Annotated in this window: 90 protein-coding genes and 4 pseudogenes; 59 read left to right on the forward strand and 35 right to left on the reverse strand. The window is 59.6% G+C overall.

Going from position 1 to position 99801, the window contains the following annotated elements; translation table 11 throughout:
* The first annotated feature begins 348 nt into the window (after nucleotides 1-348).
* Nucleotides 349-594: a type II toxin-antitoxin system VapB family antitoxin gene (locus tag RSO67_RS29950; protein WP_120286850.1), complete on the forward strand. Its 246-nt coding sequence runs from the start codon at nucleotides 349-351 to the stop codon at nucleotides 592-594.
* Nucleotides 594-989, forward strand: coding sequence for a type II toxin-antitoxin system VapC family toxin (locus tag RSO67_RS29955; protein ID WP_120286849.1), 396 nt, complete (start codon nucleotides 594-596; stop codon nucleotides 987-989). Before RSO67_RS29950 ends, RSO67_RS29955 begins: the two co-directional genes overlap by 1 nt.
* A 65-nt stretch (nucleotides 990-1054) precedes the next feature.
* Here RSO67_RS29955 and RSO67_RS29960 read toward each other — a convergent pair whose 3' ends face one another.
* Nucleotides 1055-2194: a site-specific integrase gene (locus RSO67_RS29960; protein ID WP_315844450.1), complete on the reverse strand. Its 1140-nt coding sequence runs from the start codon at nucleotides 2192-2194 to the stop codon at nucleotides 1055-1057.
* 122 nt (nucleotides 2195-2316) lie between these two features.
* Here RSO67_RS29960 and RSO67_RS29965 point away from each other — a divergent pair, with 122 nt between their 5' ends.
* Complete coding sequence (locus RSO67_RS29965; RefSeq protein WP_315844451.1) at nucleotides 2317-3258, forward strand: DUF1403 family protein; 942 nt, start codon at nucleotides 2317-2319, stop codon at nucleotides 3256-3258.
* Nucleotide 3259: 1 nt separating this feature from the next.
* Nucleotides 3260-3910 carry an SMC-Scp complex subunit ScpB gene (locus tag RSO67_RS29970; protein WP_315844452.1) on the forward strand — a complete coding sequence of 217 codons (651 nt, stop codon included), beginning with the start codon at nucleotides 3260-3262 and terminating at the stop codon, nucleotides 3908-3910.
* Nucleotides 3911-4181: 271 nt separating this feature from the next.
* Here RSO67_RS29970 and RSO67_RS29975 read toward each other — a convergent pair whose 3' ends face one another.
* Entirely contained in the window at nucleotides 4182-6878 is a 2697-nt protein-coding gene (locus RSO67_RS29975) for a heavy metal translocating P-type ATPase (protein ID WP_315844453.1), read from the reverse strand.
* Nucleotides 6879-6931: 53 nt separating this feature from the next.
* On the opposite strand from RSO67_RS29975, the gene RSO67_RS29980 reads away from it, so the two are divergent.
* The 10 genes and pseudogenes from RSO67_RS29980 to opgC form a co-directional block, all read left to right on the forward strand.
* Nucleotides 6932-7207: a metal-sensitive transcriptional regulator gene (locus tag RSO67_RS29980; RefSeq protein ID WP_143571943.1), complete on the forward strand. Its 276-nt coding sequence runs from the start codon at nucleotides 6932-6934 to the stop codon at nucleotides 7205-7207.
* Nucleotides 7208-7294: 87 nt separating this feature from the next.
* On the forward strand, nucleotides 7295-7792 hold the full coding sequence (locus tag RSO67_RS29985; protein WP_315844454.1) for a hypothetical protein: 498 nt from the start codon (nucleotides 7295-7297) through the stop codon (nucleotides 7790-7792).
* A gap of 365 nt (nucleotides 7793-8157) precedes the next feature.
* Nucleotides 8158-9624 carry a TolC family protein gene (locus RSO67_RS29990; RefSeq protein ID WP_315844455.1) on the forward strand — a complete coding sequence of 489 codons (1467 nt, stop codon included), beginning with the start codon at nucleotides 8158-8160 and terminating at the stop codon, nucleotides 9622-9624.
* Between the two features lie 13 nt (nucleotides 9625-9637).
* Nucleotides 9638-11020, forward strand: coding sequence for a copper oxidase (locus RSO67_RS29995; protein ID WP_315844456.1), 1383 nt, complete (start codon nucleotides 9638-9640; stop codon nucleotides 11018-11020).
* A gap of 104 nt (nucleotides 11021-11124) precedes the next feature.
* Nucleotides 11125-11382 (forward strand): annotated as a pseudogene (locus tag RSO67_RS30000) (copper-binding protein); the annotation flags it as partial.
* Nucleotides 11383-11477: 95 nt separating this feature from the next.
* Nucleotides 11478-11846 carry a copper homeostasis periplasmic binding protein CopC gene (gene copC / locus RSO67_RS30005; RefSeq protein WP_315844457.1) on the forward strand — a complete coding sequence of 123 codons (369 nt, stop codon included), beginning with the start codon at nucleotides 11478-11480 and terminating at the stop codon, nucleotides 11844-11846.
* Nucleotides 11847-11960: 114 nt separating this feature from the next.
* Nucleotides 11961-12383: a CopD family protein gene (locus RSO67_RS30010; RefSeq protein ID WP_315844458.1), complete on the forward strand. Its 423-nt coding sequence runs from the start codon at nucleotides 11961-11963 to the stop codon at nucleotides 12381-12383.
* 50 nt (nucleotides 12384-12433) lie between these two features.
* A complete protein-coding gene (locus RSO67_RS30015) occupies nucleotides 12434-12760 on the forward strand; it encodes a four-helix bundle copper-binding protein (protein WP_410001925.1) in 327 nt (108 codons plus the stop codon).
* A 68-nt stretch (nucleotides 12761-12828) separates the two neighbouring features.
* The gene (locus tag RSO67_RS30020; protein ID WP_315844480.1) at nucleotides 12829-13320 is read left to right on the forward strand and encodes a DUF305 domain-containing protein; all 492 of its coding nucleotides are present in this window, start codon (nucleotides 12829-12831) and stop codon (nucleotides 13318-13320) included.
* A 39-nt stretch (nucleotides 13321-13359) separates the two neighbouring features.
* Nucleotides 13360-13490, forward strand: a pseudogene (gene opgC / locus RSO67_RS30570) (OpgC domain-containing protein); the annotation flags it as partial.
* A gap of 616 nt (nucleotides 13491-14106) precedes the next feature.
* Here opgC and RSO67_RS30025 read toward each other — a convergent pair.
* The 3 genes from RSO67_RS30025 to RSO67_RS30035 all read right to left on the reverse strand — a co-directional run bounded on the left by RSO67_RS30025 (nucleotide 14107) and on the right by RSO67_RS30035 (nucleotide 17786).
* A complete protein-coding gene (locus tag RSO67_RS30025) occupies nucleotides 14107-14940 on the reverse strand; it encodes a class I SAM-dependent methyltransferase (protein WP_315844459.1) in 834 nt (277 codons plus the stop codon).
* Between the two features lie 580 nt (nucleotides 14941-15520).
* On the reverse strand, nucleotides 15521-16222 hold the full coding sequence (locus RSO67_RS30030; RefSeq protein ID WP_315844460.1) for a response regulator transcription factor: 702 nt from the start codon (nucleotides 16220-16222) through the stop codon (nucleotides 15521-15523).
* A gap of 40 nt (nucleotides 16223-16262) precedes the next feature.
* Nucleotides 16263-17786 (reverse strand): ATP-binding protein, encoded by a 1524-nt coding sequence (locus RSO67_RS30035; protein ID WP_315844461.1) that lies wholly within the window; start codon nucleotides 17784-17786, stop codon nucleotides 16263-16265.
* A gap of 458 nt (nucleotides 17787-18244) precedes the next feature.
* Here RSO67_RS30035 and RSO67_RS30040 point away from each other — a divergent pair, with 458 nt between their 5' ends.
* The 5 genes from RSO67_RS30040 to RSO67_RS30060 all read left to right on the forward strand — a co-directional run bounded on the left by RSO67_RS30040 (nucleotide 18245) and on the right by RSO67_RS30060 (nucleotide 32315).
* Nucleotides 18245-25882, forward strand: coding sequence for a peroxidase family protein (locus tag RSO67_RS30040; protein ID WP_315844462.1), 7638 nt, complete (start codon nucleotides 18245-18247; stop codon nucleotides 25880-25882).
* 84 nt (nucleotides 25883-25966) lie between these two features.
* Entirely contained in the window at nucleotides 25967-27685 is a 1719-nt protein-coding gene (locus tag RSO67_RS30045; RefSeq protein WP_315844463.1) for a type I secretion system permease/ATPase, read from the forward strand.
* A gap of 28 nt (nucleotides 27686-27713) precedes the next feature.
* Nucleotides 27714-29894 (forward strand): cadherin-like domain-containing protein, encoded by a 2181-nt coding sequence (locus RSO67_RS30050; protein WP_315844464.1) that lies wholly within the window; start codon nucleotides 27714-27716, stop codon nucleotides 29892-29894.
* 27 nt (nucleotides 29895-29921) lie between these two features.
* The gene (locus RSO67_RS30055) at nucleotides 29922-31244 is read left to right on the forward strand and encodes an HlyD family type I secretion periplasmic adaptor subunit (protein WP_315844465.1); all 1323 of its coding nucleotides are present in this window, start codon (nucleotides 29922-29924) and stop codon (nucleotides 31242-31244) included.
* Nucleotides 31245-31265: 21 nt separating this feature from the next.
* The gene (locus RSO67_RS30060) at nucleotides 31266-32315 is read left to right on the forward strand and encodes a M23 family metallopeptidase (RefSeq protein WP_315844466.1); all 1050 of its coding nucleotides are present in this window, start codon (nucleotides 31266-31268) and stop codon (nucleotides 32313-32315) included.
* A 645-nt stretch (nucleotides 32316-32960) separates the two neighbouring features.
* Here RSO67_RS30060 and RSO67_RS30065 read toward each other — a convergent pair.
* Nucleotides 32961-34082: an acyltransferase gene (locus RSO67_RS30065; RefSeq protein ID WP_315844467.1), complete on the reverse strand. Its 1122-nt coding sequence runs from the start codon at nucleotides 34080-34082 to the stop codon at nucleotides 32961-32963.
* Nucleotides 34083-34195: 113 nt separating this feature from the next.
* On the opposite strand from RSO67_RS30065, the pseudogene chrA reads away from it, so the two are divergent.
* A pseudogene (gene chrA / locus RSO67_RS30070) lies at nucleotides 34196-35376 on the forward strand (chromate efflux transporter).
* Between the two features lie 55 nt (nucleotides 35377-35431).
* Here the strand turns inward: chrA and RSO67_RS30075 are convergent.
* The 3 genes from RSO67_RS30075 to RSO67_RS30085 all read right to left on the reverse strand — a co-directional run bounded on the left by RSO67_RS30075 (nucleotide 35432) and on the right by RSO67_RS30085 (nucleotide 37507).
* Nucleotides 35432-35641, reverse strand: a complete 210-nt coding sequence (locus RSO67_RS30075; protein WP_315844468.1) for a hypothetical protein — start codon at nucleotides 35639-35641, stop codon at nucleotides 35432-35434.
* A 466-nt stretch (nucleotides 35642-36107) separates the two neighbouring features.
* On the reverse strand, nucleotides 36108-36737 hold the full coding sequence (locus RSO67_RS30080; protein ID WP_315844469.1) for a response regulator transcription factor: 630 nt from the start codon (nucleotides 36735-36737) through the stop codon (nucleotides 36108-36110).
* A gap of 65 nt (nucleotides 36738-36802) precedes the next feature.
* Complete coding sequence (locus tag RSO67_RS30085; RefSeq protein ID WP_315844470.1) at nucleotides 36803-37507, reverse strand: sensor histidine kinase; 705 nt, start codon at nucleotides 37505-37507, stop codon at nucleotides 36803-36805.
* A gap of 643 nt (nucleotides 37508-38150) precedes the next feature.
* On the opposite strand from RSO67_RS30085, the gene RSO67_RS30090 reads away from it, so the two are divergent.
* The 4 genes from RSO67_RS30090 to RSO67_RS30105 all read left to right on the forward strand — a co-directional run bounded on the left by RSO67_RS30090 (nucleotide 38151) and on the right by RSO67_RS30105 (nucleotide 44204).
* The gene (locus tag RSO67_RS30090) at nucleotides 38151-38786 is read left to right on the forward strand and encodes a response regulator transcription factor (RefSeq protein WP_315844471.1); all 636 of its coding nucleotides are present in this window, start codon (nucleotides 38151-38153) and stop codon (nucleotides 38784-38786) included.
* 402 nt (nucleotides 38787-39188) lie between these two features.
* Nucleotides 39189-39725, forward strand: coding sequence for a DUF1269 domain-containing protein (locus RSO67_RS30095; RefSeq protein WP_315844472.1), 537 nt, complete (start codon nucleotides 39189-39191; stop codon nucleotides 39723-39725).
* A gap of 210 nt (nucleotides 39726-39935) precedes the next feature.
* A complete protein-coding gene (locus tag RSO67_RS30100) occupies nucleotides 39936-41069 on the forward strand; it encodes an efflux RND transporter periplasmic adaptor subunit (RefSeq protein ID WP_315844473.1) in 1134 nt (377 codons plus the stop codon).
* 18 nt (nucleotides 41070-41087) lie between these two features.
* Nucleotides 41088-44204 (forward strand): multidrug efflux RND transporter permease subunit, encoded by a 3117-nt coding sequence (locus RSO67_RS30105; protein WP_315844474.1) that lies wholly within the window; start codon nucleotides 41088-41090, stop codon nucleotides 44202-44204.
* 98 nt (nucleotides 44205-44302) lie between these two features.
* Here the strand turns inward: RSO67_RS30105 and RSO67_RS30110 are convergent, their stop codons facing one another.
* A complete protein-coding gene (locus RSO67_RS30110) occupies nucleotides 44303-44821 on the reverse strand; it encodes a hypothetical protein (RefSeq protein WP_315844475.1) in 519 nt (172 codons plus the stop codon).
* Between the two features lie 146 nt (nucleotides 44822-44967).
* Between RSO67_RS30110 and RSO67_RS30115 the strand changes: the two genes are divergently transcribed.
* From RSO67_RS30115 to RSO67_RS30130, 4 genes are all read left to right on the forward strand, one after another.
* Nucleotides 44968-45219, forward strand: a complete 252-nt coding sequence (locus tag RSO67_RS30115) for a hypothetical protein (protein ID WP_315844476.1) — start codon at nucleotides 44968-44970, stop codon at nucleotides 45217-45219.
* An 872-nt stretch (nucleotides 45220-46091) separates the two neighbouring features.
* A complete protein-coding gene (locus tag RSO67_RS30120; protein WP_315844477.1) occupies nucleotides 46092-48764 on the forward strand; it encodes an autotransporter outer membrane beta-barrel domain-containing protein in 2673 nt (890 codons plus the stop codon).
* Nucleotides 48765-48873: 109 nt separating this feature from the next.
* Nucleotides 48874-50109, forward strand: coding sequence for an MFS transporter (locus RSO67_RS30125; RefSeq protein WP_315844478.1), 1236 nt, complete (start codon nucleotides 48874-48876; stop codon nucleotides 50107-50109).
* Between the two features lie 556 nt (nucleotides 50110-50665).
* Entirely contained in the window at nucleotides 50666-50797 is a 132-nt protein-coding gene (locus RSO67_RS30130) for a low affinity iron permease family protein (RefSeq protein WP_410001926.1), read from the forward strand.
* Between the two features lie 459 nt (nucleotides 50798-51256).
* Here the strand turns inward: RSO67_RS30130 and RSO67_RS30135 are convergent, their stop codons facing one another.
* A complete protein-coding gene (locus tag RSO67_RS30135) occupies nucleotides 51257-51454 on the reverse strand; it encodes a hypothetical protein (RefSeq protein WP_315844403.1) in 198 nt (65 codons plus the stop codon).
* Between the two features lie 704 nt (nucleotides 51455-52158).
* Between RSO67_RS30135 and RSO67_RS30140 the strand changes: the two genes are divergently transcribed.
* From RSO67_RS30140 to RSO67_RS30150, 3 genes are all read left to right on the forward strand, one after another.
* Complete coding sequence (locus RSO67_RS30140) at nucleotides 52159-52476, forward strand: hypothetical protein (RefSeq protein ID WP_315844404.1); 318 nt, start codon at nucleotides 52159-52161, stop codon at nucleotides 52474-52476.
* Nucleotides 52477-53051: 575 nt separating this feature from the next.
* On the forward strand, nucleotides 53052-53738 hold the full coding sequence (locus tag RSO67_RS30145; RefSeq protein WP_315844405.1) for a hypothetical protein: 687 nt from the start codon (nucleotides 53052-53054) through the stop codon (nucleotides 53736-53738).
* Nucleotides 53739-54074 carry a DUF6634 family protein gene (locus RSO67_RS30150; protein ID WP_315844406.1) on the forward strand — a complete coding sequence of 112 codons (336 nt, stop codon included), beginning with the start codon at nucleotides 53739-53741 and terminating at the stop codon, nucleotides 54072-54074.
* Nucleotides 54075-54282: 208 nt separating this feature from the next.
* Here the strand turns inward: RSO67_RS30150 and RSO67_RS30155 are convergent, their stop codons facing one another.
* The 9 genes from RSO67_RS30155 to RSO67_RS30195 form a co-directional block, all read right to left on the reverse strand.
* A complete protein-coding gene (locus RSO67_RS30155) occupies nucleotides 54283-54720 on the reverse strand; it encodes a hypothetical protein (RefSeq protein WP_315844407.1) in 438 nt (145 codons plus the stop codon).
* 229 nt (nucleotides 54721-54949) lie between these two features.
* On the reverse strand, nucleotides 54950-55618 hold the full coding sequence (locus tag RSO67_RS30160; protein ID WP_315844408.1) for a response regulator transcription factor: 669 nt from the start codon (nucleotides 55616-55618) through the stop codon (nucleotides 54950-54952).
* Nucleotides 55608-55997: a response regulator gene (locus RSO67_RS30165; protein WP_315844409.1), complete on the reverse strand. Its 390-nt coding sequence runs from the start codon at nucleotides 55995-55997 to the stop codon at nucleotides 55608-55610. Before RSO67_RS30165 ends, RSO67_RS30160 begins: the two co-directional genes overlap by 11 nt.
* Entirely contained in the window at nucleotides 55984-56643 is a 660-nt protein-coding gene (locus RSO67_RS30170; RefSeq protein ID WP_315844410.1) for a response regulator transcription factor, read from the reverse strand. Before RSO67_RS30170 ends, RSO67_RS30165 begins: the two co-directional genes overlap by 14 nt.
* Nucleotides 56640-59237, reverse strand: a complete 2598-nt coding sequence (locus RSO67_RS30175) for a PAS domain-containing protein (protein WP_315844411.1) — start codon at nucleotides 59235-59237, stop codon at nucleotides 56640-56642. The genes RSO67_RS30170 and RSO67_RS30175 overlap by 4 nt, the downstream gene beginning before the upstream one ends.
* Before the next feature lie 240 nt (nucleotides 59238-59477).
* On the reverse strand, nucleotides 59478-60725 hold the full coding sequence (locus RSO67_RS30180; protein ID WP_315844412.1) for an adenylate/guanylate cyclase domain-containing protein: 1248 nt from the start codon (nucleotides 60723-60725) through the stop codon (nucleotides 59478-59480).
* A gap of 55 nt (nucleotides 60726-60780) precedes the next feature.
* Complete coding sequence (locus RSO67_RS30185) at nucleotides 60781-62163, reverse strand: ATP-binding protein (RefSeq protein ID WP_315844413.1); 1383 nt, start codon at nucleotides 62161-62163, stop codon at nucleotides 60781-60783.
* A gap of 333 nt (nucleotides 62164-62496) precedes the next feature.
* Nucleotides 62497-63450, reverse strand: a complete 954-nt coding sequence (locus RSO67_RS30190) for an MBL fold metallo-hydrolase (protein WP_315844414.1) — start codon at nucleotides 63448-63450, stop codon at nucleotides 62497-62499.
* Nucleotides 63451-63569: 119 nt separating this feature from the next.
* Nucleotides 63570-64433, reverse strand: a complete 864-nt coding sequence (locus RSO67_RS30195) for an alpha/beta hydrolase (RefSeq protein ID WP_315844481.1) — start codon at nucleotides 64431-64433, stop codon at nucleotides 63570-63572.
* Nucleotides 64434-64866: 433 nt separating this feature from the next.
* Between RSO67_RS30195 and RSO67_RS30200 the strand changes: the two genes are divergently transcribed.
* The 5 genes from RSO67_RS30200 to RSO67_RS30220 all read left to right on the forward strand — a co-directional run bounded on the left by RSO67_RS30200 (nucleotide 64867) and on the right by RSO67_RS30220 (nucleotide 68271).
* Nucleotides 64867-65784: an MBL fold metallo-hydrolase gene (locus RSO67_RS30200; protein ID WP_315844415.1), complete on the forward strand. Its 918-nt coding sequence runs from the start codon at nucleotides 64867-64869 to the stop codon at nucleotides 65782-65784.
* Nucleotides 65785-65859: 75 nt separating this feature from the next.
* Nucleotides 65860-66852 carry a mechanosensitive ion channel family protein gene (locus RSO67_RS30205; protein ID WP_315844416.1) on the forward strand — a complete coding sequence of 331 codons (993 nt, stop codon included), beginning with the start codon at nucleotides 65860-65862 and terminating at the stop codon, nucleotides 66850-66852.
* A 6-nt stretch (nucleotides 66853-66858) separates the two neighbouring features.
* Nucleotides 66859-67071, forward strand: coding sequence for a hypothetical protein (locus tag RSO67_RS30210; protein ID WP_315844417.1), 213 nt, complete (start codon nucleotides 66859-66861; stop codon nucleotides 67069-67071).
* A 414-nt stretch (nucleotides 67072-67485) separates the two neighbouring features.
* Nucleotides 67486-67902: an NAD(+)--rifampin ADP-ribosyltransferase gene (arr, locus tag RSO67_RS30215; protein ID WP_315844482.1), complete on the forward strand. Its 417-nt coding sequence runs from the start codon at nucleotides 67486-67488 to the stop codon at nucleotides 67900-67902.
* 87 nt (nucleotides 67903-67989) lie between these two features.
* A complete protein-coding gene (locus tag RSO67_RS30220; protein WP_315844418.1) occupies nucleotides 67990-68271 on the forward strand; it encodes a hypothetical protein in 282 nt (93 codons plus the stop codon).
* Nucleotides 68272-68776: 505 nt separating this feature from the next.
* Here RSO67_RS30220 and RSO67_RS30225 read toward each other — a convergent pair.
* Nucleotides 68777-70468, reverse strand: a complete 1692-nt coding sequence (locus RSO67_RS30225; protein WP_315844419.1) for an outer membrane beta-barrel protein — start codon at nucleotides 70466-70468, stop codon at nucleotides 68777-68779.
* 178 nt (nucleotides 70469-70646) lie between these two features.
* Between RSO67_RS30225 and RSO67_RS30230 the strand changes: the two genes are divergently transcribed.
* The 8 genes from RSO67_RS30230 to RSO67_RS30265 all read left to right on the forward strand — a co-directional run bounded on the left by RSO67_RS30230 (nucleotide 70647) and on the right by RSO67_RS30265 (nucleotide 76571).
* Nucleotides 70647-71099, forward strand: a complete 453-nt coding sequence (locus RSO67_RS30230; RefSeq protein ID WP_315844420.1) for a hypothetical protein — start codon at nucleotides 70647-70649, stop codon at nucleotides 71097-71099.
* Between the two features lie 139 nt (nucleotides 71100-71238).
* Complete coding sequence (locus tag RSO67_RS30235) at nucleotides 71239-71583, forward strand: hypothetical protein (RefSeq protein WP_315844421.1); 345 nt, start codon at nucleotides 71239-71241, stop codon at nucleotides 71581-71583.
* Between the two features lie 791 nt (nucleotides 71584-72374).
* On the forward strand, nucleotides 72375-72569 hold the full coding sequence (locus RSO67_RS30240; protein WP_315844422.1) for a hypothetical protein: 195 nt from the start codon (nucleotides 72375-72377) through the stop codon (nucleotides 72567-72569).
* A gap of 1646 nt (nucleotides 72570-74215) precedes the next feature.
* A complete protein-coding gene (locus RSO67_RS30245) occupies nucleotides 74216-74593 on the forward strand; it encodes a hypothetical protein (protein WP_315844423.1) in 378 nt (125 codons plus the stop codon).
* 44 nt (nucleotides 74594-74637) lie between these two features.
* Nucleotides 74638-75087 carry a hypothetical protein gene (locus RSO67_RS30250; protein WP_315844424.1) on the forward strand — a complete coding sequence of 150 codons (450 nt, stop codon included), beginning with the start codon at nucleotides 74638-74640 and terminating at the stop codon, nucleotides 75085-75087.
* Complete coding sequence (locus RSO67_RS30255) at nucleotides 75087-75533, forward strand: hypothetical protein (RefSeq protein WP_315844484.1); 447 nt, start codon at nucleotides 75087-75089, stop codon at nucleotides 75531-75533. Before RSO67_RS30250 ends, RSO67_RS30255 begins: the two co-directional genes overlap by 1 nt.
* 16 nt (nucleotides 75534-75549) lie before the next feature.
* On the forward strand, nucleotides 75550-76272 hold the full coding sequence (locus RSO67_RS30260; RefSeq protein ID WP_315844483.1) for an SOS response-associated peptidase: 723 nt from the start codon (nucleotides 75550-75552) through the stop codon (nucleotides 76270-76272).
* On the forward strand, nucleotides 76269-76571 hold the full coding sequence (locus tag RSO67_RS30265; protein WP_315844425.1) for a hypothetical protein: 303 nt from the start codon (nucleotides 76269-76271) through the stop codon (nucleotides 76569-76571). Before RSO67_RS30260 ends, RSO67_RS30265 begins: the two co-directional genes overlap by 4 nt.
* Before the next feature lie 145 nt (nucleotides 76572-76716).
* Here RSO67_RS30265 and RSO67_RS30270 read toward each other — a convergent pair whose 3' ends face one another.
* Nucleotides 76717-76932 carry a hypothetical protein gene (locus RSO67_RS30270; protein ID WP_315844426.1) on the reverse strand — a complete coding sequence of 72 codons (216 nt, stop codon included), beginning with the start codon at nucleotides 76930-76932 and terminating at the stop codon, nucleotides 76717-76719.
* A gap of 274 nt (nucleotides 76933-77206) precedes the next feature.
* On the opposite strand from RSO67_RS30270, the gene RSO67_RS30275 reads away from it, so the two are divergent.
* A complete protein-coding gene (locus RSO67_RS30275; protein ID WP_315844427.1) occupies nucleotides 77207-77470 on the forward strand; it encodes a hypothetical protein in 264 nt (87 codons plus the stop codon).
* Nucleotides 77471-77504: 34 nt separating this feature from the next.
* On the opposite strand, the gene RSO67_RS30575 is transcribed toward RSO67_RS30275, so the two are convergent.
* Together RSO67_RS30575 and RSO67_RS30280 are read right to left on the reverse strand one after the other, a co-directional pair.
* Nucleotides 77505-77747: a ribbon-helix-helix domain-containing protein gene (locus RSO67_RS30575; protein WP_410001924.1), complete on the reverse strand. Its 243-nt coding sequence runs from the start codon at nucleotides 77745-77747 to the stop codon at nucleotides 77505-77507.
* Nucleotides 77748-77990, reverse strand: a complete 243-nt coding sequence (locus tag RSO67_RS30280; protein WP_315844428.1) for a hypothetical protein — start codon at nucleotides 77988-77990, stop codon at nucleotides 77748-77750. It abuts the gene before it with no gap.
* Between the two features lie 134 nt (nucleotides 77991-78124).
* Between RSO67_RS30280 and RSO67_RS30285 the strand changes: the two genes are divergently transcribed.
* From RSO67_RS30285 to RSO67_RS30305, 5 genes and pseudogenes are all read left to right on the forward strand, one after another.
* Nucleotides 78125-78475: a hypothetical protein gene (locus tag RSO67_RS30285; protein WP_315844429.1), complete on the forward strand. Its 351-nt coding sequence runs from the start codon at nucleotides 78125-78127 to the stop codon at nucleotides 78473-78475.
* 180 nt (nucleotides 78476-78655) lie between these two features.
* The gene (gene ligD / locus RSO67_RS30290; RefSeq protein ID WP_315844430.1) at nucleotides 78656-79585 is read left to right on the forward strand and encodes a non-homologous end-joining DNA ligase; all 930 of its coding nucleotides are present in this window, start codon (nucleotides 78656-78658) and stop codon (nucleotides 79583-79585) included.
* A complete protein-coding gene (locus tag RSO67_RS30295; RefSeq protein ID WP_315844431.1) occupies nucleotides 79585-79776 on the forward strand; it encodes a hypothetical protein in 192 nt (63 codons plus the stop codon). Before ligD ends, RSO67_RS30295 begins: the two co-directional genes overlap by 1 nt.
* 784 nt (nucleotides 79777-80560) lie before the next feature.
* Complete coding sequence (locus RSO67_RS30300; protein WP_315844432.1) at nucleotides 80561-80818, forward strand: DUF6894 family protein; 258 nt, start codon at nucleotides 80561-80563, stop codon at nucleotides 80816-80818.
* A gap of 244 nt (nucleotides 80819-81062) precedes the next feature.
* Nucleotides 81063-81536 (forward strand): annotated as a pseudogene (locus tag RSO67_RS30305) (alcohol dehydrogenase catalytic domain-containing protein); the annotation flags it as partial.
* Nucleotides 81537-81696: 160 nt separating this feature from the next.
* Here the strand turns inward: RSO67_RS30305 and rpoH are convergent.
* Nucleotides 81697-82575 (reverse strand): RNA polymerase sigma factor RpoH, encoded by an 879-nt coding sequence (gene rpoH, locus RSO67_RS30310; RefSeq protein WP_315844433.1) that lies wholly within the window; start codon nucleotides 82573-82575, stop codon nucleotides 81697-81699.
* A 109-nt stretch (nucleotides 82576-82684) separates the two neighbouring features.
* On the reverse strand, nucleotides 82685-83137 hold the full coding sequence (locus tag RSO67_RS30315; RefSeq protein ID WP_093760818.1) for an Hsp20 family protein: 453 nt from the start codon (nucleotides 83135-83137) through the stop codon (nucleotides 82685-82687).
* A 242-nt stretch (nucleotides 83138-83379) separates the two neighbouring features.
* Between RSO67_RS30315 and RSO67_RS30320 the strand changes: the two genes are divergently transcribed.
* Nucleotides 83380-83706, forward strand: a complete 327-nt coding sequence (locus tag RSO67_RS30320; protein WP_315844434.1) for a hypothetical protein — start codon at nucleotides 83380-83382, stop codon at nucleotides 83704-83706.
* Between the two features lie 207 nt (nucleotides 83707-83913).
* Here RSO67_RS30320 and RSO67_RS30325 read toward each other — a convergent pair whose 3' ends face one another.
* Nucleotides 83914-86463, reverse strand: a complete 2550-nt coding sequence (locus RSO67_RS30325; protein WP_315844435.1) for an autotransporter domain-containing protein — start codon at nucleotides 86461-86463, stop codon at nucleotides 83914-83916.
* Between the two features lie 940 nt (nucleotides 86464-87403).
* Between RSO67_RS30325 and RSO67_RS30330 the strand changes: the two genes are divergently transcribed.
* Genes RSO67_RS30330 through RSO67_RS30340 form a run of 3 tightly spaced genes read left to right on the forward strand, consistent with a single transcriptional unit; the run spans nucleotide 87404 to nucleotide 89803 of the window.
* Nucleotides 87404-87862, forward strand: coding sequence for a low affinity iron permease family protein (locus RSO67_RS30330; protein ID WP_315844436.1), 459 nt, complete (start codon nucleotides 87404-87406; stop codon nucleotides 87860-87862).
* A 1-nt stretch (nucleotide 87863) separates the two neighbouring features.
* Nucleotides 87864-88376: a DUF1003 domain-containing protein gene (locus RSO67_RS30335; protein ID WP_315844437.1), complete on the forward strand. Its 513-nt coding sequence runs from the start codon at nucleotides 87864-87866 to the stop codon at nucleotides 88374-88376.
* The gene (locus RSO67_RS30340) at nucleotides 88376-89803 is read left to right on the forward strand and encodes a carbohydrate porin (RefSeq protein WP_315844438.1); all 1428 of its coding nucleotides are present in this window, start codon (nucleotides 88376-88378) and stop codon (nucleotides 89801-89803) included. Before RSO67_RS30335 ends, RSO67_RS30340 begins: the two co-directional genes overlap by 1 nt.
* A gap of 51 nt (nucleotides 89804-89854) precedes the next feature.
* Here the strand turns inward: RSO67_RS30340 and RSO67_RS30345 are convergent, their stop codons facing one another.
* The 5 genes from RSO67_RS30345 to RSO67_RS30365 all read right to left on the reverse strand — a co-directional run bounded on the left by RSO67_RS30345 (nucleotide 89855) and on the right by RSO67_RS30365 (nucleotide 93628).
* Nucleotides 89855-90115 carry a hypothetical protein gene (locus tag RSO67_RS30345; RefSeq protein WP_315844439.1) on the reverse strand — a complete coding sequence of 87 codons (261 nt, stop codon included), beginning with the start codon at nucleotides 90113-90115 and terminating at the stop codon, nucleotides 89855-89857.
* A gap of 310 nt (nucleotides 90116-90425) precedes the next feature.
* Nucleotides 90426-90605: a hypothetical protein gene (locus tag RSO67_RS30350; RefSeq protein ID WP_315844440.1), complete on the reverse strand. Its 180-nt coding sequence runs from the start codon at nucleotides 90603-90605 to the stop codon at nucleotides 90426-90428.
* A gap of 25 nt (nucleotides 90606-90630) precedes the next feature.
* Nucleotides 90631-91569, reverse strand: coding sequence for a TAXI family TRAP transporter solute-binding subunit (locus tag RSO67_RS30355; protein WP_315844441.1), 939 nt, complete (start codon nucleotides 91567-91569; stop codon nucleotides 90631-90633).
* Between the two features lie 340 nt (nucleotides 91570-91909).
* Entirely contained in the window at nucleotides 91910-92590 is a 681-nt protein-coding gene (locus RSO67_RS30360; RefSeq protein ID WP_315844442.1) for a helix-turn-helix domain-containing protein, read from the reverse strand.
* A 474-nt stretch (nucleotides 92591-93064) separates the two neighbouring features.
* Nucleotides 93065-93628: a hypothetical protein gene (locus tag RSO67_RS30365; protein WP_315844443.1), complete on the reverse strand. Its 564-nt coding sequence runs from the start codon at nucleotides 93626-93628 to the stop codon at nucleotides 93065-93067.
* A 364-nt stretch (nucleotides 93629-93992) separates the two neighbouring features.
* Here RSO67_RS30365 and RSO67_RS30370 point away from each other — a divergent pair, with 364 nt between their 5' ends.
* The 5 genes from RSO67_RS30370 to RSO67_RS30390 all read left to right on the forward strand — a co-directional run bounded on the left by RSO67_RS30370 (nucleotide 93993) and on the right by RSO67_RS30390 (nucleotide 95586).
* Nucleotides 93993-94223 carry a hypothetical protein gene (locus tag RSO67_RS30370; protein ID WP_120286858.1) on the forward strand — a complete coding sequence of 77 codons (231 nt, stop codon included), beginning with the start codon at nucleotides 93993-93995 and terminating at the stop codon, nucleotides 94221-94223.
* Nucleotides 94224-94238: 15 nt separating this feature from the next.
* Nucleotides 94239-94595, forward strand: a complete 357-nt coding sequence (locus RSO67_RS30375; RefSeq protein WP_315844444.1) for a hypothetical protein — start codon at nucleotides 94239-94241, stop codon at nucleotides 94593-94595.
* 38 nt (nucleotides 94596-94633) lie between these two features.
* Nucleotides 94634-94897, forward strand: a complete 264-nt coding sequence (locus RSO67_RS30380) for a hypothetical protein (RefSeq protein WP_315844445.1) — start codon at nucleotides 94634-94636, stop codon at nucleotides 94895-94897.
* Between the two features lie 140 nt (nucleotides 94898-95037).
* Nucleotides 95038-95313 (forward strand): hypothetical protein, encoded by a 276-nt coding sequence (locus tag RSO67_RS30385; protein WP_315844446.1) that lies wholly within the window; start codon nucleotides 95038-95040, stop codon nucleotides 95311-95313.
* Nucleotides 95314-95364: 51 nt separating this feature from the next.
* The gene (locus tag RSO67_RS30390; RefSeq protein ID WP_315844447.1) at nucleotides 95365-95586 is read left to right on the forward strand and encodes a hypothetical protein; all 222 of its coding nucleotides are present in this window, start codon (nucleotides 95365-95367) and stop codon (nucleotides 95584-95586) included.
* A 274-nt stretch (nucleotides 95587-95860) separates the two neighbouring features.
* Here the strand turns inward: RSO67_RS30390 and repC are convergent, their stop codons facing one another.
* The 3 genes from repC to repA all read right to left on the reverse strand — a co-directional run bounded on the left by repC (nucleotide 95861) and on the right by repA (nucleotide 99520).
* Complete coding sequence (gene repC, locus RSO67_RS30395; protein ID WP_315844448.1) at nucleotides 95861-97093, reverse strand: plasmid replication protein RepC; 1233 nt, start codon at nucleotides 97091-97093, stop codon at nucleotides 95861-95863.
* A gap of 152 nt (nucleotides 97094-97245) precedes the next feature.
* Nucleotides 97246-98247 carry a plasmid partitioning protein RepB gene (repB, locus tag RSO67_RS30400; protein ID WP_315844449.1) on the reverse strand — a complete coding sequence of 334 codons (1002 nt, stop codon included), beginning with the start codon at nucleotides 98245-98247 and terminating at the stop codon, nucleotides 97246-97248.
* Between the two features lie 79 nt (nucleotides 98248-98326).
* Nucleotides 98327-99520, reverse strand: coding sequence for a plasmid partitioning protein RepA (gene repA / locus RSO67_RS30405; protein ID WP_120286851.1), 1194 nt, complete (start codon nucleotides 99518-99520; stop codon nucleotides 98327-98329).
* Nucleotides 99521-99801: the final 281 nt, after the last annotated feature.

Below are 99801 nucleotides of genomic sequence, written 5' to 3' on the forward strand. Positions count from 1 at the left end.
TTCTGCACGGCTGTCAATTTAGGCGGCGCGCCACGGACCCCGTCCCCGCAAAAACGGTCGCATGGCCCCCGCGGGCCACCGCGCCAGGCAGCACGGCTGCGGTCTCCCGGCCAAATGGGGGAGCGGATGATCCCGTCCGCTGCCGGGTGGAAGGGCGCCGGAATGATCAGCGACTAGGTTTGCGGCCGCACGATCACTGTCTGGGACGTGGTGATCAGGTGCTGGAAAGTCCGAACGTCGGATCGGGGCGCGGGCAGAGCGTCGATACTTTTCCCGTTCACCGGCCACTTCTAATCGTCTATCCTTCTCGTTATATTAGGCTACACGACGCAAGGTAGAGGCCGTCCCATGGCTTTCCATATTAAAAATCCCGAGACGGACGCGTTAGCCCGGCGCGTTGCGGCGCTTAAGAATATCGGTTTGACCGAGGCCGTGCATGCTGCCTTGGCTCACGAACTTGAGCGCGAACAGGGCGCGCCGAGCTTAGTCGATCTTGGGGTACAATTCTGTCGTGATCTGAGAGCCAAGGCTGATCCGCAGAACGGTAAGCCTGCGGATAAGGCGTTCCGCGACAGCCTATATGAAGACGCCTGATGTTTATCGACGCGTCGGCGCTCACGGCGATGCTGACCGACGAAAATGAGGCGCGGGAGTTGCTCGCCCGGGTCCAGCGCGCGAAAACCCGACTGACTTCGCCTCTCGCAGTATGGGAAACAGCGATCGCCGTCGCGCGCATTCTTAATCTTCCGATCGCCGATGCTGCTGAGGCTGTTGAAAGTTACTTGTCGCTTATGGAGATCACGGCGGTGCCTGTACCGCCTGAGGCGGCCCAGATTGCACTCAACGCTTTCGACCGTTTCGGCAAAGGTCGACACCCAGCTCGGCTGAATTTCGGGGACTGCTTCGCTTACGCGTGTGCTCGTCATCTTGGCGAGCCTCTGATGTTTAAGGGTGGCGATTTTCCGCAGACCGATATTGAGGCAGCTTAGTTTCCGATCGTCTGGTTCGTCCGGCAACGCTGCAAGTGATCCTCGCAAGCCCACGCCAAACAACGCTACAGCCCTGCCGCTTTGGTCAGATTGACCCGGAAGCGATCTCGGCGCCGCTGGTACTTCCGGGTCTGTTCGGCGCTGGCGTGGCCGAGCTGCTTCTGGACATAGCGCTCATCGACCTCGGCGGAGGTGGCGAGGCCGGCCCGCAGCGAATGACCCGCGAACTTGCCATGCCGGTCGCCTTCGCTGAGATCGGCGCGAACGCCGGCGGCGAGCGCGGCTCGTTTGACCAGCCGGGCGACCTCCTGGTCGTGCAGCCGATCCGGCCCGACCTCCCTTCCCTGCCCGGTGACCCGGCGGAACAGCGGCCCGTGGCCGATGCGGGCGAGATTCAGCCAGGTCTGCAGCGCCGTGACCGGGCAGGTGACATCCGACGAGCCGCGGCCGATCTCGATCTCGCGCCAGCCGGTCTTGCCGCGCAGAGTGACGAGCATGCCCTTGTCGAGAATCTCGATCCAGCCGCGGCCATCCTCGGTGTCGTCCCGGTGCAGGTCGAGGCCGACGATCTCCGAGCGCCGCAGCCCGCCGGCAAAACCGAGCAGCAGCATGGCACGGTCGCGCAGCCCCCGCAGGCTGCCGCGATCCAGCGTCTCCAGCATGGCGATGACGTCCTCGGGCAGCACGGCGTCTTTCTGCCGGGGCGGGGCGCCATGGGTGTTGCGGATCCCGGCCATCACGGTAGCGATGTGACGGTCGGCCCGGTCCAGCGCCGTGCCACGCTGCGCGAAGTGCCAGCTCAGCGCCGACAGTCGGCGCTCGATGGTGGAGACGGAATTCGGCAGGCCATCGGCGGCCGCCGCGCCGGAGGCGCAGGCGGTGACGTAAAGCCCGACGGTTTGCGGGGAGGGCGGCTGCACCTCGAGATGATGGCGCCGGCACCAGGCGGCAAAGTGCTTCCAGTCGGCGGCATAGGCGCGGCGGGTATTGGCGGAGCTCGCGGCATCGACATAGTCGCGGGCGCGGTCGGCCAGCCTGGCGAGCTGCGGCAGCATCCGGGGATCTCTGGCCGGGGCGGGCAGGGCGATAAGGCCGTCGCCCGCCGGGTCTGCGACCGCACGATCGCCGGCGGCAGCCGCGCCGTCCGGCAGAGCGGCACCGTCTGGAGCCTCGGATTCAGCGCTGAAGGGGGCGGCAAGACTCATCGTGGCGAGTATTCGAAAAACGAACGATAAGGCAACATTATCACTCGTTTTTATTAACCATAACCTGGGGCGGTTTCAGCGGATTTATTGGCGCAAAGCGCCGCGCGCGCCTACGCTGAAGCATGCCATCCCGCACGCGAACGATTCCCGCACCACCCCGCCGCTTCCCGCCGATGCCGGGCTGGGCGCGGCTGCGCGATGTTGGAGGCGGTGCTGACGATGCGCCATTTGTGGCCGGCGCAGCGCTGGCGGCGCTGCATCCGATCGCGCGCGACGAGCATCTGCTCGGCGCGTTATGGCGCCAGCGCCTCGCGCTCACATGCGCAGCCAGGCTGGCCGGGCAGGGCGGTCGCAGCGAAGACGAAGCGATGCTGCGGGATCACTGGTATCTGCGCCAGAGCAGCGACGATCCGGGCCCCGCCGGCCGCCTGCTCGGCGCCTGGCGCCGGCTCGGGACAAGCAAGGCGCTCACGCTGAAGGACACTTGGCCGACACTGCTGCCGGCGCTGCTGGCTTGCCGCGACGACGAAGCGCTGCAGGAGGCGATCGCATGCGCCCTGGCGCAGTGCATCGGCGGCGGCAATCCGGTGCAGGCCGCCGCGGCAACGGCGGCGATGAGCCTGCGGCTGCGACCGGACTGCTGGCCGCTGGCGCTGTGGCTGGCCGATGCCGTGCTCGCCCATCACCTCAGCTGGCCGGCGCCGGTGCCGTTGCTGGCGGCCCATCTCACCGGCAATGGTCTGCGCCGGGCTGCAACGAACTGCGATGAGCAAGGCTGGATCCAGACCTGCAGCCTGGCTTATGCGCGCGCCGCCGCGGCCGCCTGGGATCGCTATGCCGAGCTCGGACACCGCGCCGATCGTTTGCTTGCCGCGGCGCCAAAGCTGCGCGGCCGGGATGCCGACACCATGGTGGCGACCTTGCTCAGCGAGGATGCGCAACCGGCGCGGGGAGGGCAGACCGCCAGCGATCGCTCCAGCCGCCGGCTGTTCGAACGTCTGGTGTCGCTCGGCGTCGTCCGCGAACTGACCGGCCGCCCAACATTCAGACTGTACGGGTTGTAGGATGGGACGCCGACCAAAAGCCAACGTCACGTTGGACACCACGCTGACGGATCTGCCGAGCGCGCTGCGCTGGCGCGAATGGATGGGCCGGGTCGAGGCGGTGATCTTTGCATCAAGCGAGCCGGTCACCCGCGCCATGCTGGCGAAGGTCGTCGGCCCCGACTGCAATCTCGATCTGATCATCGACGACATCCAGGCCGAACTGCGCGGCCGCCCCTATGAGCTGGTCGCCGTCGCCGGCGGCTGGCAGCACCGCACCCGCAGACAGTTCGCCGATGCGATCCGCACCGCGACCGGGGCGGGGGAGGCGGGCAGCACGCTGTCAGCGAGCGAGATGCAGGTGCTGCTGTGCGTGGGATATTTCCAGCCGATCACCCGCGGCGAGCTCGGGAAGTTTTTCGGCAAGGAGATCAGCCGCGATGTCATCGGGCATCTGCGCAGGCTGGACCTGATCGGATCCGGCCCAAGGGCGCCGCAGCCCGGCGCGCCCTACACCTATGTGACCACCAAGGCATTCCTGGCGCAGTTCGGGTTCGACACGTTGCGCGACCTGCCGGACATCGAGGCGCTCGAGGATGCCGGACTGCTCAGCAAGGAAAGGATGTTCGCCGGCGACTTCTTGCCCAAGGGCGACGCGGCCGACGACGAGTGACGCATCTAGCCAATCCCTCCGGCCGAATGACGTGGGCGCATCGTGCGTTAGCATCGGACTCTGGAAAGCGGACGACAGCCTTCAGCGCCGGAGTGCGACGCCGAAAGCCCAACCCCCCGATAATCTCAGTCGGTATCATACACAGAGAAGCGCGATCGAGACACGCGTCAGGTCGGTGGGTTCGGAAAGACAGCCGGCACGGGGGCTGGCTGCGCGAGAGGGATCTCGGGATCGCGAACTTCACGATCACGCACCTCGCGACCGACCGTCCTCATAGGCGCGCCGCGCGCAGCCGCAGCGCGTTACCCACGACCGTCACGGACGACAACGCCATAGCCGCCGCCGCGATGATCGGAGAGAGCAATATTCCGAACGTAGGGTAGAGGACGCCCGCCGCGATCGGAATCCCGGCCGCATTGTAGATGAATGCGAAGAAGAGGTTCTGCCGGATATTACTCATCGTCGCTTGAGATAGACGACGGGCTCGAACAATGCCGCCGAGATCTCCCTTGAGCAGAGTCACACCGGCGCTTTCCATAGCCACATCGGTGCCGGTCCCCATCGCGATTCCCACGTCGGCTGCGGCCAGGGCCGGCGCGTCGTTGACACCATCTCCAGCCATTGCGACAACCCGTCCCGCCTTCTGTAGCTTCGTGACCACTGCGCTCTTCTGGTCCGGCAGGACTTCCGCCTCGACCTCGGAGATGCCGAGACGCTTCGCGACCGCGTTTGCCGTGGTTCGGTTGTCGCCGGTCAGCATGATGACCTTGATGCCTTCGGCCGCCAGCGCTTTCAAAGCGTCGGGGGTCGTGGCTTTCACCGGGTCCGCAATGGCGACGATGCCGGCGAGTGCGCCATCGACGGCGATGTTTACGACCGTCGCACCGTCTCCGCGCAGGATCTCCGCCTGTGCTTCGAGCGCCCCGGTCTCAACCTCAGACGCGCTCATGAACCGCGCGTTGCCGAGCAGAACGAGCTTGCCGTCGATCCTGCCCGTGACGCCCTTTCCGGTGGGAGAGTCGAAGTCGGTGACGGCCGCGAGATCGACATTTCGTTCCTTCGCCGCGCGGACGATCGCGTCGGCGAGCGGATGCTCGCTCGAACGCTCGACGCTGGCGGCGAGCCGGAGAATCTCGGCTTCGTCGAAACCCGGCGCCGGAACAATCGAAACGACTTTGGGCTTGCCCTCTGTCAACGTTCCGGTCTTGTCGACGACCAGCGTATCCACCCTTTCCATGCGCTCCAGAGCCTCAGCGTTCTTGATCAGCACACCCTCCTGGGCGCCGCGACCGACGCCGACCATGATTGACATCGGCGTCGCAAGACCCAGCGCGCAGGGGCAGGCTATTATCAGTACGCTCACCGCCGCGACGAGACCGAATGCAAGACGGGGTTCGGGGCCGAACCACGCCCAGGCCGCGAAGGCGGCGATAGACACTGCGATGACGGCCGGCACGAACCATCCGGCGACCTGATCGGCGAGCCGCTGGATCGGGGCGCGGGATCGTTGCGCCAGGGCGACCATCTGCACGATTTGGGAGAGCAGGGTGTCGCTACCGACCTTTTCGGCCCGCATCACGAAACCGCCCGATTGATTGAGTGTGCCGGCGATCACCTTGGCTCCGGCTTCCTTCGTGACCGGCATGGACTCGCCCGTCACCAGGGACTCGTCGATCGAGGAGCGACCCTCGACGAGGATCCCGTCCACCGGCACCTTCTCGCCGGGACGGACCCGGAGCCTGTCACCGACGTTCAGGCTGTCAAGCGCGACCTCATGGTCCTCACCGCCAGCGTCGATCAACCTCGCGGTTTTCGGCGCTAGATCGAGCAAGGCCTTGATGGCTCCGGACGTCGCCTCGCGGGCGCGCAGTTCGAGAACTTGTCCAAGAAGGACGAGGACCGTGATCACGGCGGCCGCTTCGAAATATACCGCGACCGCGCCGCCGTGGCCGCGGAAGGCCGGAGGGAAGGCGCCTGGAGCAACGGTGCCCACCAAGCTGTAGACATAGGCAACGCCCGTTCCCATCGCTACCAGGGTGAACATGTTCAGGTTCCGCGTCACCAGCGATTGCCAGCCTCGGACGAAGAAGGGCCAGCCCGCCCAAAGGACGACGGGGGTTGCGAAGACGAACTGAATCCAGTTCGAAAGGGTCGGATCGACGAGACCGTGGCCGACAAGGTGGCCGCCCATCTCAAGGACAATAGCGGGCGTTGCGAGCGCGAGGCCGATCCAGAAGCGCCGCGTCATGTCCGCCAGTTCGGGATTCGGCCTGTCGTCGAAGCTGAATAGTTCGGGCTCAAGGGCCATTCCGCAGATTGGGCAACTTCCAGGCCCGACCTGACGGATCTGAGGGTGCATAGGGCAGGTGTAAATCGTTCCGTCCGCCATTGGGGCCTGCTTCGCAACGGTGTGTGAATTGTTAAGGTATCGCTGCGGATCGGCGGCGAATTTGGTCTGGCAGCCCGCTGAGCAGAAGTAATGGGTCTCGCCATCCTGCTGAAGCTTGTATTCGCTGGTCTCTGGATCAACGGTCATGCCGCAAACGGGATCGACCATCTTGCCGGTGCCGACGGACATTTTGTGATCGTGTGCCTGGCGGCCGTGAGCATCGTGCGCGGAAGCACCGCCGCAACATCCGCCGCCGGTTGTCTGAGCGTCCGATGAGTAACTCTCGGGAGAAGCGGCAAATTTCGTGCGGCAGCCCGCGGAACAGAAGTGATAGGTCTCACCGATATATTCGAACCGGTGCTTGCTCGCCGTCGTACCGACAGTCATGCCGCAAACGGGGTCAATCGCCGTGTCTCTCTTTGCAGGGGCCTCGTCGCGTTCTTGCTTGCTGTCGGATGCTTTGCCAGCCGTTGAGCCTCCGCAGCAACTCGTTGCCGCAATGCTCGTTTCAGGCGCCACTGGCGCCTTCGGAGAGCACCCGCAGCCGCCGCTCGAATTTGCTATCTGCGTCCCGGTCATCTATCTCTCCCTCACGACTTGAAACCCATACCTTGTAGGGGTATATGGACTTCATGCAGGACGACATCAAGGTATCCGTGAAAAAACGCCTCGGCCGGATCGAGGGCCAGGTCCGTGGGCTGTCGAAGATGGTCGAAGAGGATCGCTATTGCATCGACGTCGTGACGCAGATCTCGGCGGTCCGAGCCGCGCTTCGGCGCGTGGAGGAAGAGGTACTTAAAGACCATGTCTCGCATTGCGTGGAGCACGCCATCGCGAGTGGCGACAAGGCCGATCAGCGCCAGAAGATCGCCGAACTCATGGCCGTCGTCGGAAGGGCCGAACGATGACCGGCGTGGATTCCGCCTTGGCCATCCGGAATTTCGCGGTTAGGCTCCGCGGATCGACTCGAACCGTCGAAGGCATCTGATACCTTTATGCTGATCAGGCTCATCAGGAAACGGCGTTTGAAGGCAGGGTGGCTCGTCGCCCTTGTCTATATGCTGTGCGTCCTAGCGCCGACACTGTCCTACGCCCTGCCGGGCGAACACTCCGTCGCGCACTGCATGACCACGGAAGGCATGTCCGGCTCCGTGCACATGCACGATGAAGCGGCGCAGCCGATGCACGCCCATCTTGACGGAGGCGCGGACGATCGTGCGGCCGCGAAGTCCATGGCGGTTTCCGACGCTGACGATATGACGTCGATGTCCGACGACATGGACGGGGACGGCGTGCCGACCAAGAAGGGGGCGCACACCACGAGCGGGCAGTGCTGCGCCCTGATGTGCGTCTCCGCAATGCCGGCGTCCGCATTCGAAGTTTGGGCGCCTTCCGCGCCGACGGTGGTCCACATCACGACCACCTATCGTGCCACGGCGGACAACGCGCCCGCCCTGCATTACCGCCCCCCATCTCCTGATCTGACTCGCTAGACGCGGTGCTGCGCCCCGAAGGGAAGCGTGCACCTGTGGCCCGTTGTCATTTCAGGAAAAAACATGTTTGCGCAGTTTGGTGCGAAGCTCACCGTCGTTCGTTCGGTGGCGGTGGGACTATTCGACAGACGACCGGTGGTGTTTGCCGCCTTATCCGCCGGCGTCCTTACTCTAGGGGGCTGCCTGCCGACGACGGCGCCTCTGGCTGGCGCCGATCCGGCCGATCCATCGGCGAGGGTGGCGGGCGTCGGCTACCGCTCGACCGTGGCTCCCTACACAAGTCTCCGCCCGGTCTCTCCGTCCTCATGGAGGGAGCAGAACGACCGTGCCGCTCCCGCTCCTAAATCGGATCGGTAAGAGCGGACATGTCCAGCACGCATCACATCTCCGAGCGCCCCTCCATCCGTCGTGGCTCAAGGCCGGCAGCAGCCGCGATCCTGCTTTCCTCGCTCTTCCTTTCCGGATGCGCCACCTTTTCGCCTGATGCAGGCATGGGTGCCGTCGCTGGCGTCGCGGGCGAGACGATCAAGAAGGACGTCATCTCGATCAAGACGCAGGACGACGCAGTGCGCGCCAACGGCGCCGTGAAGGAACTCCTTCGCCGGACGCTCACCGTTGACAGCGCGGTGCAGGTTGCGCTGCTGAGCAACCGAGGTCTGCAGGCCGCCTACAACGAACTGGCTCTCGCCGAAACGGATCTCGTCGGGGACAGCCTTCCACCCAACCCGACGTTCTCGATCTCGCGCATCTCCGGAAACGGCGCGCTCGAGATCGAGCGTCAGGTCGTCGGCGACATCCTTGCGCTCGCGACGCTCCCTTTCCGCTCCGAGATCGCCCGCCAGCGCTTCCGGAAGGCTCAACTGCGTGCCGGCGAAGAAACGCTGCGGCTCGCCGCGGACGTCCGCCGCGCCTACTACAGGGCGGTGGCCGCCAACGAACTCGTTGGCCTTCTGACCGATGCCAAGTCGACGGCCGAATCCACGGCCCAGCTTGCGGGCAAGCTCGGCCAAACGGGGTCTCTTAACAAGCTGGACCAGGCTCGCGAGCAGGTCTTCTACGCGGAGACGACGGCCGACCTCGCGACCATGCGGCAAGAGGCGACGAGCTCCCGCGAGCGGCTGATCCGGCTGCTCGGTCTTTGGGACGGCGACATCGGCATCAAGCTGCCGCAGCGCCTGCCCCTGATGCCGCGCCGACCGCTCTCGCTGCCCGGCATCGAGGTCGACGCAGTGACCCATCGCATCGACCTGCAGATCGCGCGCATCGAGCTGGCGGCTCTCGCGAAGTCGCTCAACCTTACCCAGGCCAGTCGTTTCGTGACGATGCTCGACGTGGCAGGGATCGACCGCAAGACCCGCGATCCGGAAGGTGCGCCGTTCCGCGAACGGGGCTTCGACATCCAGTTCCAGATTCCGATCTACGACGGCGGCGAGGTGCGCGTCCGCCAGGCCGCCGAGACTTACAACCAGTCCTTCAACCTGCTGACGGAGAAGGCGGTCAACGTCCGCTCCGAAGCGCGTGATGCATTCCGGGTCTACCGCTCGACCTACGACATCGCGGGGCACTACCAGCGTGAAGTGTTGCCTCTGCGCAAGATCATCTCCGAGGAGATGCAGTTGCGCTTCAGCAGCATGCAAGTCGACGTGTTCGCCCTCCTCACGGAGGCGCGGCAGCGCATCGCCGCGCTGCGCGCCGCCATAGAGGCCAAGCGCGACTTCTGGCTCGCGCAATCCGAACTACAGACCGCGGTCAACGGCGGCGGTGCCGGCGAAGCGCAATCCCAGTCCAAATCTTCGACGACCGCCCAGGCTTCCGGCGGCGGAGGGCATTAAAATGGAGACTCCGATGTTGTCTCGACGAAACTTCCTCGGCACCGCCACCGCGCTTGCAAGCGCCGCCGCCGTGACCGGCCGTGCCCAGGCGGCGACCATCCCCGAAGCGCCGACCATGGAAAAGGTCACGATGCAGCCGCCGCTGCATCCGACCAGCGGTCCTGACTACAATCCCGTGGTCACGCTGAACGGCTGGACTTTGCCGTGGCGCATGAACGGCGACTGGAAGGAATTCCATCTCGTCGCCGAGCCCGTCGAACGTGAGTTCGCCGAAGGCATGACCGCACATCTGTGGGGCTACAACGGCCAGTCACCGGGCCCCACGATCGAGACCGTCGAGGGTGACAAGGTACGCATCTACGTCACCAACAAGCTGCCCGAGCACACCACCGTGCACTGGCACGGCGTCATCCTACCCGCCGGCATGGACGGCGTCGGAGGTCTAAGTCAGCCGCACATTCCGCCGGGCAAGACCTTCGTCTACGAATTCGAGATGAGGCACAGCGGATCGTTCATGTACCACCCGCATTCGGACGAGATGGTCCAGATGGCGATGGGCATGATGGGAATGATCGTCGTGCATCCGCGCGACAAGACCTTCCGCCCCGTCGATCGCGACTTCGTCTTCATCATGAGCAGCTATCTCATCGATCCCGGCACCTACCTGCCGAAGGTCACCGAGATGACCGACTTCAACATGTGGGCGTGGAATAGCAGGGTCTTCCCGGGCATCGATCCGTTGGCCGTGCGTCTCGGGGACCGGGTCCGCGTCCGGGTCGGCAACCTCACCATGACGAACCATCCGATCCATCTGCACGGCCACAGCTTCGCGGTCAGTTGCACCGATGGCGGCTGGGTGCCCGAGAGCGCGCAGTGGCCCGAGGTGACGACGGACATCCCGGTCGGATCGATCCGCGCATTCGATTTCACTGCCGACAATCCGGGCGACTGGGCGTTCCACTGCCACAAGTCGCATCACACCATGAACTCTATGGGGCACGATGTCCGCAATCTCATCGGGGTCAATAAGAAGGATCTGGCGAAGGTCCTGGGTAAGCTCGCTCCCGACGCGATGGTGATGGGAACGACCGGCGGCGCCATGGGCGAGATGGAGATGCCGATGCCCGACAACACGCTGCCGATGATGACCGGCTCCGGGCAGTTCGGCCCTATCGAGATGGGCGGCATGTTCACCGTCATGAAGATCCGGGAAGGCCTCGCGCGCGACGACTACAGGGATCCCGGTCCCTACAAGCATCCCCCCGGAACGGTCGCCTACGAAGTAGCGGCGCCGCAGAAGGAGGCGCCTCGCCAGGCCAACGACAAGACGAAGACTAAGGCGACCGAACCGAAGCCCATGAAGGGAATGAACATGAAGGGGATGAAAGGGATGTGAGGCCTTCAGCCACGCCGACTAAATCGAAACACAAGATCAACTAATCAAATCGGAAAGAAAATGAATAGCAAAAGACTCGCAGCAGCGACCATGGTTTTTCCCTTCTCGCTTCGACCTCCGTCTTCGCACAGGACGCGATGGTCAAAGGCGAAGTGAAGAAGGTCGACGAGACCGCGAAGAAAATCACGCTCAAGCACGGCGCGATCAAGAACCTTGGAATGGACGAGGACGGCATGACCATGGTGTTCAAGGTCCAGGATCCCGCGATGCTCAAGCAGGTTAGGGCCGGCGACAAGGTTCAGTTCACGGCCGAGCGCGGCAGCGACGGTATCGCCATCACGAAGATCCAGAAGACCAAATAGTTGTCGATCCGTTGATCTCACCGTGGACGAGACGTGCCCACGGTGGGATGGCGTTGAATTGAACAAAGCACACGAACCACCTTGAAGGACGACCAATGTCTAAGAAGGCCCGCATCGCCGTCGCCTCTATTGCAGTGATGGTGCTCACGCTCGGCATCGCTCAAGCTCACCCCGAATTCCAATCGGCAGAGCCTGCCGCCGGGAAGTCGTCGGCACCGCCGAAGCAGATCCGCATTCTGTTCAATGAGAGCGTAATTCCGCAGTTCTCCGGCATCGAATTGAAGGACCAGTCCGGAAAGGCGATCGCGGTCGGCAAGGCGACCACCGATCCTACCAACAAGAAGCTGATGATCGTGCCCCTCAAGGACCAGCTGGCACCGGGCGACTACAAGGTCGAATGGCACGCGGTGTCAGACGACACTCACAAAGTGAAGGGCAGCTACTCTTTCGGCGTGGCGAAATAATGATCGAACTCGGGCTCGTCGTCGTACGCTTCTTGCACTACGTGGCAAGCACCACGCTGGCCGGAGCGGCGTGCTTCCCGCTTTACGCTTATGACGGCGCCGAGCCCGAGACGCTTGGCCGCTGGAGAAGCAGGGCTCGGGTATGCTGGGACGCAGCCGGATGCGTCGCCGGTCAATGTCGACAGCGTGCTGATGCGGTTTTCCGGAATGGGCTACCTCGCGGTGGCGACGCTCGTCGGAACGGGCCTGGTCAATAGCTGGCTGCTTGTTGGGTCCGTCTCCAGCCTGCTCCACAGCGCCTATGGGCAGATACTCATGGCGAAACTTGCCTTCTTCGCAGGGATGCTGGCGCTCGCCGCGGCCAACCGGTTCTGGCTAGTGCCGGCACTGGAAGCGTCCGGGCACGATGCTGCCGGCTGCTCCGACGTCTGGAGAAGCAAATTGCGGGCTCACGTGCTGTGCGAACAGGGTCTGGGCCTGCTCGTCCTCTTGAGCGTGAGCATACTCGGGACGATCCGGCCGGCGATCGGACAATGACCGGCGAGAGCGGCCGCCATTCCGGCGGCCGGCAAGACAGGAGGAATGCCATGAAGGATACACACATGCAGGAATGCATCGACCGATGCCTGCGCTGCTATCAGACCTGCTTCGGCATGGCGATGAACCATTGCTTGGAAAGTGGCGGAAAGCACGTCGAGCCGACGCATTTCAGGCTCATGACCGCTTGCTCCGAGATATGCAGGACGTCGGCGCATTTGATGCTGATGAATTCACCCCATCACAAGCACCTCTGCCGCGAATGCGCCGAGATCTGCACCGAATGCGCCGCGGACTGCGAACGCATCGGCGGCATGGAGGACTGCGTGGAGGCCTGCAGGGCCTGCGCCGAGAGTTGCCTCGCAATGGCGGCTTAGAGGAAGCGAAACGAGTAGTTCCGCTGCATTCGGTATCAACAGCAATCAAGGAAGTAATGACGATGAATATGAGCTATGCGCGCTTCGGCGCAATGATCGCCGCCTCTACGGTCGTGATGTTCGGCCTCATGTACCTCAACACGTATGCGATCGACCACGTGTTCTTCAGCCAGACGCGGATGTGGATGGCCTTCGTGATGGGCGCGGTGATGGCCGCGATCATGCTCGCCTTCATGATGAAGATGTATCCGGACAAGCGAATAAATACCGGGATCTTCGTCGGGAGCGTCCTCATCTTCGTGGTCGCGTTGTGGCTCGTTCGCAGCCAGCAGACCGTCGACGACGTCTCCTACATGAAGGCAATGATTCCGCATCATTCGATCGCCATCATGACGAGCGAGCGCGCCCATATCCGCGATCCGCGCGTGCGCAAGCTGGCCGACGGAATCATCGAGGCACAGGTCAAGGAGATCGCCGAAATGAAGCAACTCATTGCGGATCTTGGCCGGAACGCACCTCCGGCCGGAGCACCGGATCTGCCGGCACGACTGCCCCGATGAGAACTATCAAAAACGTACTCCGGCGATCGAGTAGTATCGATGAAGCAAGAGAGTCTGCCGGTGCCGCCTGGACGCAATCTGCGGCTCGGCCTGTTTTGCGTACCCGCGAACTGGGCGATCTTGCTCGACCACATTCCAACAATGCGGTGGCTTGGCTGACGGCGAGGAACATTCCATAACATTCGAACGGCGAACACGGGCTGTAGGAGCAAAGCTAGAATGTCAGCACTTAGCAAAGTTCAGATGTCAGTTTCCTGTCCTCTTGGGGGCGCTGGAGGCTGTCACTTAGATGAGCATGGTGTTGATCGCGTGTGGCAATGAATAAACGCATAGAGGCCCTGCGATGTGGACAGCATTGACGACTTGCTTCGTTTATTTTCTGATCGGGGATATCGACCTCTGTCTGGGGTACTTTACGGGCAGGGAAGAACTCCAGCTGAGATACGAAAGCTGTTAAGTAGATCGTCGCGGCCAATCGCGACACGCCAGCCGGCAGTAATCGTTCAGGGCGACGACGGCGCCTTCCCCGCAACTGAACGAAGGCCGGCCGTCAGGATTTCCATTTGAGCGCAGTCCGGCGCGGACCTCGACCTCCGAGCTTGAACAGCAAGTCGTTTCCAAAATATTTTAAGCGATCGCCCGGAACCTCAGCCGCGGCCCGTCTTTGATTCGTAGTGGCGTCCCCCCAACTCGGGCCTCGCGCGGAGCTCAGGCGGGCGGCTTGGCTATTAGTCCGTGAGTCCGTTTAAGCCGGAACTTAAGTGGAGTTTTGCCCGGGCTTTCGGCCTATGCCTTTCGCGACACAACGAGAAAGTGCTCGGCGAAAAATCCGGAGACCTTAAGGCTGCGGCATATCTTCTCGAATGGTCCGACCAGCACTTCGCAAAGGCGCGGAAGGAAACGGCCTGGCCGCGGGAGATAGCCGTAATATGTGCTCTCAATTACCTCGAAGCCCTCATCCGACAGCATTCTCGAAAATTGATCCAAGGTCAGGGTATTTCGAGGCCTTCTTGGATATGCCCGGTTCAGGACACGGCTCACCAACCCGATTGGTGAGGTTGCATTCAGTTGGATGTTGCAAACCAAAATCCCACTCTTGCGAAGGTGTCGATAGATCGCTCGCAAGGCATCGCGCCGAAGCGCGTCCTCTGCATTCAGGAAAAACCGGAACGCGGTGACGACGTCAAATGTCTGTTGGCCAGTGGCATTAGTGATATCAATGCATCGCAACATGACATTGTCGGGAACTGAAGCTGCGAAGAGCATAGCTTCTGACACATCGACTCCGACAACCGAGCCGAAGAATAGTGCTGCGACCTTGGCAATGCGTCCGGTTCCGCAGGCGAAATCGAGGCTTGTTCGCTCCGGCCCTCCGAGCGGACGCAGAATGTTTTCGAGCAGGGGCCGCTCGACGTTCCGCCATAACGCCGAGCAATAGCCCACCTCGAAGGTGCTGACATAGTCGGCAACGATATCCGCCGGCTGGTGGCTCGCGCGATAGCTCTCGCTGTACGTGTCTCCATTTAGCATAGGATGCGTCCCGTGAGCCGAACGGCGGGACGCTAACCACTTTGCGGGGGCGAGGTCTTCATGCATTTGAATGATAGCGTCATGCGCCATGACAATGTCCGTCGGGGCTGTGTCTCGAGCTGCGCAATCCAGAACTTTGTCGAGCGGAGTCAATGCCGCCGGCCACGCAGAACCCGCAACCCAGATCGTACGGATGACCTTCTCGGCACAAGCCTCGTGCTCTGAGGGGGAAATCCTCGGACGTGACAAGGCTCTTCAATGCGATGCCATTCATCGTCAGGACGGCGCCAGCTTTACGGGATATTGCTGCGCGCCAGGATCCCGCCGGTTGCCGCCGGTGAGCGAGAATGGGAATCTTGAGACGGCATCTGAATAACTTTTGGCCGAGCTAAAATGTTGGTCTTCGGTGCTTGCCTCACGGAGGCACAGCATCGTTGCATCGCGCAAAGTGAGAATTGTCACATCGGCCAAGGTTGCCGCCTGAGCATCTGCGGCTGGCATAGATGCGGATGGCGCTATGGACACGACGATTGAGGCGCGATGCGACTACTACAAACATCGCGCGCGGCCGCGTCGAGCTGATATCAACGCCATTCCCATCCATCAGAATGGTGTGTAATTCATTATCTCGTTCGTGCCTTGGCCGAGGACCGCTCGGTTCGGCCCGTATTCAGGCGTGTTGGCCAGTTTGGCGCATCTTTTGATATGCCATGACCGCAGAAACGCGGTTGGTAACGCCGCACTTATTCATGATACTGCTCATGTAGTGCTTAACCGTCTTCTCGCTGATTCTAAGTTTTTCAGCGACCATTCGGTTGGTGGAACCGCTTTCGACCTCCGCGATGATCTGGAGTTCGCGGTGACTGAGGCCCACTTTAATCGGTTCCCCATCCTTCCGTTGGACAGCGGAGAGCAGGCGCGCGGCAAACTCCGGCGAGACGAACGAGGACTCGTTCTTGAAGACGGCCCAGATTGCGGCTTTCAGCTCGCTTGCGCTTACCCCCTTCAGTATGTAGCCGTGTGCACCAGCATTCAAGGCGGCGATGCCTGTCTGCGGGTCGTCGCAAGCCGTTAGTATCACGCAATGCGTGCTGGGGAATTCGAGGCACAACTGCCTAAGCGTGTCGAGGCTGTCGCCGGGAATTCCGAGATCGAGGATCATCACGTGAGGCCGATGCGCCTTCACGATGTCGAGCACGTCTGCGGACGATGCGCCTTCGGCCACGATCTTGAAGCGGGCCTCCGCTCGAAAAACGGCAACCAGTCCTTGACGGTAAATCGGATGGTCGTCGACGATGGCAATCGTGGCTTGCTCACTCAACATTTCCATAGCGTACACCATACTAATAAAACGAATGGGAAAACGCGGCACTCCAGAATGATCGGAGAGTAGACATCAAAAAGAAACCGTTTCAATACTTTTTAATAGATGGATCGATGCTCGGGGCGTCCCGCACTGCAACCGTGGAACCGTAAGAGGAGAGCACACAAAGAATCTCGGTACCCTTTTCAGGGTTGGTGATGACTGAAAATTCACCTCCGAGAGCTCTTACTCGCGAGACCATCCCCGGCATTCCTAAACCTGATTGCGAGGTCGCGGGAGCGGCATTGGAAAAGCCGCATCCAGTATCTCGCACCGAGAGACTGAGCATCTCGTTTGCATACGCAAGCCTCACGACCTGTCGATTGCTTCCCGAGTGCTTGTATGAATTGTTTAGCGACTCTTGAACAACCCTGACGACGCAGCGAACTATATCGCGCGGTAGCTTCTCAGGTACATTTACCGCCTCGAAATCCACGATGCATCCTGTGCGGCTTTCATGCCCCCGTATGATCTTACGGAGCGCTTGGGATGGATCTCCGACCTCCCCGATTTCTGGAAGAAGAAGGTCCGCGGCTATAGCGCGAAGCTCTTTGAGCGCGTCCTGCAGCGCGCTCCGGAGTTCTGCCAGTAGCGCCCCCGTACTTGCCGGTCGGTCGTTCAAGTCGTGTTCAAGAGCCTCAAGGCGCAGTAGAACGAAAGACATCAGTTGTGCGGGCCCATCATGGAGCTCTGCTCCAAGCCGTGTATGCACGAGATCGTCGATACGGGCGGCCGTGCGAAGGGCATTTTCGGTTTCCAATTTGAGAGTGTCGTTATGGCGATGCAGCAGCATTTTGTCCCGGAAGCGTTGCTTGATGGCCGATCGCTGCATTTTGATGGTCACGCTTCCTTGGTGTACGACTACGAATAGCGTCAACAGAGTGCCGAGCCCGACGAATCCCACTACTAACCACGCACTGCGCTCGGCGCTTGCCTGGTCGCGGAGAAGCGAGCGGGCGTCTTCGTAAATTTCGGCGACCGCAATGATCTTTTCTGTCTGGTTCTTGTAGAGCGGGATGAATATCTCGTAGAGAGGCATCGATAGAGCGCGCTCGAACTCACTGTCATCGTCCGTCAGATCGGCCATTCCTGCGTGAATCTCCCCGCGCAGCGAAGGAGCGATGTCAGTTGTCGGGAAACGACGTCCGATCAGTCCTTTTTGGGTGCTATAAACGATGGTGCCGTCCGGACGCCATATCTTGATGGAAGCGACATGGCGCCTCGATTTCAGCAATTCGCCAACGGCGTCGAGGCTGCGAGCGTCTTCTGCGCTGGGGACCCCTCCGTCATCCATCGACTGGACGTATGGCTCCAAGAAATTTGACACGTATAGCGCGGCGGCTCCGCTAGTTCCGCGCAAAACGCCATCGGCGATGCGGGTGCCGACCCATCCGCCGACCGCGAGAACCGAAAGGGACAGAACCAGCGTGGACAACATCGCGAATTGTTCGAAGAGAGATCTCCGAATCCACCAACTGCGCAGTTGCCGTCGGGCTATTCTGATGTTTCTTGTCGGGCTGGACGAAGCGCGCTCTGTCATCGACTCCTCTTCGCCGGTGATCGAAGAAGACACGTCGACTCGTGGAATGCGTCCAGCCACGTTGGCCGCAGTTGCGACGTTCCCCACTGGTGACTCCATGCGATGGTTCGCGAAAATCTGTCATCGGTGAATAAATGCTTAAATCGGCGGCATCATATGCTCCGATCCGATCCGCTTTCAATGTTTTAGCTGAACATGGTGAAGACCGGGCGCGGTTCCTTGGAAGTCTATCGTAATGGCTGCCGCTTGGGCTCAACACGTTCAAGCCCCCGGGCCACATAAATCCGAGGGGCGCCCGTGCGCCGAAAGGTCGATCTGACATCAGACCAAAGTCCGAAGCGGGGGACGTTTAGTCTGATGCGTAGGGCCCGACTATCGGCGAAATCTTTCGCTCGACCTTCTGCCCTACACAATCTTCGACGCACTCGACATGCTTCTGCAATGCGGAGATCCGGCCGTTCGGTCTCCATGAAGCTGGCAGGAGCGCACCAATGGCCAACTACCTCAAGCCGTTCAACATCGATCAGACCGACATCGACTTCATCCTCAGCCAGGTGAATTTCCGGCCGCTCTTTGACGCGCACGGTAACGCGGTAATCCTTTGGAACGGAACCGGATCCATCTATGATGCCCACGGCAACCTGATCGGCACCGGTGGCGCCCTCGCCGGCGACGCCGTCTCGCTCGCGGCCATCGCGCAATGGGGCCAGTCCTACTATTCGGAATTCGACTTCGCCGGACTGCGCGATCCTAGCGGCCTGAACAACAATCTGTCCTTGATCAATTCCAGCTTCGGTGCGGTGGATCAGATTTTCACCCGCTCGGCAGCCGCCGACTACGCCGGCTATTCGTCCGTGATGCAAGCCGTCGCCGACCGCGTTTATGCCGCGGCCAAGACGTACTATTCGTCCTACAGCGCTGCCACGGGGGGCTTCAACCCGGCGCTGAACGGCGACTACACGATCAAGGTCGACACGACGCCCGGCCAGCCGGGAGACCATACGGCCAGCGACGGCACGCCGATCGAGATCCAGAACGTGGTCGACTACACGCCCCGGATGATCAGCCTGACGACGACGACCGCGGGCGTCTCGTTCGACACTTGGGCCAACCACACGGGAGATGCCGGCGCGACAGCGCATCAGCCTAACGAAATCTACTACGATCCCTCCACTGGCGAGGCGAAGGTGCTAAACTGGGGGCTGCTCAGCACTGTGGCCGACGGCGGCCTCGGCCAAGTCGATACCCAAGCGCGGCTCGCGGCATCTGCAGGGCAAGACGACCATTTCATCGGTGGGCTCAATCCGGGCGTGTCGCCGTCGAACGGTTTCTTCGTGTTGTTCGGTCAGTTCTTTGACCATGGGCTCGACTTCATCGGAAAGGCGTCCGGGCAGACCATCAGGATCGCGCTGGCAAGCGACGACCCTCTCTATGGTATGCTGGGACCGGACGGACGGCCGGTCCACGAGATAACGGTCAGTCGCGCCACCGTTGCCACCGTGGACGCGAACGGCGCTGAATATATCAACCACACTTCGCCGTTCATCGACCAGAGCCAGACCTACGGTTCACACGAGCAACTCACGAACCTGTTACGGGAATGGGTCAAGGATCCGGCGAGCGGCCAATACCACGCCGGCATGAACCTGTTCGACGGCCAGACTCTGGAAACCGCTTGGACCAAGGCCGACGGGTCCGAAACCCACAACACACTGCCTACGCTCGACGAATTGCGCGCCCACGTTGACGCCACCGGGCGCGATGCACTGACCTGGGAGGACGTCAACGATCTGCGCAACCGCGACGCCGGCGGCCACGTAATTGCCGGTACCAGCTCTTCCGCTCTCCTGCTGGACATGAATCCGCGCTTTGATGCCGGCCACATGGGCGGCTTCTACGATCTCGACGGCAACGGTGCCCAAAATGCGGGCGAGGCGAGCTACGGCACTGCCGCACAAGCCGCCAAGGTCGCCGCCGCCATCGCCAGCATCGACGCCTACGCGAAGGCGAACTTCGGCGCAGGATCCAGTTTCGGGATCGACGCAAGCACGCATAAGCTGACTCTGATCATGGAAAATCTGCCGCCCGGTACGCCAACGGGAACTCCGCACACCCTGAACGGCGCCAGCGCGCTATTTCCCTTCGTCAACTTCGCCGACTTCAGCATCACCGTGCCTGCTGGCGCGCTGCACGACGCTGTCGGCGAGATCCTGATGGCGTCGGTGGGCGACCACTACGTGGCCGGCGATGGCCGGGTGAACGAGAACTTCGGACTGACCTCGATCCACCATGTCTTCCACGAAGAGCACAATTACCAGATCGACAACATCATCGACGCGTTGCACCGGCAAGACATCGTCTCGGCGGACCCAACCCATGCCGCGCTGCACGGCTTCCAGATCGATACTGGAAATGGCACCAACGCTGCCGGCGATTATCTGGATGGCACCGGCGCTATTTCCTGGGACCAAGACAAGATGTTCAACGCCGCCAAGCTCGTGGTGGAAATGGAATACCAGCACGCGGCTGTCGACCAGTATGCCCGCAACGTTTCACCCAACATCCAAGAGTTCGGCGCATATTCCACAGAGGTGGATTCGGCGATCTCGCTAGAATATTCCCAAGCCGCCTTCCGCTTCGGCCACTCGACGCTGCGAGAGACCATCGACACCATTGATCCGTCCGGAGGTCTGACCGGAAAAATCATGGGATACGCGCTCAAGGCCGCATTCCTGGCGCCCGACAAGTTCGCCGACGTCGGTCCGTCCGCGATCATCCTCGGCATGTCTCACCAGCAAATGAACGAAGTCGACGAGTTCGTCACTCCGGCGCTGAATCAGGGACTGCTCGACCAGCCTCTGGATCTTGCCGCCATCAACATCGCCCGCGGCCGCGACCTCGGCATCCCGACCCTCAACGACGTACGCCACACGCTCGGCTATTCCGAATACACCAGCTGGAACGATTTCGGCCAGAACATGCAGCATCCGAGTTCGCTGGCCAACTTCATCGCCGCTTACGCCTTCGACGGTGATCTGGCCAAGGCCGAGGCGCTCGTCGGAATCGTCGATGGCTCGGTCGCTGCGGGAACCTACGGCATTTCGCTCGACCAAGCCTACGGATTCATAAACGGCGACGAGGCGGTCGGCGGCACAGGCACGCTCGCCTTCAACCAAATTGACACTTGGCTCGGTGGTCTCGCCGAGGTTCACCAGCCAGGCGGTCTGCTCGGCGAAACGTTCGATCGCATCTTCGTCGACCAGATCGAGAAGCTGATGGACGGAGACCGCTTTTACTATCTCTACCGCTTGTTCGGCACCAATTTCGGCGACGAGATTGTCAATGGGCAGCTGAAGGACATGGTGGAACGCAACACCGGGCTGACCCACCTGAACGGCAACATCTTCGGCTACGCCGACCAGTACGTCGACCTCGGCGCCCATAAAGAAGTGCTGGCTGCGGGTCAGACGGAATACCTGACGACCGGCAACGAGCATAAGTACGGCGACATCGCAGCCGTCGACGACGGCACGATGGGCATCTACTCCAACGGCGGGCACGGCAACTTGAACGACGGAAACGTCGTCACGATCGGTGGTGTGCATTACATCCAGGACACCCGCCTTGCCGATACCGATCCGAACAGCGCCTATAATCTGAATGGCGGCGTCAACCTCGACGGCACGCCGAATTCTGGCGCTGAATCCAACGAGATCATCGTCGGATCGAAGGGAGCTGACCTGATCTACGCTCAGGGTGGCGACGATACCGTGTACGGCGACGCCGGCAACGACAAGATCTACGGCGGCTACGGCATCGACCGCCTCTATGGTGGGGACGGCGTCGACACCATCTACGGCGGCGACAACCCCGACCTGATCGACGGCGGCGCGGGCGACGACTTCCTGTACGGCGAGTCGAGCGGCACCGACATCAATGGCCTGGACCAGGTGATCGGCGGGGCCGGTAACGACTACATCAACGGCGGTATTGGCATCGACAAGCTGTTCGGTGGCTCCGGCGACGACATCATGTACGGCGAGCAAGACACCGACCCGTTCTTCGACGGAAACGACGGAAACGACTACATGGACGGCGGCTCCGGCACCGATATGTTGTACGGCAACAACGGCGACGACATGTTGCTGGACGGCACCGACGTCGATATCTCGTTCGGTCAGGCCGGCGACGACTGGTTCAAGGTTGGCGACATCGCGCAAGCGCTGAGCACCGGTCCCGACGAGATTCTCGGCGGCGACGGCATCACCGACGACGGCAACAAGCCGGGCACTATCGGCTTCGACATCATGGACTTCAGCCTGCAGCACGCGCGCCCGGTCGGCGTCGCCTATGATCTCGACCAGCAGGCCAACCCGTTGGCGGCGGTGAACTCCGCGCAGGCAGTCCCGGCGGCCTTTGAGATCGAGGGGCTGGTTGGCAGCGTCTCTAATGACACGCTGGGCGGCGACGCCGGCGACAATTGGATCGTGGGTGGCTCGGGCAGCGACATCCTGACCGGCGATGCCGGTGACGACGTCATCGTCGGCGGCTCGATCCGGTTGGACACGCTGAACGGCCGCTACGAATCAGCCCCGGGCGTTGCCTCGACCTACGACCACAACAACAACAACGACGGTTCGACCGATGCACTGCGGCTGCAGGATGCCCTCTACCAGGGCGCCTCGCATCGGGTCGGATACCAAGATACCCTAGGAGCCGGTTTGCTCGCGAATGCGGACCTGGGCACGCAGGGCTTCGACAAGCACTTCACCGAAATGCTGCGCACCGAATTCTTCAAGGACGTCGTGCTCGGCGACGGTGGAGCGGATGCGACGACGGCAGCGCAACCGGACATCGCCCTCTTCACCGGGCAATACTCCGACTACCGGATCGAGGCTGTCTCCTTCGAGAGCGCCCACGAGGGCAGGGTCACGGCCTACAAGGTCACCGACCTTCGAGATCCGAACGGCGTCGATGCTAATGGCACGCCTGTCGTAACCGACGGCACCGACCTCGTTGTCGGCGTGGAACTACTGCGCTTTAGCGATCGCGACGTCTCGCTCCTCAATTCTGCGCCCGTCCTCGACCTGCACGCCTACAATGTCTCAACAGCGACCGTCGCCGACAACTTCAACTCCCCCTCATGGAGCAACAACGACGGCTCGCAAAACTGGGCATCGGCCTGGACCGAAACGAACGACGGCGGCGTCACGACAGGCAAGATCCAGATCGACGCAGGAGCTGGCGGGGGAAACAACCAGCTCCGTCTCTCCGACAACGGCAACGGCACATCGAGCATCCAGCGCACGATCGATCTGTCGGGAGCCGCCAGTGCGACGCTTCAGTTCACCTATCAGTTGAGCTCTTACGACGCCGGCGACAAGGTCGTGGCCTCGATTTCGTTCGATGGCGGGACATCTTGGCACGAGATGCGCACGATCGTCGGCAACAGCACCTCCGGAAACAATGCCAATAACAACGGCGGCTTCGGAACGGTGCAGGTCGACCTTGGAACACTCAAGGGCGCCGGCGAAACGTTCGGGGCGAATGCGATTGTCAAGTTCGACGCGGTCACGAGCACTTCGAATCAGGCCGCCAGCGGCGCCAACGCTGCCAGCCTGAACAATGGCTACATCGCCATCGACAATCTGAGCGTCGCCATCGTCAAGCAGTCCCCTGACAGCGATCTCTTCCCGAATTACACGACCACGTTCACGGAGGGCGGCTCGGCGGCGACCATCGCGTTGAATCCGACCATCACCGACGACGGCACGGTCATTCATTCGGCAAAGGTCGTGCTGACCAACGCCAAGGCTGGCGACTCTTTCAACACCCACAACATCGGCGGCGACAACATCTCGATCGCCACGGTCGGTTCGGCTCCCGGAACGATCACTCTCAACCTGACTGGCGACGACACGCTCGCTCACTATCAGGCGCAGCTCGCAGCGATCACCTTCTCGAACAGCTCCAATGCACCGGATCCGGCCGACCGCATCGTCAATGTCACGGTGAACGACGGTCTGATAGACAGCAACGTGGCGACCACGACGATCCACGTTGTGCCGGTCAACGACGCGCCGGCCATCGGCGCCGACCACGTCTACACCAACGTCGGCAATGTCGTTAACGGCATCGTGGTGCCGGATTGGGCGCTGCTCGCCAACGACTCGGACACAGACGGGCCCAATCCGCTCGCCGTCACGGGGGTCGGTAACCTCAACAGTCTGTCGGCGACGCACGCGTCCGGCGTCGTGACGGTCACGGATAGCGGCACGAGCGGCAATCCCGCGAGGCCGAACGGCGGTTCGTTCAGCTACACGGTGACCGACGGTCTGGCAGCGTCTTCCGGCACGGTCACTGTGACTGAGATCAACGGCACGTCGATCACAGGATCGAACGGCAACGACATCCTCGTCGGGGGCGCGAACGCCGATACATTGAATGGCAGCCGAGGTAATGACCTCGTCTTTGGCGGGGGCGGCGACGATACGATCAACTGGAGCGTGACCAACCCGGTCAAATTCGGGAACATCACAATCATTCCGGAGCTCCCAGACGGTCACGATGTCGTGGACGGTGGCACCAACGGAGCCGCGGGCGACCGCTTCGTTGTCACCGGAAACAACACCGCGGAGACTTTTGCTATTTACTCCAACACCGACGACTGGGATGGCGCCGGGTCGGGGACGGGGAGCAGCGCCGCGCATGCGGGCTTCACGGGTCTGAATGCGAACACGGAGATCGTCGTCGCGCGTAACGGCGTCGTCATCGCCGAGCTGGACAACATCGAAGAGATCACCGTCAACACCCTCGACGTCACGGCCAACAACGGCAACGGAGTCCCGGACGGCGGCGCTACCGCCGGGGATACCGTTCAGGTGGTCGGCAATTTCTCGAACACGAGCTTGAACTACAACACCATCACTGTGAACGGCGGCGCCGGAAGCGATGCCGTCGACATCTCGGCGCTTACATCCGACCATCGCATCGTATTCCACGGCGGCGGCGGCGACGACCACGTGCTAGGTACGCTGCGTCCGCAGGACGTGGTCGACACCCAGACGAGCCCCCCTCTCGGCGACCAATCCGGTTCGTCTGGAGGCGACCAGGGCGGCTCATCGGACGATGGCCACGACGGCACGTCCGGCGAAGGGGGCGGCCACTGCGCGTCGGGCGACGGTGACCACGGTGGTGCCACTCCAGTCCCGCCGGCCGTCAACCCGGGCATCGCTGAAGGCCAGATCGGAACGCCAAATGCCGATGTGATGATCGGAACGGCGGGAGACGACGTTCTCAGCGGTCTCGACGGCGACGACGTGATCATCGGCAATGACGGCGCCGACACCATCAAGGCCGGGGCGGGCGACGACCTGCTCAAAGCCGGCGCTGGAGACGACGTGGTGTTCGGCAACGATGGAAACGACGATCTGTTCGGCGGTGCTGGACGCGATTTGATTACCGGCGATGCTGGCGACGACCGGCTCTTCGGCGACGCCGGGGATGACGCCCTCGAAGGCGGCGTCGGCAACGACACCGTCTACGGCGGATCCGGTAACGACCGCTTCATCGCGACAGGCGGTGACGGCAACGACACCTACTTCGGCGACGACGGAGAGGATACGCTGGACTACGCCGCGATCGCCGCCAACATCACTGCCGATCTCGGCAACGGCATCGGCCAGCATGGCAGCGTATCGAGCGTGCAGGGCGGAACTGATCAGATCTTCGGCTTCGAGGATTTCATTGGAGGCTCCGGCAACGACACGATCTTGGCGAGTTCGGTCGCAAACGTGATGGACGGCGGCGCCGGCAACGACACTTTCGTGTTCGGCTCGGCGGCCGACGCCAACGGCGACACGATCAAGGGCTTCCAGCCCGGCGATAAGATCGACCTGTCGGCGATCGACGCCAATACGGGAGCGAGCGGCACCCAGTCCTTCGTGCTCTTTGCCGGCAACGTCTTCACCGCCGCCGGCCAGGTCATCGTCACCCAAGAAGTGAAGGAAGGGGCGGAGCACACCTTCGTGTCCGGCAACACCAATGGCGATGCTACGGCCGATTTCAAGATCGATCTGGGGGCAGGAAGCCACACCCTGACGTCTGCCGATTTCAACGGCGTACACTAAGCGGGACTCAAGCCGATCTCCGGGAGGCAGCCTCCCGGAGCGACCAGAACTCACCCGGCAGGGTGAGGGCAGGGAGAGTATCCAATGACCAAGACCAAACGGAAGAACGCTGACGCCGCGGCCAACTCGATCGGCAGCTTCCGCACCATGGGCATCTTTTTGCTGGGTACATCCGGGATGATCAACATCCTGGCGCTCACCGGCTCTTTCTACATGCTGCAGATTTATGATCGGGCCCTCACCAGCCATAGCATTCCGACGTTGGTCGCGATCTCCGCGTTGGCCATCGGACTCTACCTTTTTCAGGGCATGTTCGACATTTTGCGGTCGCAGATACTCGTGCGCGTCGGCGCCGGGCTCGACGCCAAACTCGCGCCCTTGGCGCACCACGTTGTCATCGAGATGGCGCGTTACGGCTATTCCACCTCCGAGGCGCTCGAGCGGGGTCGCGACGTCGATGTCGTGCGCGGCTTTCTCGGCAGCCAAGCCCCCGTAGCCTTCTTCGACCTGCCTTGGATGCCGCTATTCCTCGGCTTCGTTTATCTCCTTCACCCTGTGCTCGGATTGGTAACGCTGGGCGGCGCGCTGGTACTGATCTCGCTCACCGTGGCCACGGAACTCATGACGCGCCGCGCCGGCGGCGAAACCCATCAGGCGGCGGTGCTGCGCTCGACCTTGGCGGACTCGCACGCCCGCAACGCCGACATCTTGCGCGCTATGGGTTTCGGTGGTCGCGCCGTAGCCCGCTTCGAGAAGGCCAATTCCAAGCATCTCGCTCTCCAAACAAAAACCAGCGACATCACCGGCAGCTTCGGGGGCATGTCGAAGGTGCTGCGCATGATGCTGCAGTCCGCGTTGCTCGGGCTCGGCGCTTTTCTCACCATTAAAGGCGAGCTGTCGGCGGGAGCCATCATAGCCTGCTCGGTGGCGTCATCCCGCGCGCTCGCGCCGATCGATTCCGCGATCGGCAACTGGAAGGTCATCTCGGCCGCACGACGCAGCTTTCGCCGCCTCAAGCAGACGCTCGCTGCGACCGAAGACAGCGCTCATATCCTGCCGCTTCCCGCGCCCTGCGCCAGCCTGAAAGTCGAGAACATCACGGTTGTGGCTCCCGGCAGCGGATCCGTCTTGGTCGGCGAGGTCGGTTTCGAACTGAAGGCAGGCGAGGCGCTGGGCCTGATCGGTCCCAGCGGCGGCGGCAAGACATCTCTTGCCAAAGGTCTCGTCGGAGTCTGGCCTCTCCTCAGGGGCAAGGTGCGGTTAGACGATGCCGACCTCGACCAGTGGCGTCCCGACGTGCTCGGTGAGCACATCGGTTATCTGCCGCAGGAGGTTTCCCTGCTCGACGGCAGCATCGCTGAGAATATCTCGAGGTTCGAGCAGGAGCCCGACGCCCGGAAGATCATCGCCGCGGCGAAGGCCGCCGGAATCCACGAGTTGGTCACCCGGATGCCGGAGGGCTACCAAACCGAGTTAGGTCCGTCCGGCACAGCGCTATCCGCCGGTCAGCGGCAGCGCATCGGATTGGCGCGGGCGCTGTACGGCGAGCCGTTCCTTGTTGTGCTCGACGAGCCTAATTCCAACCTCGACGCTCCGGGAGAGGCAGCTCTCGGAGAGGCCATCGAAGGCGTTAAGGCTCGAGGCGGCGTGGTTGTGCTGATAGCACATCGACCCAAAGCTCTGGCCGCCGTCGATTACGTCGGCGTCGTGCAAAATGGAAAGTTAGTGGCGTTCGGCCCGAAGGACAAAGTTGTCGCCGAGCCGGCCCGGCCCATCCCATTCCCGGCAGCGGCGACGGCGTGACCTGAACTGAAGCGGGTGGGAGGTGACCATGGACGAGCGACTTTCATTGGGAATTCCGGATCGCAGTGCCATCGACGCGCCGGCCAGGCGGTTCGCGTTGATCGCAGAGCGAAGCCGCGTCAGCTCCATTGTCCCAGCGATGTTGGTGGCCACCTGGGGGCTGCTGTTGAAGCAGGTGATCGGCGGCGACGATGACGCGGCGTCGCGTGCCAAACCGACACCTCCAGTACCGGAGACTGCCGCTTCCGAGCCGGAGACGACAGGTTCGGTCGGGACCTCACCGCAACGCAGCCCCGGTTCTTCCGAGCTCATGCGTGCCTTCGGTTTCACGTCGGGGTCGATGAACGAAAGGAATCTAACCGCCGTCGATCTCGACGGGCTTGCCTTCGCCAGGACGGAGGGGCCGCGGCTATCGCTGATTCCCGCAAATCAGAATGTTCCCGCAGCGCCCCGTGAGTCGTACGGCGCGGCCGAACCCAAGCCTGCCAGCGGGAGCGGAAGTGGTGGCGGAGGAGGAGGAGGCGATCGACATGATCCGACCGTTCACGGTGAGACGCCGCACGATGACGCTAAGCTCCCGCCGGATGGCAAGCTTATCGATCCGCCGAAGCGCAACAATCACGCTCCAGTTTTCTCGGGCTCCGTCGATCTTGGTCGCGGACTCGTCAATGAGGCCATCGTCATCTCGATGAGCCAACTATTGATCGGCGCCAGCGATCCGGACGGCGATGCACTGTCGGTGCAGGCTCTCACTGTAGATCATGGCTCGCTGCAGGTCCTCGGACCCGATCGCTGGTTATACACCCCCGAGCACGACGAGACGGGGCCGGTGCAGTTCGGATATCGCATTTCCGACGGCACGGCCTCTATAATTCAAACGGCGCATGCCAATCTTCACCTCGCTCGCGTGGAGGACATCCAGGGGACCGACGGCAACGATTTCCTGATCGGCACGCCGCATGCCGATACGATCGATGCCGGCGCGGGAGACGACATCGCCTATGGACGCGAGGATGCCGACACGATCTACGGGGGTGAAGGCAACGATCGAATTGTCGGCGGCGACGGTGACGATGTGCTGATAGGGGGCTCTGGCAATGATGTCATATTCGGTGGTGCCGGAAACGATATCTTGTTCGGAGGCGCTGGCAATGACGTCCTTTACGGCGAGGATGGCAACGACATGATCCTTGCCGATGACGGCGACGACTTCGCATCCGGCGGCGCCGGCAACGACGTCATCTTCGGCGGGGCGGGCAATGATACCCTTCAGGGCGACGCCGGCAACGATACGATCGACGGCGAGGAAGGCAACGACCATATCGACGGTGGGGCGGGCAGCGACAGGCTCCTCGGTGGGGAGGGCAACGACACGATCGCCGGCGGAGCGGGCGACGACACCGTCGTAGGTGGCGCTGGTAACGATTGCATCCAGGGCGGCGAAGGGGACGACCACATCGACGGCGGCAGCGGCAACGACGCGCTTTCAGGCGACGCCGGTGACGATGCCATCCAAGGCTTGGAGGGTGACGACCATATCGACGGAGGAGCAGGCAACGACATTATAGCCGGCGGTGCTGGTGATGACACGATCGACGCAGGCAGCGGCGACGACGTGGTGATCGTGACTTCCGAGGGCGGCCACGACATCGTCATTGGCGGCTCGGGAAATGACACGTTGGATCTGTCGGATATCGTGTTCGACGAAGACGTCGATCTGCCCGACGGCGTCGTCGTCCTATGTAACGGACAGACCGCGCAGATATTTGAGATCGAGAACGTCCGGGGCGGCCATGGTCGCGACCGCCTAGTAGCCGACGTTCACGTGAATATCATGGAAGGCGGCGATGGCGACGACACCTTCGTATTCCGCGACGTTGGATCGCTGAAGAACGACGGAGGACCCCGCGACCACATCTTGGATTTTAGCGTGGGCGACAAGCTCGACCTATCCAGGGTAGGACAGCCGGACGATTTCGCGGGCAAGAAACTGTTCTTCGCAGGTGCTGGCGAGGCTAATTTTGAAGAGGTCGGCGCGGTGACCTACCACCACGAGATTGTCTCCGACGACCAACAGATCACCGTCGTCACGGGCAACCTCGACGGCACGCAGGAGCACGAGTTCGAGATCGTGCTCGACGGCAACATCGACCTAACCGAAGCAAACTTCGTGCTCGCGACGAACGCGCAACACAACCAGCACGCATGAGGATCAAGGCCGGTGGCCGGAAAGCGCATGGAGAAGAACATGAAAGCGACGTCGGCGAGGCCATCCGCAACCGAGAAATCCCTCGGCATTCGCTCGCGAGTGGTGGCGATCATCGTGTTGGCTATCCTCCTGTTCGGAGGATGCGGCGGATGGGCGGTGCATGCGCAACTCACCGGCGCGGTGATCGCGCAGGGTAAGGTGGCGGTAAGGAAACAAGTTAAGCTGATTCAGCATAGGGACGGTGGCATCGTCGGCGAGATTCTAATCACAAATGGAGACGCGGTGAAGGCCGGAGATATTCTCATCCGTCTCGACGAAACCCAGACCAAGGCCGAACTCGGCGTGCTCAAGGGCCAGTTGGCGGAACTCCAGGGCCGGAGGGCACGGCATGCTGCCGAGCGCGACGGCGCCGCGGCGATCGTCTTTCAGTCCGACTTCGAAAGTGCTCCCGCCACGGCGGAGATCGCCCGAGGCGAGAGACGGCTCTTCGACGAGAACCGCGCCGTACGCGAGGCCAGGCGCGATCAACTGTCGCTGCAGATCACACAGTTCGAAGAACAGATCAACGGCCTCCTCGCCCAGCAGGAATCCAACGCAAACGAGCGCAAGATGGTGAAGGAAGATCTCGAACGCCTGACGCCGCTCTACAATAAGGGGTTCATTGAGATTGGAAAGATCCGCACCATGGAGCGCGACGCCGTCAAGATCGACGGGCTCAGGGGCGAAATCGATGCCAATATTGCCCGCGTGAAAGGGCAGATCAGCGAATCAAAAATTAAGATCATCGAACTCGATCAGCAGGCGCGGACGGACGGCCAGCGCGATATGCGCGACGTCGATGGCAAGCTCGCCGAGCTGCAGGAGCGCATCGTCGCGTCGCTGGACCGCCTTTCGCGCATGGTGGTCCGCTCGCCAATCGCTGGCATCGTCAACGAACTCGCCGTCAACTCGGTAAACGGCGTGATCGCGCCGAAGGAGACATTGATGTCGATCGTTCCGGATACGGCAGACCTTGTCGTCGAAGCCAAGCTGTCGCCTACCGATATCGACCAGGCCACGGCCGGTCAGCCAGCGAGACTAAGGTTCTCCTCCTTTAACCAGCGGACCACGCCGGAAGTGGCAGGCACCGTCGAAACGATCGGAGCGGCGGCGACACTGGATCAAGCCAGCGGTCAGACCTACTATCTCAGCACCATCGCCATTGCGGGCGGCCAAAGACAGGTAGCAGGCAAGCCGATCGTTCCCGGTATGCCCGTCGAGGTTTTTCTCACCACCGGCGACAGGACGGCGCTTTCCTACCTGATCAAGCCGTTCACGGATCAGATGATGAAATCATTCCGGGAGGAGTAGCGCCTGTTACCCAGTCTGGCGATGAAAATGCTAACGGTGAAGTCGCTCCGCGCCGCCCGTGGTCGAAGCGGCCTTGCGATGCTCGCGATCTCGCTCGTTGCTGCGGTTAGTATACCCTCACGTGCAGAAGACACATCATCACTCAATCTTGGGCTGCCTGTCGACTGTGTGCTTGGCGAGACCTGCTTCGTGCAGCAGATGCCGGACGTCGATCCGACCGACCAGGCGTTCGATCCGCTTTGTGGCAACGCCACGTACCAAGGGCACGATGGTTGGGACATTCGGGTCCGGTCGCTCAAGGATATCGATCGCCCAATGCCTGTAATCGCAACCGCCGACGGGACTGTCGCGCGGGTCAGGGACGGCATGATGGACCGCATCTACGACAAAGCGCATTACGGGGCTACAGCGGGACAGGAATGCGGGAACGGCGTAGTTGTGGAGCACGCCGAGGGTTTAGTCTCGCAATATTGCCATCTCAAGAAAGGCAGCATTGTCGTCAGGCCTGGAGCGCACGTGAAAAAGGGCGACAGCTTGGGATTGATCGGTTCATCGGGTTTAGCCGAATTTCCGCACGTTCACTTGTCGGTCCGACGGTACGGTAGGCCGATCGAACCGCTGACGGGCCGGCCCCTCGGACAAGGTCGACAAGCTTGCGGTGACACGGAGGGAAGCCTGTTCGAGCCTGCTGCCCGGAATGCGCTTTCCCGATCTGCTTCGGGGATCCTACTGGCCGGACTCGCTCCTAGTCCGCCTGAGATCGCGAGTCTCGTTCGGGAAGGGTCACCTCCAGCACCGAAAACTTCCCAACCGCTCATCGCTTGGGTTTGGGCGATCAACGTCGAGGCCGGCAGCTTTTTCAGGATGCGCATCGTCGATCGGGATGGAAAAACGCTGATGAACCTCGAAACAAAAACTATCGAGAAGCGAAAGGCGAACTACCTCGCCTACGCCGGTGGCAAGCTTGCGCAACGGGACGGAGAGCACGGCCTCAAAGTCGACCTGATTGCTGGCGGGATGACAGTCGCTTCGACGACCCTGTCAATTCTCGTTAGGCGCCAGTCGGAGTGATGAGAACGGATAGTGCAACTGCTTCACCGCTATCGGCACTTCGGTCGCTTAAATTTCCCAGACATGGGGAATAATCCGGCGCCGATGGTGTATTGTTTGCATAACGCCGGGATCGAGCAATGCGCCGCTTTTTACATTCGACGCCGTGGGGCCGATGGCTACCGAATTTTCCTGCGGTGCGTACAAACTTTTGCACTTTGCTGAATGCGCTCGGGGCGCTCGGCAGGTATTTAGACACACGGATCGGCACTCGTGACGGCAAGCTACGGGGGCCCGTCCTTTGGCTTGGGGACCTGAACAAGCAAGATGGCGGAGACCATTCTAAAAACGCCGATCCTGAGAGTGCGGGTCGGAATGACAAGTAATTTCAGCATCCGGCCGCACACTGAAAATACTTGTGGTCCCTTATGATCAACCATCAGGTAAGCGCCAGCACTTCTGCTTCCGCGCGACTGCTGCCACTGGTGCGACCTGCGTCAGCATTCCGCGTGAACAAAAAGCGACAAAAGCAATACAGCGAGACCCGTATACTACCGCAGTGCGCGGAGGCTCGAGTGAAATTCGCATAACTTACAATCTGGAACAAACACCTATCTTAGGGCGGTACGGACGTCGAAACGCATCTCCCGCCACGGCGTGCGCGGCCTATGCCGGCGATCGCTCAATGGCTGTCGGCTCCGGGATCCTAGCGACTGTGACTTCCAAGCCCCGTCTTATCGCTTGCGCGATGAGCGCGTCTTTCGCCCAACGATGAGCAGGCCGTTCGATGAAGCGCCAGACGATCCAGGAGAGAAGCACAAGGCCAGAAATGATTATGGAAACTGCCCATACCGCGTCGGTGGAAGAGAACCTCATCAGGAAGACGTAGCCCAATTGCATGTGGAGAAGGTAGAGCGGATACGTTAGTCCGCCGATGGCCACGACCAAGCCTGCGGGCAGAGGAACGCGCCGAAGGCGGGTTGCAGCGAAGATGATGGCAATGGATCCAAGGCAGATCGCAACCACCACAGCGTGGTCGAACGTGCCGCCCGTGTGGGGACCAAGCCGAATTAGCTTATGCAGGGACTGGAACACTGCGGTGCCGACCGAGAGCGCGAGCACGGCGTAGAGCTTGGGATCGCGGCGACCTCGGAAGAACTCGTATATCACAAGGCCCACAGCGAAGAAGCCACTATCATCGGCGAGAAAGAGCTTCTCGAAGATCGGGGCATCGATGGTCAGTTCGTTCGCAAATGTAATGCCGAGCCAGATCAGGATAATGTGATCAAGACGACGCGGGAAGACCTTCGCTGCCATGAGAACAGCCACCCAGGCATAAAATGACAGCTCAATGACCAACGACCAGTAGGCCCCGTCCATGTAAGAATGACCAAGCGCAGGAGCCGCAACGAAGAGGTTGGCGCACCACTGGGCAAACGAGGTGTCGAAGTGTGGCGGCCCCAGCGTCAAGATAGCAAGGAATGTCAGCGTCATGCAGAACAGAAACGTCGGGTAGATGCGGCTGAAGCGGGCGATGGCAAACCCGGTGGCTGTCCGACCCTCCGCTGAATAGGCGATCACGAAGCCACTGATGATGAAGAAGACGGGGACACCGAGGAAGCCGTACTGCGCGAAGCTCGCCATCCATGGAAGCGCGACCCGCGGCACGTCATGGGAGGATGGCCCCCAGAACCCGTAATGGTAGAACAACACTGCCGCCACGGCTATGAGGCGAAGCAAGTCGAGCGCTTGCACCCGCGAAGCCCCTTGTCTGTCGCTTGCCAACATGATCTCACCGTCCGGCTGGGAACGGGCAGGGTATCGCTTGCAAGGTGAAGAAGTGCTTACCGGCCCCGCCTTCATTGGCAGTGGCAGCAGGGGCATAGTGTGGGCTGGAGCAAATGAACGATACAGTGGCCAAAGGTAGCGCAGTTGAGGTCTTCCTCGTCTTCCTCAAGCTTGGGCTAACATCGTTCGGCGGTCCTGTGGCGCACTTGGGCTATTTCCGTTCCGAATTCGTTGAGCGCCGGAAGTGGCTTAGCGAGAACAGCTACGCTGACCTGGTGGGCCTCTGCCAATTCTTGCCGGGGCCTGCTTCGAGCCAAGTCGGGATCGCCATCGGTCTATCACGTGCTGGCTACGTCGGTGCGCTTGCTGCGTGGGCCGCATTCACGTTGCCATCTGCCCTTGCACTCATCCTCTTTGCTTATGGTCTGGCTGCAGTCGGGAGCGACTGGGGCGGCGGGTGGCTTCATGGGTTGAAGGTGGCTGCTGTCGCGGTAGTCGCGATGGCTATCCTTGGCATGGCACGAACGCTGACCCCGGATCGCGTCCGAGCGACAGTTGCCATCGTCGCTATGGCCGTCGCGATCATCGTGCCCACTGCATTAGGGCAGATCGGGGGTATCGTGCTTGGCGGTGTGGTTGGGCTGTTCTGCATCAAGGGCGCTCGGCCAACCGATGAGACCGTGTTGCCACTTCCCGTCAGCCGAGCAGCGGGTGTCGCTGCGCTGATCGTATTTGTCGCCTACTGGCAGGCTTGCCTGTTCTCGCAGCTGCGACCGACAACGCCGTCCTGAAGCTATTCGACACTTTCTATCGCGTGAGCTCGTTCGTCTTCGGTGGTGGCCACGTCGTGCTTCCGCTTCTCAAGGCTGAAGTTGTGCCGACGTGGGTCAGCAATGACGCCTTCCTTGCGGGCTATGGTGCCACGCAAGCCGTCCCCGGTCCTCTATTCACATTCGCCGCTTACGTAGGCACGGTCATCGGCGGATGGCAGATCGCACTGGTGTGCTTAGCTGGCATCTTTCTGCCCTCCTTCCTCCTGGTCATAGGCGTGCTTCCGTTCTGGGACGGTCTACGCAAGAAGGCAGGGGCTCAGGCCGTGCTGGCTGGCGTCAATGCGGCGGTGGTTGGATTGTTACTCGCTGCCTTCTATGACCCGGTGTGGACGGCGGGCATTACCAACCGCTTCGACTATGCTCTCTGCCTGGGTGCATTCGTGCTGCTGTTCGGCTGGAAAACGCCACCATGGCTCGTAGTCGTCCTCTGCGGGGTGGCAGGTCAGCTTCTCCCCGCATAGCGCCGCGGAACGGGGCGCGATCATCATAGACAGTCGGACTAGAACGGCAGGTCAATCACTTCCATGCGGCTTCGTTCTTGCGCTCATAGTCCTCAAACGCTTTGCTCAAACCGCCTAAAACTTCTGCCGACGTCTCGAACACGGCCTTGAGCTGAGGTTCGTCGACCTTCGCGACATCTTCGCGGAGATGGTTTCTGATATCATCCAGCGCTTTACGCATTTTCTGAGTGTGATGGCGGGGATCGCGGTCAGGTGCACTTGCCATATTAGTCTCCCTTGATCTGGATCGAAGGATGCCTCTTGCGACACGAACGCAAGGCTATCGAGATAAACGGCTGATCAATGGCGTCAGTTCCCTATATTGACCCTCGATGAGGAGCGATTGCTGGCTGGGTCGCCGCGCGCAAATCGGCAAGGAGGGCGGCTTGGCTACAACTCTCTCAGAGTCGCATAACATTCATTATGGAATATTTTCCTTCTCTGCCATCATTCTGAACGCGCCTCCGCGACCTCTGCCGTGTCTTCGTTGAAGCGCTAACTTTCGATCAGGGCCATGCTGCAATGGAGCGGCATGCCTCGATGGCGGCATCGGAATGGTGATAGCTAATGCTCTGGACGTCAAGCAGATGCGACGGGCACCAAGCCCGACCGCGAGTTCCGCCGAACGAAACGACGTGCTTGATAAGCTGCAACTGAAATCGGTCGTATCAAGTGCGGCGATGTAGACCTCATCAAGCCTCGATAAGATTGGCCTTAACAGCATACCGAACGAGGCCCGCGGTGGAGTGTATATTGAGCTTTCGCATGGCCGCCGCTCGATGTGTTTCAGTCGTTTTGACACTCACGCCCAACGCCGCGCTTATATGCTTATTGCTATAGCCCTCAGCAATAAGCTTAACGATTGTCGTCTCTCGTGGTGAGAGAGACGGGCCTGTGCATTCCATTCTGTCTTCGGCGGCGGCATTTTCGCCGTAAGCCTTACCGGCATAGTATGATTTGTGATGCATGAGCGACTCAACCGCCACCAGAAGCATTTTATTGGCGTCCGACTTGCGCACGAATCCGCGAGCGCCAACTTCAGATGCCTGAAGTTGAAGAGCAACCGAATCGTGCATCGTGAAGATGAGCACCTCGGTTACGAGCTTGCGCTCCCTGATTTGCTTCGCGACTTCGATGCCGGTCATGAACGGCATCGAGTAATCAATGATGGCAACATCCGGTTGCGCCTGTATGGCACAGGAGATGGCCTCCTTACCGTTCCGCGCTTCGGCGACGATTTCCCAACCGGGGCGACCTTCCAATACTGCACGAACACCAGCCCGGACCGCGTCATGATCATCGGCTATCAATATCCGCTTCATGTATTATTGCTCCGGTTTCGTTTTTGCACGGGAAGCGGGCTAACTTTCGGAATTCTCTTTACTTACTAAGCATCCACTGTTGCAGTCGCGAGCCGCCGTTCTTTAGCGGCGCTACAATTCTTCTTGGGCGATGATCGGAGGCCGGCTTTTAAGGGCTCTCGTGGAATGGTCGCGTACACCGTAGTCCCGCTGCGCTTCGCCGGGTATGACGGCCGAATTTCAAACGTGCCTCCCAGCTGATCCAGTCTCGCCCTCATTGACGGAATTCCAACGCCAACTGAAATTGCTCTAATGTTATCTTTCGCCCGGGAGGCCAGCATTCCGCAGCCGTCATCGCTAATCCGAAGCGTGATGTTATTGTCGGTTGCCTTGATCGAGATATTTACCTGCGTCGCTTTCGCGTGCCTGAGGACGTTCGCGAGAGCTTCCTGGACAACTCTCAGCATCGACCGCTGCGTTTCATACGGTAATTCATCGACCGCAGCATCGATCTTAAGGTGCGTCTCCAGCGAAGCCCGCGATGATAGCTCCACTACAAATCGCTCAATCGCGGACTTCAACCCGTCGAGCAAATTCTGGGGATGCAACAGATAATTAAACGCCCTGATTTCCTTAAGGGCTCGACGGATCAGCGCATCGATCACGTCACACACTTCTATGGCGCTGCCGACGTCAGCGGCGGCACGCCTCATTCGCATCATACTGAAGCTCACGTCCAGCAGATGTTGGCAAGTGGCATCGTGGAGGTCTGATGCGATCCGTTGCTGCATGTCGTCTTGCAGCGCCAAAAGCCGTGTTGCAAGACTCGACTTGCCAGGTCTCAACTTTGTTCGCGCACTAGCAGTGCCGTCGCAAGCGTCGTGAACCACGACCTTCGCCCGGACATGATTTGCACGCGATTCGTCTACGTGGCAGTCGTGGGACATCATGTGTCCGATGCGCTTTAGATCGAGCTATGAGCAGATAATCATTAAGGTCAATACGATCGTTCTCTTAGGTAGATTTCTCTTAGTGGTACCCTTGATTGAATCGACGTCAAGCAAAATTGTACCGGTCGTCATTCGCGATCGCATCGCCATGCGAGGACGTGTTCTTCGCTACAGGAGAACTTTTAATTACTTGCTATGTATGCGCTAGGCTTCGTGCCCACATCGCAGGGCATGAATGCCGCTGCCGGAACTGGCGCCGTGAACAATTTGTCGCCTGCTTAGTAGTTTTGCGGATACCCATGTCGATCACCGTAACTCCAGAATACGCCTAACCGTAGATTAATGCGGAGTGATCGCGTCTGCGTCGGCAGGTTCCGCTTTTTCTCCTGCGACACCGGCGCAGGCCCTCATCGTAAGGCGACACTTTGCAGTCGGCTTACCTCCAAGATGCATATCGTCATATCCAGCGAGCGGGGACGGCGCCGTGAAGCGCATCTTAATCGCAGACGATCATGAAGTCGTGCGAACCGGACTTCGCGCCATCGTTGAAGCCCACGCTGACTGGGTGGTGAGCGGAGAAGCCAGCAATGGCATAGATGCAGTTGCCGTCGCCAAAGAGAGGAAGCCAGATATCGCCATCGTCGATTACTCGATGCCCGCCATGAACGGCTTGGAGGTAAGCCGTCAGATTAAGTTGCAATGCCCAAGTACGCAGGTGCTTATCCTGACAATGAACGAGAGCAAGGAGGTTCTCGCCGAAATGTTGCTGGCTGGAGTGCGAGGTTTTGTATTGAAGTCAGATGCCCGAAATCATTTGGTCGCAGCTATCGAGGCATTGCTTGGCCATCGGCCGTACTTCACGGGCATCGCCCTGGAAAAACTACTTCACGACTACGTCGCAAACAACCAAGACAGATCGGAGGTCTCACTGTCCCCGCGCGAGCAGCATGTCGTTCAACTTATCGCCGAAGGGCATAGCAATAAGTCCGCAAGCGCGCTTCTCACCGTTAGTGTGAAAACGGTTGAGGCTCACCGCGCGTCGGCGATGCGCAAGCTCGGCCTTTCCTGCACCGCCGAACTGGTTCGGTATGCAATTCGCGTAAAACTGACTGGACCTTGAATGTCGGCGATATAATCTGACCAGCGGTCCGTCATGAGTTCGCGAACCAGGCGTCTGCCGCACTTCTTGAGGCTCGCCTCTGCGGGGAACGTCTAACCGCATCCGCAGATAGTCCCTTAAAGCTGCCTTTTGTGCAATCAGCTTGTCTTTCAGGTTTGATCCGGACCCTCAATTTTCCCCTCAGTAAATCCCCCGGGTCACTAAGTGGATCATCCGATGGCGCTTTGGCCTCTCATCAGCATAGACTTACTTTGAAATCGATTGTTGACGTTGCCTTTCATCTGAGCCGATGCGCGCCGACCGGATGTGTCTTCCGATTTGCGGCAGGCATGCAGCTGAGAGCCACGGCGGCAGCCGGGTGTAACCGTCGCAGAAGAACTTTGTCAGTCAGGAGGAATGGAAATGTCGGATCTTGTCGCGATTATCTATCCATCCGAGGAAAAGGCCGAAGAGGTGCGGCAGCGCCTGTTTAAACTGCAGAAGGAGTATCTGATCACGATCAGCGATGCTGTCATTGCGGTGAAAACCGAGGCCGGTCCGGTCAAGCTGAACCAGTTGATGAATACCACCATGACCGGTGCGGCTTCCGGAAGCTTCTGGGGGCTCTTGATCGGCGTGCTATTCCTGAACCCGCTTCTCGGCGTGGCACTCGGCGCCGCATCCGGCGCTTTGGGCGGTGCGCTGACGGATTACGGGATCAACGATAAGTTCATGAAGGAGCTATCGGCGACCCTACAGCCGGGAAATGCGGCACTGTTCGTCCTCATCAAGAGCATCACGGCAGACAAGGTCCTTAAGGAGATCCAGGACGCCGGCGGCACCGTGCTGAAGACCTCCCTCGACGACGCCAAGGAGCAGGCGCTCCGGAACGCGCTCGCCAAGGCAACCGCCGAACCACCGGCTCAGGCAGGACCGGCAGCGTCCACGACGGCGACCTGAGCACCGGGCCGACGCATAGATTTAACACGCGAGCAGCGTGGATAGCTGTGCCAGGGCTCTTGTCTGCACCTTGCCGACGACCGATCCGCTCGATCTCAAGCAGATCGAGCGAACCGTTTTTGTCGAGTATTCGGTGCGAGACGGTTGGGGAGTCACATAATGTGCCTTGCGGGTCCAATACGCCAAAGATCCTTCACCTTCGGCATCTCCATGGCGCTATTCACGGCTGCTCTGTTCGCCGAATCGTACGCTTTGGCCGAAACTCCGCTGCCGGTTGTCAGCGTGATGACCGTCGAAATTTCGGATACCTCGCCGAACAGCGAATTCATCGGGCGCGTTGAAGCCAAGAATGCTGTTGATATTCGTGCCCGCGTCGACGGCTTCCTCGACGAGCGACTGTTCAACGAAGGGCAACTCGTCACCGAGGGCCAGGACCTCTTTGCAATTGAAAGGACCACGCTGGAAATTGCTCTCGCGGCGGCGCAGGCCCGGCTTGGCGGCGCAACGGCGACGCTGCTGGATGCGGAAGGGCGACTGCAACGAAATCAGCGGCTGCGCCAGACCGATGCCGTTGCCCAAGCCACGCTGGACGAGGTCACGGCCGCGCGTGACACGGCGCGCGCTTCCGTCCTGCTGGCGGAGACCGATGTGAAGCAGGCCGAGCTGAACCTCGGATATGCCAGCATCAAGGCGCCCATCACCGGCCGCATCGGCCGTGCCAATTTTTCGATCGGCAGCCTCATCGGCCCCTCCTCGACGCCACTGGCCCGTGTCGTACAGATTGACCCCATCCGCATCGTCTTCTCGGTCAGCGACCGGGCTATCCTGCAGCTTCGCGCCGGCGCCATCGACGCCAGCACCGAGGAGCTTTCCAAACGCTTCATCCCGAGGCTTCGCCTGACTTCCGGAGACGAATATCCGGAGCCGGGCATGATCGAGTTTGTCGGCAACGAGTTCGATCCACGGACCGGCACCCTGCCCGTCTGGGCCCAATTCCCGAATCCACGCTCCATTCTTGTCCCCGGGCAATTTCTCACCGTCGTCGTCCGGACAGCAGCCGCATCACAGCGCCCCATCGTTCCCGTCAATGCTGTCGAGCAGGATCGCGACGGCAGGTTCGTTCTCGTCGTCGATGACGCCGACAAAGTCGCTGTCAGGCGAATTCGGGTCGGCACACAGATCGGACAGACCTGGGCAGTCGATGACGGCCTCAAAGGTGGCGAACGGCTGATCGTGGACGGCATGACGAACGCGCGCCCCGGCACGCTTGTCCGGCCCATCCCATCCGACGCGTGGAGCGGAGCCGCCGCCCAAAGTAAATCAGGCGCATCACTCAAGCCTTGAGCGCTGGAGGTTCCCCGGATGGTCCCTGCCTTCTTCATCGATCACCCCCGGTTTGCGATGGTTGTCGCCATCGTCATGATGCTTGCCGGACTGGTCGCTCTGACGAATATTCCGGTCGCCCAGTTTCCTCCGATCACGCCGCCGGAAATCCAGGTCACCGCCAGTTATCCCGGGGCCAATGCCAGCGTGGTGATGGACAGCGTCGGAGCGGCTATCGAAGAGCAGGTCAATGGCGTTGAGCACATGCTCTATATGTCGTCGACAAGCACCAACAGCGGCACCTATTCGCTGACGGTCACCTTCGCAGTCGGCACCGATCCCTCGATCGCGCAGGTGAATGTCCAGAACCGCGTGGCCATGGCGACGGCCCGGTTGCCGCCGACCGTCACGCAGACCGGCGTGTCCGTGCGCAGCCGATCGACCAGCATGTTGATGGGCGTCGCGGTCTACTCTCCCAAGGGAACAAGGGACGACATCTTCATCAGCAACTTTGCCTCGATCAATGTGCGCGATGCGATCGCGCGCGTCCGCGGCGTGGGCGACGCGAGTGTCTTCGGCCCGGCCTACAGCATGCGGATCTGGATGAACCCGGACCGCATGACGGCGCTCGGGATCACCGCCGCGGATCTGATGAGCGCCGTCAAAGCGCAGAATGCACAGGCTTCCGTCGGCCAGATCGGCTCTGCCCCCGCACAAAAGGGACAACAGCTTCAACTGACGATCACGGCACGTGGGCGACTGGCCACGCCTCGAGAATTCGAGAACGTCGTGGTGCGAACGAACAGTGACGGCGCGATCGTCCGCATCCGCGACGTCGCGCGGGTCGAACTGGGCGCGGAAAGTTACGGCACGCAGTCGCGCTTCAATGGACTACCCAGCGCAACCCTGGTTGTCTATCAGGCGCCCGATGCCAATGCCCTGGCGGTGGCGCAGACCATCCGGGCCGAACTGACGCGGATCTCCGCCAGCTTTCCCGAGGATCTTGCCTATCGCGTTGTGTTCGACAATACGTCCTTCGTGATCGAAACGATCCGCGAGATCATGATCACGCTGCTCATTACATTTCTCCTCGTGGTCCTCGTCACCTATATCTTCCTTCAGGATTGGCGCGCCACGCTCATTCCCACGCTGACGATCCCTGTTTCCTTGGTCGGCAGCTTCGCGGTCCTCTACCTGTTCGGCTATTCCGCCAACACGATCACATTGTTCGGGATTATTCTGGCCATCAGCCTTGTCGTCGACGACGCCATTATCGTCGTCGAGAACGTCCAGCGCGTAATGGCAGAACACGATGACATCACGACCGCTGAGGCCGCGCGCCGCACCATGAAGCAGGTCACCGGGCCGATTGTCACCACCACGCTGGTGCTGGGCGCACTGTTCGTGCCGATTGCGTTTCTCAGCGGGATTACCGGGCAGCTCTATCAACAGTTCGCCGTAACCATCCTCGTGACCATCACATTCTCGACGATGAACGCCTTGACATTGAGCCCAGCGCTGTGCGCGCTCATTTTACGCCGACGAGAGCCGCCTTCATTCGCGCTGTTTCGCGGCTTCAACACCGCCCTCGATGTCTCTCGCCGTTGGTATATCGCCGGCGTGATCGGCGCATCGCGGCGCGTCGTCATCACGTCGCTGGCGTTTCTGACGTTGCTGGGCGGTGTCTACGGCATATTTCGCATCCTGCCGTCCGGCTTCATTCCGTCGGAAGACCTCGGCTACATGTTCGTCAATGTGCAGCTTCCCAACGCCGCATCCCTGCAACGGACCGAAACCGTGCTTCAGGAGGTTGTTGGTGTGATGAGAGCGACGCCCGGTGTGGCCGACATCATCACGATCGCGGGCACCAGCCTGATCAGCGGCAACGCTTCGGAATCGGGCATGGTGATTGCGGCGCTCAAACCCTGGCGTGAGCGCGGCGATCGATCCACCAGTATCGACGGAATTATCACCGCCCTGCGTGTGCGCTTTGCGGGCGTCGCCGGTGCAACCATGGTGCCCTTCAATCCGCCAGCCATTCCGGGCCTCGGCACGACGGGCGGATTCGATTTGCGTATCCAGGCGCGCAACGGCCAGAGCCAGCAGCAACTGGCCGAGGCAATCCGCGGAATTGTTGTTGGCGCGACCCAAACGCCGGGTGTTGCGGGCGTCTTCAGCACGTTTACGGCAGACATTCCCCAGATCTATCTCGACGTCGATCGCAAGAAAGCGGAGCTCCTTGGCGTTTCACCCGGCAGCATCTTCGCGACGATGCAGGCGCATCTGGGATCGTCTTATGTCGATGATTTCAACATCTTCTCCCGCGTGTTTCAGGTGCGCCTGCAGGACGAGCCGGAATTCCGCAGCCGCAGTCAGGACATCGAACGTCTGCATGTGCGCAGCCAGAGCGGCGATCTCGTCTCGTTGCAGGCCATCGCCACCTTGACAACGACGACGGGACCGAATGCCGTCAACCGCTACAACCTGTTTCCCGCGGCCTCGATCAATGGCCAGGCTGCGCCGGGCACCAGCAGCAGCCAAAGCATCGACAGAATGCAGGCGCTGGCCGGGCGCGCACTTCCGGACGGCTTCGGTTTCGAGTGGACCGGCCTTGCCTTTCATGAACATGCGGCGGCCGGCCAGACATTGACCGTGCTGATGATGGGCGTGCTGTTCACCTATCTGTTCCTGGTGGCACAATACGAGAGCTGGAGCGTACCGGTCGCGGTCATCCTGTCCGTGTCTGTCGCGATCTTCGGCGCATTGGCAGCGCTTGCCATCGCCGCCATCGCCCTGGATCTTTATGCGCAGATCGGCCTCATCCTGCTCATTGGACTTGCCGCCAAGAACGCCATCCTGATCGTTGAATTTGCCAAGACCCGCCGCGAAGACGGAATGAGCATTGTGGATGCTGCCGTGACAGGGACCAGCGAGCGATATCGCCCTATTCTCATGACGGCATTCGCAACCGTGGTCGGCTGCATCCCCCTCATCGCCGCGACCGGCGCTGGCGCCGGCAGCCGCCGCTCAATTGGTATGACATTGTTCGGGGGCCTGCTAATCGGAACAATTGTCGGCGTGCTCTTGATCCCGCTGCTTTATATCGCGGTTCAGAGCATTCGCGAGCGCGTCAAGGCACGGCTGATTTCGACTTGACGTGAGGCTTCGACCTGCGAACGCGAAAGATCTTCTGCTGCAGTCATGCCGACAGACCCGTTTCGCAGAGCCCACCGGAATTTATCCAGACAAGAGCCTTAGCGGGCGTCTCGGCGAGCCTGGGCGCGCTTATTGGCCTGTGACACTCTCCCAATTTTTGACGGGGGAATTCTGAAATTCCGACGCCGGCTCGGAATAGATCGCATTCCTTCGCTCGAGCCAAAATCATTCGGTGGTCGAGCAAATTGCTTTGCCCGCCGAAGGGCTAACGCTCGCCGCGCGGCCTCTCCGAGTTCTTTTTTCGCCTCGAACTTCTGCAGGCGCTTTATCTCCTTGCTAATGCGCTTGATCGCCGCAACAAAAACCTGCTTGCGCCGAGTTGCATGCTCGGCAGTCCCTGAAAAACTGCCGCCCCGAGGCTCAGCTTTCCCTCTTGCCTCGCGCTGCCGATGTCGCGCGAAAGTGCGCTCCTTTTCACTTAGATCCCGGAGCCTCGAGCGAAGGGTTTCGAGCTTGTCACGCGTGAGTTCCCCGATAGACGGATGATGAGTCGACAGGACGATTTCAAGCTCGTCATGCTTCAAAATGCTGGCTTCAAATCTGCAGGATGCCGACATAGCCGTCTCCAGAGTTGGGCGGGCCCGCCAGTAAGAAAATTTTAACCGAAACAATAAGGCTGCCTGAACATAACTCGTTTGCGTCGGTTGCGACCTTAGGATGACAACCTAGGGAGGAACACTTCCGGGTTAACTGGAGCTATCGAATGACCGAGGATGATGTTCTCGCCGCCATTGCATTAGTGCGTTCTCAGATGCGTCGCGTCCGGAATGACATCATCCAACTTCAACGAATTGGGATAGACATCGGCCCCTCTCAGAGCTCGCTCGATCGACTCCAAGGCAAGCTCGATCTCTTGTTGGATGAGCGCGATGCACTCGCAGGCGATGCGAGGCGTAAATATCCCCGGAATAGAAAACGTCCCGCGGCTAATCGCCGGCCTAACAAGGCCAAATAATTTACCATCGCCATCCGCAATGACGGCGCCCGCGATGCCACCAGCACACCCAGCGACGCCCGCCCCGGGAGCGTCTTCGCCAGCCGGGTCCGTGTGGCGGCCCCCATTGCGCTGGCGTGATCAGATCGGCCCGCATTTCAGTCGCGCCCAAGACAGGTGCGACAGGCATAGCCTCTGCGACATCAACGAAGCGAATGCCGGTCGCACCAATTGCCGCGACCACGAGCGCATTGCTCGCTAAACCAAGAAATGCCCGACGGTTAGGGATATCCGGCATTGTAGCGTCCTCATAAGCAAGCTCACCTGCACAGACTATATTGTGAATGATTTGCGATAATCCGACATCGGCAGAAACCCTGAGTTTTATGCAACCTAAGTAAGATCGCGCGCTATGGCCGGCGATGTCTGGCGTTCCACCGGCTCAGGGTTTTCCCCAATAGCAATACGCGCGGCGATCTAGATGATCGTCTCTCCGATGTATGGACGATGATTCGCGAGGCCGGAAGCTGCCCAACGAAGACGGCGCCTCGCGATCGGAGAATGCCACCATGCGGAGATGCTCAAACGCGGCCTTGGTGTGTCTAACTGTGAGTGTTGTTTCGGTGTCCGCTCTGCCGAACCACGGCGCTGCACATGCCCAGCAGGTGATCGCCAACGGCACCACGCAGAGCGCGAGTGGAACGATCAACACGGGTGTGTTGACGCCCACGGCGGGATACGGGCTCTACGCACTTAATAATGGAATCATCGATAGCTTCAGCCCGCTGAGTGTAATCACAGGGGGCTCAGCCTCCCACGCGGCATACGCGCAGAGCGGCGGCAGTATCACGCTCTTCAGCGGCTCGTCCGTTTCGACCACCGGCGGAGGTGGAGTGGGTCTGTTCGCAACGGGGATCAACTCGATCGTCAATGCGACCGACACCACCGTCTTCACGACGGGTAGCAACGCCTACGGTGTCGAAGCGATACAGGGCGGGACCGTAAACCTTACCGGCGGTTCGGTCAGGACAACTGGCAGTATGGCCTGGGGTCTTTTTGCCTCTCAAGCCAACTCGACGATTAGTGCGACCAACGTGACCATCAACACGACCGGGGGCGCGGGCTACGGAGCGCGGGCGATCGCAGCCGGGCATATCGCTCTCAATGGAGGCTCGATCACGACTTCCGGCAGCGGCGCCGACGCCCTGATCACCATCGATAGCACCGCCACGATTGATGCGGCAAATGTCATTATCCGCACAAGTGGCCCAACGGCCAGCGGCGCCAACGGGTTCTACGGAAAGATGACGCTCGACAATCTTGCTGTCACGACGCTTGGCGACAACTCGCACGGAGCCAGGGCCGACAATGCCGGCTCCGTCGCAGTCACAGGAGGTGCGTTCACAACCTCTGGAGCCTCATCGTTCGGCCTGCTGGCGACACTGGGAAGTACGTTGACTGCAACCAATGCCACGGTGGAGACGACCGGGGCCAGTGGAATTGGCGCAAGCGCGCAATTTGGTGGCCATCTCGTCTTGAACGGTGGAACGATCACAACAACGGGCACATCGGCCGCAGGTCTTTTCTCGGTCGGGTTGCTTTCGGCTCTATCGGCCACGCCAGCGGTTCCGACAGCACTCATATTGCTCGACGACGCCGCAACGCCTTCTGCCGGTCCAACCGGCTCAACTCTCACTGCGAACGGTGTGACAGTCAGAACATCCGGAACCGGATCTCATGGTGCGAGCGTCCGCGGCGGAAGCAGTCTTGCGTTGAACGACAGCACCCTGACCGTTTCTGGAGCGGGCGGCGCCGCGCTGTATTCTTCGGCCTACGATGCGGGGGCCAGTATTGCGCAGATTTCAAACAGCACCCTCAGTTCAGCCCAGGGCGCAGGTATCCGGACCTCCGGCACGACGCTGAATGCAACAATCCTTGGTTCCTCCCTCGCCGGAAATCCGAATCTCCTGGAAGTCGTTGCCAATGGAACGCTGAACTTGATAGCAGCGTCTTCGACACTTACCGGCGCAGCGGTGACGGACGCGGGAAGCACGTCAAATTTGACATTGCAAAATGCAACGACGTGGAAGATGACCGGCAACTCCAACGTTTCCAATCTTAGCAACACGTCGAGCTTGATCGATTTTGCACCGCCGTCGGGCGGGGCGTTCAAGACGCTGAGCGCCATCAACTATACGGGCGTCGGCGGAACCATCGGATTGAATACGTTCCTCGACACGGATGGTGCGCCATCCGACAGGCTCTCCATCAACGGCGGGACCGCAACGGGTGATACGTCATTGCGCGTGACAAACGCAGGTGGCGGCGGCGAGCTGACCGTTGGCAATGGCATCCTTGTCGTCGACACGACCAACGGCGGCAGGACGGCGCCGACTGCATTCAAGCTCGCTGGACCGGTCGTGGCTGGCCCCTTCGAATATACGCTCCATCGCAGCAGCGCAGATGCCAGCAACACGCAAGCATGGTATCTCCGCTCGACGCTCGATTGTAGTCTCGCCCCCAACGCAGCGGTATGCCCGTCGCCGCCGGGACCAGCACCGCAACCGCCGGTGCCGAACTTCCGGCCGGAGACCTCCCTTTATGCTGCGGTGCCTGCGATGGCCCTGCTCTACGGACGGAACCTCCTTGATACGCTGCACGAGCGTGCAGGCGAGCCGTATGACGTCGGTGGGCGCACTGATCCGAACGCCGATGCGCCCTTTATCGGAGGCTGGGGCCGTTTTATCGGCATGACCGGGCGGCGCGACGGGGACGCGCGCGGCGTTTATGGCACCGGCCCGCAGTACGCATATAATTTCCTTGGCCTTCAGGCTGGCCAAGACTTTGTGCGCCGCGAACACAGCGACGGCAGCCGAGATCATCTCGGTTTATATTTTGCGCTCGGCGGGGCCTATGGGCGAGTTACCCATTATGACGGCATCACCGGTGAAAGTGACGTCAAGGGCTACAGCCTCGGCGGTTACTGGACTCATTTTGGCGCGACTGGTTGGTATTTCGACACTGTGCTGCAGGGCACCTGGTTTGACGTGACCAGCAACGCCAATCGTGGTCTACCCTCGCTCACCACCGATGGGGCGGGTATCGGCGGATCGGTCGAGGCCGGCTATCCGATCAACTTGCGCCACGGATTTTTCATCGAGCCACAGGTCCAGGTCGTCTATCAGGCGATTGATTTCGCCGGTAGCCGTGACGTCGGCGCCCAGGTTCGCTTCGACAAAGTCGATTCGTTAGCAAGCCGGATCGGCGCGCGTATTGGGCGAGACTGGAACATCGGTGATGACGCCATCCGTCGTCGCTTAACGGCGTGGATCCGTCCAAGCCTCTGGCACGAATTTCGCGGAAATCCCCTGACCGAGTTTTCGTCCGATACCGGCTTCACCCCTTTCCAAGCCACACTCAACGGCACGTGGGGCGAATTGAACGCCGGCGTCAGCGGCCAGATGAATTCCAATGCCACCCTTTTTGCCCACGTCTCCTATCAAGCTCGCTTTGAAGGGAAAAGCTACGCCTACAACGGCAAAATTGGAGCTCGCTTCAATTGGTGACATTTAAAGTCGGCACGAGGCGATGCGGCGATCGGCGGACCAGATTTCGTCCGTGACGCTTCCGGGGCTGCGACTGCAAATTCTCAAGCTGCTCCAAGGGAGAAGCCCAATGCTGTCGAAGTCATTGCGAGCACAAATCGGAATCTTGATCCTCGCGACGAGTATCATCCAACTCGCTAATGGCTTCTTCGGAACTTTCATCTCCCTGCGTGTCGCGGTCGAGGACTTCGGCCCAACCGTATCTGGCCTGGTGCTCAGCAGCTATTTTGCTGGCTTCACACTGGGCGCGTTGCGATGCGAGCGGATCATCGAACGGGTTGGGCACATCCGAGCCTATGCCGCCTTCGCGGGAATGGTCGTCGCCGCGACCACGGCGATGCCGTTGCTGGCAGGGCCGTTGCCTTGGTTCATCCTGCGTGCAGTCATCGGTTTTGGTTGCTCTGGTATCTTCGTCGCTACCGAGAGCTGGCTCAACGCCAAGGCCGAGCCAGCTGAGCGCGGGCGGATCTTCTCTGTTTATATGTTCGGCACGTTCCTCGCCCTTGCCTTGGGACAGCTACTGATCGGCCAGGCCGCGGTTGAAACGGCAGAACCCTTCAATGCGATCGCGGTCCTGTTCGCTGTGGCGCTAGTCATCGTGAGTACGACGTGGGCGGAACCGCCTCGCCGAACCGCGTCGTCCTCGCTTGCGCTTGGGCAGTTGTGTCGGGCTGCGCCTCTCGCAGTCGCCGGCTGCATGGCCAGCGGCCTGATCAGCGCCAGTTTTTACTCGCTTGTTCCCGCATGGATGCAGGATGAAGGGATAGCGCGCGAGACGATAGCAATTTTCATGTTGTTCGCTGTGCTTGGCGGGCTCGCATTCCAAGTTCCGATCGGCCGGTTGTCGGATCGGTTCGACAGGCGCATCGTGTTGTCGGTACTGAGCTTCGGTTTTGCCGCCACCGCTATCGCGGTCGTCAGTTTGCCGCACTCTCGCGCAGTAATTTTGCCCGCCGCGGCCCTGCTCGGCGGCTTCATGTCGACCATGTATCCGGTCTGTGTCGCCAACGCACATGACCAAATGCCGGCCGATCAGGTTGTTGCAGTGACCGGCCGGCTCATCTTGGTTAGCGGGCTAGGCTCGATCCTTGGCCCGCTGATCGGCACGAGTGTGATGGCGCGCTTCGACATCGACGGCGGGTTCTATTTAATGGCCGCTGTCAGCATGCTGTTGGCCCTCTTGGCCGTAGCCCGTGGCTTAGTAACGGCGCCGCCGATACATCAAGAGCGAACCTTCGAAATCCTAACGCCGCAGGCAACGTCGCTCGCGCACGTTTCGGCTCGCCGGAGTGCAAAAAACTACTGATGCCTCTCTTATCCCTGATCACGCTGGCCATGCCCATTCGGGGCCGGTCCGCCGCTTGTCGCCGCGGGGTTTCCCGCCGGACCGCCAGTGGCCTCTGCGGTCGATCCGGCTCCGCCCGCGCTCGACCCGCCGCTTGCTCCATCGCTTCCTCTGCCGCCGCTACTTCCTCCGCCGCTCCCAAAAACGCTCCGGGTTCTCTGACGTCAATCTGTGGATATCACTATTCCGATAACGGCAAGCGTCCTTGCTGCGGCCTCAAAGCGACTTCGCGTACAACCATTCTATCCCGCTCTTTGCCGCGACATTGTGCTCGCTTCCGACGATGGTGTGATCCCGTTGGCTAAGAGAGAATGACACTTGGGTTCGTAGGATGCTTTGGCAAAAATCAGGTTCTGGCTAGAGGAACTCGAACCGGCTCGCATCTGCGAGCATGGAATGGCTTTGCCCGGCCATTCGAAGTGTGCTGAACTGGTCGCACATGCTTCGCGGAGACCGCACCTGTGCCTGATCATTCCAAGGCGGACCAGGCCAACGGCTTCGCTCGCTTTTTGGAGATATCGCCAACAAAACATCGCAGGCGGCAGGCCGGGCCAGCACCTTCATGCGGGCTTCGGCCGTGGTGGTCATTTGGGCGGTCACGGGTCCGCTTCGATATCGATGGCGCGCACATGCTCAAGACCGCATGTGAGATGGGCTTGGAAGGAGTCGTCTCGAAGCGGCGTGATAGCCGGTACACACCTGGAACACTCGACGGTTTACTACCAGCCAGCGGAGACCTAAAGAGCTTTCAAACTTCCATTGGGTGGTAGATGCGAAAGGCGATAACGAGGTCCCTACTCCGTGGGAGAAATGGTGGTCGACGTTCATTAAGCCCGCATTTCAATCGAAATTTGCGTTTAACCCTTTGGCCTCTATTAAGTGCGGCGACTACTCCCACATGGATCGCTTTCATATGCGTGAGATATCCGAATTTCATAGACGGGTTTTGAACCCGCAGCCTGGCGGACCACCCCCTTTAGACCCTTGTAAAGTTCTTTCAGAGAGCCTCCGACCCTCCAGACGGCATCATCGAAGACGGAAATCCGGCTCGGGCGCTCGGTAGACGAGAAGCTATCTTGGCATTCCCCGCCCGCATTTTCGCGATCAATCAGAAGGTCGCCGGTTGTAGTCGCGCACCGGATGATTTAGACAGCGTCAGCGTTGCTGCGCCCATGACGCCGAAGGCAATCGCAATCATCTTCAGCGAAAGCCGCTCGCGCAGGAACACGGCAGCGAGTCGCGCAGCCAGAGGCGGAAACAGGCTGAGCAGTAACACCGCATGGGCGGCGCTGGTGCCATAACGCAAACTTCGTCAATGAATGTTGCATGCAACCCGAAAGCAGTTGCGCAAATGCGATTCAAACATGCATAAGCGCGATTCAAAGCATCATATGGTCGTTACAAGCATCGATATAATCGATTCAAAGTCCGATAACGCCGATTCAAAACTCGAGACACGCGTTGCGACATGTATGGCGTCAGTCTATCCATCCGGCTGGATCGCTTTTTAACGTCGCAGGCTTTGCGGGAACGTTAATAGCAGTGTCGGCACACCGCCTTGATGCGTACAGGCATCGTCTCACGTTGCTGAAAACCGGAGACAACGTTCAGAGACATCGATTGCAGTTGTCGCCAGCGCGGAAACAGTTGCGTATTCTCGATTCAAAGATTGAGACCAGCGATTCAATATCTAAAACTTCCGTTGCAAAGTTCAAGATTGGTGTTGCGAAGTTCAACATTTTTGATTCAGCCGTGGAAGATATAGGTCGCTGAACGGATCACCCCTCCCCTAGGAAACGGCGCTCGCGATGTGCACTGCGCCTGCGATATCGTTCCGGCAGAATTCCGGAACTGCGTCGGCCTTCCTGCTCGGCTCAAACGGGCGGCGCGTCGCCGGCGCGGATTGGTTTCTTGCAACGTGAGGGGGCAGACTGGAATCGCTGAGACATATGCGCGGGAGGCGGCAGCGTCGCCAGCGCGCCCAAAGGAGAAGAGATGCGAATATCGAGAATGACGCGCCTGAGCGAGCAAGCCCGTTATCAGCGGAGCTACCGCGCGGAGCAGAAGGTGCTGCGCAAACCGTCGCGCGACGATGTCGCACGCGTGGCATTGCACGTGATGATCGCTGATATGCTCGAGCGGAATGAGGACGGCGAACTCGCCGCGCTGTGCGAGGCACTGGTGACCCGCCTTGTCGATCTGGGCTTCGACCGAGGTGCCGCGTATTGCCGCGTAGACGATCTCGTGGAGCGCTATGCCGATGGGTGGGCACCTCAGCGCAAGCCCCATCTCACGACGCCGAGCATGGTTGACGCCAGCGAGATTTGATCCTCTCCCCCCATTACTGGAGCAAACGGCGTTTGTCTTTGAATCGCCCCCGCACCGGTTCTCGAAGCCGCTCTCCTACGGGATTTGGTGGATGTAGAACAGCGCCAATCCGGATCGATCCGGTCGTCCCGCAGAGTGATCTGCTACCTTGGACCCACAGCTTGCCAAGATTGTTGACCAAGCTCAGCGGCTGGAAGGCCGGTCCACAAAATGGGAAATAGATCCTAGACAGACGAATGAGATCCTGCCAGGTTGCAGCCCTCACAAAGGAGAGCTGCCGATGTTGCCCGAGTTTGCCCGATATGATCGACCAAATGGTGGCCCTCCGCCCCGCGTTGCGCCGGCATGCCGCAATCCTGATCGGAAAACGGACACATATCGGCTCGCCCGAGGACTTCATGCAGCTAGACCGGAGGTGGGAAATGCACGCCCGTCTTTCCACCCTCGTCGAGCTGCGTGAGGATACGAGAATGGCCATGCGAATCTGTCTCGTCGCGCGCCGAGTCCTTGTCAACAATTGGACCGTCGCGACATCGATTACCGTTGGAACAACCATTCGTTAACGGGGGAATCCTTTGTCGGCACCAGTATTCGTCCTCCACGGCAGTAAAGGCGGCTGCGGCCGCAGCGCGTCAGCCGTCATTCTCGCGACCGGCTTGGCCGCGCTGGGTTGGAAACCGCTGCACATCCAAGTGACTTTGGATGGTGTTCCCCCCGTCATCGCTGGCGCTGAAAGCGTGCCATTTCGAACCGCCTGGGTCCCTGATGAAGATGTCGCTACATACAGGCCAATCATGAATGCGATCGTCCAACATTCCGATTGTCGGGCGATCGTTGTCGATATGACGCGTGTGCCGATCTGGGAGCTGGTGCTCAACGACCCTGCCGTCGTCATTTTTCCCGTGCGCCGGGAGGCCTATGAGATCGAAACCGCGCTGATCGACTACAGGGATTTCGATCGTTATCTGCGCTCGAAGGGCTTTGCGCCGCACCCATGGACGCCACCTGACAAGCGTCACCGTCCGAAGTTTTTGATGCCGGTGTCGTGGCCGAAAAACATGAGCGATGACCATGTAGCGGCAAAGATCGCGCAGCATGATCCGGAGCCGGGCACGCCGCTGTCGTTTCTGATGCCGGGCATTCCAGAACTTCCGGAAGACGACCTGCACGATCTAATCAATACGAATCGTTTCAAGTGCAGTCAGACCATCCGCAAAGCCGCCGTTGAGATCGCCCAGGCGGCCATTAACTCTAGGGACTGAATGCTCGTAATCAAAAAAGATCGCCCGGTCGATATCGCTAAGATTGTCGCGGAAGTGCACCGGATCGACCGGCTATCGATCGACCTGATGATGCTCGTCGACGGGCACTACAACGTCCCGAACGATGCCCCTATCATCGACCAATGGAGCCTGGCCCCGTCGCCGCCGTCGGTCTGCCTGACGGGCTTGGGGTCAGGCCACCCGCTCCTTCCAGGAAACAGCCGCGGTATCGTAACGAGCGATCTCGCGCTGATCGCCGAGGACGTGGGGGTCGCACGCACAATGAGCCGTTGGTATCGGCTCGGCCGACCCGCAGGGAGCACCCAGTCGTCATGAGCGAAAGCAGTGATCCTGACGAAGCCGCGACCAAGGAATTCCTCGCAAAACCACCGGCACCGAACATGAGCAACGGGCATTTCGCCGAGAGGATGAGCTTGGCGGCCTTCCGGACGGCGTCCATCGAGGGCGCCCGGGGATCGGTCGGGTGGACCGGGACGACCGAAACCTTGGTGGAATCTTATGACCGGTGGCATCCAAGGCGCGCCTAAGTTGCTCGTCGGAAGCGACCCTGCGACACTTTCGTCGCCAGTCCGGGGCGTCCGAAAGCCCAGAGGGTCAGCAACACGCCCACAAGGGCCGGTGACGAGACGGCAGCGAAATCTCGAATGAGTGCCGAGGGTTCACAAATTCCGACTGCAACCTCCCAAACATGAAAGAGTGCGTGCACCAAAAGCCACAACGTTGCAGAACACCACAATGCGCGACGATATTCAGGCTTCGCGGCCCCAACTGCGAACGCGAAGGAATTGAATAGAAAGATCAATCCGATGTCGCGAAGAAAGTGTTGGTTGAAGGGGCCTGTCGTAGTGACGCCAGGTATGGCCATGTACCAATCCAGCGGTGCAACGAGCATGAAAATGCCGTTCGCGGCCATCAAACCGCTCAGAAGTGCTGCGCTTCCCAGAATCAGTTTGGTAATCATCGTCTAGTCTCCATTCACAATCGGACCATCCCGGCTGCCTTGGCTGTAGGCCCCCGCAGTCGCGTATTGCGGTCCGGCACCGGCGAAGATGCACGATGCGCACCTCCTTTGCCTTGCGGCCATCTTGAGGTTCGACTGAAGTTTGCTTGGAATTTCGTCCAGCGATCGATGACCAAGTGGATTAGGTCAAGGCGTTGCAAAGGTTGAGTGCACCGTTTAGCAACATCGACTAAGCACGAACCTCGATCGGCAGAGCCTCCCAAATCCGTATCATCTGCCCCATCGACGTCGTCGCCATCTTGCGCATGGCATTACTGCGATGCAGTTTTACGGTCACTTCGCTGATACCCAGCGCGAATGCGATCTGCTTATTCAGGCGGCCGCTCATCACTTGCTGAAGCACTTCACGTTCGCGAGGCGTGAGCGTCGCATAACGGCTGATACTGTGTTTGACTTCCGCGGCTCGCTCGCGCTGAATCCGATCCTTTGCAATCGCCATATGTACAGCATCGAGAAGGGTTTGATCGCGCACCGGCTTCGTCAAGAAGTCGACGGCGCCAGCCTTCATCGCCTGCACCGTCATCGGAATGTCGCCATAACCGGTCAGAAACACGATGGGTCTCGGATCACCGCTGCGCCCCAACTGCTCCTGGAGCTCAAGCCCGCTCGCACCGGGCATCCGCACGTCGACGATCAGGCAGCACGGCCTGTCAGGGGCGCCCGCCTCAAGAAACGCACGTGTCGATGCATAACAAAGTGCCTCGAGGCCGGCCGAGACGACGAGTTCAGCCAGGGCTTCCCGAATGGACGCATCGTCGTCGACGATGATCACGATCGGTTCGAGCGAGCAATACGCCTCACGCGAGACCGGTTGCGAAAGCGATCGATCAATCGTCATCCCTGCCCTCTGCTTTCTGTATGCCAACCGCGTCACCGACGGCTGAAAGTAATTCCGAGCCATCGAACGGCTTGCGAAAGAGACCGGTGATGTTCTTCGCGCGCGCCTGATCGGCGATTTCGTGACGGCCCGTGATGAGAAAGACGGGAAGACGCGGATGTCGCTGCATCACGACGCTCCGCAATTGCAGGCCATCGACATTCGGCAGACCGACATCTGTGATCAGGAGATCCAGTTCGAGCAGATCGCTAGCCAGAAACAACTCGGCCGACGAGAAGCAACGCACCGCATATCCCGCGGACTCCAACAGGTCTTCAAGCGACTCGATCACGCGCGGATCGTCATCGATTACGGCAATCACAGGTTTACGTTTGGGCACGACTTTTTCCCTCCGCTCGCCTCCGATCGAAGAGCGGTATCCCAATTCGCTGAGCGATGCGCACGAGTTCGGCAAGCGAAGTCGCCCCCATCTTCTGCATGACCTTCCTTCGATGGACCTGCAGCGTGACTTCGCTGATCCCCAACTCGGCGGCGGCCTGCTTGTTGAGCAGGCCGCTCACGACCAACGGCAAGACGTCCCGCTCGCGCGGCGTCAGACCGAGATAGCTTTGCTTGAGGAGCGACATTTCGGCCCGCGCCGCACGATCGGTGCGGTCACGCGATATCGCCGATCGGATAGCGCCCATGACATCGGCGTCACTGAACGGCTTTGTCAGAAAGTCCATGGCACCGTTCTTCATGGCCCGCACCGACGATGGGATGTCTCCATGGCCTGTGATGAAGACGATTGGCGGATGCTCGCCGCCCTCCACAATGCGCCCCTGCAGATCGAGACCATTGATGTCCGGAAGCTCGACATCGAGCACGAGGCATGCGGGAATATTGGGTTTATCAGCCCCGATATAGTCACCAGCCGTTTCGAATGCCATGGCGGCTATGTTGTAAGACGCGAGCAGCTCCACGAGTGCTTCGCGCATTCGCGCATCGTCATCCACAATGAAGACAACAAAGTCGTCAGCCATCACACAATCGACCCCGGATTAATCGGTAACGAGAATACAAATGTTGCTCCTTGCGATGAGTTGACGTCCACCCATAGATTTCCACCATGCGCCTCCACGATCGATCGACAGATGGAGAGGCCCATCCCCATCCCCTGCTCCTTCGTGGAGAAGAACGGCTGGAATACCCTGTCAGGAAACGCCACCCCGGGGCCCATGTCGCTCACAGCGATCTGGACCATATCGTCGCTACGGCAGCTGACTCGGACCCGAATGACTTTGTCCCCGACGACACCATCCATCGCGTCGATGGCATTGCGGATGAGATTGCTGAGAACTTGCTGGATCTGAACTCGGTCGACGGCGACCAGCGGGAGATTCGGTTCAACATCGATTACGATCCGCGTCTCGCGACGATTTGCTTCTTCGATGATCAGATCGCAGACTTCAGCAATCACGCTTTTCAACGTGGACACATTCCGCTTGTCGCCCGACTGCTTGAACAGGGCTCGAATTCGACTGACGACATCCGCTGCACCATTGGCGTCGCGGATGACCCGCTCGACAGTGCGGATGGCCCGCTCGATATTTGGCGGCGTTGCCGTGAGCCAGCGCTGGCAGGCGTGCGAATTGGCGACAATGGCCGCGAGTGGCTGGTTCACTTCGTGAGCAATCGAAGCCGAGAGTTCGGCCAGGCTCGCCGCTTGGCTCGCGCGCGCAATTTTTTCCTGAGCCTGCCGTAGCTCCTCCTGCACTCGCATCTCGCCGTCGATATCGAGACAGATGACGTTCCACTGCACAATCGTTCCGGCCGCGTCGCGCATCGGCCCTGCACGGGTCTCGACCCAACGATACTCGCCGTCGAATCGGCGCAGCCTGTGCCGTCGCGCATAGGGTTCGCCGGTTGCGAGCGAATGCGCGTAACGTTCCTTCACGCCCTGAAGGTCGCTGGGGTGGACACCGTCGTCCAGCGTGGCATCGAGCCGGGAGGGCTTTCCGTCGAGATCCTCAAGATTATATCCGAGAAATTCGCGCAATTGCTTGCTGCGATAGATTGGCTCGCCGTCGGGGGTCGCGCAATCGATCATTGCGGGCAGCGTCTCGACCAGTTGACGCAATGAGCGTTCGCTCTGCAGCAACGCATCGTGCGCCTGAACCTGGTCATCGATATCAACACATACAGCGTACCATTGAAGCACCTCGCCATTCTTGTCACGCGACGGCTCTACACGCACTTCGCTCCAACGATGAGAGCCGTCGCTTCGCAGTTGAGGGTAGCGCATCATGCAAGGTGCGCCCGTTGCAAAAGCATCCATCAGCGTCGACCGCGCGTTATCCCGGTACTCCGGGTGGATGGTGCACAGCGTCGGCATGCCATCGGGGCCCGTTGCGTCTTCCAGCGTCGTTCCGGTTACGTCCATGAAGCGTTTGTTAACGAAGACCGGATGCCCCTCGGGAGTGGTGCTCCAGATCATGGCTGGAACGGCATCGACCAAAAGTTGTAGTTGCCGTTCGCTCTGCTCTAGCGCTTGCCGGGCGATAACCGCGTCATGGATATCCATGCTTTGACCATACCAATTGATGATCGCACCGGCGTGGTCACGCAAAGGCTCGGCGCGAGTCTCGGTCCATCGGTATGTGCCGTTGGAGCGAATCTGGCGGTAGCGCTTGAAATAAGGTTCCCCGGCTTCGCGAGAGCGCCGGAAGGTCGCCATCGCGTCATCGCAGTCATCCGGGTGAAGGACAAGCTTCAAGGACAAGAATCCGTCGCCTGCGGTAATGTCTTCGATCGTCAGCCCGGTCATCTGGGTAAAGCGCTTATTGACGTACGTCGGTTTCCCATCCGACGTCGTACTCCAAATCGCCGCCGGTACGGCATCGATGAGTTGCTGCAATTGTTGCTCGCTGCGGAGAAGGGTTTCCTCCGCGACCTTCCTCTCCTCGATATCGATCATCGTGCCATACCAGCCGGTCGGCTTACCCTTGTGGTCACATGACAGGGACCCGTACAGCCTGAACCATCGATATACGCCGTCATGGCGACGAATACGTGCCTCCGCATCGAAGGCGAAGCCTGTGATCAGCGAACTCCGCCGGATGCTCATCAGATCGTCGTAGTCCTCGGGATGGATGATCCGGCGCCAGGCCGAATTGTCGAACTGATGAAAAAGGCCCTGCGTCGTCTGCTTCATCCCGGCGAATGCGAAAGTCCCCGCACTGACATGAGTGACATGCCCATCCGGGCTCGCAGACCACGTGAAGACCGGCATGCTCTTCACGATCTGCAGCGCTTCCACCATGTCCGCACCAAACAAGGTCGATGCCTTCGCTTCGACGAATTCCCCGATGCATAAAGCAGTTGCGAAAAACGCGGTCCACGACAGCAGATGCTCCCGCATGTCAGCGGCAAGTAACGTGGCCGCGACCGCCGATCCGAGCAGCGCGACCGTCCAAACCGCGCGCAGCAGCCAGACGGCTTTCCCAGAGGCGTACAGATACATCGCCGCAACGGGAGCCAGCAGGCCGAACGGCCGCTCCATGAGACCAAATAGCAGAACGCCGATGGCTGTTCCCACAATCGCGGGCAACCAATATTGTCGGGAACGCTCTGCTGTCATGCCTGGATGCTCCTCCCCCTAGAACGCTTGACCTTTAGCGGTGCATTGGCTGGCGGTCTCCTAAAAAGGGGGGCCATGGCACTCTCCGCGGCAAGTCTAGCCCCGCCACCGCGTCGCCGCACCCCATAGAAATCCATGTATTGCCAGGGCAATCGCTAGGCATCTCTGGATTGGCGGTCGGACCGGACCGCCCGGATGCAGGATCAAGCGTCGCGCAAAGCGCGAGATCTTGGAGGGCGGTCACTCCAATCTGATCGTCGCACCGCTCGCACCGTTGAGCAGTCTTCGTAGATGAAAATTCGCTAGGGGATCGTCGTGATGGGCGCCGACGAGTGCCGCAAATGCTGGCAGTGACGCGGCGTTCCCCGCTTCAAGCAAACGGAACGCAGTTGCATATTCCGCCGTGGCCGGATCGTCAAACTGGCCAGGTGAAAGCGGCTCATGCGTCCGCAGTGCCTCGCGCCGACCGCGCAGAACGAGATCGCCGATCGGCCGCCCCCGAAATACGCCAGCGACCTTCACCGCAGCATCGCTTACGCAGATCCGCGTGCCTAGAGGCTTATTCGCCGCCTCGAGTCTGGCGGCTGTATTGATCGTATCGCCATAAGCCGTGTAGTCGAAGAAACGGTCGCCGCCGAAATTGCCGACTAATGCTGCCCCGGCGTGAACGCCGATGCGTGTCGCACCGAAATCCACGCCTTTTCGCCTCCATCGCTCACGAAAGGACTCAGCCCAATCATCCAGTGTCCCGGCACAGGCAATGGCACGTGAGGCGTAGTCCGGCTGGTCTCCCGGCGCATTGAAAAGAACCTGGATCGCGTCGCCGATCACCTTGGCCACCGTTCCCTGATGGTCGAAGACCACATCGGTCACCCCGCAGACATATTCATTCAGCAGCTTCGCCAGTTGCTCCGGTGCGACCATTTCGACGAGTGACGTGAAGCCGGTGATGTCGGTGAAGATGACCCCGACCTCGCGCCAGTGAACCGCCATTTCATCATCACTTCCATCGACGAGGCGCTTGGCGAGTTCGGGAGAGAAGTAGCGGGAGAGCGAGGCGTGCGCGCGCTCCGCGTCCGTCTGCCGACGGTGCGCCTCGCGCTGACCTTCCACATGGCGAAGTGTCTTCAGGATCGTCGCTTCCAGATCGGAAAAATCGATCGGCTTCGTTAGGAAGTCGAACGCTCCGCGATTCATGGCGGTACGGATATTGGTCATATCGCCATAGGCCGAAACGATGATCGCCGATTTTCGATCATCCCGTTGCTGCAGCGTATCCAGCAGCGACAGCCCGTCCATGCGCGGCATGTTGATGTCGAGCACAACGAGATCGACATGGGGATGGCGATCGATTGCATCGAGCGCCTCTAAGCCATCGCGGGCAAACAGGAAGTCGATCAGGCCTTCCCGCCGTTGGCGGCGAAACTTCCGTAGGACGAGCGTTTCCAGATCGGGCTCATCATCAACCATCAGCACTGTAGCGGTCATGCGGCCACTCCGGATCCCGCAGGCAAGTCGAGTTCTATCGCAGGTGTCGTCAACGTCACGATTTATCTCTCCGGGCCACGCTACCGCGCGGCAATGTAATTATGAATTCCGTGAATGCGCCTGGCTCTGTATCAACATCGATACGGCCGCCGTGCTGCTTCACCACGATATCGTAGCTCATTGACAGCCCGAGCCCGGTCCCCTCACCCGGAGGCTTGGTCGTGAAGAAGGGATCGAATATCTTCTCCTTGATGTCGGGTGGCATACCGATGCCATTGTCGCGGATGCGAATTTCGACGGATTCGCTAAGGTTGCGCGTCCGCGCGCTCAAAGTTGGCTCGAAGCCGGGGCCGCGTTCGGCAAGACGCTCGCTCACGGCGTAAAAGCCGTTCGAGATCAGGTTCAGCAGCACGCGGGTGATCTCTTGCGGAAAAATATGGATCGAGCCGACTGCAGGATCGTAGTCGCGCTCAAAGGTGACTGCGAGCTGCGGGCGCTCTGCGCGGGCTCCATGATAGGCCAGCGCGAGGCTTTCATCGACCAGCGCGTTGAGATCGGTTAGGCGATGCTCGCCACCGCCACCTCGTGAATGCAGCAGCATGTTCTTGACAATGGAATCCGCGCGTCTTCCGTGCTGCACAATCCGTTGCAGATTGTCCTTGAGCAGGCCACTCAGTTCATCGAGATCCACGCGAGCGCCATCGGGGACGTCAATGCTCGCCAGCACGTCGCCAAGCTCGTCCGTCAATTCGACGGATAGCGAAGCGAAATTGTTGACAAAGTTCAGGGGATTCTTGATTTCGTGCGCGATGCCTGCGGTGAGCTGTCCAAGCGAGGTCAGCTTTTCAGTTTGCACCAGGCGGTCCTGCGCGGCGCGCAGATCGTCGAGCGATTTCGACAACTGCGTTGTCCGCGCCTGAAGCTCCTTGAATAGCCGGACATTCTCCACGGCTATCACGGCCTGATCAGCAAAGGTCTTCAGGAGTTCGATCTGGCTTTCAGTGAACGCGCCCGGTTCGGCACGCGAGACACCGATCGTCCCTATCGCGGTGCCCTCGCGCAGCATGGGCACGACGATAATGCTGCGATAACCTCGTGCACGCGCCATGTCCTTAACCGCCTTGGGGACACCGTTTTCGGTTTCGACATCGAAGCGAAACGCGATCGTTGCCGTGGCCGCGGCCCGACTATGGATCCCGCCGGCTGTCAGCGCTGCGGGAAACGATACACGAATCTCATCATCGCCGTCGGGGTCCCCCGCTGTGCATGCCGCCAAATGCAGCATATCGCCGATTACACGGGTGACGAGGGCCGACTGACCGCCGAGCAGCCGTTGCGCGCTTCCCGAGATGACGTCGAATACCGGCTGCGCATCCGTTGCGGATCGGGCGATGACATTGAGAATTTCGGACGTCGCAGCCTGCCTTTCGAGCGCCATCGCCAGCTCAAGCCGCAGACGCGCCGTGTCGAAGCTGCATGACCGCGATTCATTGCCCGTACATTGGCCGCTCGTCATGTGGCGTTACGCCTGTTGAGATCGATCAAGTCGAAGGGAAATGCCATGCGCCGATCGATCGCGGTTATGCCAGCCCCAGGCCACCATCGACACCGATCACCTACCCGGTCATCCATTCAACAGGGTCGCCGGTGAGCCGGACGAGCCACTCCGCGACGTCGTCGGTGTTCGCGCACGGTTTGGCGTTTCATCGACGTAGCTCCTTATGGTTCTGATGTGAGCAGGGCCACGCCTGTGGCCCTGCTTCGACATCTGTCAGTAATCCCACCAGGTCGGGACCCAACGATAAAGGTCGCCGGCGACCGCCACCCGGCCGATTGACGGGAACGGCATGTGGGTGGCCACCAGCCATGAGCCGGTCTCCGACAGCTCCCGCATGAGCCGGAGACGGACACGAGTCGCCTCCTCGGGATCGTGTTCGAAGCCGTTGTGCCATTCGGGGTGATCGAACGAGACGGGGAATATCGCGTCGCCGGCGAACATCAGCCGATCGCCGTTGGACTCGAGGCGGACCACGCTGTGCCCGGGGGTGTGGCCGCCCGTGCGCGTGACCACCACGCCCGGCGCCACCTCGCCGTCTTCCTCGAACGGCAGCAATTGGTTGCGGTATTCGTCCAGGAACCGCTTGGCCGCACTCCGGGCCAGGTCGGCGAGCACCGGCGGCATGCCGGTGCGGGAGAAATCAGGCGCCGCCCAGAACTTGACCTCGGCGGCGGCCACGTGGATTCGTAAGTCCGGACGCAGCTGCTCCTTCACCCCGTCGACGAGCAGTCCGCCAACGTGGTCAAAGTGCATGTGAGTTAGCACAACGTCGGTCACCGACCCAAGATCGATGCCGGCATTCTTCAGCCGCAGGCCCAACTGCCCGGCCCGCGGAAAGTCCGGGTATTCCATTCCTAGTCCGCTGTCGAGGAGGATGGTTTGGTCGCCGCTACGCACCACGACCTCGTTCAGCGCCCAATCGAACGCATCGCGCGACAGGAATCTGTCGTCCAGCCAGGCCGCCCGGGCTGCCGGGTCAGCGTTTGTGGCCATTGACTCGGCTGGCGGCGTGAGCACGCCATCGCTGATCACCAGCACTTCAATCTCGCCGACTCGCAGCGCATAGCGTGATGGCACCAACTCGTCGGGCACTGTTCGGCCCTGTTGAGAGGTGTTGCTCCAGTTCTTATTGGATTCCCGCAGGGGGGCGTGAGTCATCTGCTTCATCTTTGATATCTCCTGCCTCTAGGTGGCGTTGGATTGACTTCGTCGTCCGAGGACCGCGCTTCCGAAGCGGGAGCCTCTATTCGTTTATCGATCAGAGATTGGTGCTACAGGCGCCGCGACTAGGCGGAGATGAACTTTAGAATGTCGGCATTGACGATATCGGCATGGGTCGTGCAGAGCCCGTGCGGCAGACCGTCATAGATTTTCAGAACGCTGTGCTTGAGGAGCTTTGCCGAGAGTGGCGCGGAATCCGCAACAGGTACGATCTGATCCTCGCTGCCATGGAGAATTAGCGTAGGGACCGTGATGGTCTTCAGGTCATCGCTGAAATCTGTTTCGGAGAATGCCTTGATACATTCGTAATGGGCCTTGGCGCTGCCCATCATGCCCTGCCGCCACCAGTTCCAGATCACCGCCTGCGACGGTTTGGCGTCCGGCCGATTGTAGCCATAGAAGGGGCCACTCGCGAATTCCAGATAGAACCGGGATCGGCTTGCTGCGAGCTGCTGCCGCAGGCCATCGAACACCTCGATCGGCAGACCGCCCGGATTGGTTTTTGTCTTCACCATCAATGGCGGCACCGCACCGATCAGCACCAGCCTGGCAACACGACCGTGGCCGAACCGCGCGACATAGCGTGCCGCTTCACCTCCACCGGTGGAATGGCCGATATGGATGGCATTGCGCAGATCGAGATGGGAGGCGAGCGCCGCGACGTCGGCCGCATAGTGATCCATGTCCTGACCGTCGATAGCCTGACTGGAACGGCCATGGCCGCGACGATCGTGGGCGATCACACGATAGCCTTTGCTCAGAAAAAAGAGCATCTGGTTGTCCCAGTCGTCGGACGACAGCGGCCAGCCATGATGAAACACAATTGGCTGTGCGGATTTTGCGCCCCAGTCTCGATAAAAGATCTGCGCGCCGTCATTCGTTGCGATCGAAGATGTCAGATCCGCCGCTTCTTTCGTATGAGAAAGCATGTCAGTTTCCTTTCCTGCCGCCGCGGAGGAGCGGACGGTCATCGATGCCGCATAGAGCAGCGTGGTGGCGAGCAGCTTCCGCCGCGACAATCTTGCAAGACGGCTGATCGAGCTCTTCCAGGTCATTCGTTCGTCTCCGTTTAAGTGAAAGCAGGCAGAAGCACGCAGTGCGTGAACGCCCCGAACATGATGCGGTCAGCAGCGCGGCGGTATCGTTCTGCGGATCAGCGCGGCTGGCGCTACGAATAGTTCGACCTGTTCTTCGGGATAGGTTCGGCAGCGCCATGCCGCGCCCTAAACCCCTCGCTATCTGGAGCGAGCAACCTATTCCGAGGTATTGCCGATCCTATTCGCCAGCCCAATCGATCATGGATACGGCCCGGCATAGCGTCACCGGCGCCGCGACCTGCGCGGCGATCAACAGGAGATAAACATGAGCCCAGATGTTGCTTCGCGCCCGGTTCGGACGGAGCCAGAAGAGCTGGTCCCGTCGCGCTACGCAGTGAAGATCGGCGAGATTGACGTGCTGGTGATCAGCGATGGAGTACTCCCGCTTCCAACCACCATGTTGGGCCATAATGCCGACCCGAAAGCCCGTGCTGCCTGGATGCACCACATGTTCCTACCGCCGGACGCTTTCGATTGGGCGCTCAATGCAGTCGTCGTGCGTAGCGGCGGCAAGACCATCCTCATCGACGCAGGCTTGGGATCGGACCCCGATTTGAACCTGCCGCGAGCCGGACAGTTGATCAAGCGAGTGGAGAGCGCCGGCATCAACCTCGCGTCGGTCACCGACATTGTGCTGACGCACATGCACATGGATCACATTGGCGGCCTGCTCGTCCCCGGTATCAAGGATCGGCTTCCCCCCGACGTACAGATCCATGTGGCCGCAGCCGAGGTCAGTTTTTGGGACGCGCCGGATTTCTCCCACACGGCCATGCCACCGGGCTTCCCGGATGCACTGCGGGCAACTGCCAAGCGGTTCGTCAAGGAGTATCACAACCGGCTACGGCAATTTGACGAGGAATACGAAGTCGCCCCGGGTGTGATCGTCCGTCGCACCGGTGGCCATACGCCCGGACACAGCATCGTCCGCGTGGCTTCAGGCAAAGACGCTCTCACCTTCGCCGGCGACGCCGTGTTTACGGTGGGATTCGATCATCCCGACTGGTTCAATGGCTTCGAACACGATCCCGAAGAGGCAGCACGCGTTCGCACGCGCTTGTTAAAAGAGATCGCAGCCACCGAGGAATTGCTGGTAGCCACGCACATGCCATTTCCGTCCGTCGGACGCGTGGCGATCGACGGGAATGTCTTTCGATGGGTGCCGGTGTATTGGGACTTTTGACCGCTGGATACCCGACATCCGCACGACGGCGGCCGGCCTGAATAAGGCCGGCCCGAACGAGGCTTAGCTCCTGCCATGTTTGGCGATGATCATCTACTACCGCTCATCCTGCTCAACGTCCTCGGCATTGTCGGCATCTGCGTCTGGCATCTGCAGGGCCGCGGCCGCCCAACAAGCCGCCTGATCGTACAGATCCTGTTCTTCGCCAGCATGAGCCTAGTGCTCTTCATGGCAGGGATTCCTCCGAATCGGGCTGATGATATCCACACTCATGACTTTGCCGCGCTGCTCGCAAAAATGGCTGGAGTTCTTTGGTGGACCCACCTCGCATGGACAGTAATCGGCTTCATCCACATCTATGTGAGGCTGAACCACAAACCGCGCGAAGCCCATCTGATTCAGGATATGGCCGTTGCCGTGATCTATCTGGGCGCAGTGCTCTCGATCATACGCTTTGTGTTCGGAATGCCGCTCGGCACCCTGGTGACGACCTCTGGCGTAGTCGCCGTCATCTTTGGCCTCGCGTTGCAGAACACGCTCGGAGACGTCTTCTCCGGCATCGCGCTAACGCTTGGCAGAGCCTATATGCTCGGCGACTGGATCCGATTGAGCGACGGCACCGAGGGTCGCGTCATCGAAACCAACTGGCGTTCAACCAATCTTCTCACCGGCGCCAACAACATCGTCGTATTGCCGAATAGCATTCTAGCACGCCAGGGCGTTACAAACCTTAGCCGTCCAGACGAAACGCACCTCATCGCTCTGAAAGTCCGCATAGCGACAGACAAAACCCCACGCTTCATCGAAGAGGAGTTGAAGTCCGTACTGGAAGCTAGCACTTGCATCGTCAGAGATCCCGCGCCGGTTGCTTCGCTGATGACCATTGACGCGGTCGCTGTAGAGGCAGAGCTGCAGTTCCGGGTCGCCAGCCTAGCCATAGGAACAGCAGCTAAGAACGAAATTATCCATCTGCTCCACTGTAGGTGCAGAATGAATGGTTTTTCGCTGGCAATGCCTACGGGATTGTCTCCTTGCCAAGCATATTACAGGCCAGCAGAGAAGGACTAACTCCCCGTGGTTGACGCGCCATGGTCTCGGTATGCTAATGCTGCGAGGCTCGCCAACAAGAGTTCTTGCATCGAGATCGGCGGCCGAACCAAGTCCGCATTTGCGATCATCGACGGCACCAAGAGCGGTGCCCGCAAGCTCAAAGCCCGCTTTCCCCGGCTTCCGATCCAGATCTACAACGCCCGCGACAAGAACCGTCTGGACGTTCCGGCCCCCTGACCAAGAAGCCTCTGCACCTTCATTCGGGCCTGTGCGATCCCCATATTTGGAATGGTGCCGATTCTATAACCCGAACATCCGGGCATTTCTGAATTTCTAGTCGAACTGGTCCCCTCTCCTGCGCCATGGGATCGTTACCTAGCGGAGGCGCGTCGCGCCGATACCATCACGCAGGAAGCCGTTTGATAGCGATTCTCTAACCGCTTTCTGGCGATGATAAGCGACTTAGCGATTGCGAGACAAAGAACCGCCTCATTGTCGAAATCTCCCTCGCGAACGTTGCCGCGGTGCCGATAGAGGCGCGCAGGACCTCATTCGAAAAGTGTTTGGCGGAGGCGCTCGTCAAGAAGTCCTAATGCTAACGCAGGTCCGGCCCCCTGCCCCCTGCCATCATGGGCAAAGGAGGAGCCACTGATCGTGTCAGCCCCCGGTGTGTTTAAACAGTCATTCTTTCATGGCACGCGCGCCAACCTCAAACCCGGCGATCTCATCACTGTGGGCTATCCCTCGAACTTCGAGGAAAATCGGTCTTGGTCTTGGGTATACTTTTCAAGCACTTTAGATGCTGCGATTTGGGGCGCCGAACTCGCTCTCGGAGGCATTAAAGAACGAATTTGCGTTGTGGAGCCGACAGGCTCCTTTGCAGATGATCCAAATCTCACCGATAAGAAATTCCCCGGCAACCCGACGATGTCTTACCGATCGAAGGAGCCGTTGCTTGTAATCGCGGAGGTATTCAATTGGACCGGACACGCCGCCGAGCAGCTTCAGTATATGAAAGATAGTCTAGCCAAACTCAAAGAAGAGGGAAAGCAACAGGTCATAGATTGAGGTGGCGTTCATAAGCGGCCGGGCTAGCGCGGTCGTGACCAAAGAACGAGACCTTCCTGACCGATTGTAATTTCGGAAACGCCGAACATGTCGATGAGTATTATTCTTAGGAGAGTTGCATTGCTGATCGCAGCAGCGGTTCTCTTCGCTATTCTCGACGTGATCTTTGCGATCATCTGCATGTTTATCCACTCAAAACTCTGGCTGGGGCGGGTCGATATCGAAGCCTACCACACGGCGGCAGTTCTGGTTTGGCCAATGCTGCTGGGGGGATTAGTGTCGTGCGCAGGACTCTGTTGGGTGTGGAAGCTGTCTGGCGAAGATAGAGCCAGCCCGGTCCGGCAGAGCGATACAGATCCGGCTCGATAGATCCGCATCGATGATCAATGGCGACGCCCGGTCCAAGCAACCACACGGCGACCGCCCCAACGAGGGCCGGTGACTAAGGTGAAGAGTTCAAGATGCTGTCGTCGGAGCGCTTATTTCTTGGTACCGATCGCCCTTCTAGCGGGCTACGGATCGAAACTTGCAGCGTCACGCTTATCCGCATGGTGGGCTTGGTTTAAGATCCTGTTGAGGCGGTTATGCTAGCCGCTTGCTTATTTGCCTTCATCGCAGCGTTGCAATTTTACCAAGGCGGCCATGATGAGCTCGGCTTGTCGATGATATTGGTAACGCTCGCAAGACTCGGGGTTCTGGTTTGCGGCAGCGCAATTGTCGGCAACCTCGTAGGAATGCAGCCGCGCCCCTGACGCCTTCCCCGCATCGGGTAAAATGGCGGGATGAAAGCAGACGGGCGGCTAGCAATCTTTTGTCTCGTTTGTTTCTCTATTTTGATAGCGTGCATCGTGGTGGAGAAATACTGGGATTCCTCTTAGTCGGTATTAAACGAATAGGCCGCTTGCAGGAAGCCGCCGTAGCGCTCGGTGCGGACCGGCAGGGTCTGACAGGGACATGGCGTGCCGAAGAAATTGGTCTTGGCATCCTCCGTGGCCCACATCGCCCAATAGCGCGCGCCTGCACCGACGGAGAATGACGGCGTCACATAATATGAGAGGATCGTTTCCAGCTGCACGCCCCTGCCTTCGCCGCTCTCCGGCGAGCGGGTATCATATGCGTTGCGCAACACGTGGTCGTCGACGCCCGAAAAACGAACATAAGGCAGATAGGCCGCATCGCCGGTGAGCTTCAGCCGATCGTTCAGCATGACGACTCCGTTAAGGCCGACTCGCAACGAATGCCACGTATCGTCCTCCGTGATCGCCAGCGTCGATCCAGGGATCGCCGGCACACAAGGTGCCGCGACGGTCGCATTGGCGATCTGCGTGCAGCCATAGGCCGATTTGTTCTCACGATAATAATTGTAGCCAATGAATGGGCCCACATTGACTCCCGGGCCGCGGATAAACGCATAGCCGACATCGACTGTGGCATAGGCGATGCTTCCCTGCACGGGGTCCGACACCGTGTTCGAATAGGGAACACCGTAGCCGGGCATCCAGTCCTCGTCGTTCATCTTGCCGCTCAGCAACTTACCGCCGCCGATGAAGCCTTTGAGGAAGAAATCTGCCAGGCCATCGACACGACCGAACACTTCGCCGGAGGCTGCCGGACTCTCATATGTCAGCCGCGAGTTCAGGATGTTCTGCTGTGTAGGATCGGTGCCTGCGCCGAGATCCTTCTGAAAACGACCCGACGAATACCAGACGCGGCCGCCGATCTCGATGTCACCTCGCATGCTCGGATCTTCAACGCTTTGCGAGCCACGCAAATACATGTTCTCGGAATCGTCCCACCGCGCATCGGTATCGCCGCCGAACTTCATGTTCAGCCCGACTTTGACAGTCTGGATGTTCTGCGAAACGCTAGTGCTGCCTGGTGGCGTCGTCCCATAGAGCGCAAAAGGCGGAAACGGCTGGAAATAGCTGCCGGGCGTCGCCATGCGGAAGCTGTTGAAACCGGCATAGTCGTATTCCACCTTCACCGACCAAGCTGGCGCCACCGCCCGTTCGACGCCGACGCCTGCGGTCCAGCCCCATTGGCTGTTCTTTGTGCCAGTCGAGAGGTCGATCGGGTTGGTATTGATATCAATCTGCTGATTGAGCCAGGCGACGCCACCTTTGGCATAGAGCAAGCTGCGTCCGGCCTCGCCAGTCGCGAAGCCAACGCGCCCTGTAACGGTGCCCAGTGCGTTCTGCCGCACCCGGCAATTGGCCGACAGGAAATAGCCGGATGACGCGAGGCATGTATTGGTACCATTGGAACCGACTGCGCTAATATCGGCCTCGACGCCCAGCACCAGATTCCGGTTCGGCTGAAAATTAAAGCCTACCTGCGCGCCCCCCAAAGCCGTCGGCGTTCTGACATCGCCGCCATAAACGGCCGGGCCGTTGCTATCCGTGAATCTGGATTGTCCCAATCCGCTGCCGACATGGACGCCGACATAAGGTCCGGCCCATGTCCAAACCGCGAGGGGATAAGGCTGACCGTATTCGGGCAGATCCGCAGCGACCGCTTGGCTTGCGCCAAGCAGCAGAAAAGCAACGACAATAGATACTTTGGTCATGTAACCACACTCGAACGCCGCACGGAGATTGGGCGCAGCTTCGGCGAGATTCGTTAAAATTTCGCCTTTACGTTTCGCTAACTGTGTTTTTTAGCAAGACGTCAACCATGACGGACCGACCACGCGCTTTTAAGCCCGCGCAGGACCAGACGGGGCCGGTCCCGCGCACTCACGACTGATGAACGAGGAAATCGTGGTTAAAAGACTGCTTGTCATCGCTGCCGTCGTCTTAGCCGCTACATTGCAGCCCGTTAACGCATGCCGCGATCTGAAATGGAACACGCGCACGCTTCTTACTAGCCTTCCGCCTGATTACGATCGCCACTCTGTCGCGGCCCAGGTTGAGATCGTTGCCGTCAACGTCCCTACGCATAATATTGAGGCGCAATGGTCTCCCGAAGCGACCGTCCGGGTCGTGACCGCTATTAAGGGGATCAAGGTCGGAGACCAATTTATAGTCTCAACGGGTGGGACATCCTGCGACAGCTTCTTTGATCGCAACGGCGACTACTCCACTTTGCGCCCCTTCATCGTCGGTGGTTTCCTTGAACCAACGGCTGATCGAGGAGTGATTTTTATTGGGAAGTGGTTGACCGACCTAACAACGGGAACGCTGCGCCCTGCCCTTTAGGGCCTCAGGTGCTTATGACCTAGCAAACCTAACCGACACCCGAACTGATGGAATAGAAGGGATGATTGTCGCACAAAGACATTGCTATGCGTCGAGAGCGACAGGCTTTGCGCAGGAGCGCTCGCGTACGAGCAGACCCATGATCCGAACTTTTGTCACCGTAGCAGTTATCTTTAGTGGACTTTTTTCGACAAAAGCGGTTGAGGCATGCATAATGGCGGCGCAGCTCGACCTTGCCGACGTTCTATATGCCGATGTGATAGTCATTGGTCAGATCTCTGATTATGAGATCGTTCCCGGTGCCGCAAAGCAGATCCGCCAACGACCAGCTGACAGCGTGACAGTCCCGGGGAAGATTTCTGGAAATCTGGGAGATTACGCGCGGTTTATCATTACGATCAGCGAGATCCTCCGCGGCGAGGCTCCACAGGCAGATCGAAGTGCCAAACCAGTGGCTCCTTGCCCGAAGGCATTGGTGTGGTGACGCGAACCGTGGTCGTCTGCATTCCAGTCTCCGAATCTGTTGATACGAAGACTTTAGCGTTGCATTTGCGAATCAGGAATACTCCCGGGCCCATGACGCCATTGGACACGCGCATTGGTGCATGAAGTTAGGGGCCGCGTTTTCGCGGCCCCTGATATGATTTACCAGCGGCGCCCGCCACGCCAGCCCCGGTCCCACCCGCCATAGCGTGGACCGTATCCATACCGTGGACCGTATCCGTATCGGGGCGCATAGCCGGGGGTGCGGAAGCAACGTCCGAAGCGGTCGCAAACCAGCCTCACCTGCTCAGTGTTATGTCCGACACCTGCGCCGGTTGCCAGACCGAGCGGCATCGCCGATGCCGCACCTGATACTGCCGTGCCTGCTAGAGCGAGCAGCCCCAAAACAGCCAACTTTAACTTCATCTGGTATTTCCTGTATTCAAAAGCCCCAGTCACCACTTACCAGTTCCTTTCTGAACTGGAGGTGAGCGCGCGGATCCCCCCGTTATTTTCTGTCGCTTCAGCACTCTGGCGAGAACACCACGCCTCTCGCGTGACGCCCTCCCCTCCATCGTTTAAAATGGCGGGATGCAGGACCATCTTTTCGATCTTATGACTTTGGGCATCTTCCTCTTCGGCGTAGTGCTAATCCTTCAGACACACCAGGGACCAAGCGATGGCTCGTTCTGATGCGACTGTGACCGATCGCCGAGCCTACCAGTCCGCCGTCGGTAATCTAACGGAGTGCACGATTGCTCCGGCGCGAATGAGTATGGGATTGGACAGTACATGCGCACTGAGCCAGGCGACTATGAGCTTCTCGTAAACGAACAGCGCACTGGCGGCACCTATGCCGATCTCAAGATCGCCGTGGAGGTTGCAGAGAGGCTGCACAGCAGCAATGCCCCTCACGTGATCACGGTTCGTAGCATCTCGGCCGGTGTCGTGGTCTGGCCGCCTTCAGCCTCTGACCGGTCCCGGTGAAACTCTCGCGCGGGGGAACACAGCATTGGTCATCCAAGCTTAGCGCCGATTGAGAGGCGATCGTAATTATCTTTCACGACCGCTCTGAGGTCATAGTAGACAGCTGATCGGGATGAGCAATGCGATTGCGGCGGGGACAGCCGCGGCACGTTGCGACAGGGGCATTTCTATTGTCCGTCGCTTGGCTTTGATCACAAGAGCAATACGGGCAAGCCTAGTACCAGCAGGAAAATGACGAGGACGCCAAGTCCTAGGTTATCGTCGCCATTTACTTCTCTTGGGTCCGTCGGTTCGACCGTCGACATTTTTCAGCCTGACAATAAGCCAGCCACTTCTCGACGAGCCATCCAAAGCCCGTCTGCTGGCGCCTGAGATATATTCGATTTCCACCCATCACCATCGTCATTGCCTTTCTACGAGGCCGCTTGAAGCGTGCGAGCTTCGAGAGCTTCCATGTATTGAGTAATGGCTCTGTTTGAGAGCAGCAGACGATTCCTTATGCCCTGCCGTATCATTGTTTCGACAGAGTGAAGCAGAATGTGACTGCAGAACTCTGCGTCCTCGATCTTGCCCGCCCGTTCCAGATAATCCCATGCAATCTGGATCGCCTCTTCCATGAGTACAGCGAGGTGAACCAGCTGGTGAGGACTTCTCATGCCTAATCAAACGGCAGGAATTGAATTCGTTCCGCGCCAAACATGGAAAGACACCAATACCCACTGACCAACAAAAAGCCCGCCGCACCGGAGGACTCCAATGCAACGGGCCTTTTCGAAGCCGCGTTGGGGCACAGCCTCACCGATCGAATGTGAGATTACGAGAATCGTTCCGATCTGCGGTGCCGCTGGCAAGGGTACTGGCCTGTTTCCGACCTCAGTGGCCTGTTTTGAAAACGGCAGTGGCCTGATCTGGTTTTTGGCACAAAGTGCACAGGACTTTCCCGGGCAAGCTTGCAAAATATTCCCTCATTGAGAGGCGGGCCATAGCGCCCCCCCCCCCGAGACTGGGAACATTACGTGACAGACTACCAAGCACGCTGCCGAAAGGTTCTTGAATTACATCGATCGGGGGTTCTTTCGTCGCTGATCGCAGAACGGTTTGGGGTTAGGAGCCCTGCCGTAAACCGGATGATCAGAGACGCTATCGCCAATGAGGAGAACGCGGCCCGCGAAGGTGACAGTTTACCCGCGATGCACGGCCAGACGAGGTGAGCTAACTTTTGATCTGGCTCAAGGAAACGTCCCATGCCGGATCGACTTTTGACTTCATGGCTAAGCGCGACCAATCGAACGAGACTGAGGCAAAGGAGCCCGGACCATCCCGGCTGGAGGAGGCGCGGCGGATTGCTGAGGAATACGCGAACGACCTTCGTGCGATCATTCGGAAGCTCATCAAGATGAACTAAGGCCGCCTCAGTGGGCGGCCTTACTTAGGAACATGCGCAATTACGGCGTGTCTAGCCGATCCAGCTTCGGCCTTGGCCAAAGCAACCGTCAGAGCTTCGCCGTGAGCAATAAACCCTGCCGTTATGGTCTTGGACTCCCAACGGAAGCTCCGAGCGCCCAAAATTCAACCTCTACGGACTCGACTTTTGTTCTTCTTATGTTCTAATCGAGGACATGAGCGATAGACCCGCGAGCTGGCGTATGCCCACGCCCAAACAGATGGAAAGGCTGGCGGCCCAGCCCAGCGGCCCGCCAGAGCCTACGGTCCCCCCGCCCGGCCCGGCAGACGATCTGCCGGAGGCTTATTGGGATTCCATCATCAGGGATCCGCGTGGACAGATCCGTACCCGCGTCCCTATCCAGCAACGGCGCTTATCTGAGATTCCCCGGCACGTCCTGCGAGTGTCCTGCCGTCGCTGTGATCGCATCGTTGAAATCCAGACCGTGGATGCGTTGCGCATCTACGGCGCACATGCGGTGTGGAAAGATGTCGGCATGAAGCTGCTCGACAACGGCTGCCAAGAACGCACAGGACGCCTGGAGGAGGACGGCTGTTGGCCGTCATTTGGGACACCGTAGCGCTTTTGATTTTTCATTTTTGACCGTCTCGCTTGGACGCCCATATGGCTCCGAAATATCACCCCACGCCCCTATCCGGCGGCGACCGCAAGGCTCTGAACAAAGAGCTGACGAAGGCGCGCGGCGTGACGCTGATGCTTGCACGTCAATCGGACGAGCTGCGCGCGAGGGGTGAAGCGCTGATCAGGGAAGCCGACAAGCTATCCTGCGAAAGCTGGAACGAGCGCATGTGGGCGGACGGCGAGCCGATCGATCCGTCACCGACCGTCGACCAGGCACTGAACGGCGGCTTTCCGTGGCTCGAGATTGAATGTTCAAGATGCCGGGCCAGGCGCGATGTCAGCCTGGCAGAGCTCCCGCACGTCGACACGACATGCATTCACGATCTCGCCACCCGCCTGCGCTGCCAGCGATGTGCGAAAAGCGGCAAACGCCCACTCGCGACATTGCTGCAGTTGGCACCCGGACAACGGCACGCGCCGGAGGGGCCGTGATGCCCGAACTTACCCGCCATCGCACCGATGCCCCACTTGAGACGTGGACAATCTGCTACGGCGACGTAGATGTCGGTACCATCTCTCAGCAAGACTGGAATCCGAGCTCGGAGAGGTCTGGCATTTGGAAATGGTCATGCGGCTTTTATCCGATCCATCGCGACCAATGTTTCGGGGGTGAGGCGCCAACCTTCGAAACGGCCCACGCCGCCTTTTTTGCCGCATGGAAGACATTCTTGTCACGACGCACAGAAGCTGAATTCGAGGCATCGCGCCGGCAGAGACAGTGGACCGCCAACAAATACGCGCTATGGGATGCTGGATATCGCAACAAACTCGGCAGAGGCCCGATCCGATGCGCCTGCGGCGCGATGTTCAACCCGGGCATCCACGAAGAGACCATGGCCCATATCGAACACATCACCGGAAGGCCTCCGGGAACGTAACGGACAGGAACGCTGCATGTGCAATCTGTATTCGATGACGAAGAACCAGGACGCGATCCGCCGGCTGTTCTCCTTCGACATCGACAGCACCGGAAACTTGCCCGCAATGCCGGGCATCTTTCCTGACTATCCCGCCCCGATCGTGCGCAACAATGCCGGCGCGACTGAACTGACGCTCGCGCGCTGGGGCATGCCCTCCTCGCAATTCGCTCAGATGCAGGCCACGAAGAAGCGCGCCGCCAAGCTCCAAGACAAGGGCATGCAGATCGACTTTAAGGAACTGCTGCGGATGGAGCCCGATAGCGGGACGACCAACATCCGTAATCTCGACAGCAAGCACTGGAAACGATGGCTAGGTGTTGAGGCGCGATGCCTGGTGCCGTTCACATCCTTCAGCGAGTTCAACAAAGCTGAGGGCGGTGACATCTGGTTTGCGTTCGACGAGGCCCGGCCTCTGGCGTTCTTCGCGGGAATCTGGACGAACTGGACGTCGGTTCGGAAGGTCAAGGAAGGTGAGACGACCAACGATCTCTTTGCCTTTCTGACCACCGAGCCCAACGCCGAAGTCGGCGCAATTCACCCGAAAGCCATGCCTGTCATCCTGACGACGCTAGAAGATCTGCAAGCATGGATGACGGCTCCCGCCGACGAGGCGATGAAGCTGCAGCGCCCTCTACCGGATGGCGCGCTTAAAATCATCGACCGCGGCAAAAAGAGAGACGAAGCCCCTATCCTATGAGCAAGCCGTTCGAGAAGCACATCAAAGACCGCCCCTATGCCAAGCCTGAAACCGCCGCAGCAAGACTGCTTGAAATCGCCAAAACGCTCCGGATTGACGAAGGCCGCATGCCGATCGGCGAATGGAATTCGACCTTCATATGGAAGGACAAGGCGAGCGTTGAGGAATACACGCTTGGCCGCGACAAGCTCATAGCGGACGGCATTATCAAACTGCACGAGTGCGGCGGGTTCTTCATGTGGAAGGACCAAACGCCCGAAGGTGAACTTCCCGGCACAGGTCAACCGCATGACGCCTAGCTCACTCTCGCTGTGCTTTGAAGGTCTGGTCGGGCGGCGCGCGGGTGCCAGAGTTGCGCAAGATCAGCGCCCCTCCGAGCACCAAAAGAAGAAATACGGCAGCTATTACATATGGCCTTTGCCGCATGGGACATCCTGACCGCAGTTAATTCGGCTTCGCGGGCAATTTGCCAAGGTCCTTTTCAGTCATAGGCGCATCAGTCGGTTTGACTTGTCCCGCCTCCTGCTCCCTTGCAGTCTGCGCGTGCTGCATATTCATGCCGACAAAAATCACGATGATCATCATCCCGACGATCACCGCCGCGATGACGGCGAACTTCCCTGCTCCGCGCGGTGGCGGCGTTGGCTGACCTGTCGGCATTATACTCTTTCGTTTCGCATCAGAGATCGAACCCTTCCGCTCGCACGATGTTCCGCCACTCCGTGCTGCGTTACGCCGCAGGGCCGTCTCGTAGCGCCTAGGATCGCTGCCCACGGAACGACACCGTCTGCTAATCATTGGGCCCTGGAAAAGAAGGCTCTAATGGCAAACGACATGCATACTGACGGCCGCGACCTTCGCAGCGGCACCTACGACCCGATTTCTCCTGCGGGGAAGCAGCAACCTCATCAAGTGAAGGATGCCCCGACGGCCCATGAGGCAGCTCAGCCTGGTGCTGATGTCCGAAGCCAACCGTTACCGGGCGTTGATGATCCCATCCCGGAAGGCCTGCTTCGCGAACGCAAAGGTCCGCTCAATTCACATACTGGCCGTCAGCCTTCAGATTGAGGCGGAACTACTCATGAAGTTTTTCAAACCGAATGACGATGGGAATGAGCCTGCGCCCCTGATACTCATCGGGATTGCCTTAATTCCGCTACTCGGTGTGCTGGGATGGGTCTTTGGGTTGTTTGGCTAAGCCCTCGGTCTAAGCCAAACAACCGTAGCTCTGCTCATCGCCTTCGCGTCTGCTTATAATGGTTTAGCGCAAAAATTCGCAGAGCCGACGACAGGTTTGCTCTATCGCGGCCTTCAGCGATGACATTGATAAGCTCCGTCAGCCGCTGTTCACGCTCGGCAGCGATCTCCTTGATCGAATCCCAGAACTCATCCTCCAGACTTACGCTTGTCTTGTGTCCGTCAATCATAACCGACCGCTTACGAACAGGAGTTGCCGAGTCGTTAGGGCTCGCCACCTACTTTTTCTCCCGCCTAACCCCCTTAAACTTCTTCACCACCGTCGTCTTTTTAGCGGTCTTCTTTGCGGCAGCGGCCTTCTTCGGGGCAGCTTTCTTGGCCTTCTTGACGGCCATGAACTCGCCGGAATTCTTGTCCCGCTTCGTCCAGGTAGTGGCACCGCCCATCGTTGTCTTGGTCTGGCTGCGCTTTTTCACGGCGCCTTTTCGGGCATTGTCGCCCGTCGGTTTGTTCGTAGCCATTCTTGTCGCCTCCCGAGCACCGCAATACCGCGGCCAACTGAAAACGAGAATTCTATCAACTAGTTCCCGGCATCTTCGGAACGAATCACCAGCAGCAAGCTTGAATCCGCCGTCAGTTGCGTTGGAGTTCCAGTATGCGTCAGTCCCGGTGGACACCCTCTATTGTGCCGAATGTCGGCGATCAGAACGTATACCTCGTCCTGGACTGCTTTGAGCGATCTGGATGCGCGTGGCGCGAGGCCGACGCAGGGGAAACCGATCTAGAGACCGTGATCAAAGACCTTATGTCCGGCCAGTACAATGATCCGCAGCGGGTCGTTGCCTTCAATACATTCGAGCATTGGGCTGACGACGTGTCCGAAGACATTGCTCGGGAGATCAGGCGCCGCGCCGACGCTGCCCATGAAGATGTCTCATCGACTATTGAAGATTTCGTCATCCGCCATGCCGGCCGCGAGCGACAGTTGAATTTGAGGCTCGCATGACCAATCCCCGGGCCGTCCGTTATCGTCGACTAGCCCTGGCGGAAAAGGATCAGGACACGGCTCGCCTGCTCCGTTTGCTCGCTGACGAAGCGGAGCGAGGCATTCTATGCGTCTCGCCGCAGACGCTGAGAAATCCGGCGCCGCAACCATCTGCAGTACCCGAAGCTCCTAGGCCGTAAGATGCCCTATCCTAAACCGAAAGTCCCGGAAGGTGGCGTGAAAGCGGCCTTCCCGGGATTCATTGCGCCCGCGCTGGCATCTTCGATCGGCAAGGTGCCGTCGGGTGACCGCTGGATACATGAAGTAAAATTCGACGGCTATCGCGTGCAATTGCACATCGCGAACGAAGGCATTCACATCTACACGCGCCGCGGCCACGACTGGACTGATCGTTTCAAGAAGATTGCGACCGATGCTTGGCATCTGAAAACTAAGTCGGCAATCATCGACGGTGAAGTCGTTGTGCCAGCCGAGGATGGGACAACAGACTTTGCTGTCCTGCAGAAAGTGCTGCGCGCCGGCCGGCCCTCGGACCTGCTTGTGATGTATGCCTTCGATCTCCTGTATTTAAACGGGTACGACATGCGGAAAGCACCGCTGGTCACGCGAAAGGCCGAGTTAGAGAAGGTGCTTAAGGGCACCGATATTTTGCTCAGCCAGAGCTTCGATATCGACGGCGCACACATGCTTAAGACCGCGTGCGAGATGGGCTTGGAAGGCGTCGTCTCGAAGCGGCGCGATAGCCGTTACACATCCGACCGGACTGACGCCTGGGTCAAGATGACATGCCGACAGCGCGAAACTCTGCAGATTGTCGGCTTTTCTCTGAAGGATAACCGCTTCGACGGACTCTACGTAGGCCGCCAGGACGGCGACCAACTAATCTATGCCGGCAAAGTCGATCACGGCTTTACCCCCGGCACTGTTACCGACGTTCGCAAGCGCCTGGCACCGTTGGTGCAGAAGGCTCAGGCCTACAGTCAGAAAATTAAGAAGCCTAACGCCGTCTGGGTGAAGCCATCGCTATTGGCGGAGGTAGAGTACAGGGCGAGATCGGCCGAAGGAAAGCTACGCCATCCGGTGTTTAAAGGATTCCGGGAGGATTTGTGATGCGCGACATCGACATCATCAACAAGGCCGTGGAAGACGCTCAGGCTGTGCTGCGCGACTATATCCAACCTGGACCGCGCGACTCGCTGGACACCCTCGCGCGCATGCTCGAGATTCTGGACCATCAAGATGTCGTCGCCGCTCAGGAGCGCTTGCGGAAGGGCTATGGGCGCCTGAGAGTTGTACTATAAGAAACGCGTGGCAAAGAAACGAAGAAGACCGCGAAAAAGGCGGCAGCAGCCTGACCTCGTCGGGATTGGACCGAGGCTGAGCTGAAAGACATGAAAACGCTGGTGAAGCGGAACACCAGTGGAGGTGTCCTTCCCGGATAGTCGCAAAAAAACGCCCGCCACCATCGCTGGTGCCGGTCAATTAAACGGGACTAAAGCGCGGACAGGTCTTTAGGCGCATTGCCATACCGCTCGATGATCTCGGCGCCACCGTATTGACCTTCATCTCGCCAGTCCGTTGAAATGCTATGGCGCCGACGTACTTGGAAGTGTGGCTGAGCGCTCGCGCAGTGGCCTTGGCTGAAAGCGCTGACTGACACTCGATAGGTTCACCGGGCACCGGCCCATCGGGGCCCGGGGCGAAGGGAAGCGCGACATAATAGGTTGTTGATGCCATAGGCAGTTTCTCCGACGGCCACCATAGACCGATCGAATAACAAAAAAGCCGCCCGGACATGACACCGGACGGCTTTCTGATGCGGGTTCCGGCGCGATACGCCGTCCGGTTCCGCCGTATTCATTTCGACTTTGGTTAGTCGCATCGTTATTTATCTCGTTTGTGTTGTCGATCAGCCCATCGGGATTAATCCTAAATATCCAATCGCTAAGGCCACCGGATCACCGAGCGCTACCAGCAAATCGGAACTGGCCGAAATAGGCCGCTCGCTATTTCAAAACAGGCCCCTCTTTTTGGAATGTCGGCATCCGGACCGACAGACCTTAAAGCTGGCCGATAGATTCCGGGATGCCCGACTTCTATTTCAAAATCGGGGGCGGATTTTCCAATATCGATCACGTCGGACCGATAGACGTGATCGACAAGTTAGCCGCGCGCGAAGAGGCCGCTTCGGTGCTGGCGGATTTTGCCCGGGACATCGCTATCAAACTTACCGTTATCCCTGAGTGGAGCATTGAGGTTCTGGACGAGTTCGGAAAACCTATCTTCAGAATAAGGGTTATTGCCGAGATCCTAGGAGCGGAACGAGGTCGCTTGCACATTTAAGGAGGGGCCACGCTCGCCTTCGCTCAGCTTGCGGAGAACGCACTGCCGCCGCAAATATGATCAGGGACGTGGTTGACCATCTGCGATCGCCCCGATCCGTTCAGCATCTGTCGCACTTCTTCTCGAACCACTTCCCTGCCGGCACAGTCGCCAAGGCAGAGGCCCGCATATCCCCCGATCACAAAACAAGCGAAGCAAGCGGTCAAAGTGATCCACATCGCAGGGCCTCCATTCTTCACGAAGCATAGTGCATAACCATCAACGTCGAGAGGTATTCTCGCAACGTCCGGATCCGAAAATCCAGCATCCCCGCGATGCGATCATCAAGATAACTGCGTGTGCGATCTGCGGCTCCGATCTGCATTTGCTGGACGGCTATCAACCGACAATGAAAGAGGGCGACATTCTCGGCCATGAGAACATGGGAGAAGTGATCGAGCTCGGGTCGGAAGTCACCAACCTAAAGATCGGCGACCGTGTCGTTGTCCCATTCACCATCAGTTGCGGACAGTGCTGGTTCTGCCAGAAGGATCTGTTTTCCTGCTGCGACCGCACTAATCCCAATCATGAAGTCGCCGCCAAAGCGATGGGCCAGTCGCCCGCCGGCCTGTTCGGTTTCAGCCACATGCTCGGCGGTTATTCTGGCGGTCAGGCTGAATTCCTGCGCGTGCCGATGGCTGATGACACCGGCATAGAAACCGGACCAGTTGTAACCGACTGCGACGGGAGCCGCCGGAGCCCGTCATGTCTCCACCGTGGAACCGGCAAGCACTGTGACGTACCGCCCGCCGCGCCGACGACAAGATCCGCGCCTTCGGCCCGCACACATTGCGAGAGTTAGTCGAAGCAACACCTCCGAATTTCGCAACCATTGTCGTTCACTTGACGTCAGCGCTCGCTAGCGAAGCTGCATATGATCGGGCCTTTTCCAGCGCTCTGACTTCCACCTGACGTACCCGCTCCCGCGAAATCTTCAACTCTGCGGCCAGCTCGTCAAGGGTAAGCGGAGTATCCGCTAGCCATCGTGCTTCGATAATTCGCTGCTCCCTCGGTTTCAGCTGGTCGAGTGCTCGCCTGAGGATCTGCCGCCTCCAGTTGAGCTCGCTGCGTTCCGCGACATCGTCTTCAAAATTAGACGTCGGATCAGCCAAGCACTCCTGCCATTCAGCTCCCTCTTCGTCATTCTCTCTTGCAGTTGCGTTGAGCGACATGTCGCCGAGGAACCGCCGGTTCATATCGATCACCTCGCTCTCGGGAACGTTCAAGCGATGCGCAATCGTTGCGACATGGTCGGGCTGCATATCGGCTTCCTCGAGAGCTGCGATCTTGCTCTTCAAGCGACGCAAGTTGAAGAACAGCCGCTTTTGAGTCGAAGTAGCGCTGATGTGGACAATCGACCAGGACCGCAGGATGTAATCCTGGATCGTTGCCTTGATCCACCAGGTCGCGTAGGTCGCAAGTTTAAACCCTTTAGCCGGATCAAATCGTTTCACGGCTTGCATCAGGCCGATGTTGCCCTCCGAAATCACGTCGGCGATAGGCAACCCATAGCCGCGATAGCGCATCGCCAGTTTAGCGACCAGCCGGAGATGGCTGGTCACAAGATGATAGGCAGCTTCCCGGTCGCCGTCTTCGCGCAATCGCTTCGCGTAGGCGACCTCTTCTTCAGGTTTGAGGAGAGGAAACTGTTTGATCGCGGTGAGATAATTTGTGAGGCCTTCTCCACTGGCCAGAGCTGGAAGTGCGAAATGGGTCATCCCCGTCTCCTGACAATTTCGCGAGTGATCAGCGCGATGCCAAATGTCACGCAGGTCCGCGACGGCCGGAGCCGTCGCGGACCCATTGCATAAAGCGATCGATAAGGCGTCAGGCCGCCCTGGCTTCAAGTTGCTCGACGTTAGAGCGAGAAGCGCCGTTGATTTCGATCTTACGCGGCTTCATGGCCTCGGGAATCTCCCGGATCAGATTAATCTGCAGCAGGCCGTTCTCGAAAGTCGCGCTGGTCACCTGGACGTGGTCGGCGAGGTTGAACTGCCGCTTGAACGCACGACCAGAAATGCCCTGGAACAGGAAGTCACGCTTCTGTTCGCCCTTGCGGCCCTCGACCGTCAGAACGTTCTGCTCTGCCGTCAAGCTGATCTCATCCGGCGAAAAACCCGCCAGAGCCAGCGAGATGAGGTATCGGTCATCCCCGACCCGTTCAATATTGTATGGGGGAAAATGGTCCTCGTTGGCGCGCTGTGCGGCATCAACAAGGTCAAACAGGCGGTCGAAGCCAATGCTTGAGCGCCAAAGCGGAGCAAAGTCATAAGTCTTCATAGCCAAATCCTCCAATGAGCAAGATGGGTATGAGCAGGCGCCGGACACCCCCGGCGTCCGCCTCACACTGGACCCAACCTCTGGCGTCCAGCAGCACTAAAATAAAAAAAACAGCGAGAAAGTTTCAAGGGGGTACCGCAAATTTTTTTGGGCTTCTGCCAGGGCGATGTTCTTGACCTGCCGGCCGACCGCTCTACATCGCTCATCGCCGTCTTAAACAGAAAGGAGCAAAGGAGACGACCATGAAATCGAACCAGACACTCTTCGACATTCATGCAAATTCACTTCTGGCAGCAACCTATAGCGATCCGTCAGAGGTGCTCGCCAACCCGTTCCTCTCAAGCCTCGAAAAGCGCTGCGTGCTGGCGGCTTGGGCGTCGGACGCATTCGCCGTCGAGGACAGCCCGTGGCTGAGGCAACTTCCCGGTTCTCCATCTGCTATCTGGGTGGGACACATCCTCAGTGCGTTGAGAGAGCTCGATGAGGAGGATGATCCTCCGCCTTTGAGCGGCGCGCCGGCGCAGCGGCTTCCCATGTTAGAAGAGCCCAAACTGGCGGTCGGCTTTTAGGCTAACGTCGAGCCATGACGTAGTTAGGGACATCATCTCGATGCTGTCGAGACACTTGGTGACGAGCCCGCCGTGGGTGCGGCGGGCTCAAACCTAAGTCACGTGCGCTGCACCGACAGGATCTGGCGCAGCTAACCGCGCATGATTGCCGGTCAGCGCTTGGCTTGTAGAGCATCCAGCCTCATAAGTTTTCGCTTCGCAGTCTCTTCACCAGGAATAGCGCAATGCGCCTTTGCCAGCGTAACCCTGGGTCACGTCCGAGAACTCTCCTTCGAACGTGCCAGCGATGGACCAGCCATTCATCCACTTCAGCTCCGCGGATGCCGTCGTCAACGCTGCGTTACGCGCCTGCGCAGCGCCGCTGACTACGAAGCTCGCGCCGGGCAACGCCTGGAAGGTTGCGGCGACATTGCGATCGGGATTGTAGTCATGCGCCCAGGCGGCACGACCGCGCAGCGTCAGGATCGCCTCGGTGAGTACGAACGACTTATCGCTGCGCAGGCCGAGCTCGGTCCGCATAGAGGTGACGCTCTTACCTGCATAAGCGAGCGCAAACGTCGTCGCGCCGCTGGTGCCCGTCTCCGCATAGGAAGGCAGATCCAATGCGGTCACCTGCACGGCGCCGTAAGGCGTGAGCCCGACATCCGATAGCCACGGCGTGGTGAAGCGACTGCCTGCCTCGACGCGCCCCGAATAGGCGTTCGCATTGAAATTCGCACGCAGCCGCTCAAAGCCCGCCGCGGCAACGGTGCGATCGGTCGTGATGTCCTGCCAGCCATAGGCGGCAGCGGCTGTGACATAAGCAGAGCCCACCGTGTGCCGCACGAAGGCGCCGGCTTGGAAAAGATCCGAACGGCCAGAGCCGCCGCCATTCACTGAGAAATTCGTGCCGCCACCGGCGAGCGAGAAGCCTGTCATGGTGCTCGGCGAGAACCAGTAATCCGCGCCGACCGCTGTGCCATAGAGGCTCGAAGTGGCGTTGTTCGATCCAGTGACAGTGCTGCCATCCGTGCCGCGCGAGCCGCCGAAGCCGGCAGCCCACACATTCCAGCGCTCCTGGAAGACAGGCGCCACCGGCAGCGACTTGGTGATCGCGGCAAACGCATCGGTCGGCTTGCGCTTGCTGGCATAGCTCAACGCCCCATCCGCATAAGACGTGACACCGGTCGCGTCATTGCCACGCCCCGCCGAGAATGGATCGGTCATCATGCTTATGAAGATGCCCATCGCGTCGAATGTTGTCTGCTGGCTGCTCGCGCCGAGTTCACCCGACGCCTGCGACAGGCCTTTCGCATCAAGAGCGCCAAACACCAGCGGGAGGCCGCCGGCGCGATTGAAGAAGCCGACCAACGCATTGCCGACAGCGGCCTGGTTTCGGTTGAACGAAATAGAGATCGGCAATGGAAATAGCTCTAGATTGAGGTAGGCATTACTGGCGTCGTAGCTGAGCCTAGACTCGAAGCTAGTCGGTAAATTGGTATTGACCTGCGTTCCGAATGTTCCTGTTACGCCGCCCGCCGCATTGACGATCGTGTATTTCTTTTCAACGTAGGCGCCGGGTGCAAAACTGGCATTTACCGTCGCGCCACCCAGCGTTGCTGTACCGGCGATATTCACACGATCAGCACTATTGGGCGTCACTTCAACCATATATGTCGACGCTGCGGTCATCACGAGATTCCCCTGCACGGTGAGGGTGCCGATGGAATTGCCTGGCGCGAGCGTGCCGCCACTCTGCACTGTCACCGCACTGTTGATGGTGCCGGCTCCCGACAGCGTCGCGCCGTTTTGCACTGTTACCGCGCTCGCCAGCGACCCGTTGATGCGCAGGTTCCCGCTGCTGACTGTTGTGGCACCGGTGTAGGTGTTGGCACCGGTGAGCTCGAGAGTAGCTGCTCCTGTTTTGGTCAGCGCGCCGTTGCCGATAATCACCCCGCCGAAGGTTATACTGTCCGAACGATTGAAAACCAGCGTTCCGTTATTGGTTACATTGCCTACTATCGATCCCGCCATGCCGCCATCGCCGATCTGCAGCGTGCCGCCCGTGATCGAAGTGCCGCCGGAATAAGTGTTTGCAGCAGTGAGGGTGAGCGTACCCGCCCCTGACTTTATAAGCGAACCAGACGATGAGCTGAGCGGCGAAGCGAAGGTGAGGTTCTGATTATTGGTGTCAATGCGAAATTGCTGGTTTGCAGCAGAGCTAAATCGGCCAGAATAATCTGTCGTATTCGAAGAGCTGAACTGGAGCGTGCCACCTGCAAAAGAAAGCGCTCCTGCCGAGCCGAGCGCGCCAAGGCTCCCGAGAACTAATGTACCACCGGCGAATGTTGTGCCGCCTGTGAAACTATTAGTCCCCCCCAAAGTCAGGGTATCGTTTGTTGATATTCTCAAACCTCCGGTGCCAGTAATAACGTTATTCAGGACGGCCGGTCCGAAGACACCACTGTTCAGCGACAAAAGACCAGTCACAGAGATGTTGCCGATAATTGTTCCAGCGCCCGTCGCATCCGACAGTGTGAGACTGTTAGCGCCGCTCAGAAAACTGATCGCATCAGCCTGAATTCCGTTGCCGCCATATCCGCCAGTTATGGTACCCTTATTAGTAATAGTGAGGTTGGAGCCTACGATGCCAATGCCGCCCGCGCCTCCGGCCCCGTACGCGCAACACCCGCTAGCCACGAAGGCGCCCGCGAGACCTCCGTCGCCTCCCCGAATTGAGTTAGTGACGGAAAAATTGGCGCTATCGAGCAAAAGCAAACCAACTCCGCCACTGCCCCCGCCGCCGCCGTAGAAATAGCCATACCCCCCGATGCCACCATCTCCGCCCCTTATGGCATTCGCAAGCGCTCCTAGAGCGCCGCTCCCTGTAACGACTGCACCAAAGCCGCCAGCTCCGCCGCCGCCACCGTCACCGTCACTGGAGCTTCCACCGGCGCCGCCATTTCCCCCTGTTGCTGTTGTGCTGGGAAGCACGGAGCCAACGTAGCCATGAGCGCCGCCGCCACCGCCGCTAGCGCGAGAGCCTATTCCGCCACCTGTGCCTGCCCCGCCGGCGCCACCTGGCCCTGTGCCGCCCGTGCCGCCAGCCCCACCGTTTGAAGCATCGCCGCCCTTTCCGCCGGTAACGCCCGCACCGCCGCCAGCGGCGCCCTCGTAACTTTCTGAAGTGTTTGAGCCGGCGCCGCCCGCACCATTGGCACTATCTGAGCCACCTGCAGGAGCGCCAGCAGAGTTTCCTATGCCGCCGGCGCCGCCGTTCGCGCGAGCGTCGCTCACGCTTAGCGCCACACCGACAATTGCAGCGCACAGGAGTGCATATTTTAGGATAGTAGCGGACATCTTCATTGACTAATCGACGCAAGCATCGTCCCGATTACCGCCCTGCACGACGGTAATATGTTCGGTAATCCGAATTTCGAAAAATGTCTGTGATACTTCCGCCACAGCGGCTTCACTTCTCCTTAAACAGCGCCCAGCCCCCAAATGGAGCTTTGTAGTTCATCGGGCGTTCCCTGTGGAAATGCTTGCCGCAAATATCCAAGGAACGCCGACACGCGCGCATGCCGACGCGAAGGCGCTATGCCGCGGCGGGAACCAGCCCGCAGAGCCGCAGTTCGCAGCTGCGAATATCAAATGACTTTCCACGATCTGTCGATCTGTGCTGAAGTGTCGCACATGCTTCGCGGAGAGCGCACCTGTGCCTGACCATTCCAAGGCGGACCAAGCCAACGGCTTCGCTCGCTTTTTTGGAGACATTGCCAACAAGACATCACAGGCGGCAGGCCGGGCAACCACCTTCATGCTGGCCTCGGCCGTGATCGTGATTTGGGCGGTCACAGGTCCGATTTTTAAGTATTCGGATACGTGGCAACTGGTCATCAACACGGGCACCACCATTGTCACCTTCCTGATGGTTTTTCTGATTCAGAATTCCCAGAATCGCGACAGCGCAGCGATTCAAGTCAAATTAGATGAGCTAATCCGGGTCAGCACGGCCCACAATTCCTTCGTTGGCATTGAACACCTTACCGACGAGGAGCTCGAGGAAATCCGCTCCAAGTGTGAGCTGCGAGCACAAGCGGAAAAGGTTGGCGAAGATTCGGTTCAGCGCACCGGCGAGAAGGCCAGAAGGGCCGCCGACAAGGCGGTCGGTTAGCTTGTCCTCCGCGCAGCCAGTCAAACGCTCAGGTTCGGAAGCTCGCAATATCGAGTCCATCCTAAAACTTGAACATGACGATCAGCAGTCGATGTCGGCGCTGCAAAAGTCATTTCATGCGGTCGGCTGGTTTGTCGGTACCGTGTATTTCATTATTCTCCAGTGCTTCTGCCTGGTCGTATGGGTGGTGCTGAATGCGGGCCCTCTCAGTCTCCCGAGCCCCTTCGATCCCTACCCGTTTCCGTTATTATCAGCCGTGCTCGCCCTGGAAGCGGTGTTGCTCACGTCCTTTGTGCTGATCCGGCAAAGCGCCAATGATCTGCAATCTGACCGTCGCAATCACCTTGACCTGCAAATCAACCTGTTGGCTGAAGAGGAAGCGACGGCGATCCTCCGGCTCCTGCGTAAGGTGGCCGAAAAGCTAGATGTCCAAGAAGAGCAAAAGGTCGATGTCCTCGCAGGCGAAACCAATGTGGAAAAGATCGCCCAACATATCCGCGCGCGGGAAGAGTGATGGTTTTCGCTGCCGACCCGGTCCGGCGTGCCCGCGGCCGTCTGTGTCGCCTTTGCATATACATGCTGCTTGGATGCATCGTCCCGGCGGGCGTTTGGGCGCAGGAAGATAAAAAGACTGACGACGACAAGCCAGCCGATCCGGATACTGGCCAGAGCACCATCGAAGAGACGACACTGGGAGTGCTGCCAAATCCCTTTGTTGACCGCGGCATCAAGTTCGCGGCCACGTACATCGGGGAGACGCTTAGGAACGTTTCCGGCGGCGCCCGTCAGGGAGCTATATATGAGGGGCGTCTCAATCTCGCCGTCGACGCAGATCTCGAAAAACTTATTGGCCTGTCGAAGCTGACATTTCACGCCAACGTGTTTCAGATTCACGGAGATGGGCTGTCGCGCAGCTATCTCCAGAATTTTATGGTGGTGAGCGGCATCGAAGCCCTGCCGACTACACGTCTGTATGAAATGTGGTTCGAACAAAAGTGGGGTGATAATATCGCGTCGCTCAAAGTCGGGCAGTTGGCGGCCGACAGCGAATTCTTCAACACCAAATACACAGACGTCTTTACGAATGCCTCGCTTGGTTGGCCGGCGATTACGTCGATCAACCTTCCGAGCGGCGGTCCATCGCCACCCCTAGCCGCGCTCGGAGCGCGGCTCCAGGTCAACCTGTCGGAATCCTGGACGGTTCAGGGCGCAATTTTTAATGGGGATTCCTCGGGGCCCGGAACGGACGATCCCCAGCTGAGGAATCGCTACGGCGTTAATTTCCGTATCAACGATCCCCCGCTTCTGCTGGGTCAGCTGCAGTATGCGTGGAACAATCACAAAGGTGATGAGCATCTCGCCGGGACCCTAAAGCTCGGCGGCTGGCGTCATTTCGGCGCTTTTCCGGACGAGCGCTATGCGGTTGACGGGCGATCTCTGGCGGACCCCAATACGTCGGGTGTTCCCGCGCAGCTATCGGGTAACTACGGTTTATGGGCCGTCTTGGAACAACAGCTGTACCGTGTTCGGGGCAGTGACGATCGCGGCGTCGGTGTCTTTGCGCGAGCGTCTTTCAGTCCGTCCGACCGCAACCTGGTCGATTTCTATGCCGATGGCGGACTCGAATGGATCGGGCCGAGCGACGCGCGGCCGAACGACAAGTTCGGCGTCTCGATTGGTTACACACACGTCTCACGGGAAGCTCGCGCCCTGGACGCAGATTACCGCCTATATACCGACCCGTCTTGGCCCGTGAGAACGTCCGAGGTCATGATCACGACAGCCTATCAGTACGAGATCCGCCCTGGCTGGTCCCTGCAACCCAATGTGCAATACATCGTCCGGCCGGGCGGCGGTGCAACGAACCCGTTGAGCTCAACGCCAGGTTTGGTCTTGAAAGATGCCGCTGTTCTCGGTTTGCGGACTGTCCTGAAATTCTGAAACTTGCAGCCGCACTGTCTCGGTGCAACAGCTAAAAATATTGGGCTTGCCCTAGCGGGCAGTGAAACTCCCGCCCGTGATTTGAAGAGGGTATGAGCCGTCGATAGAGACAGTAGTCCCCGGGCGCTGGAAGGTTGCGTCCTTGTTCGTGTCCGGCTCCTCCAGCGTCGCGACGCCGGGCAGTTCGCGCAGCAGCGCAGGCCGTGCGACGAACATCTGGCGCGCCAGCGAGACTACACTAGTCTCGGCCTGCAATTTTGGCGCAAAAATGAGGCGATCGACGCTGACCGTCTTGATCTTGCCGTCGAACATGGCGGCGTCCGTATTGAAGGTACTATTCGGGGATTTTCGCGAATCAAAACACTGGAAGGCCAGAAAGGGTTTAGGCCGATATCAGGGTGTTACTTGGTTTCGATAAGGCCTCGGGCAGTTGCCCTCGCCTGCCGAATGCCAACCAGCGGCTTTCCTAATTGTCGCGCTTTGTTTTGGACCGCCGTCGCCGGCCGCCCGAGGGCCGCAGCGGCTCGCAGCACTGTTGCGCCGCTTTCGGCGAGGCTGATCAATCGGTCGACGTCTTCAGGCGTCCAGGTTTTGTTAATCGCGCGTCTGGCCATCGCATCCCTCAGCTAATCTTCCGGTATCCCGCCTCAGTCAACTTCACCTGGTCGTTCACCACCTCGACTAGCCCCATATCGAGGAGCTCGCTCAATTGGTCTTCTGTGATCGGTGACATCTTTAGTCGGTTGGCGTAGATGTCGCGGAGCGTCCAGTCGAGCTCAATATCGTCTTTCCAGTTTCTCATAAAAATACCCCGCTCGAAGGGATTACTACTCTGAAGCGACTAATTTCTGCAAGGCGCGCCGATCGGCCAAAACTTGGCGCCTGTCGGAAACAGCAAAGTGGAATTGCTCGAGAACGAGCCCGAACGCCAGCAGCGCAGCTTCTTCGATTGCTCCGTCTTCGTAGCAGTCGAGTGTTTCTCGCAACACGTCATCTATCGCAATCTGCATATCTTCGAGCTCTTGAGGGGTGGTCGCCTCGCGCGACGCTTCAATCATGTCCAGCACGCGATCGCGGGACGCGAGATAGGCATTTGTCTCATCACGCTTCAAATAGCTGCGTAGCCATGCCCCCCCTGAGCCCAAGCCGGACAGCAACAACAGCCCACCCCACAAAAAATCGCTATATCGCTCTAGGAAGGTGCGATCCGTGCCATCGATATATGCGGCAGCTCCCCGGTGCGCTGGAATCGTTGCATCCTTGTCCGTGTTCGGCTTCTCCAGCGTCGCGATGCCGGGCAACTCCCGCAGCAGCGCGGGCCTTGCGACGAACATCTGGCGCGTCAGCGAGACGACGGTGGTCTCGGCAAGCGATTTAGGCGCAACAACGAGGTGGTCGACGCTGACCGTCTCGATCTTGTCGTCGGGCCTAGCGGGGGACGTGCTAAACGTACTTCCCGGGATTTCCGCGGATTCAAACGCTGGATGCTTTTGTGCGATAGCCTCCGATACGTCAACGCTCAAGAAGTGCGGCTCACCCCGGCTGCGCGCGGTCAACGCGATTGCATCCGCTGATACTTTGCTCTGGAGCGGCCCTACGGCCATGAAGGCATCATTCCTGGAATCCTGCGCCATCGCCGCGAGATCATTGGTGCCGTATTGCACCATCTCGATCTTATCCGATGCGACGCCGGCCTCGGCCAGCAGCAGTCTGAGGAGCGAGGGGTTTGCAGAGGTCTTACCGATGATGGCGATACGTGCAATCACACGTGTGAATGCGTGCACGCGTGTACCGCTTGCTAGGTGATCTACTGGCGAAATTCCAGGGGCTGCGTCCCCGTGTAGCGCGCAAAACAGCCCGTACGGTCCCTTGATGGGGGGTGGGATATTGCCCGGGACCAATGCGACACGCCATGCCTGCCGACGTCTAAAGCAAGACACCAGCAAGCCGCCTGGTTTCTTACTTTCGAGATTTTGTAGGCCGGTGTTCATGCTCGGTGTCTCATTGGAAGATGTGTTTGTCGGATTGCCCAGTGGGTAAGCGGGCGATTGGAATGCTGGCCGCGGCGAACCGCCGCTCGCCGCCGATAGCGACCGCTGGCGTCCATCACGGCGGCTGCGCGATACGAGCTTCCAGGGCGGCCGCCGCGAGGGTGCGCTCGTCCAGCTTGCCTTGCCTCTCCAATGTCGTGAGGGTCGCCCGACGGGCATCGGAGAGCGCGCCCAGGACGAGCCAGCCGTCAGATCCAAGGCGCCTGGCTATGCGGTTTTGTACGACTTCGGTCGCCTCATGCTTCCCTTGGAAAGCCTGCAAGCGATCAACAGCCGCTTGAGCAACAGTTTTCACTATAGGTTCTAATATAGGTTCTATTGAAGGTTTATACCGCAAAGCTTGCGGCATGGTCGTCGGGCCCAGTGCGGCATGGTCACCGTTCTCAGTGCGGCATGGTGATGTCGGCGGCAGCGCGTCCCGTTCCTTCTTTGGCGACACCGCTTTTTGCGGCTTGGTCATTTCTGCAACACTCAGGCTGAGATGGTAAACTCTTCCAGCCCACTGACCGCGCGCACCCTGCCGGCGCTCAACTCTGACGAGGCCGAGCGCAACCAGCTGCTTGATGCGGCGCTGAACGGTATCGACGCTCTGCTCTGTGCCCGAAGCTAAGGTCTCCTGCGTCGGCCAGCAGATTCCGCGCTGGTCAGCATAGTTGGCCAGGCCCAAAAGCGTGAGTTTTGTCGCTGCCGATCCAGTCTCCTGTTTCAGCGCCCATGCGACTGCTTGCCAACTCATCCGGCGCCCCCATCAGGCTTGCAAGTGGGTGCCGAACAAGCTGCATCGAACAACTCCGCCAGGAAGCGTGCTCGAGCGGCAGGCGATGATGCCCGCCATAGAGCCCGCAAAGCGTCCAAGTCGCCCGTTGTACCGGCGGCCCTGCGCATGCCCTCGCGGATCCGTTCCCGCACGGCTGGATTAGCCATGCGGGCTTTGGTCGCCTCGCTGACAGCTGCGCGCTTTTCAGGGTCGTTCCATCGCTCGCGATGACTTCCAGCGATCTTCGCTCGTGTTTGGGGCGAATGCTTCCAACCACCTGGTTTCGTCATCGCGAAGCCCCGGGAATAATAGTTAGATGGTGGTTTGTACCGAGCCGATCTGTTGCTGGACCTTGCATTTTGTTGCGCCGATTTGCGTCAGGCAGCCGTGCTATCGTGGTCTCGCCTGTAACGGCAAGGTCGACCGGAGTCCTCATGACAAAAACCATGGGGTTCACCCTTCTTGCCAATACTCATCGAGATCGATGGCATTCAGCTCCGCTGCGATTCTCATTCGAGCGGCGATCTCAGAGATGTTCACGAGGAGAACGCGGCGGATCGGCGCGCGCTTCGGGAGATCTTGTATGACCCCCTGAAATCGGACAACGCGGTTGTCGTCTCCCAACGACAACGCGAACTTCCTGTCGTGTTCGCGAGCCCCCAGACCGACCCCTCTGTCGATGAGTCCGCACATGATTGGGTCGTTAACCGGCTTCCCCGCGGCTATGCGAAGGCTTGTTTTTGCGATGGCCGGAAAGATGCTGCGATGGAGCGTCGGAGGAACGATGTAACACGACCATGCGACCTGCGCGGCGACTTCTCTCGATAGGCCACATGAGTGATGAAACTCCAACGCCATCATCAGCAGAAGTGTAGCTTCCGGAAGATAGCCGCGCCGTCCATCTGACGTTTCGTAATCATCGTGCTTCGGAACGTGACCGCGCTTTTTCAAGGACTTGAAGGTTTCAATATCCAGCCCGGCCAAAAGACAATGCTGCTCGCGGGTCAAAAGAATCATTCTACGAATCCTATGAAGGGGGCATTACGCCCCCTTCATAAACGAAGCGAAAGGCAAAGACAACGCATAAGGGGGCGCGCCGCCCCCTATGCAGTTCTATGTCGCTCACTCGATGAAAGGATTGTCCAACTGAGGAGCATTTCATGCGCACCATGCATGAACGGAAACTGTTCCACAGAGGAACAGTATTGGCCTAGCGCAGAATTTGCGTCGTTTGACCGTCACGCGGATAAACCGGTGACTTGGACCGCAAAGATCAAGCTCATCAAGCGAGCCCGGTGCGAGCCCCCGCCCTGGCTGGCCCGTACCGACCTGGAACGATTTGCCGATCACTCGCTTGTGCTGCTGGAGCGAGGACCGCGAAATGACCGATGCAACCTTACCGCCAGCGTACGAGCCGGCCGAAGATTTGAAGAACGTCGTCGTCGAGGGCGTCAAAGACGCCGCCGACCGCGTCAGCGCAGCGATCGACGAAGGCCGCAAGCCGGGCCGTCCACTGGACATCCTGGCAAGGGTAACAAGAGACGCGCCCTTGGGGGCACTGCTCGTCGCGTTCCTCTTTGGAGCAGCTCTGGCGCGCCGGCACCGTCGGTAGTTGCGGTCAAGTGACATGAGCCGTGACCCTGCGCGTGAACTCGCCAACGGCCTTTTGAAGCTGGGCGCGATAAATCTTGAGATTGGGGTTTTGATGACTGAGGCGGCTTGGGCAGCGAGCGGCTCTCGGTATACGGCACAGTCAGCTGCGGTCAGTCAGGATCCGACACCTACCGACGCTCAGATCGAAGCGGTTGCGCTGGTGATCGAACAAGAACTGCTCGGCAACTTCGAACTCGGCTTTCAGGCTATGCTTCGATTGAATTATCCGAATGATCGCCTGCGGGAAATTGCGGTCAAAGCGTTGAAGGCCGCGCACGACGCGGCCGCCGATGAATTGCAACGGGCGAACACTGGGAACGATGCTAAATAGACCGCGTTTTGATGTCACCCTGCCCGACCAGAGCCGACATGTTTGCATCACCCCTCGTCGGAATGACTGAAGCGCCCCTCCTCACCCTCGAAGCAAGTCGGGTCGTCGCCCTGCGTATGCAGGTTTTGATGCTTGGCGGGACGGCTGCTTGGGATGAGGCTGATTTGATGGTTCGCGAAAAGACAGTGGCCTTCAGCCAGGCTTTCCTCGATCTTGCGGGCGGGCCATCCCAGTCAGCCGTCTACTCCGATCTCAGAGCAGTGGTGAGAGACAACTACGACAGACTGTCGGCGCCCTCCTGATAAGGTCGAATAACCGATCGTGGTGACGCCAAGCGCCGCAGCCCTTGGCATCCCGTTGAAACGAAGCGTCTACCTGTTCCGGATCGGAACAGGTAGACGACGCCGATCCGTACGTACGTACGGCTAGGAACGATGCTTCGATGCGGCCGTTCACTGAAAAAGCGGAGCAATCGATGAAGGTGGCGCTTTCAAAACAGGAACTGGAGCGCGAGGCTCTGGCTGAAATGCGTACTTTCCCCGGCTGCGAGTCGCTGAGGGCGGTCGACGTCGAGTACACCGATGATCTTAGAGCCGACACGAACTGGACCCTGTACGCATTTGCAGAAGGCGGGATCGATGCGGACGTGCTGCATCGCGCTTTGGAGACCACGGTGGACAAGCTGCGCCATCAATACGAATTGCGCGCGCCTGAGTGATCCCCTACTAGTTGGTCCATACCTACCGCACTCCGACGGACGCTTCCCTCCATGCCCCAAACGACTGCGACCGCGGACGAGTTGATCTGGCTTTTTCACGAGTGGCTCGCGGGCACGCCGCTGCGCAACGCCGGGATCGCGATTATTCCAATCGGCCGCGGCAATTGGTCCGCACTCACGAATGCCACCCAACGCCGTCACCACCCTGATCTCGCGACGACCGTAGCGCGCATTGAGAAGCAGCTCCGCGCACGCTTCCGACTGAAAGACTGATCTGCTCGCGCGCGCTCGGAATTGCATCAGCTTCGACGTCCTTCCAACACGGCAAGCGGTCCCGGTTAAGCTCAACAGTCGCGCACGCTATTTGCCAGATGGATGCGGCCCCAATCTCGATAGAAACCTGTTCCGCACCGGAACAGGTTAGGCGATCCTCCGGCCCAGCCGCGCGAGGTGGACCGGTCGTGAGATGCCAGCCTCGGCCCACCTCATCGGTTGAGTGCTGTACTCTTCAGGAACAGCACTTGCGGCTTCACCGATGATCACCGCGTCACGCCCGCCGCTTTTCACGAAGCTTCGAATTGATCTGCGACATCAAAATCGGTCCGAGCGAGAACTCCCCGTCCCTCGCCTTTTGCGTCAATCCGCGCAGGTATCCGCCGGCAGATCTGATCGCCTCGCCGCGCTGCAGGATGCAGGCCACCACGATTGCGGCCGGCGTTTCGCCCAGCACCTTCTCGGCCTCCTCCCAGGCGCTTGGACTGATCCCTAGCATCGACCGGATGACCGCGGCGGTGGCGAGAAAATCGCGCCAGTTCGCAATCCCGCTTTTGGCGTAATCGACGATGTCGGGGCAAGCGTTCAGCACCATCCCTAACGGATAGGTCGCTTCCACCCTCGCATCTGCCGGCGGCTTTGTCTCGAGAGTTTCAGCCCTGCCTTCTGCAAGGCTAGGTTCAAGATCAATAAGGGGGTCTGTATTTGAACTCTGTATGTGACGCTCGGAATGGGACTCATTGGCGCTCGTATTCTTGGATTTGATGTGTGTTTCGAGAAGATTGAGGACGTCGTCGGCGAGCTGCGAAAGCTCCTCGGCAATCGGCTCAAGTTCTTGCCTGGTCGCCGTCCGCGGAATCCCGTCTACGATGGAGCGGAAGGCCGTGTGGACTTCCTGCCAGTCGGCCGGGCCCTGCCCTCCCCGACGTGTCGGGACACCATCCTCGATGCCCGTAGCGATCATCTTGGCGATGTCGCGCCGGCATAGCGTGATCCGTTCACGGACAAGCTTGAGTGCCCGCGCTTCCGCCTGGATCTCGGCGGCGAGGCCTGCGAACTCTTCCGAGCGGACAACCAGCGGGGACAGGTCGAAGCCGAAGGCGAATTCGATCTCGCCGGCAGTGCCCTTGCGGGCGTAGCGCTTGCCGTTGGGGCTGTCGCGCCGAACGACCAAGCCAGCATCGACCAGCACGGCAAGATGGCGCCGCAACGTGGATGCCGGCATCCCGTGTGCGCGTAACGACAATTGATGGTTGGACGGGAAGACGATCAGATCACCCTCCCCTGTCAATGTGGTCTCGGGATGAAATGTCAGGAGTGCATTCAGCACCGAGAGCGATCGCTCGGAAACCGCGAGCCGTGGTCGGGCGGCACAGATGGTCTGATAGACCTTCCATTTGTGCACGACCTTCTCAGGCGGCCTCTCAGTGGCCACCATCTGGGTTGCCACATGGGCAAGCGTCAGCGACCGCCGCCCAAAGGGCGTCGTGGGGGTATGCGTATTCATATGTTCGCCCTCAGTTAGGGCAAAAGAAATCCGCTCGCCGAAAACGGCGCCAAGACTTGACAGTGATTCGCGGAAGTGTGATTCTCAGAGTGCCAACTTAGAGAAGGGCTTCCGGAACGGCGACGTGACGGGGGCCTTTTTCTTTTGCTCGTCTAATCTCCTGTTTTCTTCTTCGCTCGTCTGAAATCCTGATAAATGGACTCCAGGTTGTTCAAAATCCAATCGCCGAGTTGCGGCCCGTCTTTAGCCGACAGCGCAAGGGTGTAAGACTTTCCGGAACGCCTGCCTGAGACCTTTACGGATTGATCCGACGGCGACCAGGTCGTCGGCTTCGCAAGCTTTGGCCCACCTTGAGGTTTGCGTTGGGATTGCAGGTGGCTCAACAACGTGTTGAAGCGGTCATCCGATTGTGCCTCGGCAAATTTCTCGCCCTCAACGAAGGCGACGGCCTTGGCGGCCATCGTCGGCGTCTGCACAATTTTCTTGAGTTCCTCCCAACGGTCGCGGCCGACACCTTTTGCGGCGCCGATAGTCTCAAGCACGGCGTCCGGGATCAACTCCGCGACAGAGAGCATGCGCGACAGCAAGGTATCGTCGATGGCCAGCGCCGCCTTTATCGTGTCCTTGCCGTAGCTGAGATCAGAAAGACGCCTTGCAAAGCGCGACTTCTCGATAAACGAAAGATTGGAACGAGCAGCATTTTCCTGTCCCTGAGCGACGATGGCAGTAGTGTCGTCCAGCTGCTTGATCACGGACTTCACCTGAAGTCCGAGCTCAAGCGCGACTTTCAGCCGCCGGCGCCCGAAGACAATGATGTAACGGCCCGCCTCCTTGGGATGAGGCCGCACTAGGATCGGGGTATCTTGGCCGCGGGCTTGAATGGCCTCTAACAATTCTTGATACTCTTGATCATCTGCCTGGATGCGATCGAGGATCGGCGACTGGTCTACCAGCGCGGGGTCGAGGCTGACGATAGTTTCGCCTTCCATCAACCTTTGGGATGCTTGTGCGAGTTCATCCAAAGAGCGGCGCATAGCGCCAGAAGCACCGCGCATCGCATAGTCAGCGCGAGCCGTCGTAGCCCCAGCTGGAACCTCAGGCCCCCGTTGCGTCGCATCAGCGCCAGAGAGGGTGCCGAGCAAATTCTTCCTCATGACCGGTCTCCCCATCGAGGAGCTAGACAGTTGATCCAATTAGGAAATCTGGCGTCTTGCACGGCTGTCAATTTAGCGCTCATCGCCGGCCCCATGCGCTATGAATCAAGCTGGCGATTTCGCTGTTGACCGCGTTCATGCTTTCAACGGCGCGCTCGTAAGTCGAGCGGATGAACTGCGACTTCTCTACCTCGTAAAGCGACTGTTTGGTGATGCCGGCATCCGAGATAGCCGTTGATTTTAACATATGGTTGGAGAGCACATTGCCGGCGAACATAGCCTGCATAAACCCGACCATCTGCGCCTGCGGCCCGTCGGTCGGCTCAAAGCGCGTAACGAGATAACGAAACCATTTGAGTTTTACGGCGGCGCCAGCACCCTTAATCGATTGCAGGATGCCCCCGAGCATCAGCAGAAATTGCGACATCGATAGGATGTCGAGCATCTGCGGGTGGACGGTGATCAGGACCGAGGTCGAAGCCATCAGCGCCGTAAGTGTGAGATAACCAAGCTGCGGAGGGCAATCGATCACGACCACATCGTATCGGTCGTCCACGTCCTTCAAAGCCGACGATATGCGCGTAAAGAATGTTCGCCCTTCGTTGGAGCTGCGGTCCGCTGCAGCAAGAGGCGTCTCGTATTCGTATTCTTGAAGTTCGAGGTTGGCCGGCACGATGTCCAGCCCAGGAAAGTTCGTAGGACGGATCGTTTCTCTGATCGACTTTCGGTTAGAATCGTAGCGTAGGGCCTCATACAGCGACGGGTTTTTGTCGAGTTCCGGTTGGATCCCATGGAGAGCCGAGAGCGAGGCTTGGGGATCCAGATCGATTACGAGAACACGATGACCAGTCAGCGCCAGATATTGCGCGAGATGGGCGGCCGTCGTCGTCTTGCCCGAACCGCCCTTGAAATTTACGACCGATATGACTTGCATCGACTCCCCTGCCCGGCGCCGGGGTACGTACCGTTTGACATCGGCCCGCCCGTTCTTGTCCAGGAATTGGCGAAGCTCCATCATCTGCTCGGCCGTGTAGGTCCTCCGTCCCGACGGCGTGGTGGCGGGTTCAGGCCCCTTTCCTTCGAGGTGGATTTTTTTGATGTGACTGGCGGTGACGCCTAAGAATGCAGCGACTTCGGCCAGCGAGAATCCACGAAGCCCTTTGGTGGCATCAGGCGGGAACTGCTCGAATCGCAATATGTTCAGCTTCTCGGAGACAAGCTCACCCTGCTGCAGGATGGTCGTGTCAAAATCGATATCTGTGTTCGCATCCATTAGACCAGTCCCAAAAAACGCTTTTCCGACGCAAATCACCGTTCAAGTGTGAATGTGCCCGATTCTTGAAATCCGGCAAGGATTTTTCCGTTAATGAAAGGTTAACGCGCCAAATTCGGGTCTACGGCGGATTGAATCGCGAGTGCGCGGCATGACGGGGCCGGAAGCGGCGAGTTTACGTCGAGATCTTGCCTGCAGTGAGCTCGATAAGAGCGTCATATAGCGCCCAGAGCGCAATGGAAGCATTGTGTACTTCATTGAAATGACTAGGATATTTTGGA

The organism is Tardiphaga sp. 709 (genome assembly GCF_032401055.1).
Classification (GTDB): Bacteria; Pseudomonadota; Alphaproteobacteria; order Rhizobiales; family Xanthobacteraceae; genus Tardiphaga.

Bases quoted from the DNA above. Each gene is read 5' to 3' on its own strand.
- RSO67_RS30225 (WP_315844419.1), bottom strand. From the start codon at position 70,468: ATGACCAAAGTATCTATTGTCGTTGCTTTTCTGCTGCTTGGCGCAAGC.
- RSO67_RS29990 (WP_315844455.1), top strand. From the start codon at position 8,158: ATGTCCAGCACGCATCACATCTCCGAGCGCCCCTCCATCCGTCGTGGC.
- RSO67_RS30230 (WP_315844420.1), top strand. From the start codon at position 70,647: ATGAACGAGGAAATCGTGGTTAAAAGACTGCTTGTCATCGCTGCCGTC.
- RSO67_RS30370 (WP_120286858.1), top strand. From the start codon at position 93,993: ATGACCGATGCAACCTTACCGCCAGCGTACGAGCCGGCCGAAGATTTG.
- RSO67_RS30040 (WP_315844462.1), top strand. From the start codon at position 18,245: ATGGCCAACTACCTCAAGCCGTTCAACATCGATCAGACCGACATCGAC.
- RSO67_RS30320 (WP_315844434.1), top strand. From the start codon at position 83,380: ATGAAATCGAACCAGACACTCTTCGACATTCATGCAAATTCACTTCTG.
- RSO67_RS29950 (WP_120286850.1), top strand. From the start codon at position 349: ATGGCTTTCCATATTAAAAATCCCGAGACGGACGCGTTAGCCCGGCGC.
- RSO67_RS30260 (WP_315844483.1), top strand. From the start codon at position 75,550: ATGTGCAATCTGTATTCGATGACGAAGAACCAGGACGCGATCCGCCGG.
- RSO67_RS29995 (WP_315844456.1), top strand. From the start codon at position 9,638: ATGTTGTCTCGACGAAACTTCCTCGGCACCGCCACCGCGCTTGCAAGC.
- copC (WP_315844457.1), top strand. From the start codon at position 11,478: ATGTCTAAGAAGGCCCGCATCGCCGTCGCCTCTATTGCAGTGATGGTG.
- RSO67_RS30295 (WP_315844431.1), top strand. From the start codon at position 79,585: ATGCGCGACATCGACATCATCAACAAGGCCGTGGAAGACGCTCAGGCT.
- RSO67_RS30185 (WP_315844413.1), bottom strand. From the start codon at position 62,163: ATGGCGCTCGAAAGGCAGGCTGCGACGTCCGAAATTCTCAATGTCATC.
- RSO67_RS29955 (WP_120286849.1), top strand. From the start codon at position 594: ATGTTTATCGACGCGTCGGCGCTCACGGCGATGCTGACCGACGAAAAT.
- RSO67_RS30065 (WP_315844467.1), bottom strand. From the start codon at position 34,082: ATGTTGGCAAGCGACAGACAAGGGGCTTCGCGGGTGCAAGCGCTCGAC.
- RSO67_RS30345 (WP_315844439.1), bottom strand. From the start codon at position 90,115: ATGTTCGACGGCAAGATCAAGACGGTCAGCGTCGATCGCCTCATTTTT.
- RSO67_RS30255 (WP_315844484.1), top strand. From the start codon at position 75,087: ATGCCCGAACTTACCCGCCATCGCACCGATGCCCCACTTGAGACGTGG.
- RSO67_RS30240 (WP_315844422.1), top strand. From the start codon at position 72,375: ATGCGCACTGAGCCAGGCGACTATGAGCTTCTCGTAAACGAACAGCGC.
- RSO67_RS30020 (WP_315844480.1), top strand. From the start codon at position 12,829: ATGAGCTATGCGCGCTTCGGCGCAATGATCGCCGCCTCTACGGTCGTG.
- RSO67_RS30200 (WP_315844415.1), top strand. From the start codon at position 64,867: ATGAGCCCAGATGTTGCTTCGCGCCCGGTTCGGACGGAGCCAGAAGAG.
- RSO67_RS30060 (WP_315844466.1), top strand. From the start codon at position 31,266: ATGAAAATGCTAACGGTGAAGTCGCTCCGCGCCGCCCGTGGTCGAAGC.
- RSO67_RS30015 (WP_410001925.1), top strand. From the start codon at position 12,434: ATGAAGGATACACACATGCAGGAATGCATCGACCGATGCCTGCGCTGC.
- RSO67_RS30250 (WP_315844424.1), top strand. From the start codon at position 74,638: ATGGCTCCGAAATATCACCCCACGCCCCTATCCGGCGGCGACCGCAAG.
- RSO67_RS30175 (WP_315844411.1), bottom strand. From the start codon at position 59,237: ATGACAGCAGAGCGTTCCCGACAATATTGGTTGCCCGCGATTGTGGGA.
- RSO67_RS30075 (WP_315844468.1), bottom strand. From the start codon at position 35,641: ATGGCAAGTGCACCTGACCGCGATCCCCGCCATCACACTCAGAAAATG.
- RSO67_RS30385 (WP_315844446.1), top strand. From the start codon at position 95,038: ATGCGGCCGTTCACTGAAAAAGCGGAGCAATCGATGAAGGTGGCGCTT.
- RSO67_RS30365 (WP_315844443.1), bottom strand. From the start codon at position 93,628: ATGATTCTTTTGACCCGCGAGCAGCATTGTCTTTTGGCCGGGCTGGAT.
- RSO67_RS30280 (WP_315844428.1), bottom strand. From the start codon at position 77,990: ATGGCTACGAACAAACCGACGGGCGACAATGCCCGAAAAGGCGCCGTG.
- ligD (WP_315844430.1), top strand. From the start codon at position 78,656: ATGCCCTATCCTAAACCGAAAGTCCCGGAAGGTGGCGTGAAAGCGGCC.
- RSO67_RS30045 (WP_315844463.1), top strand. From the start codon at position 25,967: ATGACCAAGACCAAACGGAAGAACGCTGACGCCGCGGCCAACTCGATC.
- RSO67_RS30340 (WP_315844438.1), top strand. From the start codon at position 88,376: ATGGTTTTCGCTGCCGACCCGGTCCGGCGTGCCCGCGGCCGTCTGTGT.
- RSO67_RS30195 (WP_315844481.1), bottom strand. From the start codon at position 64,433: ATGCTTTCTCATACGAAAGAAGCGGCGGATCTGACATCTTCGATCGCA.
- RSO67_RS30160 (WP_315844408.1), bottom strand. From the start codon at position 55,618: ATGACGATTGATCGATCGCTTTCGCAACCGGTCTCGCGTGAGGCGTAT.
- RSO67_RS30150 (WP_315844406.1), top strand. From the start codon at position 53,739: ATGCTCGTAATCAAAAAAGATCGCCCGGTCGATATCGCTAAGATTGTC.
- RSO67_RS30360 (WP_315844442.1), bottom strand. From the start codon at position 92,590: ATGAGTTGGCAAGCAGTCGCATGGGCGCTGAAACAGGAGACTGGATCG.
- RSO67_RS30270 (WP_315844426.1), bottom strand. From the start codon at position 76,932: ATGCCGACAGGTCAGCCAACGCCGCCACCGCGCGGAGCAGGGAAGTTC.
- RSO67_RS30085 (WP_315844470.1), bottom strand. From the start codon at position 37,507: ATGCAGCAACGGATCGCATCAGACCTCCACGATGCCACTTGCCAACAT.
- repC (WP_315844448.1), bottom strand. From the start codon at position 97,093: ATGAATACGCATACCCCCACGACGCCCTTTGGGCGGCGGTCGCTGACG.
- RSO67_RS30220 (WP_315844418.1), top strand. From the start codon at position 67,990: ATGTCGATGAGTATTATTCTTAGGAGAGTTGCATTGCTGATCGCAGCA.
- RSO67_RS30275 (WP_315844427.1), top strand. From the start codon at position 77,207: ATGAGGCAGCTCAGCCTGGTGCTGATGTCCGAAGCCAACCGTTACCGG.
- RSO67_RS30375 (WP_315844444.1), top strand. From the start codon at position 94,239: ATGAGCCGTGACCCTGCGCGTGAACTCGCCAACGGCCTTTTGAAGCTG.
- RSO67_RS30055 (WP_315844465.1), top strand. From the start codon at position 29,922: ATGGAGAAGAACATGAAAGCGACGTCGGCGAGGCCATCCGCAACCGAG.
- RSO67_RS30080 (WP_315844469.1), bottom strand. From the start codon at position 36,737: ATGAAGCGGATATTGATAGCCGATGATCATGACGCGGTCCGGGCTGGT.
- RSO67_RS30050 (WP_315844464.1), top strand. From the start codon at position 27,714: ATGGACGAGCGACTTTCATTGGGAATTCCGGATCGCAGTGCCATCGAC.
- RSO67_RS30155 (WP_315844407.1), bottom strand. From the start codon at position 54,720: ATGATTACCAAACTGATTCTGGGAAGCGCAGCACTTCTGAGCGGTTTG.
- RSO67_RS30285 (WP_315844429.1), top strand. From the start codon at position 78,125: ATGCGTCAGTCCCGGTGGACACCCTCTATTGTGCCGAATGTCGGCGAT.
- RSO67_RS30025 (WP_315844459.1), bottom strand. From the start codon at position 14,940: ATGGCGCATGACGCTATCATTCAAATGCATGAAGACCTCGCCCCCGCA.
- RSO67_RS29980 (WP_143571943.1), top strand. From the start codon at position 6,932: ATGCAGGACGACATCAAGGTATCCGTGAAAAAACGCCTCGGCCGGATC.
- RSO67_RS30100 (WP_315844473.1), top strand. From the start codon at position 39,936: ATGGCGCTATTCACGGCTGCTCTGTTCGCCGAATCGTACGCTTTGGCC.
- RSO67_RS29965 (WP_315844451.1), top strand. From the start codon at position 2,317: ATGCCATCCCGCACGCGAACGATTCCCGCACCACCCCGCCGCTTCCCG.
- RSO67_RS30380 (WP_315844445.1), top strand. From the start codon at position 94,634: ATGTTTGCATCACCCCTCGTCGGAATGACTGAAGCGCCCCTCCTCACC.
- RSO67_RS30095 (WP_315844472.1), top strand. From the start codon at position 39,189: ATGTCGGATCTTGTCGCGATTATCTATCCATCCGAGGAAAAGGCCGAA.
- RSO67_RS30105 (WP_315844474.1), top strand. From the start codon at position 41,088: ATGGTCCCTGCCTTCTTCATCGATCACCCCCGGTTTGCGATGGTTGTC.
- repB (WP_315844449.1), bottom strand. From the start codon at position 98,247: ATGAGGAAGAATTTGCTCGGCACCCTCTCTGGCGCTGATGCGACGCAA.
- RSO67_RS30390 (WP_315844447.1), top strand. From the start codon at position 95,365: ATGCCCCAAACGACTGCGACCGCGGACGAGTTGATCTGGCTTTTTCAC.
- RSO67_RS29960 (WP_315844450.1), bottom strand. From the start codon at position 2,194: ATGAGTCTTGCCGCCCCCTTCAGCGCTGAATCCGAGGCTCCAGACGGT.
- repA (WP_120286851.1), bottom strand. From the start codon at position 99,520: ATGGATGCGAACACAGATATCGATTTTGACACGACCATCCTGCAGCAG.
- RSO67_RS30180 (WP_315844412.1), bottom strand. From the start codon at position 60,725: ATGACCGCTACAGTGCTGATGGTTGATGATGAGCCCGATCTGGAAACG.
- RSO67_RS30140 (WP_315844404.1), top strand. From the start codon at position 52,159: ATGACGCGCCTGAGCGAGCAAGCCCGTTATCAGCGGAGCTACCGCGCG.
- RSO67_RS30115 (WP_315844476.1), top strand. From the start codon at position 44,968: ATGACCGAGGATGATGTTCTCGCCGCCATTGCATTAGTGCGTTCTCAG.
- RSO67_RS30350 (WP_315844440.1), bottom strand. From the start codon at position 90,605: ATGAGAAACTGGAAAGACGATATTGAGCTCGACTGGACGCTCCGCGAC.
- RSO67_RS30315 (WP_093760818.1), bottom strand. From the start codon at position 83,137: ATGAAGACTTATGACTTTGCTCCGCTTTGGCGCTCAAGCATTGGCTTC.
- RSO67_RS30235 (WP_315844421.1), top strand. From the start codon at position 71,239: ATGATCCGAACTTTTGTCACCGTAGCAGTTATCTTTAGTGGACTTTTT.
- RSO67_RS30300 (WP_315844432.1), top strand. From the start codon at position 80,561: ATGCCCGACTTCTATTTCAAAATCGGGGGCGGATTTTCCAATATCGAT.
- RSO67_RS29970 (WP_315844452.1), top strand. From the start codon at position 3,260: ATGGGACGCCGACCAAAAGCCAACGTCACGTTGGACACCACGCTGACG.
- RSO67_RS30205 (WP_315844416.1), top strand. From the start codon at position 65,860: ATGTTTGGCGATGATCATCTACTACCGCTCATCCTGCTCAACGTCCTC.
- RSO67_RS29985 (WP_315844454.1), top strand. From the start codon at position 7,295: ATGCTGATCAGGCTCATCAGGAAACGGCGTTTGAAGGCAGGGTGGCTC.
- rpoH (WP_315844433.1), bottom strand. From the start codon at position 82,575: ATGACCCATTTCGCACTTCCAGCTCTGGCCAGTGGAGAAGGCCTCACA.
- RSO67_RS29975 (WP_315844453.1), bottom strand. From the start codon at position 6,878: ATGACCGGGACGCAGATAGCAAATTCGAGCGGCGGCTGCGGGTGCTCT.
- RSO67_RS30110 (WP_315844475.1), bottom strand. From the start codon at position 44,821: ATGTCGGCATCCTGCAGATTTGAAGCCAGCATTTTGAAGCATGACGAG.
- RSO67_RS30125 (WP_315844478.1), top strand. From the start codon at position 48,874: ATGCTGTCGAAGTCATTGCGAGCACAAATCGGAATCTTGATCCTCGCG.
- RSO67_RS30190 (WP_315844414.1), bottom strand. From the start codon at position 63,450: ATGAAGCAGATGACTCACGCCCCCCTGCGGGAATCCAATAAGAACTGG.
- RSO67_RS30265 (WP_315844425.1), top strand. From the start codon at position 76,269: ATGAGCAAGCCGTTCGAGAAGCACATCAAAGACCGCCCCTATGCCAAG.
- RSO67_RS30245 (WP_315844423.1), top strand. From the start codon at position 74,216: ATGCCCACGCCCAAACAGATGGAAAGGCTGGCGGCCCAGCCCAGCGGC.